At 31.3% G+C, this 90,687-nt stretch carries 96 protein-coding genes and 1 riboswitch; of the genes, 61 read left to right on the top strand and 35 right to left on the bottom strand.

Going from position 1 to position 90,687, the window contains the following annotated elements:
- Positions 1–299: 299 nt before the first annotated feature.
- Positions 300–2,255 (bottom strand): fructose-1,6-bisphosphatase, encoded by a 1,956-nt coding sequence (locus LQ608_RS10860; RefSeq protein ID WP_239751885.1) that lies wholly within the window; start codon positions 2,253–2,255, stop codon positions 300–302.
- Positions 2,256–2,403: 148 nt separating this feature from the next.
- Between LQ608_RS10860 and LQ608_RS10865 the strand changes: the two genes are divergently transcribed.
- Positions 2,404–2,769 (top strand): DUF488 domain-containing protein, encoded by a 366-nt coding sequence (locus LQ608_RS10865; protein ID WP_115337104.1) that lies wholly within the window; start codon positions 2,404–2,406, stop codon positions 2,767–2,769.
- Positions 2,770–2,866: 97 nt separating this feature from the next.
- Here the strand turns inward: LQ608_RS10865 and LQ608_RS10870 are convergent, their stop codons facing one another.
- The 5 genes from LQ608_RS10870 to LQ608_RS10890 are packed head-to-tail and all read right to left on the bottom strand — an operon-like array spanning position 2,867 to position 6,514.
- Complete coding sequence (locus tag LQ608_RS10870) at positions 2,867–3,865, bottom strand: ThiF family adenylyltransferase (protein WP_239751887.1); 999 nt, start codon at positions 3,863–3,865, stop codon at positions 2,867–2,869.
- Complete coding sequence (locus LQ608_RS10875) at positions 3,865–4,632, bottom strand: thiazole synthase (protein WP_078358410.1); 768 nt, start codon at positions 4,630–4,632, stop codon at positions 3,865–3,867. The genes LQ608_RS10870 and LQ608_RS10875 overlap by 1 nt, the downstream gene beginning before the upstream one ends.
- 1 nt (position 4,633) lies before the next feature.
- Positions 4,634–4,834 carry a sulfur carrier protein ThiS gene (thiS, locus tag LQ608_RS10880; protein WP_239751889.1) on the bottom strand — a complete coding sequence of 67 codons (201 nt, stop codon included), beginning with the start codon at positions 4,832–4,834 and terminating at the stop codon, positions 4,634–4,636.
- Complete coding sequence (locus LQ608_RS10885; RefSeq protein ID WP_239751891.1) at positions 4,831–5,937, bottom strand: NAD(P)/FAD-dependent oxidoreductase; 1,107 nt, start codon at positions 5,935–5,937, stop codon at positions 4,831–4,833. Before LQ608_RS10885 ends, thiS begins: the two co-directional genes overlap by 4 nt.
- Positions 5,930–6,514, bottom strand: a complete 585-nt coding sequence (locus LQ608_RS10890; RefSeq protein WP_275583095.1) for a thiamine phosphate synthase — start codon at positions 6,512–6,514, stop codon at positions 5,930–5,932. Before LQ608_RS10890 ends, LQ608_RS10885 begins: the two co-directional genes overlap by 8 nt.
- A 65-nt stretch (positions 6,515–6,579) precedes the next feature.
- A riboswitch (TPP riboswitch) is annotated at positions 6,580–6,688 on the bottom strand.
- Between the two features lie 177 nt (positions 6,689–6,865).
- On the opposite strand from LQ608_RS10890, the gene LQ608_RS10895 reads away from it, so the two are divergent.
- Both LQ608_RS10895 and LQ608_RS10900 read left to right on the top strand, forming a co-directional pair.
- Positions 6,866–7,261, top strand: a complete 396-nt coding sequence (locus LQ608_RS10895) for a hypothetical protein (RefSeq protein ID WP_239751893.1) — start codon at positions 6,866–6,868, stop codon at positions 7,259–7,261.
- 16 nt (positions 7,262–7,277) lie between these two features.
- The gene (locus tag LQ608_RS10900) at positions 7,278–7,613 is read left to right on the top strand and encodes a YflT domain-containing protein (protein ID WP_237687660.1); all 336 of its coding nucleotides are present in this window, start codon (positions 7,278–7,280) and stop codon (positions 7,611–7,613) included.
- A gap of 74 nt (positions 7,614–7,687) precedes the next feature.
- Here LQ608_RS10900 and LQ608_RS10905 read toward each other — a convergent pair whose 3' ends face one another.
- Complete coding sequence (locus LQ608_RS10905) at positions 7,688–8,215, bottom strand: HdeD family acid-resistance protein (RefSeq protein ID WP_239700429.1); 528 nt, start codon at positions 8,213–8,215, stop codon at positions 7,688–7,690.
- A 258-nt stretch (positions 8,216–8,473) separates the two neighbouring features.
- Between LQ608_RS10905 and LQ608_RS10910 the strand changes: the two genes are divergently transcribed.
- Positions 8,474–8,830 carry a hypothetical protein gene (locus LQ608_RS10910; protein ID WP_239751895.1) on the top strand — a complete coding sequence of 119 codons (357 nt, stop codon included), beginning with the start codon at positions 8,474–8,476 and terminating at the stop codon, positions 8,828–8,830.
- A gap of 461 nt (positions 8,831–9,291) precedes the next feature.
- On the opposite strand, the gene LQ608_RS10915 is transcribed toward LQ608_RS10910, so the two are convergent.
- The 5 genes from LQ608_RS10915 to LQ608_RS10935 form a co-directional block, all read right to left on the bottom strand.
- Entirely contained in the window at positions 9,292–9,675 is a 384-nt protein-coding gene (locus LQ608_RS10915; RefSeq protein WP_239751897.1) for a DUF3021 domain-containing protein, read from the bottom strand.
- 12 nt (positions 9,676–9,687) lie between these two features.
- Complete coding sequence (locus LQ608_RS10920) at positions 9,688–10,143, bottom strand: LytTR family DNA-binding domain-containing protein (RefSeq protein WP_239751899.1); 456 nt, start codon at positions 10,141–10,143, stop codon at positions 9,688–9,690.
- A gap of 162 nt (positions 10,144–10,305) precedes the next feature.
- On the bottom strand, positions 10,306–10,860 hold the full coding sequence (locus tag LQ608_RS10925) for a DUF4256 domain-containing protein (protein ID WP_239751901.1): 555 nt from the start codon (positions 10,858–10,860) through the stop codon (positions 10,306–10,308).
- An 89-nt stretch (positions 10,861–10,949) separates the two neighbouring features.
- Positions 10,950–11,633, bottom strand: a complete 684-nt coding sequence (locus tag LQ608_RS10930) for an LrgB family protein (protein ID WP_239751903.1) — start codon at positions 11,631–11,633, stop codon at positions 10,950–10,952.
- Positions 11,630–12,016 (bottom strand): CidA/LrgA family protein, encoded by a 387-nt coding sequence (locus LQ608_RS10935; protein ID WP_078358400.1) that lies wholly within the window; start codon positions 12,014–12,016, stop codon positions 11,630–11,632. The genes LQ608_RS10930 and LQ608_RS10935 overlap by 4 nt, the downstream gene beginning before the upstream one ends.
- A 188-nt stretch (positions 12,017–12,204) precedes the next feature.
- Here LQ608_RS10935 and LQ608_RS10940 point away from each other — a divergent pair, with 188 nt between their 5' ends.
- The 13 genes from LQ608_RS10940 to LQ608_RS11000 all read left to right on the top strand — a co-directional run bounded on the left by LQ608_RS10940 (position 12,205) and on the right by LQ608_RS11000 (position 25,910).
- On the top strand, positions 12,205–12,891 hold the full coding sequence (locus tag LQ608_RS10940; RefSeq protein WP_239751904.1) for a 2,3-diphosphoglycerate-dependent phosphoglycerate mutase: 687 nt from the start codon (positions 12,205–12,207) through the stop codon (positions 12,889–12,891).
- 194 nt (positions 12,892–13,085) lie between these two features.
- On the top strand, positions 13,086–13,286 hold the full coding sequence (locus tag LQ608_RS10945) for a cold-shock protein (protein ID WP_016913015.1): 201 nt from the start codon (positions 13,086–13,088) through the stop codon (positions 13,284–13,286).
- 153 nt (positions 13,287–13,439) lie between these two features.
- Complete coding sequence (locus tag LQ608_RS10950) at positions 13,440–13,949, top strand: thioredoxin domain-containing protein (RefSeq protein ID WP_239751907.1); 510 nt, start codon at positions 13,440–13,442, stop codon at positions 13,947–13,949.
- Between the two features lie 415 nt (positions 13,950–14,364).
- Positions 14,365–15,693: an amino acid permease gene (locus tag LQ608_RS10955; RefSeq protein WP_275583102.1), complete on the top strand. Its 1,329-nt coding sequence runs from the start codon at positions 14,365–14,367 to the stop codon at positions 15,691–15,693.
- Positions 15,677–16,582: a homocysteine S-methyltransferase gene (gene mmuM / locus LQ608_RS10960; RefSeq protein ID WP_239751911.1), complete on the top strand. Its 906-nt coding sequence runs from the start codon at positions 15,677–15,679 to the stop codon at positions 16,580–16,582. The genes LQ608_RS10955 and mmuM overlap by 17 nt, the downstream gene beginning before the upstream one ends.
- Before the next feature lie 196 nt (positions 16,583–16,778).
- Positions 16,779–18,329 carry an L-glutamate gamma-semialdehyde dehydrogenase gene (gene pruA, locus LQ608_RS10965; RefSeq protein WP_239751913.1) on the top strand — a complete coding sequence of 517 codons (1,551 nt, stop codon included), beginning with the start codon at positions 16,779–16,781 and terminating at the stop codon, positions 18,327–18,329.
- Positions 18,330–18,506: 177 nt separating this feature from the next.
- Positions 18,507–19,718, top strand: coding sequence for a CynX/NimT family MFS transporter (locus LQ608_RS10970; protein ID WP_239751914.1), 1,212 nt, complete (start codon positions 18,507–18,509; stop codon positions 19,716–19,718).
- Positions 19,719–19,848: 130 nt separating this feature from the next.
- Positions 19,849–20,949: an amidohydrolase/deacetylase family metallohydrolase gene (locus tag LQ608_RS10975; protein WP_239751916.1), complete on the top strand. Its 1,101-nt coding sequence runs from the start codon at positions 19,849–19,851 to the stop codon at positions 20,947–20,949.
- Positions 20,927–22,033 (top strand): DgaE family pyridoxal phosphate-dependent ammonia lyase, encoded by a 1,107-nt coding sequence (locus tag LQ608_RS10980; RefSeq protein ID WP_239751918.1) that lies wholly within the window; start codon positions 20,927–20,929, stop codon positions 22,031–22,033. The genes LQ608_RS10975 and LQ608_RS10980 overlap by 23 nt, the downstream gene beginning before the upstream one ends.
- The gene (gene dagF, locus LQ608_RS10985) at positions 22,030–22,782 is read left to right on the top strand and encodes a 2-dehydro-3-deoxy-phosphogluconate aldolase (protein ID WP_239751980.1); all 753 of its coding nucleotides are present in this window, start codon (positions 22,030–22,032) and stop codon (positions 22,780–22,782) included. Before LQ608_RS10980 ends, dagF begins: the two co-directional genes overlap by 4 nt.
- A complete protein-coding gene (locus LQ608_RS10990) occupies positions 22,775–23,791 on the top strand; it encodes a sugar kinase (protein WP_239751920.1) in 1,017 nt (338 codons plus the stop codon). Before dagF ends, LQ608_RS10990 begins: the two co-directional genes overlap by 8 nt.
- 6 nt (positions 23,792–23,797) lie before the next feature.
- Complete coding sequence (locus LQ608_RS10995; RefSeq protein WP_239751922.1) at positions 23,798–24,523, top strand: GntR family transcriptional regulator; 726 nt, start codon at positions 23,798–23,800, stop codon at positions 24,521–24,523.
- A 52-nt stretch (positions 24,524–24,575) separates the two neighbouring features.
- Positions 24,576–25,910 carry a GntT/GntP/DsdX family permease gene (locus LQ608_RS11000; RefSeq protein ID WP_208143559.1) on the top strand — a complete coding sequence of 445 codons (1,335 nt, stop codon included), beginning with the start codon at positions 24,576–24,578 and terminating at the stop codon, positions 25,908–25,910.
- Between the two features lie 516 nt (positions 25,911–26,426).
- Here LQ608_RS11000 and LQ608_RS11005 read toward each other — a convergent pair.
- The 7 genes from LQ608_RS11005 to LQ608_RS11030 form a co-directional block, all read right to left on the bottom strand.
- Positions 26,427–27,431 carry an LLM class flavin-dependent oxidoreductase gene (locus LQ608_RS11005; RefSeq protein ID WP_239751924.1) on the bottom strand — a complete coding sequence of 335 codons (1,005 nt, stop codon included), beginning with the start codon at positions 27,429–27,431 and terminating at the stop codon, positions 26,427–26,429.
- A gap of 162 nt (positions 27,432–27,593) precedes the next feature.
- A complete protein-coding gene (locus LQ608_RS12510) occupies positions 27,594–27,719 on the bottom strand; it encodes a hypothetical protein (protein WP_275583099.1) in 126 nt (41 codons plus the stop codon).
- A 172-nt stretch (positions 27,720–27,891) separates the two neighbouring features.
- Positions 27,892–28,794: an ABC transporter permease subunit gene (locus LQ608_RS11010; RefSeq protein WP_239751926.1), complete on the bottom strand. Its 903-nt coding sequence runs from the start codon at positions 28,792–28,794 to the stop codon at positions 27,892–27,894.
- Entirely contained in the window at positions 28,791–29,645 is an 855-nt protein-coding gene (locus LQ608_RS11015) for an ABC transporter permease family protein (protein ID WP_239751927.1), read from the bottom strand. The genes LQ608_RS11010 and LQ608_RS11015 overlap by 4 nt, the downstream gene beginning before the upstream one ends.
- A gap of 563 nt (positions 29,646–30,208) precedes the next feature.
- Entirely contained in the window at positions 30,209–30,859 is a 651-nt protein-coding gene (locus LQ608_RS11020) for an SDR family oxidoreductase (RefSeq protein WP_078358062.1), read from the bottom strand.
- A 113-nt stretch (positions 30,860–30,972) separates the two neighbouring features.
- Positions 30,973–31,341, bottom strand: coding sequence for a transcriptional regulator, SarA/Rot family (locus tag LQ608_RS11025; protein WP_078358063.1), 369 nt, complete (start codon positions 31,339–31,341; stop codon positions 30,973–30,975).
- 487 nt (positions 31,342–31,828) lie between these two features.
- On the bottom strand, positions 31,829–32,662 hold the full coding sequence (locus tag LQ608_RS11030) for an aldo/keto reductase (protein WP_239751929.1): 834 nt from the start codon (positions 32,660–32,662) through the stop codon (positions 31,829–31,831).
- A 181-nt stretch (positions 32,663–32,843) separates the two neighbouring features.
- Here LQ608_RS11030 and panD point away from each other — a divergent pair, with 181 nt between their 5' ends.
- From panD to LQ608_RS11065, 7 genes are all read left to right on the top strand, one after another.
- Positions 32,844–33,227, top strand: a complete 384-nt coding sequence (gene panD / locus LQ608_RS11035) for an aspartate 1-decarboxylase (RefSeq protein WP_078358065.1) — start codon at positions 32,844–32,846, stop codon at positions 33,225–33,227.
- Positions 33,228–33,239: 12 nt separating this feature from the next.
- A complete protein-coding gene (locus LQ608_RS11040; protein WP_107509457.1) occupies positions 33,240–33,599 on the top strand; it encodes a DUF1304 domain-containing protein in 360 nt (119 codons plus the stop codon).
- Positions 33,600–33,784: 185 nt separating this feature from the next.
- Complete coding sequence (locus LQ608_RS11045) at positions 33,785–36,196, top strand: MMPL family transporter (protein ID WP_239751931.1); 2,412 nt, start codon at positions 33,785–33,787, stop codon at positions 36,194–36,196.
- Between the two features lie 386 nt (positions 36,197–36,582).
- Positions 36,583–37,632: a MupG family TIM beta-alpha barrel fold protein gene (locus tag LQ608_RS11050; protein ID WP_239751934.1), complete on the top strand. Its 1,050-nt coding sequence runs from the start codon at positions 36,583–36,585 to the stop codon at positions 37,630–37,632.
- Positions 37,633–38,517, top strand: a complete 885-nt coding sequence (gene murQ / locus LQ608_RS11055) for an N-acetylmuramic acid 6-phosphate etherase (RefSeq protein ID WP_239751936.1) — start codon at positions 37,633–37,635, stop codon at positions 38,515–38,517.
- A 19-nt stretch (positions 38,518–38,536) separates the two neighbouring features.
- On the top strand, positions 38,537–39,973 hold the full coding sequence (locus LQ608_RS11060; RefSeq protein ID WP_239751937.1) for a PTS transporter subunit EIIC: 1,437 nt from the start codon (positions 38,537–38,539) through the stop codon (positions 39,971–39,973).
- Between the two features lie 5 nt (positions 39,974–39,978).
- Positions 39,979–40,830: a MurR/RpiR family transcriptional regulator gene (locus LQ608_RS11065; protein WP_115337123.1), complete on the top strand. Its 852-nt coding sequence runs from the start codon at positions 39,979–39,981 to the stop codon at positions 40,828–40,830.
- Between the two features lie 107 nt (positions 40,831–40,937).
- On the opposite strand, the gene LQ608_RS11070 is transcribed toward LQ608_RS11065, so the two are convergent.
- Positions 40,938–41,894, bottom strand: coding sequence for an ornithine cyclodeaminase family protein (locus tag LQ608_RS11070; protein ID WP_239751939.1), 957 nt, complete (start codon positions 41,892–41,894; stop codon positions 40,938–40,940).
- A 114-nt stretch (positions 41,895–42,008) separates the two neighbouring features.
- Here LQ608_RS11070 and LQ608_RS11075 point away from each other — a divergent pair, with 114 nt between their 5' ends.
- The 3 genes from LQ608_RS11075 (at position 42,009) to LQ608_RS11085 (ending at position 43,990) form a co-directional block, all read left to right on the top strand.
- A complete protein-coding gene (locus tag LQ608_RS11075; protein ID WP_239751941.1) occupies positions 42,009–42,428 on the top strand; it encodes an HTH domain-containing protein in 420 nt (139 codons plus the stop codon).
- Positions 42,429–42,483: 55 nt separating this feature from the next.
- The gene (locus LQ608_RS11080; RefSeq protein ID WP_078358074.1) at positions 42,484–42,780 is read left to right on the top strand and encodes a hypothetical protein; all 297 of its coding nucleotides are present in this window, start codon (positions 42,484–42,486) and stop codon (positions 42,778–42,780) included.
- Positions 42,781–43,027: 247 nt separating this feature from the next.
- On the top strand, positions 43,028–43,990 hold the full coding sequence (locus LQ608_RS11085; protein ID WP_239751942.1) for an LCP family protein: 963 nt from the start codon (positions 43,028–43,030) through the stop codon (positions 43,988–43,990).
- Positions 43,991–44,041: 51 nt separating this feature from the next.
- On the opposite strand, the gene LQ608_RS11090 is transcribed toward LQ608_RS11085, so the two are convergent.
- The gene (locus tag LQ608_RS11090) at positions 44,042–46,222 is read right to left on the bottom strand and encodes an AraC family transcriptional regulator (RefSeq protein WP_239751943.1); all 2,181 of its coding nucleotides are present in this window, start codon (positions 46,220–46,222) and stop codon (positions 44,042–44,044) included.
- Between the two features lie 262 nt (positions 46,223–46,484).
- Between LQ608_RS11090 and LQ608_RS11095 the strand changes: the two genes are divergently transcribed.
- Positions 46,485–46,814, top strand: coding sequence for a MarR family transcriptional regulator (locus tag LQ608_RS11095; RefSeq protein ID WP_078358077.1), 330 nt, complete (start codon positions 46,485–46,487; stop codon positions 46,812–46,814).
- Between the two features lie 693 nt (positions 46,815–47,507).
- On the opposite strand, the gene LQ608_RS11100 is transcribed toward LQ608_RS11095, so the two are convergent.
- On the bottom strand, positions 47,508–47,723 hold the full coding sequence (locus LQ608_RS11100) for a DUF2922 domain-containing protein (protein WP_078358078.1): 216 nt from the start codon (positions 47,721–47,723) through the stop codon (positions 47,508–47,510).
- 32 nt (positions 47,724–47,755) lie between these two features.
- Positions 47,756–47,965 carry a DUF1659 domain-containing protein gene (locus LQ608_RS11105; protein WP_078358079.1) on the bottom strand — a complete coding sequence of 70 codons (210 nt, stop codon included), beginning with the start codon at positions 47,963–47,965 and terminating at the stop codon, positions 47,756–47,758.
- A 136-nt stretch (positions 47,966–48,101) separates the two neighbouring features.
- Between LQ608_RS11105 and LQ608_RS11110 the strand changes: the two genes are divergently transcribed.
- The 8 genes from LQ608_RS11110 to LQ608_RS11145 are packed head-to-tail and all read left to right on the top strand — an operon-like array spanning position 48,102 to position 54,563.
- Complete coding sequence (locus LQ608_RS11110) at positions 48,102–48,653, top strand: tyrosine-type recombinase/integrase (protein ID WP_107509449.1); 552 nt, start codon at positions 48,102–48,104, stop codon at positions 48,651–48,653.
- Between the two features lie 18 nt (positions 48,654–48,671).
- The gene (locus LQ608_RS11115) at positions 48,672–51,071 is read left to right on the top strand and encodes a DUF4040 family protein (protein WP_239751946.1); all 2,400 of its coding nucleotides are present in this window, start codon (positions 48,672–48,674) and stop codon (positions 51,069–51,071) included.
- Positions 51,058–51,483: a monovalent cation/H+ antiporter subunit B gene (locus LQ608_RS11120; RefSeq protein ID WP_078358082.1), complete on the top strand. Its 426-nt coding sequence runs from the start codon at positions 51,058–51,060 to the stop codon at positions 51,481–51,483. The genes LQ608_RS11115 and LQ608_RS11120 overlap by 14 nt, the downstream gene beginning before the upstream one ends.
- On the top strand, positions 51,480–51,827 hold the full coding sequence (locus tag LQ608_RS11125) for a Na(+)/H(+) antiporter subunit C (RefSeq protein WP_078358083.1): 348 nt from the start codon (positions 51,480–51,482) through the stop codon (positions 51,825–51,827). The genes LQ608_RS11120 and LQ608_RS11125 overlap by 4 nt, the downstream gene beginning before the upstream one ends.
- A complete protein-coding gene (locus LQ608_RS11130) occupies positions 51,820–53,316 on the top strand; it encodes a Na+/H+ antiporter subunit D (RefSeq protein ID WP_078358084.1) in 1,497 nt (498 codons plus the stop codon). The genes LQ608_RS11125 and LQ608_RS11130 overlap by 8 nt, the downstream gene beginning before the upstream one ends.
- A 2-nt stretch (positions 53,317–53,318) precedes the next feature.
- On the top strand, positions 53,319–53,801 hold the full coding sequence (locus LQ608_RS11135) for a Na+/H+ antiporter subunit E (protein ID WP_078358085.1): 483 nt from the start codon (positions 53,319–53,321) through the stop codon (positions 53,799–53,801).
- Entirely contained in the window at positions 53,801–54,094 is a 294-nt protein-coding gene (locus tag LQ608_RS11140) for a monovalent cation/H+ antiporter complex subunit F (RefSeq protein WP_078358086.1), read from the top strand. The genes LQ608_RS11135 and LQ608_RS11140 overlap by 1 nt, the downstream gene beginning before the upstream one ends.
- Entirely contained in the window at positions 54,072–54,563 is a 492-nt protein-coding gene (locus tag LQ608_RS11145) for a Na+/H+ antiporter subunit G (protein WP_078358087.1), read from the top strand. Before LQ608_RS11140 ends, LQ608_RS11145 begins: the two co-directional genes overlap by 23 nt.
- Positions 54,564–54,809: 246 nt before the next feature.
- On the opposite strand, the gene mntC is transcribed toward LQ608_RS11145, so the two are convergent.
- From mntC to LQ608_RS11160, 3 genes are read right to left on the bottom strand one after another with little or no spacing between them, the layout of a single operon-like run.
- Entirely contained in the window at positions 54,810–55,727 is a 918-nt protein-coding gene (gene mntC / locus LQ608_RS11150; protein WP_239751948.1) for a manganese ABC transporter substrate-binding lipoprotein MntC, read from the bottom strand.
- 10 nt (positions 55,728–55,737) lie between these two features.
- On the bottom strand, positions 55,738–56,562 hold the full coding sequence (locus tag LQ608_RS11155) for a metal ABC transporter permease (protein ID WP_088369007.1): 825 nt from the start codon (positions 56,560–56,562) through the stop codon (positions 55,738–55,740).
- Positions 56,559–57,272 carry a metal ABC transporter ATP-binding protein gene (locus LQ608_RS11160; protein ID WP_078358089.1) on the bottom strand — a complete coding sequence of 238 codons (714 nt, stop codon included), beginning with the start codon at positions 57,270–57,272 and terminating at the stop codon, positions 56,559–56,561. The genes LQ608_RS11155 and LQ608_RS11160 overlap by 4 nt, the downstream gene beginning before the upstream one ends.
- Positions 57,273–57,417: 145 nt before the next feature.
- On the opposite strand from LQ608_RS11160, the gene LQ608_RS11165 reads away from it, so the two are divergent.
- On the top strand, positions 57,418–58,065 hold the full coding sequence (locus LQ608_RS11165; RefSeq protein WP_078358090.1) for a metal-dependent transcriptional regulator: 648 nt from the start codon (positions 57,418–57,420) through the stop codon (positions 58,063–58,065).
- 40 nt (positions 58,066–58,105) lie between these two features.
- On the opposite strand, the gene LQ608_RS11170 is transcribed toward LQ608_RS11165, so the two are convergent.
- Both LQ608_RS11170 and pbp4 read right to left on the bottom strand, forming a co-directional pair.
- Positions 58,106–58,855, bottom strand: a complete 750-nt coding sequence (locus LQ608_RS11170; protein ID WP_239751949.1) for a M50 family metallopeptidase — start codon at positions 58,853–58,855, stop codon at positions 58,106–58,108.
- 81 nt (positions 58,856–58,936) lie between these two features.
- Positions 58,937–60,310, bottom strand: a complete 1,374-nt coding sequence (gene pbp4 / locus LQ608_RS11175; RefSeq protein ID WP_239751951.1) for a penicillin-binding protein PBP4 — start codon at positions 60,308–60,310, stop codon at positions 58,937–58,939.
- Positions 60,311–60,500: 190 nt separating this feature from the next.
- Here pbp4 and LQ608_RS11180 point away from each other — a divergent pair, with 190 nt between their 5' ends.
- The 10 genes from LQ608_RS11180 to LQ608_RS11225 all read left to right on the top strand — a co-directional run bounded on the left by LQ608_RS11180 (position 60,501) and on the right by LQ608_RS11225 (position 71,042).
- Positions 60,501–62,222, top strand: a complete 1,722-nt coding sequence (locus LQ608_RS11180; RefSeq protein WP_239751953.1) for an ABC transporter ATP-binding protein — start codon at positions 60,501–60,503, stop codon at positions 62,220–62,222.
- A gap of 584 nt (positions 62,223–62,806) precedes the next feature.
- Positions 62,807–64,405, top strand: coding sequence for an L-lactate permease (locus LQ608_RS11185; protein WP_239751955.1), 1,599 nt, complete (start codon positions 62,807–62,809; stop codon positions 64,403–64,405).
- Between the two features lie 22 nt (positions 64,406–64,427).
- A complete protein-coding gene (locus LQ608_RS11190) occupies positions 64,428–65,381 on the top strand; it encodes an L-lactate dehydrogenase (RefSeq protein ID WP_078358095.1) in 954 nt (317 codons plus the stop codon).
- Positions 65,382–65,543: 162 nt separating this feature from the next.
- Positions 65,544–66,380, top strand: a complete 837-nt coding sequence (locus LQ608_RS11195) for a YitT family protein (protein ID WP_239751957.1) — start codon at positions 65,544–65,546, stop codon at positions 66,378–66,380.
- A gap of 221 nt (positions 66,381–66,601) precedes the next feature.
- On the top strand, positions 66,602–67,405 hold the full coding sequence (locus tag LQ608_RS11200) for an ABC transporter ATP-binding protein (protein ID WP_078358097.1): 804 nt from the start codon (positions 66,602–66,604) through the stop codon (positions 67,403–67,405).
- A gap of 15 nt (positions 67,406–67,420) precedes the next feature.
- The gene (locus LQ608_RS11205) at positions 67,421–68,425 is read left to right on the top strand and encodes a FecCD family ABC transporter permease (RefSeq protein WP_078358098.1); all 1,005 of its coding nucleotides are present in this window, start codon (positions 67,421–67,423) and stop codon (positions 68,423–68,425) included.
- Entirely contained in the window at positions 68,422–69,438 is a 1,017-nt protein-coding gene (locus LQ608_RS11210) for a FecCD family ABC transporter permease (RefSeq protein ID WP_078358099.1), read from the top strand. Before LQ608_RS11205 ends, LQ608_RS11210 begins: the two co-directional genes overlap by 4 nt.
- Before the next feature lie 242 nt (positions 69,439–69,680).
- Complete coding sequence (gene amaP, locus LQ608_RS11215) at positions 69,681–70,220, top strand: alkaline shock response membrane anchor protein AmaP (protein WP_239700419.1); 540 nt, start codon at positions 69,681–69,683, stop codon at positions 70,218–70,220.
- Positions 70,221–70,243: 23 nt separating this feature from the next.
- Positions 70,244–70,468, top strand: a complete 225-nt coding sequence (locus LQ608_RS11220) for a DUF2273 domain-containing protein (protein WP_025906323.1) — start codon at positions 70,244–70,246, stop codon at positions 70,466–70,468.
- Positions 70,469–70,529: 61 nt separating this feature from the next.
- A complete protein-coding gene (locus tag LQ608_RS11225) occupies positions 70,530–71,042 on the top strand; it encodes an Asp23/Gls24 family envelope stress response protein (protein ID WP_107509439.1) in 513 nt (170 codons plus the stop codon).
- 43 nt (positions 71,043–71,085) lie between these two features.
- On the opposite strand, the gene LQ608_RS11230 is transcribed toward LQ608_RS11225, so the two are convergent.
- Positions 71,086–72,243 carry an MFS transporter gene (locus tag LQ608_RS11230; RefSeq protein WP_107509438.1) on the bottom strand — a complete coding sequence of 386 codons (1,158 nt, stop codon included), beginning with the start codon at positions 72,241–72,243 and terminating at the stop codon, positions 71,086–71,088.
- A gap of 360 nt (positions 72,244–72,603) precedes the next feature.
- Between LQ608_RS11230 and LQ608_RS11235 the strand changes: the two genes are divergently transcribed.
- Complete coding sequence (locus LQ608_RS11235; RefSeq protein WP_078358103.1) at positions 72,604–73,962, top strand: YjiH family protein; 1,359 nt, start codon at positions 72,604–72,606, stop codon at positions 73,960–73,962.
- A 59-nt stretch (positions 73,963–74,021) separates the two neighbouring features.
- On the opposite strand, the gene LQ608_RS11240 is transcribed toward LQ608_RS11235, so the two are convergent.
- From LQ608_RS11240 to LQ608_RS11250, 3 genes are all read right to left on the bottom strand, one after another.
- Entirely contained in the window at positions 74,022–74,348 is a 327-nt protein-coding gene (locus LQ608_RS11240; protein ID WP_239751959.1) for a heme oxygenase, read from the bottom strand.
- An 11-nt stretch (positions 74,349–74,359) separates the two neighbouring features.
- Positions 74,360–75,082: an SDR family NAD(P)-dependent oxidoreductase gene (locus LQ608_RS11245; RefSeq protein ID WP_078358105.1), complete on the bottom strand. Its 723-nt coding sequence runs from the start codon at positions 75,080–75,082 to the stop codon at positions 74,360–74,362.
- 142 nt (positions 75,083–75,224) lie between these two features.
- Entirely contained in the window at positions 75,225–75,488 is a 264-nt protein-coding gene (locus LQ608_RS11250) for a SunI/YnzG family protein (protein ID WP_078358106.1), read from the bottom strand.
- A 225-nt stretch (positions 75,489–75,713) separates the two neighbouring features.
- Between LQ608_RS11250 and argF the strand changes: the two genes are divergently transcribed.
- On the top strand, positions 75,714–76,715 hold the full coding sequence (gene argF / locus LQ608_RS11255; RefSeq protein ID WP_239751961.1) for an ornithine carbamoyltransferase: 1,002 nt from the start codon (positions 75,714–75,716) through the stop codon (positions 76,713–76,715).
- Positions 76,716–76,779: 64 nt separating this feature from the next.
- On the opposite strand, the gene rarD is transcribed toward argF, so the two are convergent.
- Together rarD and hutG are read right to left on the bottom strand one after the other, a co-directional pair.
- Complete coding sequence (gene rarD / locus LQ608_RS11260; RefSeq protein WP_239751963.1) at positions 76,780–77,688, bottom strand: EamA family transporter RarD; 909 nt, start codon at positions 77,686–77,688, stop codon at positions 76,780–76,782.
- Between the two features lie 3 nt (positions 77,689–77,691).
- On the bottom strand, positions 77,692–78,681 hold the full coding sequence (hutG, locus tag LQ608_RS11265) for a formimidoylglutamase (RefSeq protein ID WP_107509931.1): 990 nt from the start codon (positions 78,679–78,681) through the stop codon (positions 77,692–77,694).
- 157 nt (positions 78,682–78,838) lie between these two features.
- Between hutG and LQ608_RS11270 the strand changes: the two genes are divergently transcribed.
- Positions 78,839–79,522, top strand: coding sequence for a hypothetical protein (locus LQ608_RS11270; RefSeq protein WP_239751965.1), 684 nt, complete (start codon positions 78,839–78,841; stop codon positions 79,520–79,522).
- A gap of 275 nt (positions 79,523–79,797) precedes the next feature.
- Positions 79,798–80,289, top strand: a complete 492-nt coding sequence (locus LQ608_RS11275; protein WP_239751967.1) for a metal-dependent hydrolase — start codon at positions 79,798–79,800, stop codon at positions 80,287–80,289.
- Between the two features lie 55 nt (positions 80,290–80,344).
- Here LQ608_RS11275 and LQ608_RS11280 read toward each other — a convergent pair whose 3' ends face one another.
- On the bottom strand, positions 80,345–80,497 hold the full coding sequence (locus LQ608_RS11280) for a hypothetical protein (RefSeq protein ID WP_169711986.1): 153 nt from the start codon (positions 80,495–80,497) through the stop codon (positions 80,345–80,347).
- Positions 80,498–80,677: 180 nt separating this feature from the next.
- Between LQ608_RS11280 and LQ608_RS11285 the strand changes: the two genes are divergently transcribed.
- The 10 genes from LQ608_RS11285 (at position 80,678) to LQ608_RS11330 (ending at position 90,296) form a co-directional block, all read left to right on the top strand.
- A complete protein-coding gene (locus tag LQ608_RS11285; protein ID WP_239751969.1) occupies positions 80,678–81,865 on the top strand; it encodes a UTP--glucose-1-phosphate uridylyltransferase in 1,188 nt (395 codons plus the stop codon).
- A 13-nt stretch (positions 81,866–81,878) separates the two neighbouring features.
- Positions 81,879–82,577, top strand: a complete 699-nt coding sequence (trhA, locus tag LQ608_RS11290) for a PAQR family membrane homeostasis protein TrhA (RefSeq protein WP_481817140.1) — start codon at positions 81,879–81,881, stop codon at positions 82,575–82,577.
- Between the two features lie 9 nt (positions 82,578–82,586).
- Positions 82,587–82,829: a hypothetical protein gene (locus tag LQ608_RS11295; RefSeq protein ID WP_078358114.1), complete on the top strand. Its 243-nt coding sequence runs from the start codon at positions 82,587–82,589 to the stop codon at positions 82,827–82,829.
- A 124-nt stretch (positions 82,830–82,953) separates the two neighbouring features.
- Positions 82,954–83,355 carry a TipAS antibiotic-recognition domain-containing protein gene (locus LQ608_RS11300; RefSeq protein ID WP_239751971.1) on the top strand — a complete coding sequence of 134 codons (402 nt, stop codon included), beginning with the start codon at positions 82,954–82,956 and terminating at the stop codon, positions 83,353–83,355.
- A gap of 106 nt (positions 83,356–83,461) precedes the next feature.
- Entirely contained in the window at positions 83,462–85,060 is a 1,599-nt protein-coding gene (locus LQ608_RS11305) for an amidohydrolase (RefSeq protein WP_239751984.1), read from the top strand.
- Between the two features lie 3 nt (positions 85,061–85,063).
- On the top strand, positions 85,064–86,404 hold the full coding sequence (gene sdrM, locus LQ608_RS11310) for a multidrug efflux MFS transporter SdrM (protein WP_239751973.1): 1,341 nt from the start codon (positions 85,064–85,066) through the stop codon (positions 86,402–86,404).
- A 28-nt stretch (positions 86,405–86,432) separates the two neighbouring features.
- The gene (locus tag LQ608_RS11315) at positions 86,433–86,900 is read left to right on the top strand and encodes a SepA family multidrug efflux transporter (protein WP_107509927.1); all 468 of its coding nucleotides are present in this window, start codon (positions 86,433–86,435) and stop codon (positions 86,898–86,900) included.
- A gap of 71 nt (positions 86,901–86,971) precedes the next feature.
- Positions 86,972–88,441, top strand: a complete 1,470-nt coding sequence (locus LQ608_RS11320; protein WP_239751975.1) for an MDR family MFS transporter — start codon at positions 86,972–86,974, stop codon at positions 88,439–88,441.
- Between the two features lie 133 nt (positions 88,442–88,574).
- On the top strand, positions 88,575–89,636 hold the full coding sequence (locus tag LQ608_RS11325; protein WP_107509926.1) for an Mrp/NBP35 family ATP-binding protein: 1,062 nt from the start codon (positions 88,575–88,577) through the stop codon (positions 89,634–89,636).
- Between the two features lie 15 nt (positions 89,637–89,651).
- Positions 89,652–90,296: a KinB-signaling pathway activation protein gene (locus tag LQ608_RS11330; protein ID WP_239751976.1), complete on the top strand. Its 645-nt coding sequence runs from the start codon at positions 89,652–89,654 to the stop codon at positions 90,294–90,296.
- Positions 90,297–90,687 lie beyond the last annotated feature (391 nt).

The raw sequence follows: 90,687 nt of genomic DNA on the forward strand, positions 1-90,687 counted from the left end.
GGATGAATCGCACGAAGACTTCAAAGATATCGTGCGATTCGGTTGAAATTTGGTTAAAACGCACGAAGACTTCAAAGATATCGTGCGATTCAGGTGAAATTTGGTTAAAACGCACGAAGACTTCAGAGATATCGTGCGATTCAGGTGAAATCCGGATAAAACGCACGAAGACACCAAAGATATCGTGCGATTTAGATCCAAATCCAAACTCAAATCCAAATCCACTCCATCTTTAATCATACTTAATATAGCAAAACCCGTGAGAGCCAGTAGTTATCGTGGCTCTCACGGGTTTCTTTTTAATCTATATATCGATATGACATAAGTTCTTGTAACATATTGATTTCTTCTTGTAACTTAGCTCCGATATTTGTATCGCGAACTTTTTTTCTTTCGAGTTCTTCATCTACAACACGTCGTACGGATAGTTCGTCAGCACCGTTTAGTAGCACGTTTTCTTTTGTACCAAAGTGTTTGTGAGCTACAAGTTGCATTCCGAATGAGTTATAAAGTAATGTATAGCCAGCGATACCTGTTGTAGATTGGTATGCTTTTGAAAATCCACCATCAATGACAATCATTTTACCGTTTGCTTTAATTGGATTTTCTCCATCTATTTCTTTTACAGGTGTATGTCCGTTTATAATACGACCTTGTTCTGGGTCCAAGTTGAATTCTTCCAACATTTTACGGCACATTTCACTGTCTTCTCTTAAATAGTAGTATGGATTTTTTTCTTCTTTATGTGAAGCTTTATCTTTTATGAAATATCTTTCGAATGTAGTCATGGCACGTTTCCCAAATAGAGAAGAATATTTACCTGTCCATAAATACCAGATTAAATCTGTAGATAAATCATCTGTTTCGCTCTTATGGCTAAATGACTCTCTAATATGATATTCGAACTGATCAAGTAATTCTCGTCCATTATACATCTTGCCGTCAATTTCCATTTCTTCCATGTTGCCATGTTCATCTACCGGTATACAACCATGGATCAATAAATTACCGTTATATTTTAAATATAAATCTCCTTTTTTCATTAAGAAATTCATATGACGTTTGAGTTTCTCTGATTCTTGAACGGAGAGTAGTAATTTATTAATGACTTCTTCTTCTTCTTCAATTAATTCTGCTGGGTTTTCACGATTAATTGTTTCAAAGCATGTATTTTCAAGTGGGTAAGTATGACCATATACTGTAATCTCTTGGTTATCGTAATCTACTTTTTCTAGGACTAATCTTTCTTCCATATCAAAAGAAGGTCTGCGTTTAATAATTGGACTTTCTAATTTAAATTGAATAATAGCGATTGCTTGATGAATTTTAGTGATTTGTAATTTTTCATCTTCAGATAGTTTTTTTTCTGCGTGTTGTTTTGGATAAAAAGCAGGATTATCTCTATAATATTTTTCTGCTAAATTGACTAATGGACGCAAGTTTATACCATAGGCATCTTCAATTATATCTAGATTATCGTAACGTGCGCATATTCTTAATATATTTGCTAAACATACTTTAGAACCTGCATAAGCGCCAATCCAAAGTACATCATGGTTACCCCATTGAATATCAACTGAATGATAGTTAATCAGTGTTTCCATAATTTTATCAGGTTCTGGGCCACGGTCATAAATGTCACCAACTACATGTAAGTGGTCTACAACAAGTTGTTGTATGGTATATGCTAAACCGGTAATGAGTTTATCTGACTGTCCAAGAGAGTTGATTTTTTGAACGATTGTTTCATAATAAGTAGTCTTGTTATTATAGACATTACTTTTATATAAAAGTTCTTCGATTATGTATACAAATTGTTTTGGTAAAGCTTTACGTAATTTAGAACGCGTATACTTACTTGAAGCATATGAAATAAGGTGGATCATTTGTTGAATTGTTTCAATGTACCAGTCATTTAAATCAGCTTTTGTTTCAAATTGGTTTTTTATCAGCTTTAGTTTTTCTTCTGGGTAATAAACTAAAGCAGCAAGTTCACTAATTTGTTCTTCAGAATGTGTATCTTTAAAAATATCATGAATTTTAGCTCTAACATTACCCGAACCATTTCTTAAAACGTGTTGAAAAGCATGATATTCACCGTGCAAATCACTGACGAAATGTTCAGTTCCTTTAGGCAAGTCTAATATAGATTGTAAGTTAATAATTTCAGTCGCTACTTTTTCTTCTTCGTCAAACTTTTCTGCTAATAAATTTAAGTACTTTTCTTTTAAATTCTGGTTGTCATATTGAGTCATGAAAAAATCACTCCGTTCATCATATTTAAATTTTATTCTTTTAAATTAAACATACCATTTGAGATATAGTATATCACATTAAGCGTTTTCTTTAATGGTTTAAAACAAGGTTAAAGAGGTTATAAAAGTAAAAAGGAGCGGATGACTGATGAGCTGTAAAATAGAAAGAATTTATGAAAGTGAAGAAGAAAATACAATTAGAGTGTTAGTCGATAGAGTATGGCCAAGAGGTATATCTAAAGATAAAGCTAACCTTGATCATTGGCTGAAAGAAATTGCGCCTTCTGACACTTTAAGAAAATGGTTTAATCACGATCCAGATAAATTTTCTTCCTTTAAAGAAAAATATAAAAAAGAACTAAAATCTGGCGAGCAACAAGAAGCTTTAGAAGAACTAAAAGAAATATACAAAAAAAGCGATAAAAAGGTTGTCTTATTATACAGTGCGAAAGATGAAAAAAATAATCAAGCAGTAGTACTAAAAGAAATAATTGACCATCAGAAAAAAGATTGATATAAACGTATTTTAAAACTGGCAATCTACTGCCAATATAATGATAAGAGGCTGTGACAATTAATTTGTCCAGCCTCTTAATTATGTCCTTTTATTGCTATTTTATACTTTTATTCAACTGTTGATACATTGTCTTTGCATCTTCTTTTGTACTTATTCCATGAACGTTCATGCGACCGTCTTTAAATAAAGTCATGTTTATGTCTGCATAGTTAATAAATTTCACATAATCATTTTCTTTAATAATATGACCAGGGAAATAATGTGCGAATTCAAATGCTTGTTGTTTAAATCTGAATAAGAATGTATCTCCACATAGTGATTCTATTGATGGATGATAAGAATTATTCAAAGAATGATATGTTTTTTGTTCACATACGATACAATTGTTGTTTTTTAAAACATCTATATTCCTAGTACGTGTAGATATTTCAAAAGTATCAATCGTAATCAGTTTTTTTGAAAATCCATTTCCAGAAACGAAACGTAATAATTCGGATACTTCATAACTTGCTACTTGTTGAACGACAGGTGGTAATACACCATTAATTGCACAGCTTTCACCAGTATGTGGAACTGTATTAAGGATGCACTGCAAACAAGGTCCAGTAAAATCTATAGCATATACAGTTCCTTTGCTTCCAACTGCTGCTCCGTATATCCATGGAATCTGTAATTTATGGCTCACTTCATTGATTAAAAAACGCATATCAAATTGATCCATTCCATCAATTATGATGTCAGGTTGTATTTTGCTAATGATGTCTTCAATGTTATTTGATGTCATTTCCTGATGAATCGCGTTTAGTTCAACATTATGATTAATTTGCTTTATTTTCTCTTTTACAGCGTATACTTTTGGTAACATTGCTTGTGCATCATGCTCATCATAAAGTGCTTGGCGATGTATGTTTGACAGTTCTACAATATCCATGTCGATGATTGATAATTTATGTGCACCCATTCGAGCTAATAATTCTGCGACATGGCTACCAAGAGCACCTGCACCCATGATTAAAATATTTATATTTTGTAATTGTTTTTGGCTTTGTTCTCCAAAGTGCTGATACTTTATTTGTCTTTCATAACGGTTCATTATAAGAAACCTAAACCTTCAGTAGGGCTAGATGCTTGTGCAGTATATTTAACAGGTATTCTACCGGCAGTATAACTTAATTGTCCTGCTTCAATACCTAACTTCATTGCGCTAGCCATAGTTACAGGGTCTTTAGCACCAGAAATAGCAGTGTTTAATAAAATAGCATCTGCACCTAATTCCATTGCATAACAAGCATCTTTCGGAGAACCAATACCAGCATCGACGATAACAGGAATACTTGATTGTTCTATAATATATCTTAAGTTAAGAGGGTTATTGATTCCTCTACCTGTACCTATTGGTGAAGCGAGGGGCATAATAGCGTGAACACCTAATGCTTCTAATCTTTTTGCTAGCACGACATCACATGAAATATATGGACATACGATATAGCCTTTTTCTAATAAAATTTCACATGCTTTGTAAGTTTCTATTGGGTCAGGCAATAACGTTTTATCATCACCAATTACTTCCACTTTAATGAGATTACATAATCCAGCATGATTCGCAATTTCAGCGATGCGCACAGCTTCTTCGGCAGTATGAGCACCAGCTGTATTAGGGAATGTAATGAATTTTTCTAAGTCTACGTTAGCTAAAGGATTGGGTAAAGATTTATCATATAAATTCATTCGTCTAACTGCAAAAGTTAGAACTTCCGTACCAGATGCTAGTATGGCTTCAGATTGTGTTTGTTCGTCTTTAAACTTTCCTGTACCTAATAATAATCTTGAGTTAATTTCATATGGTCCTATTTTTAACATTTTATCCGCCTCCGACAAATTCTAATAGTTCTAATCGATCTGACTCTCTAACGAGAATATTGCTAAATTGATCATTCTTTATAAGTGTGTCATTCCATTCAACTATAATTCTTTCTTGATCTAACTCTAGCGATTGGAGTAAATCAGACAAAGTTAATGCTTCGTCGAAATTAAATTCATCTCCATTGATCATACATTTCATAACTGAACACTCCTTTTAACTTTAAAATCATCTAATAATGATGGTGCTTGATCATTAACAATCCATTCAGAAAGTAACTTTCCAATGATAGGTGAAAGTAAAATACCATTTCTATAATGTCCAGTTACTAAGAAAAGACCATGATCTATTTCATCCATAATTGGCCATTCATTATGAGTGTATGGTCTAATACCAGACCATTTATGGATGATATTGCTTTCCTTTAATATTGGTATATATGATGTTGCTTGGTTAATTAACCATTTTTCTCCTTCAGCTGAAGTGCCAACTGAATAGTCATCAAAATAACTTGTAGCTCCAACTAGGAATGTATTGTCTCGTTTAGGTACAATATAGCATCCATTCGTTATAAACAAAGTTTGTTTCAAACTAAGCTGTTCATTCTTTAATAACAATACTTCACCTTTAACCCCAGTTAATTTCGGCTCAATTTGATAGTCTTCTAATAGTTTATTACTCCATGCACCTCCTGCTACGACAACCTTTTTTGAGAGCAAAATAGTATCTGAAGTATGAACTTTATAACAATCTTTTAAACGTTTGATTGCTTTAACTTCAGTGTTATATAATCGTTCAATCCCTTTATTGGTAATTGATTTTAATAATGCTTTTGTATATTTTGAAGCATTAATCTGACCGTCATCAGGGATGTATATAGTAGGATGCTTAAATTCAATTGTATGTTTAGAAAGATTGTCTAAATCCTTTTTGTTTAATGGTGTTACAGATCTATCTCGCTCATTTAAAAAATGAAATTGCTCTGTTAAGCATTCGACGTCTTCTTCTGAAGCGGCCATTTTGATTAATCCGTGTTCTTGATAATCTATATTAATGTTTGTTTCTTTATATAATTCATGGCTTAAAGCTTTAAAATAATCTCTTGAACGTAAAGCGAGTTGGTAAAGTGCTGTATCTTGAACAAATTCATTTTGAGCACCTAACATGCCACCTGCTTTATATGATGCATGTAAACCAGGGATATCACGATCAATTACTGCAATAGATAAATGTGCTTTGTCCATTAACTCACGTGCAATAGACATGCCGATTACACCAGAACCGACAATTATAACGTCATACATATGCATGCCACACCTTCCTTAAATGTTCTATTTCTTGAATGCTACAATCTCTGAAAAATGAAATTGCACAAATTCCTTGAAAACCTGCTGGAAGTACTTTAAGTGAATCTTGATTGATACCACCAATAGCATAAATAGGGATATCAATCGAAGTTGCAATCTTGATTTCATCAACAGATTTAGGAATGAGACCTTCTTTTGAAGATGATTCAAAGACATGTCCAAAAAATACAAAATCTAAATGATGATGTTTAGCACGTTCAACACTATGAACAGAATGCGTCGACATACTAACTGAAATATGTGGATGAGACTCTTTATATAGAAAAGCTTGTTCGTCATTTTCTCGAAAATGAATAAAGTGTAAGTCATATAATTCAAAAACAGAAATATCTGTATGAACCATTAATTTGTCTTTAGAAAAACCATGAGTTAACAAATAATCAATCGCGTTACATAATAAATCGCGACTCATAGGAACTCTAAGCAATAATAAGTCAATATCATTTGAAATCTCTATATAATGATCTAAGTCATCATTAACTAAATGCTTGTACGGTGAAATGGCTATAAACAATTGAATCACTCCAAATAAAAAAGCGCTATTTTTCCATATATAGAAAAATAGCGCAAAAATTAGCTTCTTTAGATACGCCACTTTCCTACGCCAGTATGAACTGGATCAGGTTCTGGGAATCCTAAAGTCGCTACTTTAGTCTCAGCCTCTAATAAGGCACTTCCAGTGGTCTGTTATTTAATTATTAATTTCATTGTACATATAATAGTTTGAATGTTCAAATAGAAAATTAAAATAACACGAGTTTAATAACAATAATAAAGGGAATTAAAACAAATAATAACTAGTTTCTCTTTATACGTATGAATAAAAATGCTACATGATTTTATATCATAAAAGGTGGGATGAGAGATGGGTACACTTTTATTTATCATTGCATTACTTATAATCGTAATTTTATATCTCATAGTTAGAATGAAATATATATCAGACTTTAACAAAAGAAGAACAGTACGTAAAAGAGAACAAAGATTAAAAGAACTTATTAACTCAGCATTCAAAATCGATAGGTTACAATTAATCGAAGAACGGAAAGCAGATATTAAATTAAAATATAATAAAAGAGCAATAGCCGTTAAACGAGAACAAATCAAAAAGGTAGATTCAAGTGACGAAGAAAGAATTGAGATTAAATATGAATTGCCAGAGGGTATAACTAAAGAAGAAATCTTTGATTTTATAATAGAAAATAGTAACTTCTATATTACTGAAGAACGCTATAATAATTTAAAAACTCAAACAGAGTAATTGAATGGAGGCTATTATGATGAATCCTGTAGTCAAAGTATATACAAACGAAAAAGATTTAGAAACAGACGTCAACACATTAAAAGACCAAGGCATTAGCCAAAAAGACATTTATATACTCTCATCAGACGAAGCACACACAGCAGAAATCGTAGAGCAAACAGAATTAGAAAATATCAATTACAATAGAAAAGATATTGGTGGCTATTCTTATAAAGAAGATGAATTTCTAAGGAAGTTAGAAATACTTAATATAACTGAAATAGAAGCAGAAAAATATATAGAAGAAATAAAACAAGGAAAAGTATTACTGATCGTAACAGATCAAAGAATAAAAGGCGTGTTAAAATAGCGTCGTTATAAACATAGTAAAACCCAGCAGACACAAAAGTCATGCTGGGTTTTTAGTATCTATAGCATTCAAAATTAAGAAGCTAAAGCATCAATTACATAAAATATACCAAATAATATAAACATAAAAGCAATCATGAATGAAATAAATACCGCAGCAAGAAGCGGGTTGAATAATAAAACAATACCTGCAAAAATACCAACAATATTTAAAATAATAGATAAAGTATGAAAACCTTTGTTAGATTTCTCGATAGGCGTAACAGTAAAAATAGCGACAATATTATTAATAATAAACCAAATCGCAAAAATATAAATTAAGAAAACAGAACTCTCAGCAGAATTGAACATAACAACAAGACCGAAAATAATATTAATTACACCAAGAACAATCGTCCAACCATTCGGTATCCCCATCATTTTCTTACCCGCACGTCTAAAACTAATCTCTAGCACACCACTAATAACAGAGAATAAACCAATCAACCACGTAATAGTATAAAAATTCTCAAGCGGAAAACTGAAAATAACAATACCAATAATTAAAAACAAAGCACCCATCACAAAACTCGGCCACTTAAATCTATTCGTTTGTTGAGCCATAATATAACCTCCTAAAAATATGTAATGAGTATAGTATAAAACGATAAGGGAGTAAGGGGAAGGATAAAGGTTGGAAAGAATTGCTTATATTAATTTAAAATTGTAGACACTTGTTACATAATAAATCATCTATAGAATGTCTAATCTAACGTATCTTTTAAATATTATATAAAAAGTTTATAAAAAATAGTTGACATTAAAATCAGATTATATATAATATAAGTGTAACCTATAATTCACTCTTGAACAGGAGGATGTATGTATAAAGTAATTAAGTTAGAGCTTTGTGACTTAGAGGGATACATCACTGATGGTAAAGGTGGCGTATCGAGAACTGAAGAATATGTGGTTCCTGAAGATTTAAGTGTTAATGATTTATTAGGTGGTATTGAGGAGAGATATGGGGAGTCTCTTAGCGATAATACTGAGTTTTTCAATTCGGTATTTATTCTAGCTACCGTTAAGAAACATGTAGATAACAAATCTTTGCTTGTATTAAAGCAAAGTTCAACTTCTCTCAATGCTAGTGTTTGTAGAATTAACGAAATTTGCCTGTATTTAGACAAGGATTACCATAATACAAGGTATTTAAATAATAATCAAGAATGTGATTAGCTATTAATTTTGTAAATGTATTAGAAAAATAGGATTTTGTAATGTAGTAAAAAGATTATATAGATTTTGTATTTGAATGGTTCCTTCCTAATAGCTTCGATTTAGTAATACTCTCTTTTTTAATTTCTCATATATAGATAAACAGTTAATTTAATAGAGTGCGTACATTTCTTCAAGGATATGGTGATTTATAGGTTACATAGAGTTTGGTATACTCTAGGGATTTCTGAGAAGAATTATAGGTTGAATTATTTTTAGTATTTCATATGATCAACAACGTTTATTAGAATTTAGTTCTAATTTAATATAGTATTATCCTAATTGAATGTTAGGAAGGTTACTTTTTGATTTTTGTGTGTTTCCTTTCTGGGGAACTTTTAGAGTGAAAAAGGGCTGAGAAGGCTGAGACAATTTTTGTCTCAGCCTATTTTTACATATTTTTAGATTTGTATTATGGTTCCTTACATATTTTTAAGTTTTGTATTAATTTTCTTACTTTGTTGAACGTTGAATATTAAGAATATGAACCATATGACAAGAAAGATAAGTGTGAATATTGTAAGTGCGCCAATTAAGGGTTCTGGTTGTAATGGTACCCAATGGTTTATTGTTGAGAGTATAAAGAATGCTATTACGCTTCCTCCTAAATGGATGATGAGTTTAATTGGTAATGGTAGGTTATCTAGCACATAAACGATTGGTAAGAATCCACAAATGGCTCCAAATAAATAAACGCTTATGACATCCAGAAAGTCGATTGTAACGTTAAATATAGCGATGAATATGAGCATGATACTACTTCCTATACCAATGCCTTGTAAGGTAGATTTTAATATTTTATTCATGATTTTCCCTCCTTATATTCCTAATGCTTTATTTAAATTTTTAACGTATCTTCTTGAAATCGTTACTTTTTTATTATTGATAAGTGTTCCAAACAAGTTTCCTGAAAATGATGGAGATACTTTTGTTATATGTTCTATGTTTACAATGGAGGATTTACTAATTTGCACGAACTTGTGACTTGGTAAAGTTTGCTGTAACGCATTGAGTGACATTCTAGTTGTGATGGTTTCTTCTGTTGTTGTAATGCTAAGTTGTTTATCAAATATTTCTGCAAAAATAATATCAGTCTTCGCAATGAGTGATACACCTTGAGATGTTTTGATGCCTATTTTGTCGGAAGGTGATTCATATTGTTGTATATAGTTTAATAGGTTGTTACCAATTTCTTGTTCATATGTGCTAATGGTGACGTCGGTTAGCGTTTTAGTTGAGTCAATTTGTAAGTGTACATTGAATTGATCTTTCATAGCCATTGCCTCCTTTGGTTATATAGTATGTGTTTTATTCTATTTTGTCAGTAGTTATAGCATAACCGGTTTGATTGAGGGTGTGAGTGGTTGGGAGGGGTATGTATTGTAAAAAAGCTTCCTTTACTTTCACTAATTGTGACTTGTAAAGGAAGCTTTTGTTTATATTTTTAGCATGCTACGGAAACCTCTTGCTCCATAATATGAATCAGCTCCGTTGTGATAGGTAAACACTGTATCGTAGCGTAAATCACAGAATATTGCTCCGCCAAGGTTTCTTATTTTGTCTGGTGTTGCTACCCAGCTAGATGATTTTTTATCAAATTCTCCAAGAGTTTGAAGGTGTCTGTATTGTTCTTCAGTAAGTAAACTAACTTTCATTTCATTTACCATATCTATAGCACTTGTTTCCGGTTTATGTTTCTTTCTAGATTCTAGTGCTTCTCTGTCATAACATACGCTCCTACGACCTTTAGGACTTTCTTTTGAACAATCTACAAAAAGATATTGATCATCTTCATACCCAATAACATCAGGTTCACCATCAGTTCGTTCCATTTCATTAAGTGACCATAACTGTTCTGGATTAGATTGTAATCGACTTTCTACGTCTGACCATTCTATGTTTTCATGACGTTCTGGAAATTTTTCAAAACGTTTTTTCAATGTTTCAATAAGCTCTGTTTGTTCTTCTTGTGTTAGTTGTTGAGATGTCATATGAATACCCCTTTTTCTTTTATTTTAGCAAAATATAACTTTAATGAAAGTAATATGTAAATCATCATCAAGTAGCACTCAGCAAATGTCTAATAGATTAATAAAACAAATAACGGTAAGATTATTGAGCTTATAAGCGCTGTTATTATCATTCCGATAGAACTAAATGCAGCTGACTCAATATCAGTTTCTAATATTTTAGCAGTTCCTATGGCATGTGATGCATTTCCATATGTCAGTCCTTTTGCTATGGAAGTTTGAAAGTTAGCTAGCTTGATTAAATATGAGCCTAATATGCTTCCGATAAGTCCTGTCCCGATAATAAAGAGTACTGCTAAACTGTCTATTCCACCAATTTGTTGTGATACTTGAACACCAACTGCAGCTGTAATGGATCTAGGTAATAATGATGCTGTCATTTCTTTTGAATAACCTAGAATATTCAATGTTGTAAATATTAATATGATATTGATAGCTATGCCGACAAGCACGCTAGTTATAATGACTTTGAAATGTTTCACAATCATTCTTCTATATAAGTATAAAGGATAAGCTAAGCATACAACTGTGCAGTTTAAAAAGTTATATATCCATTTACCGCCAGTCATATAGTCTTGATAATCATAATTTAACATAATAAGTACAAATATTATTACAATAGAAGAAACGAGTGCTGGATGGAGAATTGCGATTTTAAATTTCTTTTGAATATACAATGCAAATATGTACGTGATGACTGTTAAAAGAATCATGAATAATGTTTTTAAAATCATGATTTATCACCACTTTCTTCTATACTATTAGATTTTGTCATTTTTTCTGCAACGTATCCGGAACAAAGTGCAACGATACAAGTGCTTGCTATAACTAAAATAATTAAGAAGATAAACTGAGAATTAAATTGTTCAACTAAATCCATTGCACCGACAATAGAAGGAATAAAGAAAAAGATCATTGTGCTTAATAATAAGTTTGCACCATCTTTTATCCACTCTTCTTTAATAATATTGAACTGCAGTAACAAGAATAGTGTAGCAAGACCTATAATACTGCCAGCAATCGGAATGTCTAGAATTTGCTGAATCCAGCTACCAAATATTGTGATTAAATATATGATGCATATTTGAAAGATGACTTTAATAAACTTTGAAATCATAGTAAACAAACCCTTTATTAAAAATTTAAGATGGCTTTAACGTCATCTGAGTATATATAATTTAATTATAGAACTGATTCAGTTAATTTGAAACGTTATTTATATTATGTGGTTTCTCTTTTTCTTTTTAAAATTAAGGAATTAATGGTTCAATAGAAATAACAATGATATAGACTGGAGCGAATCATATGCCAAAATTAATTTTATGTAGACATGGTCAAAGTGAATGGAATGCTCAAAATTTATTTACAGGTTGGGCAGATGTTGAGTTATCAGAACAAGGCTATAATGAAGCACGAATCTCGGGAGAAAAATTATTAAAACAAAAGATTGAAATCGATGTTGTATATACTTCTCTTTTGACAAGAGCTATTGAGACAACTTATTTATTATTAAAACATTCTCATCAGTTATGGATTCCTGTTTATAAAAGTTGGCGACTAAACGAACGTCATTATGGGGGACTACAAGGTAAGAATAAAGATGAAGCAAGAAAAGAATTTGGAGAAGAACAAGTACATACTTGGCGAAGATCTTATGATACAAAACCACCTGAAGCAGATGAAAAATTACGAGAAGAATATTTAAATGATAGAAGATACGCAATGTTAGATAGAAGAATTATGCCAGTATCAGAAAGTTTGAAAGATACATTAAATAGAGTAATACCATTCTGGATAGATCATATTTCAACAAGTTTGCTAAATAACCAAACAACACTTGTATCTGCCCACGGTAATTCCTTAAGAGCACTTATTAAATATTTAGAAGATATCCCTGATGATGAAATTTCAGAATTAGAAATCAAAACAGGTGCGCCACTTATTTACGAATTAGATGAAGAATTAAAGGTTATAGATAAGTATTATTTATAAGAACTAGCAAGTTATAAAAGTTTAATTTAACAAAAGGCTTTACAATTTATAACTTATAATGTATAGTAAGTATCAAGTGATATTTCGAGATTAAATTAATTGGTAGTTTTATTCATTGTTAATGAAAGTCCATTTAAGTTTGAAGATTGATTATTGCAAATATATCGTGCAAAAGCACACAGGAGGACTTTTATATGAATAAAGGTACAGTAAAATGGTTTAACGCAGAAAAAGGTTATGGTTTCATCGAAGGAGAAAATGGTAACGACGTATTCGTACATTTCTCATCAATCCAAACTGAAGGTTACAAATCATTAGACGAAGGCGCTTCAGTTACATTTGATATCGAAGAAGGCCAACGTGGACCTCAAGCGGTTAACGTTAACAAAAACTAATATTAAATTATTAGCTTAACACCTCATAACATTGTTATGAGGTGTTTTTTTGTTTTTATAATATAAATTGTTTAACTATTCTGAATATAATCGTTAGCATTATAGTCGGTGAAATGGTTAAATTAATATAACAACATATAGGAGGTAATCGTTATGACAACAATTCAACATTTAACTGTAGGAAATAAAGAAGCAAATATAACAGTAGAAGCATTTATAAATTTTGCATGTCCATATTGTTCTCATTATTTTGCAGCAGCAGATGAAGTGTTAAAACCTTATATTAATGATGGAAGTGTTCAATATATTATTAAACACTTTGATAAGACTAAGCAAAGACTGCTAAAAGGTACTGTCGCTAATATTTATCTGGATTATAATGACCCTGAAGAAACATTTGAGATTATACGTCACCTATATGGAACACAAGAAGAATGGACATTGAATTTTGAGACGATAGAAAGAAAAATGGAGCAGGAGCTCGCTTTGTCCCCACAAAAAAATGCAGATGATCGATCACTTGCTATACATCAAGAAACCTTTGAAAGAGGCATTACTGGAGTGCCTTCAGTCTTCATAAACGGTGAAAAATTTGAATTTAATCCAATTGAAGACGATAAAGCAACAATAAAAGAAAAATTGGAAAAAGCACTACAAAGTTAAAAATTAAGTGTAGATATTTATTTTGGAAGAGAGGCTGGGACAATCAAATTGTCCTAGTCTCTTAGTCGTAGGTGAGCTATATTCACACAAGTCGGAAGAAGTGTAAGCAAGGATAGCTATATTCACACAAGTCGAGAGAAGTGTAAGTAAGGATAGCTATATTCACACAAGTCGAGAGAAGTGTAAGCAAGGGTATCTATATTCACACAAGTCGAGAGAAGTGTAAGCAAGGGTATCTATATTCACACAACGTATGAGAAGTGTAACTAAGGACACCCATATCCCAACTTCTTCCAATATATATTATTTACAGAAAATTTTAAGTTGACTGAATTATTCGAAAGATATAGAATTAAAGATATTTTTAATTCTAGAGAGAAGGTTTATCGTGTCTAATCAATCGTACAAACGGGATATGAAGCAACGTCATATCATGTTATTAAGTTTTGGTGGTGTAATTGGAACTGGTTTATTTTTAAGTTCTGGGTATACTTTGCAACAAGCTGGTCCTTTGGGGACTATGTTATCTTATGTAGTTGGTGCGATTTTGGTATATCTTGTGATGTTATGTCTAGGTCAATTAGCTATTGAACATCCTGTTACAGGAGGATTTCATGTATACGCTTCTAAATACATTCATCCTTCTATTGGCTATATCGTCGCTTGGTTTTATTGGTTAACTTGGACTGTGGCACTTGGATCTGAGTTTACTGCTGTTGGTATTTTAATGGGTAAGTGGTTGCCTGATGTACCTGTATACATATTTTCAAGTATTGCTATCATACTTGTACTTGCTTTTAACATAGTGTCGACTAAGTTTTATGCTGAAGTTGAATTTTATTTTTCTTTAGTAAAAGTGTTAGCTATTATTGTTTTCATTGGTTTAGGTGCACTAACTTTATTTGGGCTCATTCAATACGGTGGTTATAATGGGCTAGAAACGATTAAATCTAGATATACGAATCCTAGTTTCCCTAATGGATTAGGTGCAGTATTTTTAACGATGTTAGCTGTCAATTATGCCTTTAGTGGTACTGAACTTATTGGAATTGCTGCTGGTGAAACTAAAAATCCTAAAGAAGTCATACCTAAAGCGATTAATGCTACTTTATGGAGACTTATTATCTTCTTTATAGGAACGATGGTTATTATTTCTATTTTAATTCCAAGTTATCAAGGTAAATCTTTAGAAAGTCCTTTTGTCGTTATTTTTCAAAATATGGGTATTCCATATGCCGGGGACATAATGAATTTGGTAATTATTACGGCATTATTATCTGCTGCTAATTCAGGGCTATATGCTGCAAGTAGAATGGTATGGAGTTTGTCCAATGAAGGTATGTTTCCAAATTATTTTAAAAAGCTAAATAAACATCAAATGCCAGTCCGCGCTACAATATTCAGTATGTGTGGAGGATTGTTAGCATTATTCTCAAGTATTTATGCAGCAGACTCATTATACATCGTGCTTGTATCAATTGCAGGATTGGCTGTTGTAATTGTATGGATGAGCATTTGTTTATCTTATTTTAATGCTAAACGCTTAAATAAACATTTGAAAATACATCAAAGTGTACCGATAATTGGCTTTATCTTATGTTTGATTTCATGTGTAGGGATGTTTTTTGATCCTAACCAATCACCAGCATTATACTTTGGAATACCATTTGCAATAATTGCTATTATTTTTTACTTTGTAAAATATCATAAAAAGGATGGTCAGGATATTGAGACTTCTAGATAAATTAAATCAGAAAACAGCATTAGTGTTAGATGGAGGATTAGCGACAACATTAGAAGGATATGGATGTGATTTGAATTCTTCGTTATGGTCTAGTGAAGTACTTATAAATCAACCAGATAAAGTAACGCAAGCTCATCAAGCATTTACTGATGCAGGTGCTGATATCATTTTGACGAGTACGTATCAAGCAAGTTTTGCTACATTTAAAGCAATTGGTAAAGAAACTTCAGAAATAGAACAATTATTTGAAATTGCAGTAAAAAATATTAAAGAAGCTGTAACAGATGATCAAGTTGTAGTCGGAAGTTTAGGTCCTTATGGTGCATATTTAAGTGATGGTTCTGAATATACAGGGCAATATGAAATTTCAGTTGATGAATACATACACTTTCACGAAGAACGTATTAACGCTTTAATTAATAGAGGCATATACGATTTCGTATTTGAAACAGTACCTAATTTTAATGAGATTAAAGCAATAGTTGAATATATCATTCCAAACTATAGTGATCATATTACTTTCTGGATTTCATGTACAGTTGATAATGAAGGTAACTTATCAGATGGTACTGAATTTGAAAAAGTATGTCAGTATATCGCACAACACATTGGGCGCGTGCCCGTATTCGGTATTAACTGTTCAAGTATTGATAGTGTAGAGAAAGCAATTAATAAGGGATTGCTCGAATTGCCACAAGTAATCGCTTTATACCCAAATGGTGGCAAAACGTTCGATCCAATTGAAAAAGTTTGGATTGGTAAAGGAGAGAATGCGTTACTTGTTCAAAAAACAAAAGAATGGATCGCGCAAGGTGTTCAAATTATAGGAGGTTGTTGCGAAACAACACCCGAAGACATTAAACAAATACATAAAGCAATAGAAAGATGAGTATGTTTTTCTAACGATCAAGACTCGTAAAACAAGCTCGTTAGAACTCTTTATACTGCTGTCATCTGACCTTTATTTCAATATATAATTCTTTATGAAAGCCCTTTACTTGATAAAATTGGAAATAGAATAGTAAAATGTTCTATAAGAGGTATTTGACCTCTTATTAGGTTTATATATTTAGGAGGTATGAAGGATGGTAGTAGAATTTCACAATGAACCTGCAACAGATTTTACAAATCAAGAGAATCAACAGGCTTTTAAGGATGCTTTAAAAAAAGTTAAAGCTGAATTTGGAAAAGAAATTCCTCTCGTTATTAATGGAGAGAAAATTTTTACAGATGACAAATATGAATCTGTAGATCCAGCTAATCATCAACAAGTACTAGGAACAATTTCTAAAGCTTCTAAAGAACAAGTAGATCAAGCTATGGAAGCGGCTAAAGAAGCTTATAAGACTTGGAGAAAATGGACTCCTAAAGAAAGAGCTGAATTATTAATTAGAGTTTCTGCTATTATTCGTAGAAGAAAACATGAACTTTCTGCTTTAATGGTATATGAAGCAGGTAAGCCATGGAATGAAGCAGATGGAGATACAAATGAAGGAATAGATTTCATTGAATATTATGCACGTTCTATGATGGAATTAGCTCATGGTAAGCAAGTCTTTGATAGAGAAGGCGAGCATAATCAATATATTTATAAACCAATGGGACCTGGTGTTACGATTCCACCTTGGAACTTCCCATTTGCAATTATGACTGGTACAACAGTTGCGCCTATTATTGCAGGTAATACTGTATTGTTAAAACCAGCAGAAGATACACCGTTAATCGCGTACAAACTTATTGAAATTTTAGAAGAAGCGGGACTTCCAAAAGGTGTCGTTAACTTTGTACCTGGTGATCCTAAAGAAATAGGAGACTATTTAGTAGATCATAAAGATACACACTTTGTAACATTTACTGGTTCAAGAGCTACAGGTACACGTATCTTTGAAAGAGCTGCTAAAGTTCAAGAAGGACAGAACTTCTTGAAACGTGTCATTGCTGAAATGGGTGGTAAAGATGCGATTGTTGTCGATGAAAATATCGATACTGATTTAGCTGCTCAAGCAATTGTAGATTCAGCATTTGGCTTCTCTGGACAAAAGTGTTCAGCTTGTTCTAGAGCAATAGTGCATAAAGATGTCTATGATGAAGTTCTAGAGAAATCAATCAAATTAACAAAAGAACTTTCAATTAAACATACTGAAGGCGGTTCTGATGTTTATATGGGACCTGTTATTAACCAAAAACAATTCGACAAAATTAAAAATTATATCGAAATTGGTAGTAAAGAAGGTAAGCTTGAAGTCGGAGGTAAAACGGACGATAGCAAAGGATTCTTTGTTCATCCAACTATCATCTCTGATTTGAAATCAAGCGACCAAATTATGCAAGAGGAAATTTTCGGTCCAGTTGTTGGCTTCACAAAATGTGACAACTTTGAAGAATTGTTAGAAGTAGCAAATGATACTGACTATGGTTTAACAGGTGCAGTTATTACAAATAATCGTGAGCATTGGAGACAAGCATGTGAAGATTATGATGTTGGTAACTTATACTTGAATAGAGGTTGTACTTCAGCAGTAGTTGGTTATCACCCATTTGGTGGTTTCAAAATGTCCGGAACAGACGCTAAGACAGGTAGCCCGGATTATATGCTTAACTTCTTAGAGCAAAAAATTCTATCTGAACAATTTTAATCTATAAATAAAATATTAAACAACAAAGAGCAGTCAGATACTGTTATTACAATGTTTGAGGCTGAGACAATTAATTTGTCCAGCCTCTTTTTGTATACGTAAATAATTTTAATCTATTAATTCAATTATTTTCATGTAGTATTGTAATTATAAAAGATAATCACGGCGGTGAAAAAATTGGAAAATAATATTAAGAAATATAAATTTAAAGATATATGGTTGATTTTATTTGGCATGATATTTGTAGCATCTACATTAAGAGCACCATTAACCTCAGTTGGACCTGTAATAGAATTGATTAAATCAGATTTAGAAATTAGTAATAGTCTAGCAGGATTTTTAACAACAATTCCATTAATATTGTTTGGGTTCGTTTCGCCAATGGTATCTAAAATCGTTACGAAATTAACGATGTCTAGTACCATTCTTTATTCTTTAGTGATACTTTTAATAGGTTTGTTATTACGTGTCTCAGGAGATATAGGATTATTTATAATAGGAACAATTCTGTTAGGTGTAGCTATCGCATTTGGAAATGTCTGCTTACCAAGTTACGTGAAATGGAGGTTCCCATTACAAATAGGATTATTTACTGGCGTATATAGTGCAACAATGAATTTCACAGCCGGGTTAGGTGGGGGATTAAGTTATCCACTATCTGAAATAACACCATTAGGATTCCGATTATCACTATCATTCTGGGTTGTTTTAACTATATTAGCCATTATATTTTGGATACCACAAGTTAAAAGTGGAAAACAACAAGAAGTACAAGCAACTAAAGAAATGCAAAATAAAGTTCAAGGACCGAAAGTTAGAATGTCTACATCTAAATTAGCGTGGGTGGTTGCATTAACAATGGCAATGCAATCAATGGTATTTTATACAGTTATAGCATGGATGCCAACCATTCTAATAGACAAAGGATTGTCACCAACAGCAGCAGGCTATTTATTAATGTTAAATCAATTTTCACAAGTACCAATGACGTTTATATTCCCAATAATCGCATCAAAAATGCAAAACCAAAAATTACTCGTTACGATAGTAAGTATGTTGTTTATACTAGGATTTAGTTTATTATTTAGTCAATCATACATAGTATTAATCGTTGGAATTATAATAGCAGGATTTGGAATGGGAGCAGGATTTAGCTTATGCATGACCTTCTTTTCAATTCGAGCAAGAACAAACGCAGGCAGTATGTCCTTATCAGGATTTGGACAATCAGTCGGTTACTTTATCGCAGCAATAGGACCATTCTTAATAGGATTTTTACATGATTTATTAGGAGGATGGGATATCGGTATCATTTCATTAATTATAATATCAGTCTTATTCTATATCTTCGCATTACAAGCAGCTAATGATCAGTATGTAGAGGATTAGATGGAAGTAGTTTAAGGTCACTCAATAGAAGTGGCCTTTTTATTTTTTAACAATCAAACATTATAATGTTTAATGAGTTGTGTTTCTAAACATTATAATGTTATAATCTTTTTTAAAGAGGTGATCGTTTTTGAAAAGTTCAGGTATTATTCAAAATATCGCAACTACAAAGGGGAATCGAGTAGATATTTTAATAGAGAAAGGCATACTTAAAAAAATTGATAAGCCTAATTCTCTTAACGGTGAAATTATATTTAAAGGTGATGATTCAGTCGTTTCAACTGGATGGATTGATTTACATGTCCATGCATTTTCAGATTTCACTCCTTATGGCGATAACATAGATGACATTGGTATTAACCAAGGTGTAACAACAATAGTAGATGCAGGAAGTTGTGGAGCAAACAGAATTAATGAACTATATGATAGAGCATTAAAGAGTAAGACTAATGTCTTTTCTTTTTTAAATATTTCTAAGATAGGATTAGAAAGAATTGATGAATTATCTAATTTAGATTGGATTGATGCAAATGAATGTATGAATGCTGCTAGAAAATACAAAGAGATGATTATAGGTCTTAAATCGAGAATTAGTAGTAGTGTCGTTAAAGGGAATGGAACAATTCCTTTAGAAAAAGCTATTGAATTAAGTGATGAATTAAATTTACCAATTATGACTCATATAGGTTCAGCACCTCCCAAAATAGAAGAAGTCATTCCTTTATTAAGAAAAGGTGATATCATTACACACTTTTTAAATGGTAAAGACAACAATCTGTTTGATGACAAAAATAAACCACTTGATGTTTTATTAGATGCTATTAATAGAGGGGTTAATTTAGATGTTGGACATGGTAATGCTAGTTTCTCATTTCAAGTAGCTAAAATAGCAAAAGAAAACAAAATTCATTTTAATACGATCAGTTCAGATATTTATAAGAAAAATAGATTAGAAGGTCCTGTGTTTAGCTTGTCTAATGTATTATCAAAATTCTTGAATTTAGGTTATTCATTAGAAGAAGTAATTAATGCAGTTACAATACATCCAGCAAACATAATTAATAAAGCTTACTTATCGGAACTTAAAGAAGGTGATATTGCAAACTTAACAATATTTGATGTTCTTGATAAAGAAGTTGAATTTATAGATTCAGACAGAAAAGTAATGCAAGGATCAAAATTGATAAAAGAAAGAGGCGTATTAGCAAATGGAGAATTCATTAAATTATAAATATGGTTTGAAAAAAGTCATAAACGCTAGTGGAAGAATGAGTATATTAGGGGTTTCTTCTCCAACAGATTCAGTTATGAATGCAATGAAATTCGGTGGGCAAAATTATGTTGAAATTGCAGATTTAGTAGATAAATCCGGACGCTATATTGCTGATAAAATAAATGCTCAAGATGCGGTAGTTGTAAACTCAGCATCAAGCGGCATCGCACTATCAATAGCTTCGGTTGTAACTAAAGGTGATAAAAGGAAGAGTCAACTGTTGCATAATCAAGATATTGAACAAAATGAAATTATTTTATTCAAAGGACATAACGTACAATACGGTGCACCAATAGAAACAATGGTTTATTTAGGTGGAGGTTCACTAGTAGAAGTTGGATATGCAAATGAAGGTAAAAGTGAGCATGTAGAATCTGCAATAAATAAAAATACAGCAGCTATTTTATACGTTAAGTCACATCATGCAGTTCAAAAAAATATGGTGTCAGTAGAAGAAATATATGAAGTAGCACAAAGAAACAATATTCCATTGATAGTTGATGCAGCTGCAGAAGAAGATTTGGAGAAATATGTTCAATGTTCTGATTTAGCAATTTATAGCGGATCAAAAGCAATACAAGGTCCAACATCAGGAATTGTAGCTGGTAAAAAAGACTTAATTGAATCACTTAAAGTACAGTTGCACTTTATAGGAAGAAGTATGAAAGTAGGCAAAGAATCCATATTTGGTTTATTACAAGCAATTGATGAATACTATGAAAAAGTAGATAATTCCCAAAATGAAAAAGCCGAATTAAAAAAGCTAGAATCGCTTAATAATTATGAAGGAATAAATATATCGATTGTTCAAGATGAAGCTGGTAGAGAAATATATAGAAGTCGTGTTCAAATAGATCAGTCAGTAATTAATTTATCAGCAGAAGATGTTGTAAACAAGATGAAGAGAGCTGAAATCGCTATATATACAAGAGATTACGGTATTAAACAAGGATTTTTTGATATTGATCCAAGACCATTAAAAGAAAATGAAATTGATATTATTTATAATACATTAGTTAAAATATTGGAGGGAGAAATATAATGAAAATATTAGAAAGATTTTATAAAAACAGAGTGTCATTAAATGTATTAGCTAAAGGCAAAGAAAACATAGAAGACATTTATAATGTTGCAGAAAAAAATGTAATCATTGGAGTTCTATCAAAAGACTTTGACACTGTTAATCATGCAGTTGAAGCGATGCGTGAATTTGGAAGTGGCGTAGATGATGCGATTTCTATTGGTTTAGGTGCAGGTGATAATAAACAAGCTGAAATAGTATCTCAAATTGCTAAAAACTATCAAGGTTCTCATATCAATCAAGTGTTCACAAGTGTAGGTCAAACATTTGCTAATTCAGGGAGTGATACTTGGGTTAATGCATTGGTTTCTCCAACAGGTAAACCTGGATATGTAAATATATCAACAGGACCTTATAGTAGTGCAGGTGAAGAACATGCTATCGTACCAATTAAATCAGCAATTAATTTAATAAAAGATATGGGTGGATCATCAATTAAATTCTTCCCAATGAAGGGTCTTCAAACTAAAGAAGAATATGAATTAGTCGCAAAAGCATGTGGTGAAGAACAATTTGGACTTGAACCAACAGGTGGCATTACATTAGACAACTTTGAAGAAATATTAGATATCGCTTTGAAAAATAATGTTCCTAAAATTATACCTCACGTATATTCTTCTATTATTGATAAAGAGACTGGTTTAACGAAGCTTGATGATGTCAAATGGCTTAATAATAAGATTAAAGAAAAAGTTGATTTATATGAATAAACATATAGCTGCATACGGAGAAATTATGATGCGATTAACCGTACCAGATAATATGCTATTAAGACAAGCTGACACGTTAAATTATAGTTTTACAGGTACTGGTGTTAATGTAACAGGATTACTATCACAGTTTGGTTATCAAACGAGTTTAATTAGTTCAGTACCTGATAATTCAATCGGAACTACTTCTATAAGTGCAATAAGAAGACTTGGAATTAATAGTGATTATATTTTGAAACGTCATAATAATCTAGGTATGTATTTTTTAGAAGAGGGATATGGTAATCGTCCTAGCAATGTTACGTATACAAATAGAAAAGAAAGTAGTTTTAATACGGTAGAACTTTCACAATATAAGATAGATAACATTCTTGAAAATATAGACGTGCTTCATATTTGTGGTATTTCTTTAGCAATGAATGAAATGATGAGACAAAACATTCTTGAATTAGTAAAAGCGGCAAAACAAAATAACGTGTTAGTTGTTTTTGACTGTAATTTCAGACCATCTTTATGGGGTGATAATGGGAATGAGAAAGCGAAACCTTATTATGAAACAATTCTAAATGAAGCGGACATAGTGTTAATGAATGAAAAAGATGCTATTTATACTTTAGGCATAGGTTCTGATAAAGAAACTAAAGAAGAACAGTTAGAAGAAGTACTACCTATTGTTTCAAAAAAATATAATATTCCTATAATTGCAGGGACTAAAAGAATTATTAAAGATAATAGCCATAATGTGCTAAAAGGATATTTATTTAAAAACAATAAAATATATTATTCGAAAAATTATGAAGTAACAATATTAGATAGAATTGGTACTGGAGATGCATATACATGCGGTATCATCCACGGCGAGCTATCTGATATGAAACCACAAGAAATAGTTGAGTTTTCAACTGCATCATGTTCTTTTGCACATACAATATCAGGTGATACCCCATTATTTAGTGCAGATGATATAATAAAAGTCATGAGTAATGAAATTAATGATATAGAGAGGTAATGCTTTATGACGATATTATCATCAAAAAAAGGACCATTATATTTACAAATTAAACAGATTATAGAGGATAGAATTATCCATGGAATATACACAGTAGGTAATCATATACCTACGGAAACTGATTTTGAAAAAGAATTTAATGTAAGTAAAGTGACTGTAAGAGCAGCGATTAAAGAACTTGTTGCTTTAGGTTATTTAGAGAAAAAAAGTGGAAAAGGTACGACAGTAATAAGCCATAAACCATTTAATAAAGTTACTAAAAATAAGAACTTTACAGAAAAATTGGTTGAAGAAGGAAACGAAATCAAAAAGATTATTAAAGATATAGCTGTAATTAGAAACGAAAAAAATAGTGAATTATATAACATGTTCGGTGAAAATGCCTATAAAATTACAAGAGTATATTTATTAAATAATACACCATATATTTTATTCAATCATTATTTACCATATCCTTTAAATAGCCTGAGTAATTATGAGGATCAAAAGAAAAATAATGATTTATCAATTTACAAAATTTTAGAAGAGTCGGGTATTGAAATAAAAAATACAGAAGATTCTTTCTCAGTGAAAGAAGATCAAGCGGCTACTAAATTTTTAGAACTTAATAAATCTGTTTCGTTGTTAGTAAGAGAAAGACAATCTTATGATTACAATGGTGATACAGTTGAATATAGTATTGGTTATTATAATAGTAAGTTGAAAAAATATAGCATCAGTTTAAACAATTGATGCTTTAACTTTTGTGATTAAATGGTAGCGCTAACATAATAGGGGGAAAATGATGGATTCAAATATATATTTATTAATCATTACGCTACTTTCAATTGTGATTGTTATTTTAGGGGTTGCATTATGGAAATGGCATGCTTTTATCAGTTTAACGGTTGCAGGATTATTCTTAGCAATTATGGCAGGCATGTCTCCAGACAAAATTGTTACTGCATATGAGACGGGTGTTGGAGATGTTCTAGGACATTTAGTCGGCATATTAGCATTAGGGACTATTTTAGGGAAATTAATGTCTGATTCTGGGGCAGGTATGCAAATATCTGATTTCTTAATTAAAAAATTAGGTCCAAAGAAATTACCTTGGGCTATGCTGTTTTCAGGATTCATTATTGGTATTCCAGTATTCTTTGAAGTAGGTATTGTTATCTTATTACCATTAGTAATATCCATACACAAAACTACTAAAAAGAATATATTACTGATAGCTATACCATTGTTAGCAGGTTTATCAATAGTTCACGGAATTGTTCCACCTCACCCTGGGGCAATGACAGCAATAGGTATATATGAAGCTGATTTAGGTAAAGTATTATTATATTCATTAATCATAGCTTTACCAACTGCGATTATTGCTGGTCCACTATTTGGTAAGTTTATTAGTAAAAGAGTCATACCAGAAAATTCACCAAATATTATTAAAGTTAGCAATAAAACAACTGGATTTCCAAGTGTTTCAGTATCCTTCTTTATAATCGTGTTGCCGGTACTGCTAATGCTACTTTCAATTGTTACACCATATTTAGGTGACTTACCTAATTTAATTAAAAACACATTGTTATTTATAGGTAGCCCAGTTATAGCGCTATTGATATCATGTTTTGCAGCTTTCTATTTTCTTGGATTTAAGCAAGGCATGAATAAAAATGTAATTAAAGAAATAGTAGAAGAATGTATTTTACCAATAGGTTCAATTATATTAATTATTGGTGCTGGAGGAGGATTTAAAGAAATTCTTATAGAAACAGGAGTAGGAGAAACAATTGCTCAAATGACTGAGAATTTATCACTATCTCCACTATTATTAGCATTTTTAGTAGCTGGTCTAATTCGGGTAGCTACAGGATCTGCTACAGTTGCACTAACTACTGCAGCTGGAATCGTTTCGCCAATAATACAGAATTTATCCGGAGTAAATTTAGAGTTACTCGTTATTGCTACTGGAGCAGGTTCACTAATGTTATCACATGTGAATGATGCAGGATTTTGGATGGTAAAAGAATACTTAGGATTAAGTGTAAAAGAAACATTCAAAACATGGACAGTCATGGAAACACTTCTGTCCGTAGTAGCATTCTTAATAGCATTTGCATTAAATAGTTTTATATAGATAAAAAAGCTAAATTCATTTATTGAATCTAACTTTACATAAACCAGCCAACAAACTCTCAAACTTTGTTGGCTGGTTTTGTTATTGATATCATCGCAATACAAACAGCTCGTATTCAGTATCTAGATGAATAGTAAAGTTAGAGTGGAGAAAGCGTAAGGGACATAATTCTGAGAAATGTCCGTAAGAGGGGTGCTAAGGGACATAATTCTGAGAAATGTCCGTAAGAGTGGTTGTAAGGGACAAAATTCCGAGAAATGTCCGTAAGAGGTGCTGTAAGGGACATAATTCTGAGAAATGTCCATAAGGGGTGCTGTAAGGGACAAAATTCCGAGAAATGTCCGTAAGGGGTGTTGTTAGGGACAAAATTCTTAGAAAAGTCCGTAAGAGGTGCTGTAAGGGACAAAATTCCGAGAAATGACCGTAAGAGGGTGTTGTCTAAGGAGCATAATTCGAAATTCTGCCAGTTAGCCATCACAGGAACTAATATTAATCCAACGCTCTATAACAATTGCTTTAACTGTCACTCAACATTGCTTCTGCGATTAGTTGATAGGATCTTTTTTTATCTTCAAAGTCATATATATTTGTAATGATCATAAATTCATTTGTTTGATAGAATTCTGCTAGTTTGTGTAGCTCTGTTTTGACTGTTGTTGGTGAACCGACTATACATCTTTTTCTATTTTCTTCTATTTGTTCTAATTCTTCTTTTGTGTATTCTTCAATATTTATTTCTTCTCGTGGTTGTACTTTTGTGCCTAATCCTTTTCCTACGTTTAATAACCATTTGTCTTGTGTGATTGCGAGTTCTTCTGCTTTTTCGTCGGTTTCTGCACAGACTACAAATATACAAATGATTGTTGTCGCTTCTTTATGATTTACTGATGGTACGAAATCATTATTATAGCGTTTCATGGCTATTTTACCGTATTTAGGATTTATGAAATGTCCGAATACAAATCCAATACCTAGTTGTGCTGCATTTTTCGCTCCATTTTCAGTAAGTCCTAATAACCACATTGCTGGTGGGTTATCTATTCGTGGTCCTGCTTTTACGAGTCTATATTCGTGATCTCTAGATAGTGTGTTGTGCAAGAATCCTTGTAAATCTGATGCTTGTCTATAAAAGTCTTCTTTAGGTTTAATATGATTATCTGTTAATGCTTTTTGAGTGATAGGAGAACCACCGGGTGAATTGCCAAACCCTAAGTCGATACGATTAGGGTACAAAGCTGATAATGTTTTAGCATTTTCTGCGATTTTATATGGGCTATATTGTGGCAGTAATATACCACCAGATCCGATTCGAATTTTATGAGTAGAAGCGGCGATTTGTGTCATTAAAATTTCAGGAGAAGAACTTGCTAAACCGCTTGTATTATGATGTTCTGCTACCCAATATCGATAGTATCCTAGCGATTCAGTCCATTTAGCTAATTTAATTGTATTTTGTAGCGTTTCTTCAGGATTACTGCCTTTGGATATTGGCGCTTGATCTAATACACTTATTTTTAACATGATGCTCCTCCTTAAAATTTATATCTCATATTTATTATAAGTATATCTTATCTTTCAAAATATAATGATATTTTGCTTGGGTATTATTTTTTGAATCTTGTGAAATAAATTAATAATGAACTTAATTATATATTGGAAAGACGCTGTCTACTGTAAAAGTATTCAGTGTCTTTTCATTTTCATATAGAATTTGAAGCTTTCAGATATATTCATATCTCTACCAGCATCTTGAAATGCAGACAGGAGTTTAAAGCGTTTGATACCAGCTTGTTCAGCAGCTTCAATCATTTTAGTAAAGCAGTCTCCATCAACTGCTTTTGTGAGTTCAACACTAGCACCTGCATTAAATATTAATGGATCAATACCTTGAAATTTAGAAGCGTATTCTGATACGTCTGTTTTATAATATTTGCTAGATCCTCTTTATCTATAACTCCAATAGGTTCTTCACCACGTTCAGCTAGTGTTTTTTCGAGATGTTTTCCAATATTTCCGTTCGCGCCAATAAATTGATAATGATGAATATATATAATATGCCTAATAAAGGTGCATAGAATGTCCACCAATTTATTGTTAGCTCGTTTGAGTGAAATCCTAATAAACTACTTAAGTCATTTATGCTTGGTCGTTCTATAATTTCACATGCTGGACCATAACAAACTTTTGTACCTCCAAAGAATATTTTGAAGAAGGCTAGGTGTGTCATGACAAGCAAGGTTTGAAAACATATTCTCAAAAATATGATTAAATATTGAGTTTGGATGTTAGGTAATACATGTTTGATAAAAATATGTTTATTATTAGGACTAATGGTATAAGCAGCATCGATATAGTCTTTATTTAATATGTGTTGGGTTGATTCTTTTATCAGCATGGTTGTCGTTGGTGTCATTAAGATTGTCAGAATGATGATATTGTAGATAATTCTAAATTGCATAGTAGTCGTAAAGCCATCTATCGTTTCATATAGTAAAGGTTGTAATAAGATATACGCCAATATGGATTGAGGAATATAAAATAAAGCATTAGAAAAGACGCTGTAAATACTTGTTGTTTTGCGATTAAATGCTAAATAAGTGCCAATTACAACCGAACAAAGAACCGATAAGCTTGATATGATCATGATAATCAGTACAGTGATACGATATCCAGATAACACTTCAAATAACATATTTTTAGAAGCAGCATCAACACCAAATAAAGCTTTAAAGCTAGGTGCAAATGGTGAGCTTTTCATGATATCTCCATTAGAATTGTATAGAAAGTTCATAGGTTTAGGCGTGATGTTTAGTAAGTCAAAATAAATAATACCAACTAGTGCAGGTAAGACAAGTAACGTTAATAGCATATAAAATTTCTTCATGATAACCCTCCCCGTACGCCAGTGATCGTAAATAATACTTTATGACTCATAAATATGGCGAGAGATACAGGTACATAAATCAATATAAACGTGACAAATAATACTTCTGGTGATCTATAATCAAATATAAATGATGACAAACCGTGCATGTTAAAGATTCTTTCCAAGAGTAACAAACTTGAAAAGGTGATCCAGATAATATGTTTAAAATTGATTAAATATGATGCAAACAAATTCCTTAATATGTGCTTAAAGTATAGTTCTACATTTGATAAACCCTTCGCTCTAGAAAATTCAATATAATCCGTACGAGATACATCATCTAGAATACTACTTAAAAATGTCACGCTACTCACAAAAGGTATAATGGATAGCACTAAAATAGGGAATAATAAAGCTTTATCCTCTGAACTATTTGCTATATTAAACAATAGAATATCTGTATATCGATAAAATAATATCACTAATGAAATAGAAAAAGGTATATAAAAAATATCTGGAATAATAGATAAAACCGTATTAATTTTTAAATACCATTTTTTAATATGTTCATTGACATATAGAAGGTATATAAATAATAAAGATACGATAAAAGCTAACAATAGTGCTGAAAATAAAATCACAATAGTATTTATCCAAGGTTCAATAAAGAACGGAAATAAACTGCGTTCAACATGTGATATTTTATTTGTAAATATAATATCCTGAGGATGAAATATGTATAAAAACGTCGACTGTAACGCTTTAAGATAGTTCAAGAAACTAAAACGTTGATCATCAAAAAAAGCAGGCAAACACGCTATTAATAAGAATGCGATTATCGTCATGATGAAATTCAATAATTTTCTCATAAGGCATTTACCTACTTTCTAAATAAATTAACAGGAGGCATTCAAAGTAATCTTTGGTAAAATTTTACACAATTTTCAGATAATACACAAGTTTCTATTTCATTCAATTTTCTGGATAATTCAAAATAATGTTTTAATATTTTGTAACTTCAATAGGGTACATAAAGAATACATCAATATTTATAAAACTGTTTAACAACATAAAAATATCCTGAACACTATCAAATTGTGTTCAGGATTGTTTGTTGGAAATTTCTTTTATCTTTGTTCAATTTTTCTAGCGTTTAATCTCTATTTTTCATTATTGCCCCAATTGTCTTAGTAGTACTTCTTATAAAACCACCAGCAAAGAAGGTATTTAAAATTATATAACTCATTAACATAGTACTTAACAAAGTTTTGGCTTTACCTTCATTAACTTCAACGAATACAACAAAAAAGAATCAAGTGAAATAAATTAATAATGAACTTAATTATATATTGGAAAGACGCTGTTTACAGTAAAATAAAATAATAAAACACCGCGAAGGAAGGGAACATTCCTACTTCGTGGTGTTTTGGTGTTAATTGCTGTATTTTTCTACTGCTTGTTGAATAGGTGTCTTACCTTTTGTAAGCTCTAATATTTTATGGGAAGTGTTTGGCTGGTTAAGTAATTCTACAATTACATTTGCGACATCATCTCTTGGGATTTCATCGTAGCTGATTGCGTAACCAAGCGTTATTTGTCCATTTGCTTCATCGTTAGTAAGCGTGCCTGGACGAAGAATTGTCCAGTCTAATGCAGATTGTGCTAATTCTACATCGGCTTGTCTTTTCATTTTCATATAGAATTCGAAGCTTTCAGATATATTCATACCTCTACCAGCATCTGGAAATGCAGACACGAGTATAAAGCGTTTGATACCAGCTTGTTCAGCAGCTTCAATCATTTTTGTAACGCCGTCTCCATCAACTGCTTTTGTGAGTTCGACACCAGCACCACCAGCACCTGCAGTAAATATTAATGCATCAATACCTTGAAATTTAGAAGTGTATTCTGATACGTCTGTTTTTATAATATCTGCTAGTTCCGTTTTCACGCCAAGTTGATTGAGTTCTGGAGCTTGTTCCTCTTTACGTATAAATCCAATAGGTTCATCACCGCGTTCAGCTAGCGTTTTTCCGAGATGTTTTCCAATATTTCCGTTCGCGCCAATAATTGCTACTTTCATATTTGAACTTCCTCTCTAATAGAAAATGTTTACTATTAAAGCGTATATAAGAAAAGGTTTATTTTCAATTAAATAGATTTATTGCTGAAATCTATTTCTTATTTCATTGATATTTATAAAAGTGTTTTGTCATCTTCTGAATTGACCTTACGTAAATGATCGATTGTGATTTCTTTGCAAGTACGTAATGTATTATTAATTGCTTCATAATCAATATTTTTCAATATAATAGAACGTTCATCTAAAGGATCTCTTACTTTTTTAAAGTAATTTAATTCTTCGAGAGTTTTAATTGCACCAGTTAGTTCAGAAGAAGATGGTTCAAACATTAGTTTTCGAAGCTTTCTAACGTATATTTCATCCTCATTCATTTGTTCTATATAATATAAAGTAAGAATGTCCATTCTTTTTAGTTGTGTTTTATCAAAGATGTTGTTGAAAATGTCTTTTTTTAATAGTTCGTAATGCATAATCTTTTCCATAATATCCTCCTGGTTATTTAATTTTTTTCCAAATGTATATATCTTTGTTGTTAGCTTATTGATTAAAATAAAGTATTTCCAAATTTTAAGCATTTGTTGAAGGTTTATTGGGAAAAATATATTTCTCCTAAATAATACCAAATTATTAACTAGTAAAGCAATATAATAAGTAAAAAATCATATGTATTTTATTAAAATAATAAATTGCAATAATAATTGTATAATACAAATAAATATATAATTTGCTTGTGTATAACAGAAAAATCAAAAAAATGGAAAAAGAGTCTAGGACAAATTATTTGTCCTAGACTCTTATATTGGTAAAGCTTATATTATTTTAAAAGATTATTATAAAAGTAGTTATCAGAGATGGCATCCATACTCACACAAGTCAGAAGAAGTGTAAGCAAGGACATCCATACTCACACAACGTAAGAGAAGTGCAACTAATGATTGTCTTAATCAAGGGTTCACGCTTATCAATAACTTAACCATTAAATTCTGCTGGGTTTGGTCCTATGCGTTTGTTTTCGTTAAGTGCATCTAATCTCTTGATTTGATTATCGTTTAAACTGAAGTTAAAGACTTCGAAGTTTTCTTCTATACGTGATGGTGTTACTGATTTTGGTATTGTGATAACGTCATGGTCGATGTTCCAACGTATGATGACTTGTGCTGGTGATTTATTTATTTCTTTAGCAATACGATTTACTGTTTCGTCTTGTAGAATTTCTGCATTCATAAGTGGTGACCATGATTCCATTTTTATTTCGTGTTTGCTTAAATAGTTTCTTAGTTCTGTTTGTGTTAAGTATGGGTGAAATTCTACTTGGTTCAATACTGGTTTAACATTAGCTTGATTGATTAGAATTTCTAAATGATCGATATTGAAGTTACTTACGCCAATATTTTTAACTAATTGTTGATTATATAAGTTTTCCATACCTTCCCAAGTGTTCAATAGTAAATCTAAATCTGTACCTGGCCAATGCATTAAATATAAATCTAAATAATCTAGACCTAGTAAGTTTAATGATTTTTCATATGCTTTTTGTACATTGTCTTTTCCATAGTCATCTATCCATATTTTAGATGTGATAAATAAATCTTCTCTTGTAATATTAGCTGCTTTTATACCTTCAGCAATACCTTCGCCGACTTTTACTTCATTTCCATATATAAATGCTGCGTCGATACTTCTATATCCAGATTGAATAGCGTGTTTGACTGCATCTTTAGCTACGTCGTTATTTTCTACTCTAAAAACACCTAAACCTACGCTTGGCATACTATTTCCATTATGAAACTTTGTGTAATTCATATTCAAAACTCCTTTTTATTAATGTATAGATTAGTATAATGCTATATAGAGTGAAAGGTAAGTACGCACTATTTTGTTCTATAGGCACTAAAAAGTAATATTAAGATTTAATAGTTGACGGATTATAAAATCATTGTATGATAATAACGAGTATATAAATATAAATATGGAGATGAATACGATGATTAGAACTATGATGAACGGGAAGATTCATCGTGCTAGAGTAACTGAAGCCAATTTAAATTATGTAGGTAGTATTACGATAGATGCAGATATTTTAGATGCAGTAGATATCTTGCCAAATGAGAAAGTAGCTATAGTTAATAACAATAATGGTGCGCGCCTTGAAACTTATGTTATTGAAGGTGAACGTGGCAGTGGCAAAATTTGCTTAAATGGTGCTGCAGCAAGGTTAGTTCAAGTAGATGATATTGTTATTATTATGAATTATGTTCAAGTTACTGATGAAGAAGCAAAAACGCATGCACCAAAAGTAGCTGTTATGAACGAGAAGAATGAGATTATTGAAATGATACATGAAAAAGAAAATCAAATTGTTCTCTAAAGGAGTATTGTTATGCATATACTAGCAACTATTTTTGTAGTTATTGTTGCAATTGAACATTTGTATATTATGTATTTAGAAACGATTGCGACGGATTCTAAAAAAACATCACAAACTTTCAATTTAAAGCAACAAGTATTAAAAGATAAAAATATTCAAGTCCTTCTGAAAAATCAAGGTATATATAATGGCTTGTTAGCTATAGCTTTGTTTTACGGGGCATTTTTATCATCAAATCCGAAAGAATTTGTAGCTTTATTGTTAATATTTATTATTGTAGCAGCAGTATATGGCAGTCTTACAAGTTCGAAATCCATTATATTAAAGCAAGGTGGACCTGCAATAATCGCCTTAATTCTATTATTATTATAAAAAATTAGAATCCTAAATGTGAACGTTTAGTAAACGGCTTTTCTACATTATTTAAAAAGTGTAGACAAAGTATACACATTTAGGATTTTATCTCTTTTTAGAAGCATTTTGACATGATACCATAAGCGTTATGTTGTATACACTGTATGCATAAACTATAGAGTAGATTTAAGGGAGGAAGTATTTTGGCTAATTTTTTATTTAAATTAGGATCATCTATTGCTAAACATAAATGGTTAACAATTATTATATGGGTTGTTGTTTTAGCGGGCATTATCACACCATTAGCAATTAATAAACCCACTTTCGATAATGACATTACAATGAATGGTATTAAGTCAATCGATACGAACGATAAGATTGAAAAGGAATTTAATCAAGATAGTGAAAAGGCAAATGTACGGGTTGTCTTTAAAAGTGATGATAAAAAAGGTATTACAGACAAAAAAGCAATGAAAGAAATTCAAGATGCATTAAAAGATGCTAAGGATAAAGATGATGATATAAAAGAAATTACAGATCCTTATAAAAATAAACAAATAAATAAAGATCAAACAACTGCTTTTGCAGATATCAATTATAAAGTTTCTCAAACATCTATAAAATCTGATTCTGTAGATAAAGTCAAAGATGCTATGAAACCTTTAGACGATGAAAACATACAGACAGAACTTACAGGTAACGCTTTAAACGCAAATACTGAAGTTGGAGGTAGCTCTGAAGCAATTGGTATTATTATTGCTTTCGTAGTATTACTTGTAACATTCGGATCATTAATTGCTGCAGGAATGCCTATAATTAGTGCACTAGTTGGATTAGGTTCTAGTATAGGTACAATCGCGTTACTAACATATTCATTTGATATTCCAAACGTTACGCTTTCATTAGCTGTAATGATAGGACTCGCATTAGGAATTGATTATGCACTGTTTATATTATTTAGATATAGACAAATTATTAAAACTGAGCAAAATCATGTTAAAGCAATCGGCTTAGCGTTAGGAACAGCAGGTAGTGCTGTTATTTTTGCGGGGGTAACAGTTGTTATTGCCGTATGTGGACTTGGATTAGTCGGCATTGATTTCTTATCTATAATGGGATATGCATCTGCATTAAGTGTTGTATTTGCAGTATTAAGTTCCATTACATTACTTCCAGCAGTAATCAGTGTGTTCCATAAACAAATACATCCAAAGAAACGCAAAATTCATTCTAATGAGAGTTTAGATACTCCTTGGTCGAAATTTGTAGTAGGAAAACCGTGGATTGCTATACTCATTGGACTAGTAATATTACTAGCAGCCGCACTTCCAGTTACGCATATGAGATTAGGTATACCTGATAATGGTATGAAACCTGATACTTCAACTGAGAAAAAAGCATATGATATTATTTCTGATGATTTTGGAGAAGGTTTCAATGGACCAATCGTAATGCTTGTAGATACTTCAGATAAAAAAGATGATCAAAAAGCCTTACAAAAAGATTTACAAGGATTAATGAAAGATGTTAAAGATATTAAAAATGTTGAAACAGTTACACCACCTCAACTAAATAAAGATCAAGATTATGCACTTGTTACAGTACTTCCTGAAAAAGGACCAAATGCAGAATCAACATATGATCTAGTACACGATTTGAGAGATTATAATTCAGACTCTAAAGATAAGTATGACTTAAGTACTGAAATATCAGGACAAAGTGTTATTAATATAGACATGTCAGAAAAACTTAACGAAGCAATACCATTATTTGCTGGTGTAATTATATTATTAGCATTCGTATTATTAATGGTAGTATTTAGATCTATAATCATTCCACTTAAAGCAGTACTAGGATTCGTATTATCACTTGCTGCAACGTTAGGATTTACGACGCTTGTTATGCAAGATGGATTTATGAGTGGATTATTCGGAGTAGATACAACAGGACCGTTGCTAGCATTCTTACCCGTAATCACGATAGGGTTGCTGTTTGGTTTGGCAATGGACTATGAAGTATTCTTAATGTCTAGAATCCATGAAGAATATGTACGTACAATGAACAATACAAAATCTATTAAAGTAGGACTAAAAGAAAGTGGACCTGTAATAGTAGCAGCAGCATTAATTATGTTCAGTGTATTTATAGGTTTCGTATTCCAAGATGATGTAATGATTAAATCTATGGGTATAGCATTAGCATTTGGTGTGTTATTCGACGCCTTTGTTGTAAGAATGACTATTATACCAGCACTAACAAAATTATTTGGCAGAGCATCATGGTACTTACCAAACTGGTTAAACACAATTTTACCTAAAATAGATATTGAAGGACACGCATTAAGTGAAAATAATAGCGTTGAACAAACGACAGAAAACAAAAATGTAAGTACAATTGAAGTCAGTCCAAAAACTAAAGACTTATACGATAATATAGATTCAGCTTCAAAAGATGAAGTGTTATATAACGCCTTAAGTCAGTACAACAATAAAACAGAAGAACAACAACATTCAGAAACTGACAATGAAAATATAATGAGCATACTGAACCAACAAAGTAAGAATATCGAACAAGTTAACCACTTAATAGAACGTATGATTAATAAAGATAAATAATCATATAAAAATAACAAGCCTTCCATTAGACATAATTCTGATGGAAGGCTTTTTTAATTTATAGTGAGAGGCAAATATAGGTTAAGAGGATAAGGGATTAAGAGATTAAGGAATAAGGGACAAAATTCCGAGAAATGTCCGTAAGAAGGGTGCTAAGGGACATAATTCCGAGAAATGTCCGTAAGAGGTGCTGTAAGGGACATAATTCTGAGAAATGTCCGTAAGAGATGTTGTCTAAGGAGCACAATTCAGAATTCTGCATCTAAGATTCCTATATAAACGCTCAATTGTAATATCGTTCCGATTACTGATAATATTTATATAAATATTGAAATTAAATTCCAAAAATGAGATAATGTAAACGATTCCAAAAAGGATGTGTTGATATGTTAGGTTTTTCAGTATATTTAGGTGAATCTTTTGATCGTTCTTATATTGAAACAATGCTAGATAAGGGTTTTCGTTATGTGTTTACTTCTCTTCAAATTCCTGAAGAGGACTCAAGTCAATATTTTGATAAGTTAAAGAAATTGAAGCGTCTTGTAGGAAATAAAGCTGAAATTATAGCTGATGCAAGTCCTCATGCTTTTTCCAATCTTGGTTTGTCTTATAAAGAACCGGAAATTTTAAGTGAAATAGGCATAGATTATATTAGATTAGATATTTCATTAGAACTTTCGGATATTATTTCTTTATTAGATAAAGTGAAAATTGTCTGTAATGCTAGTACAGATGCTATTGATTTACTTAATCAATTACAATCTCAAAATGTTGATATGACTCGCATTATGGTTGCACATAATTACTATCCTCGTCCTGAAACTGGTTTGGATAAACAATTCTTTATAAATAAAAACGAAGAGTTGAAGGTATCTTTTCCAGATGTTTCAGTAATGGCATTTGTTCCTGGAACAACTTTAAGAGGTCCGGTATATCAAGGTTTACCTACATTAGAAGACCATAGAAAAGTCCATCCTCTAGTTGCTGCTAAAGAATTATTAGCACTAGGTGTAGATGATATTTGTATAGGGGATACGCATATCAATCAATCAACGATTAATCAGTTCAACACCTTCTTTAATAAAGGAATCGTGTCACTTCAAGTGCAATCCGAAACAAAGCATTTAGATTATGTTATTGGGAGAATTTTTCATAATAGGAAAGATAAAGCTAGAGATGTGATTAGAGCGGAAGAAGCAAGGCAAACTTTTAAAGATGAAGTAATGCCTGAAAACACGATTGCAAGAAAAAGGGGTGCCATTACTTTAGATAATGTAAAGTATGGTCGATATATGAATGAGTTACAAATTGTGAATAAGAGTTTAAATAGTAATAAAGCAGTAAATGTTATTGGTCATGTATGCGAACAAGATTTGGCATGCATAGACTTGATTGATGCGGGAACTGCATTTCAGTTTGTTGAGGGGGAAGAATAAATGGATATTAGTCGTTTAACGACAGAAACAAGAAACGAGCATTCTTCAAAGTTAGATACTTTAACACCAGCCCAATTCGTTGAAGTAATGAACAATGAAGATCAAAAAGTTGCCCAGTTTATTAAAGAAGAAAATACAGCTATAGCTAATCTTATAACACAAGTTATAAAGAGCTTAAACAATGGTGGAAGATTAATTTATATGGGAGCTGGAACAAGCGGAAGATTAGGTGTTCTAGATGCTGCAGAATGTGTACCAACTTTTGGAGTGACACCTGATGTTGTAATAGGCTTAATTGCAGGTGGTCAAAAGGCAATGACAGTGGCTGTTGAAGGTGCAGAAGATGATGAGCGTCTTGGAGAACAAGATTTAAAAGACTTAACAATTAATGAGCACGACACAGTAATTGGCATAGCTGCTAGTGGGCGAACACCCTACGTAATCGGTGGATTAAAATATGCTCAAAAAATAAATGTGCCTACTGGTTGTGTTACATGTAATAAAGAATCTGAAGTAGGAAGACACGCTAACTTCCCCGTACAAGTAGATGTTGGTCCAGAAGTATTAACAGGGTCTACGAGACTTAAAGCTGGAACTGCACAAAAATTAATTCTTAACATGATTTCAACTGGTGCCATGGTTGGTATAGGAAAAGTGTATGAAAATTTAATGATTGATGTAAAACCAACTAATAAAAAGTTAAAACAACGTGCAATTAATATGATACAAGAAGTATTAGATTGTTCAGATGAAGAGAGTAGTAAACTATTTCAAGATAGCGGAGAACAAGTGAAAGTAGCTATTGTGATGGGGATGCATCATATAACTAAGGACGAAGCAATTGAAAAATTAGCACAAGCTAAGGGGTTTGTAAGAAATACGTAAACAAAGGGGTGTGTAGGTTATGTCAAAAGAAAGAGATATTGCACAAGACATATTGAAAGAAGTCGGGGGAAGAGATAACTTAGACAAAGTTATTCATTGTATGACACGTGTCAGAATGAATATCGTTGACTATAGTAAAGTAGATGTTGAAGGACTAAAGAATATTAAAGGTGTTATGGGTGTTGTAGAAGATGACATGCTTCAAGTGGTTATTGGACCGGGAACTGTTAATAAAGTAGCAAATGAAATGAGTTCAATAATTGGGGTACCTTTAGGGGAAGAGATTAAACATAAAGCATCAAATAAAGAACAAGTTGAAAAAGAAGCGGATTTATTTAAACAAAATATAAATAAAAAGAATCAAACGCCGTTTAAAAAAGTATTAAGATCAATCGCGAATATATTTGTACCATTAATACCTGCTTTCGTTGGTGCAGGTTTAATCGGTGGAATTGCAGCAGTACTCTCAAACTTGTTAGCAGCAGGAACAATAGATGGTGCTTCATGGGAACAATTTGTTTTAGTATTTAATATTATTAAAAATGGTATTTTCGCATACTTAGTTATCTATGTTGGTATCAATGCAGCTAGAGAATTTGGTGCTACACCTGGACTTGGTGGTGTAATCGGTGGTACTACAATGCTAACTGGTATGGATCCAGAAAGTCCGATAAAGAACATTTTCAACGGTGAACCATTAGCAGCAGGACAAGGCGGTGTAATCGGTGTTATCATCGCTGTTTGGATATTATCAATAATAGAAAAGAAACTACACAAAATCGTCCCAAGTGCTGTAGATATTATTGTTACACCAACTGTTACACTATTTATAATGGGTCTTGCTACGATTTTCATAATCATGCCAATAGCTGGATTTATTTCTAACGGTTTGTTAGGTATTATTGATTGGGTGCTTAATATAGGTGGAGCATTTAGTGGATTTGTATTAGGTGCAACATTCTTACCACTTGTAATGTTTGGACTACATCAAGTCTTAACACCTATTCATATTGAAATGATTAATCAATCTGGAGCTACTTATCTGTTACCAATATTAGCAATGGCAGGTGCAGGACAAGTAGGTGCTGCGTTTGCATTATGGTTTAAATGTAGAAAAAATAAAAAAATTATTAATTTATTAAAAGGTGCTTTACCAGTAGGTATTTTAGGAATTGGTGAACCATTAATTTACGGTGTTACGTTACCATTAGGTAGACCATTTATTACTGCTTGTATAGGTGGCGGTATAGGTGGAGCTGTCATCGGTGGCATTGGTCAGATTGGTGCAACAGCAATTGGACCAAGTGGGGTATCATTGATTCCTTTAATTTCTGATAATATGTATTTAGGGTATATTGCAGGATTATTAGCAGCTTATCTAGGAGGATTTGTTGCAACATTCTTATTTGGCACAAATAAAGAAATGACTGCACCACAAGAATTGGAAGAGGACTAATTTATATGGAACATCAACATTTACTCATATTTATAAAAGAACAAATGTCTCATTTAACAAAACATGAAAAACGAATTGCTGAATATTTCATCAATCATCCTGAAAAGACGATTAATTTAAGTGCTAAAGAACTAGGGAAACTAACAAATACAAGTGCAGCTTCCGTTATTAGATGTACACATAAATTGGACTTTAAAGGTTTCACAGATTTGAAATTAGCGATTTCTAGATACTTGCCTCAACATGAACAAAGTATTTATCAAGAAATTAAACAAGATGAAACGGTCGATTCAATAAGTAAGAAGTTGATCACAAGAGCTTCACATACACTTGAAATGACAGAAAAAAATATTTCTAATGAAAGTATTAATCAAATTGTTGATCAATTATATAATACACATACAATTATAGTATTTGGCGTAGGTGCTTCTAGTTTAGTGGCACAAGATTTATACCAAAAATTCACAAGAATAGGTAAGCAAGTTATCCATTCACTAGATACACACTTTTTAGCCACAGCTATCGCTTCACATAGTAAAAGTTGTGTATTAATTGGAATTTCAAATTCAGGTGAGAACAAAGAGACCATTTCATTAGCGAAAGTTGCTAAAAAATATGGAGTACAAACTGTTGTGCTTACACAATCAGAAAAATCTACATTAGCTAAAACATCTGACTTTTATTTAATACACGATGCAAGCTCAGAAAAAAGTTTGAGACTTGCAGCTACAAGTTCTCTTATTTCTCAGCTAATGACAATAGATATACTGTTTTATAGTTATCTATCTAGAAATTATGATGACCATGTAGTGACAATGAGTAAAACAAGAGATGCAGTTGAATTATATTTAGAATAAAAATTTCATCAAAAAAGCGCCCATTCCGTTTGATATTATCTTGCGGAGTGGGCGCTTTTTAATTTCTAATTTATAAAAGTAATATATGGATTCTTTATCTATAAAATCTAAGACAGCAACTTCTTAAATACGCCAACGCCAACTGCTAAATCGAAATGGGCAGCACCGACGGATTTAAATATCGTAATTTCATGTTCATCAGTTCGGCCATCTATATTGCCTAATGCTAGTTGTTGTAAATCACTGTATGCATTATCAAAACTAAAGTGACCATCTTTTTCAGCTTGAATAAATTCTCCTGCTTCTGTTTTTGCGCCATTTATATCATCAAAAACTATTTTAGATGACTGTTCTATCGCTTTAATATCAATTTCACGCATTGAAGGTTGATAAGAACCAACACCATTAATATGTGCACCTTGTTTCAAATCTATAGCGTCAAATACCGATTCATTTGAACGTGTTGCACAGTTTATAATGTCGCTTTGCTTTACTACTTCTTGGACATCTTTAACGACATTGATTTCTGCATTAATACCAAATTTGATTAGTTTTTCTTTAAAAATTTCTGCTTTTTCATTTGTTCTATTATATAGATATATTTGTTCAATATTTCTTACTTCAAGTATTCCTAAAACTTGTTCAAAAGCCATTCCACCAGTACCAATAACACCAAGTACTCGGCTATCTTTACGACTTAAGTAATGAGTTGCGATACCACTTAAAGCACCAGTTCTTAACCTTGTTAAGTAACTGGCATCAATTAATGCTTTATGTTGACCAGTTTCTAATTCAGTAATTAAAATTTTTCCTTGAGTTGTCGGTAAATTTAATTTTGGATTATCTGGAAAAATAGAAATGATTTTATTTGTTCCGAGCTTTTCATTTAAATCTAAACATGGCATATAAAGCATTGCGTTATGTGTATCAGGAAGCTCCATAACTGTTCGATGTTCAACTAAAATTTGGCCTTGTTCTAATTTGGGGAATAAGTCCTGAGTATCTCGTATAGCATCTGCCATTAAGTATTGCTTTTCAATTTCAGAATCCGATAATATATGCATATGTAATCGCACCTTTCTTAATATTAGTGTAATTACAACATATCATGTTATAGATATCATTGCTTATTTTTTCTATATTGGGGTATATAAAATAGTAATGAAGGAAGTGATATGATGGCTAAAATAGATAAAAAAAATTATGCTGAAAGAATACAAAATGTCTCAAATAAATATGAGATAAGTGATAAACAATTAAGGAAACTATTGAATCTACCAAAAGAAAAGTATGAATTATTGTTACAAGGCAATCAAGGTGTACTAACTGACAAACAAAGAAATGATATTGATAAAAGACTAAATTACTTTGATTCAATTGGTGAGAATAAAGATGCATTAAAATATAGTAAGTACTATATTGAAAAAACGTTAAAAAAAGAGTATAATTTAACTAATAAATCTATTGCCAAATTATGTAATGTAAAAAAGAAAACAATAAATAGATTATTAAAAAATAAAAAAATTGATCGTAAGGAAGAAAGAAATCTCATATTAAATATTCTTCAACTCTATGAAACTTTAAAAACAGTCAACTAAGTGGTTATCATAATATTTCATATTTTTTAGAATTAAAGAAAGTTAGAGTGGAATTATGAAACAAGTTGAAATTATAAGAATCTTAGATGATACGACATTTGTTATTAATGCAGGAACAAATAAAGGTATTGAACCAGGTTATTTTATTGATGTTTTGAAGACGGATAAATCGTATAATTATATTGCAAAAGTAGAAGAAGTCTATCCAGATTTATCTCTATGTAAAAGATATGGGGAACAGCGATTATTTTATGGAGACATTGTTAGAATCAGATATCCTGACGATAATCAAATAACGACTAAAGTCATTAAATCTAAAACTAGTAAAAAAAGACGTAAAAAGAGAGGATGAGATCGCCGAATCTCATCCTCTTTCCCGTTTAATATGTCTAAAAAAATTTAAAACAAGTAACGTTGTAGATTTACAAGAATACTTTATCATAGAATGTATAGATTTTCCAGAAATAAGTAGGTTGATTTAGTATAAATTTACAATCTTTTGGATTTGTATTTAAATTGTGCACATAATTAATTTGATATTGGCAAAGATTGAAAAATAAATGTATAATAAAGAAAAAAATAGATTGGACTGAGCACACGTGGCAAATCAATATGAGCGTTCGACGAAAAAACCAAAGTCTGCAGCGTTTAAAATAGTAACGACAATCGTCATTATTTTATTACTTCTGTTCTTAATTGCTTTGGCATTTTTTGTATATAAATTCTTTGCATTAGGTAATTCAATACATAATCCATTAGACAGAGATAAATCAGAGTTAAGAAAGAAAGCTGTGGATGTAAATGGAGATCCAATATCCATTGCTTTATTCGGAGTAGATTCAGATTCTACAAGAGCAGCTCAAGGCGGCGGGGAAAGATCAGATTCAATCGTTTTATTATCAATTAACCCTGATAAGAAAAAGACTGTTATGGTAAGTATTCCTCGAGATACAAGAGCAGAAATAGTTGGTCAAGATTCTGTTGAAAAGATTAACCATGCGTATGCATATGGTGGTCCGAAAATGGCTATTAACTCATTAGAGAAACTTATGAATGTACCAGTTGACCATTATGCATCAATTAATATGGATGGTGTTGAAGAATTAGTCGATCAAGCTGGTGGCGTAACTGTTACAAGTAATGCAACTTTTACAGTTAAAGGGAATTCATATGTTAAAGGTCAAAAATATAAACTAGATGGAAAAGAAGCATTAGCATTTATTAGAAGTAGAAAAGAAGATGGTGCTGGTGGTGACTTTGGAAGACAAGAACGTCAACAACTTGTTATTCAAGCTTTAGCAAACGAATTAGTTAGTGTTGGTTCATTACCAAAAATCAATCAGATCTTTGATACATTAGGTGATAATGTTCAAACAGATTTAAAGATTTCTCAAATCAACAGTTTAAGATCTAAATATAGTGATGCATTAGATAATGTAGATAGAAACCAATTAGAAGGTCAAGATACAATTTTAGATGACGGATTATATTACTTCGTACCTAGCGATTCTAGTAAAAAAGAAGTAGTAGATAATTACCGTGCTAACTTAGAATTAGATTAATAAAAAAGTAGAAATTCTTCCAAGAAGAATTTCTACTTTTTTTATTGTTAATTATCCTTGATTTTGAACAATTAACAATTTGATACCATTTGTTTTTATATAATACGTTTCGTCTATATTATTACTATTGTAGTCTGCCATTTCTATGTCGGGTGAGCAATATCTATCTAACAAAACGGTGTTCAAATAATCTAAATTACCATGATTGTGGTCTAATTTCCTTATTGCTTTAAATATATTACCGTTATCTTGATCAAAAGTAATCTTAGTAACTCTAAATTTGTCGAAAGGTATATCACTATAAGATAAAATAACACTTATATTATTTTGGTAATTTATATCATGAGGGTGATAGAGCTCATAATTGTACAATAAGAAAAAGATTTTGTTATGTATTTCAAATTTAACGTAATTCGGTCCTTCATAAAAGTGTTGTTCGTTAAAATGGCTCAATATAGTTAACAAATAATTTGTTGGACTTTTGCAATGATATTTTAAATATAAAGAAAGTGGTTGCTCTATTGATGCATATTTAGGTGATGATTCTTCCATTAACCAGAACCCTATACCGGAAATATAATTAGTAATATTTAATAAATGTTTCAACATTATTGAAGCATTAAAATAAAAGTTGCTACTTGTGTATGTATCGCCATTTAAAATATTCCATTCTAAAGGTATAACTTCTTTATTAAATGATTTTAAATATGACATATTTTGAATGAGTATTTCTGTATATTCATTTGTGATTTTTGTAATATCATAATGACTCATTTCATCTAGTTTATATAGACTATTAAAATTGTAACTTAAAGCAAAACCATCTATTTCATTAAAATGACAGACTTCCATATTCAAATCCTCATATATATTCTCAAAAGGATTTGGTGCATTGATCATAATCTTAATGTCATTAAGTCTATCTTTTGTTTCTCTTATTTGCTGCCTGATTTGATAAACAACGTCATAATTTATATCAAAGAATATTTCTCCATTTTTATTATAAAAATAATTATGTATCGTATCTATTAGTTCATGCCAGTTTGTTTTAAATTTAGTATCGTTTAAATCAATATCGTATAATTTTATAGATGGAATAATTCGAGTATCTGAAAACATACTTAAACAAAAACCTAAATTTTGTTTATAAATTTCTTTATGTTCATCATTGAAGAATTTCTTTACTGAACAGTGAATGATGATAATAGGGGTTTGAGTCATTTTTTCTACATTTTCTAAAATTTCACCTAGAAAAGGTGTGTAGAAATCATAAACATCGCCAATATGTAAATATGTCTTATGATTAGCTCTTAATGTTTTAAGTGGACCATCATTAAAAGACATTTTTTTATATTCATGTACGAAAGATCTATTTTGCATCATTTTTTGCAATTTAGAAATGAGTAAAGCCTTATAATCATTAGAAAGATTTTCATTTTCTTTATTAATTTTGTGTTTTTTATATTGTAATCTATATTGGTTCGGTGTTACATGAAATTGTTCCTTAAACTGTCGATTAAAATTGTGATAACTGGAGAAACCATGACTATTAGCAATTTGTTCAACCTTGAATTGACTGAACAATAAAGCATAAGTTGCTTGGAATAATCTCGTTTCTTTTAAATACTGAATAAATGTCGTTCCCATTTGTTTCGAGAATTCTCGTGATAAATGTTCTGGAGAAATATAGAACTGGCTTGCTACACTATTGAGTGAAAGCCTTTCATGATAATGCTGGTCAATATATTGTTTAACTTTATATATAAGGCTACTTAACTTGATTTCGATTTGTCCATAGTTTTTAGTATCAACTTTAAATCGTTCATACAAAATTTTATAAATTTCTACCACATAATGACTACGCCTAATTTTTACGTTGGTTAAATCTGCTAATATAGCTCTAATAAACAAATCTTTAATTTGGTGTTTAAATCTATCTAATTCATTGGTTTTTGTAGTTCTAGGAATTTTAAAGACGAAAGCTTCCTCTCCACTTAAACTTTCCATCATTGAGTAACTAATATGAAGAATAGCAACTAAACCATTATTAATAATAGGTAAATAGTTATCATTATCTTGTAAATAGAATAATTCTCCGACATTAAAAGTATAGCTCGTATGATTTAAAGTTAAATCTGTTTTTCCTTCTAAAATAAAACATAGTGCACCAAATCCTGGTTTTTTAGGATTAATAATGCTTTCTTTATGTAAAGTAATCTCGTAATTATACAAATAACCACCTCATGGAAAGACAAATATTGGAATATAACATCAAATATCGTCATATTTTAAATGTTTATACTATCATAATATCAAAAAAAGTAATTATATGTTACCTGATTCGTTGAAAAAGATAAGTTGTATTATAATAAATCAAATATTCTAATCGATTTAATCAAAATATGAATTTAAAACGGGTTACAATAATAATTAATGAAATTTATGTATTGCGAACTATTAAAAATCGGGAGAATTTAAAACAGGAGGGTTTGAAGTGGCAGAAATATTTAACAAAACAATTCAAGAAATGATAGATTATGAAAATAAAATAACAAATTTAAAAAATGATAAACGCTTATCGCTAGTTGAATTTATTATATTAGAAGAAATATTCAGAGCTAAAGAAATCACGATAAAAGAAATACTAAACGGAAAATTAACAGAACTCGAAACGAGACCTTCAAATATAGGTACAAACTTAGCAAAGTTATATAGAAAAGGTTTAATAGATAAATATAGAAGTGATCTTGATGAAAGAAAAGTATATTACTTCATGGATGAAAAGCATAAAGAGAACTATAAAGCACTCGTTCAAGATATTTAACAAAAAGAAGAATTCTCAAATAAAGAGAGCTAATCCATATTTTTCGGATTAGCTCTCTTTTCTTTATTTATAAAATCTACGATTTTGTTCGTGCATGCTTGCCAGAGGGTATGGTTCGAGCCTGTAGTCTCTCACGCATACTATTTCCTCAGGCGTCAGCACTTCACAAAATCGTTACCAATATCTAATTTTATAAAATCTTACGATTTTGTATGTGCATGCTTGCCTAGGGGTATGGTTCGAGCCTGTAGTCTCTCACACATACTATTCCCTCAGGCGTTAGCACTTTACAAAATCGTTACCAATATCTATTTTTATAAAATCTTGCGATTTTGTACGTGCATGCTTGCCTAGGGTATGGCTCGAGCCTGTAGTCTCTCACGCATACTGTCCCCTCAGGCGTCAGCACTTTACAAAATCGTTACCAATATCTATTTTCACAAAAAAATAAAGCACTTTCGTATAATTTAATTGATCATGACAAAAACTAAATTAACGAGGTGCTTTATGTATAAAAACCTTTCACACATCTTCTGATATGTGTGAATATAGCTACCCATGCTTACTCATCTTCTGATATGTGTGAATATGACTACCCTTGCTTACACATCTTCCGACTTGTGTAAAAATAAATGACCAAATACTAAAAGGCTGAGACAATTAATTTGTCTCAGCCACTTTTTTGTATATAGATTATTTAATTAAAGGGCGAGTATTACGCTCTATATATTGCGCTGAATGGATTGAAACTAATTCTCCTTTAGATAAATTAAATAAGTTTAGTTTCATGATTTTATTCATCGCTTGCTCTACAAATTCTTTTGTTAAATCTGCTTTTGGATTTTGAATTTGGAGTGTAAATGTTTTTTCAGTTGATGTCTTAAATGTTAATTCTAATACTCTTCTCATGTTTTCACCTCCTAACTTATTATCAGATAGTATTAATTTTCTATCTGAATTGTTTTGACGATATAAGCATCTTTGAACTTTTCGTCGCTTAATGTTTCGATGATAGCTTTAAAAGTTTTGACTTGTTCAGGAGTAACGTTTAAATTAATTGCATTAAATTTTCGTTGAACAGTTTTCACTTTAGAGGCTTCGTCTAAATATTGATGTAATAATATGATGTTAATGTCTTTAACTGTTTCCATAATTAATACCTCCTTTCAACTTATATATCGAAATATCTTTGTAAAAACGACAAAAAAAGGTAAAAATTTCTTTCATGTTACTCAAATATATATTATTATTAATATGTACCTTAATTAGGAAGGATGGACAAATTGCATGCAACAAGTATCTCCAATTAAGAATAAAGACGATATAAGAGCAATGTATGAAGTGCTTAAATCACATAGTGAAAGAGATTATTTATTGTTTAGCTTGGCTATTCATACTGGAATGAAAGTTAATCAATTATTGACTTTAACTGTTCAGGATTTATTAGATGAGGATAATGATATTAAATATAATTGGATTAATGATGAGAAGGATTTAATAAGAGTTGTCATTCCTCTACATTTAAGATCGAGTTTGTCATCTTTTATAAGGGAAGAAGGGCTTAAGAGAGACGACTTTGTATTTATGTCCATCAAAACAAAAAAACAATTATCGAGACAACAAGCGTATAGAATTATTCATGTGGCTGCTGAAGAGGTAGGGCTCAAGAATATTGGGTTATACTCGTTAAGAAAAACTTTTGCATATCATGCTTTCAAATCCGGGATTTCTGTATCTATTATTCAAAAGTATCTTGGACATCAATCTTTACTAGAGACACTAAAATTTATTGACGTAACGACTATTAAAAAAGAAACGACAATAGAACTTAATATATAGAGAGAAAGGAGTTAGTGTATGGCTTTAGTATGGCTGTTTTTAATGATTATAGTTGTAATGTCAATTGTACTTATGACTATGAATACAAAGTTTAGTCGATTTGCAGGTTGGCTAAGTTTAATTGCTCCAGTACTTAGTTCCATATATTTTCTTAGCCAAATTAGGAATGTTTATACTGGAAATATAGTTACTTATTTTCAAGAATGGATACCTATCATTGATGTTAATTTAGATTTTCGACTTGATGGCTTATCTTTAATTTTTGCACTTCTTATTTCATTAATTGGTGCAGGTGTTTTCCTTTATGCCATTTATTACTTATCTCATGAAAAAGATAACCTCCCAAGATTTTATACGTATTTATTAATGTTTATGCTCGCAATGTTAGGCGTAGTACTTTCTAATAATACAATTTTGTTATATACATTTTGGGAATTGACGAGTATTTCATCATTCTTACTTATTTCATATTGGTATCAACGTGGGAAAAGTCAAGAAGGTGCTTTGAAATCATTTTTAATCACTGTTTTTGGTGGAATGGCTATGTTAGTAGGTTTAATTCTGCTATATAGCATTACGGGTACGAATACAATTACTGAACAAGTGGGTATGGTTGATAAAATATTTGAATCACCATGGTTTGTACTTGCAGTCATTTTAATCTTACTCGGAGCATTTACGAAGTCAGCACAGTTTCCATTCCATATTTGGTTACCGGATGCTATGGAAGCACCAACGCCAGTAAGTGCTTATTTACATTCAGCAACAATGGTTAAAGCAGGACTTTATTTATTATTAAGATTCACACCAATTATTGGTCAAAGTGAATGGGTTGTTTATACAGTTGTTACAGTTGGGTTAGTTACTTTATTGGTAGGATCTTTCTTTGCAGTAAATAAGAAAGACTTAAAAGCAATGCTAGCTTATTCTACAATCAGTCAGCTCGGTATGATTATGACGATGATTGGTTTAGGATTACTTGCTTTAAACAGTAATTTTAAAGCGGATAATGAAATCTTTTTAGCAAGTTTGTTTGCAGCATTATTCCATTTAATTAATCACGCTATTTTCAAAAGTGTGCTATTTATGGGTGTCGGCATTATTGACCATGAAACAGGCACAAGAGATGTTAAAAAGCTAGGTGGATTACGAAAAATTATGCCAATAACAGCAGTTGTTATGACGATAAGTGCACTGTCTATGGCTGGTATTCCATTGTTTAATGGTTTTTTAAGTAAAGAAGCATTTTTTACTAGTTTAGTGGAAACAGGACATACTGAAATATTTAATCAAGTAATGTCCATTGTAATGATATCAGCTGGATTTATAGGCAGCATTTTTACATTTGTTTATTGTATTAAGTTAATTAAAGAACCATTCTTTGGACAAATTAAAAAAGAACAATTACCTAAAGTACCTCGTCATGATGGCGGTGGATTGTTAATTGCACCATTTATAATCGTGTTGTTTGTACCGACAATTTTCTTTGTTCCTAATATATTAGGAGAATATTTAATTGGACCAGCGTTAAGAGATATATTCCAAGATGATCAAGTTATGAATCATTTACCTCATATTAGTGCATGGCATGGTTTCACAGTAGAATTATTCTTAACATTAGGTATTTATATCTGTGGTACATTACTTGTGCTATTTCCTAAATGGGATGTCATATATAGTAAGTTTTCTAAACAACTTGAAATTAATACGCTTTATTCACAAGGTATGAGTTTATTAGATAGAGTAAGTACGTTCTCAATTCAAAGTATAATGAACAATAAATTGAATCAATACTTGCACATTATATATATTATATTCTTTGTCATAATGGGATACGGTATTTATCAAGTAGGTATTTATGATATAGCTTATTATCATATTACAGATGCTTCAACATTTGAAATTATTATTTTAATTAATATCGTGATAACTGCGACAGCATTAATGTTTATTCGTGAAAGAATGACGATGACCATCTTAAACGGTGTAATAGGATATTCAATAGCAGTGGTATTTATATTTATGAAAGCACCAGATTTAGCACTTACACAATTAGTAATTGAAACGATCACAACAGTGTTATTTTTATTAGTATTTTACCATTTGCCAAACGTACAAAAGGATAATCCTCATGTGTTAAGTGAAGTGTTTAAATTAACGATTTCTTTATTAATGGCAGTATTTGTCGTAATCTTCGTTATTATGATGCAACAAGATAGTTTATTCGACAAAATTTCATTTTATTATGAGCATGCCGACGAATTAGCAGGCGTTAAAAATATAGTAAACGGTATACTCGGAGACTTTAGAGCACTCGATACAATGTTAGAAGGTATTGTTATTTTGATTGCTGGTTTAGGTATATTCACTTTAGTTAAATTTAAGATAAGAAAGGGTGATCCTAATGAAAGAAAATGATGTGGTATTAGAAACGATATCCAAAATAGCCATTTTTATTATTTTGACGTTTGGATTTTATATTTTTCTTGCAGGTCATGATAACCCTGGTGGAGGATTTATAGGTGGACTTGTTTTTAGTTCAGCCTTTATCTTAATGTTTTTAGCTTTTGATGTTGAAACAGTTGTCCAATCAATGCCGTTGGATTTTAGAGCAGTGACGATTATTGGTTGTTTAATCTCTATCGGAACTGGTATTATACCAATATTTTTTGGTCATCCAATGTTAACTCACGAAGACGGTTATGTCACATTACCGCTATTAGGTGAAATTCATATATCAAGTGTTACACTATTTGAGCTAGGTATACTACTCACTGTAGTTGGAGCTGTTGTAACAATCATGCTTGCGATTAGTGGTGATAACAGTTGAATTTAATACTTGTAATTATAATAGGTGTACTGACCTTTGTAGGAACATATATGATTTTATCTAAGAACTTAATTCGAATTGTTATCGGGACAGCAATTTATACACACGTAGCAAACTTAATGATTTTATCAATGAGCGAATTTGGTGGGAAGAATGTCCCTCTTATAAATGGAGAAGGTAAAGATTATGTAGACCCTTTACCACAAGCGCTAATATTGACTGCAATCGTTATAGGTTTTGCTATTACAGCATTTTTACTTGTTCTAGTATATAGAACATTTAAGTTAACGAAAGTGAACAGAATAGAGGCGTTACGCGGTGAGGATGAAGATGTAGATGAATAATTTAATATTAATACCATTACTCGTTCCTTTAATTACTGGGTTAATACTGTTCTTCTTTAAAGAACGTTTAACGTTAACTAGACGTATCGCGATATCGAGTTTAACAATTACAACATTAATAACTGCTTGGATGTTAATAGAAGTTAGTTTAAATAAAGCGTTAGTAATTAATTTTGGGGACTGGCAACCACCATTTGGAATACAATTCGTAGGTGATGAACTTGGGCTATTGTTCACTACTGTTTCTTGTTTTGTTGTGACAGTTATTATTTATTTTGGTTTTGGTAAACGAGAAAGAATAGCAAATAAATATTTTTTACCATCTTTTATACTATTTTTACTAACTGGTGTTAATGGTAGTTTTCTTACAGCAGATATATTTAATTTGTATGTTATGTTTGAAATTATGCTCTTAGCCTCATTTGTATTACTAACACTGGGGCAATCTATTGAACAGTTGAGAGCTAGTATTATCTATGTTGTAATTAACGTCGTAAGCTCATGGTTCTTCTTGATGGGTGTTGCTTATTTATATGGTACGTTAGGTACTTTGAATTTTGGCCATATAGCTATGAGAGTGAGCGAAAGTAATCAACCAGCGACAGTTACTTTAGTGGCAATTATTATGATATTTGTATTTGGTGGTAAGGCTGCTCTTGTAATGTTTATGTGGTTGCCAAAAGCGTATGCTGCATTAAACACAGAACTAGCTGCATTATTTGCAAGTCTTATGACTAAAGTTGGTGTATATGCGTTACTTAGAATAATGGTACTTATGTTTGATGAGAAGCCAGACGTTACGCATTTTCTACTATATATAATGGCTATTATTACGATGATTATCGGTAGCATAGGTGTATTAGGATTTAAAGATATTAAAAAAATTGCTGCATACCAAGTAATTTTGTCTATTGGTTTTGCAGTACTTGGTTTAAGTGCAAATAATAGTGACGGTATAACTGGCGCTATCTTCTATGTCAGCCATGATATGATAATCAAAACTTTACTATTCTTAATCATAGGTACATTTGTATTATTAGCTGGAACGAGATATTATGACCAATTTGGTGGTCTCATTAAATACTATCCAAGTCTAGGCGTTATATTCTTTATAACTATACTATCTATCGGTGGTGTACCTCCATTTAGTGGATTTCCTGGGAAATTATTAATTATAAAAGGTGCTTTAGAGAATGGTTATACAATCGGTGTCATTGTGATGATTCTTTCAAGTGTAATCGCTATGTACAGCTTACTGAGAGTATTCTTGGTGATGTATTTTGGAAGAGAAGGCATTCCACAAGCTGAGAGAGTTGTGCTATCTAAAAACAAACTTTATGCGATGGTTATATTGACTGTAGCAACAATTGTGTTGGGGATTGCTTCTCAATATGTTCTAGACATTTCAGAATTAGCTGCCCAATTTAATATAAATGAACAATCATATATTAAAGAAATTATTCCAAATGTAGAAGTGGAGGCGAAGTAATAATGGCACAACTATTATTAAATATTTTAATCGCCTTCTTATGGACTTTATTTCAAGATGAAGATACATTTCACTTATCAACTTTCATAGGTGGATATTTTATAGGGATATTTATTGTCTACTTGATGCATAGGTTTTTCGGTCATGTTTTCTATTTAAAAAAAGTATGGGTAATATTCAAATTTATTTGTGTTTACAACTATCAACTTGTAACTTCAAGTATGACAACTATAAACTATATTCTTTTCAAAACGAATAAAGTAAATCCAGGACTTGTAACTTATGAGACGACGTTGAAACATGATTGGGCTATTACATTGTTAACACTACTCATTATGTTAACGCCAGGATCAGTCGTGTTAAGACTCTCTCCTGATGGTAGGAGATTCTTTATTCATGCAATTGATGTTTCAGAAAAAGAAAAACAAATTCTAACTAAGCAAATTAAGAAATATGAGAAACTAATCTGGGAGGTGCTTAAATAATGTCATTTATCATTTTAACAATTATAAATACAGCACTTGTTATTTATGGTATTTCCATTGTTATAGTACTTTTTAGAACGATAATTGGACCAACTACAGCAGATAGAGTTATTGCTTTTGATGCAATTGGTGCAATATTAGTTTCAGTTGTGGGTGTATTAAGTATTGTTTTTGATACATTTAGCTACTTAGAAGCAAGTCTTATTATTGCGATACTTTCCTTCTTGAGTACAGTAGGTATTTCACGTTTCATAGAAGGGGGTCGTGTCTTTGAATCTAAGCGAGATCGTTAGTCTAATTGCAGCTTTATCTATATTGCTTGGTTCAATTGCAGCTTTAATAAGTGCAATAGGTATTGTTAGGTTTAGAGATACATTTCTAAGAAGTCATGCTGCAACTAAAAGCTCAACTTTATCAGTATTGCTTACATTAACAGGTGTATTTATCTATTTCTTAGTAACACAAGACTATTTCAGTGTTCGTACATTATTGACAATATTATTCTTATATTTAACATCACCAGTAGCAGGTCATATGATTATTAGATCAGCATACAATTCTGGTTCATATATGTATATGAAAGAGTTTACGAAAAAAGGAACATCATTAAACTTTAGATATGATCGAAAAGAAACTAAAAAAGATCGTAGAAAAAGAGCTGAAAAAAGACAGTTAATGAATGAAGCATTTTCTAAAAATGATAAAGAAACATTTAGCAAATATAAACAAGTTATGAAAAAAGATGACAAAACTTTAAAATAGCAAAAAGTCTGAGACAATTAATTTATATTATAGTGTCGGCAAAGTCGTGGACTTTGCCGGCATTTTTTTATGCGCATGCTTTCCGCGGGCATGTTCTCAGCCTGTAGTCTTCGAATCATGCTTTTCCCGCAGGAGTCAGCGCAAAATAATGCCGGCAATAAGTCGTTATTCTCTTTCTCATGCAAGGTGTCCATAAAAAAGTCTGAGACTATTAATTTGTCTCAGACTTTTTTATAAATTCAATAACTATTTCATACTATTGTGTATTGCTTTGGCGTTGTGTTCCATCATATTGTAGTATGAATTTCCTTTAGAGTCTTTTTTACCTATAGAATCTGTAAAGACTTCTTCTTTAATCTCAAGGTTCGTTTCTTCAGCTAATGTTTGCATACTTTTCTTATCTACACTTGTTTCTACGATTAATGATGATAGATGATTGTTTTTAACAAAATTAATGGCTTGTTTCATTTGATCTGGAGTGCCTTGTTTTTCTGTATTAATTTCCCATATGTAACCTGGTTTTATATGATACGTTTTTGCAAAATATTTAAAAGCACCTTCACTTGTAATGAATGCTCGTTTGTTCTCATCTATATCATTAAATTCATTTTTCATGTTGCTATGTAATTTATTAAGTTTATTTGTATAATTATCTGCATTCGATTTATAATCTTTACTATATTTTTCATCAATTTTACTCAGATGTTTTTCGATAGTATTTACATATTTAATACCATTTTCAATACTTAACCAAGCGTGAGGATCGATTTTATTTTTATCTCCTTCTCCACCTTTTAAGTAAATAGGTTTTACATCTTCTGTAGCTTGTATAACATTTTTGTCAGATATTTTTTTGCCAGCTTGTTCTAAGGCTTTTTCAAACCAACCATTTCCACTTTCAAGATTAAAGCCATTATATATGATAACATCGGCATCTGTAAGTTCTTTAACGTCTTGTGGTTTGATTTCATATTCATGTGGATCTTGACCAATGGGAACGATACTTGTGACTTTTGCGTTTGATTTAGTTACTTCTTTTGTCATATCAGCAAGTATAGAATTTGTAGTGACGACTTTTAAATGTTTATCATTTTTAGACGAAGACTGACTACATGCACTCAATAATAAGATGACAGCTATGAGTGAAAACAATAATTTTTTCATAATGGACTCCTTATATAAATTTTAATTTAAGTTTATGTATGGCGAACGTAATAATATAAACTAAACAACATACTAATACGATACAAGCGCCACTAGGTAAGTTGTATAGGTAACTAATATACATGCCACAGGCCGCACATATTGCACTAATTGTACTTGCAACAATCATCATTGCTTTTAATGATTTAGTAATTAAAAATGCAGTAGAGCTAGGTGTGATTAGCAATGCAACAACTAAAATAATTCCAACCGTTTGTAAGCTCGCTACAGTAACAAGTGCTAACAACATCATGACAAAGTAATGAATTAATTTAATATTCAATCCACTCATTTTCGCCGCTATTGGATCAAAAGTTGATAAGTGGAGTGGTTTATAAAATATAATGACACAAGCAATCACAATAATACTTACAATGCTCGTTGTATAAAAAGCATTTGAAGTTACTGCTAAAATGTTTCCGAATAGTATATGGTATAAATCTGTAGAGGAATTGATTTGGCTAATGATTATAATACCTAGGGAAAAGAAAGCAGTGAAAATAATACCTATTGCAGCATCATTTTTTGTCTTCGAATGTTGTGAAATATATCCTATTAGTAAACTCGTTAACATACCTGATACTAAGGCACCTATAAACATTGGAATATTAAATACATAGCTGAGTGCGACACCAGGTAGAACAGCATGGCTCATGGCATCACCCATTAGAGATAAACCTCTTAATATAATAAGGCTTCCTACAACCCCGCAAACAATCCCAACTATGATGGCAGTGATTAAAGCTCTACTTAAAAAGTTATATTGAAAGAGTGATGAGATAAATTCGTTAATCATAATGTTACGCCTTCCTTTAAAAATACTTCTTTAATGTTTTCATCAGATAAAGCTTCTGTAGCAGAACCAAAGAATTTTACCGATCGATTGAGGAGGAGGATTCTATCGAAATACGCTTTGGCTTTATGGATATCATGATGAACAATTAAAATCAGTTTACCTTCTGATCTTAGTCTTCGTAATATTTGAATCATGATTTCTTCACTTTTAAAGTCGATTCCAACGAAAGGCTCATCTAGACACAATAAATCACTATCTTTCATTAAAGCTTTTGCTAAGAGAACACGTTGTAATTGTCCACCACTTAATTGATTTAATGTCTTATCTTTTAAATCAGTTAGCTGCAAGTCAGATAATAATTGGTCTCTTTTTATATAAGCTTCATTTGCCATCGGTCTAAACCATCCAGAAGTTTGGTAATAGCCAGTTATTAAGCTGTCTTTAACTGTAATAGGAAAATCTAAATCTAGTTGATTTCTTTGGGGAATGTAAGTTAATTGAGTGAGTTGTTGCTTAATAGGTTTATCATTCCAAAAAGCAAAGCCAGTTGCTTTGAATTCGCCTAAAATTGATTTGATAAACGATGATTTTCCAGCACCATTTGGCCCCATAATGCCTATTAGCTCTCCTGATGATTGAATTGTTAAGTTAATATCATGCAATATGTGCTGTTGACCTATAAATAAATTCATATTCTTAACCTGTAACATGTTATCACCTTTTTCTAAAAATAAGTTTAGGCTAACCTAAACTATAGTTAGATTATATTATAAAATTAGGTGAAGTCAAGAGATAGCTTGTAAAAATAAATCATGGTACAATAAAAATATGATAATAAAAGCGAGGTCAGAGCAGATGTTGACTGAAGAACAAGAAGATTATTTAAAAGCAATTTTTGGATTAAATGGAACGACAGATTATGTATCAAATAAAAACTTAGCTCAAGATTTAGGTATTAAACCGTCATCAGTAAGTGAAATGATGCTGCGTTTAAAAAAAGACGATTATGTAGATATCCGTCCATATAAAGGTGTGAAATTAACACAAAAAGGATTAGACCATACTGCGAATATCATTAAAAGGCATAGACTAATTGAAAGATTTTTAATAGAAGAGTTAGAGTATTCGTGGGATGAAGTACATGAAGAGGCTGAAATTTTAGAGCATCGGGTATCTGATCGTTTCATAGAAAAGATAGATAAGTTGATGGGGTATCCTAAGACGTGTCCACATGGTGGAATAATTCCAAGAGAGAATCAAATTGAAGAATTATATAATACTTCATTGAATGAATTTGAAGTAGGTGACGATGTTATCATTAAACGTGTAATGGACTATGTGAATTTATTAGATTATTTAAGTAATCAAGACTTGAATATAGGTAATGTCGTTACAATAAGTAATAAAGATAGCTTAAATCAAATTATAGAACTAAAGTTAAATAATAAAACGATTATGATTAGCGAAACAAATGCATCATATTTGTTTGGAATAAAAAAATAACCAATAAAAAATCGAAACACTCGATTCTTTATTGGTTTTTTTATGACCATAAAATATTAAAAGTATACATAACTGCATATACGTTTATTGCAATCCAAATAACACTAAAGATAATAGTAGGAATTTTAGTTAGTTGCCTTAATTGGCTGCCATCCCATTCTTGGCTTGATCGTGTGAAAGTTAATAAGAATATCGTGATGCTTGATTGAGCAACTTCGCCTAGCAATGTACCTAAGCCCAAGTGATATATATAAGTGGTGATTTGGCCAAAGTCATGTATATTTGGTGCTGATATGACTTCGTATAATGCAGCAGCTATGACAACTAGTATGATAGTTGGTATAAACTTTTTAGATGTAAGCATAACATAGTATAAAAACATTAAAAGAAGGATAATTAAGAATATTGGTCCAAACGTATGATGTTTTAGCCAAACACCTAAAATAAGCATAATAGATGGCATAATATAACCGAACAATGTTGTTATAACTTGATTTAATCGCGATTTAGAACCCGTTATAGCATAACCTTGTCTACCTGTTTCTGTTCGTTCTTTTCTACGCCATACAACAACTAAATCTTTCGGTTTGCCACCGGAAAGTTTATTTGCAATCACATGGCCCATTTCATGAATTAAAATAGGGAAATATCCTAAAATAATATCAATCAAACTTAATATAGGTTGCTGTCTTCTATGATGAACAAATACATATATTAGCGCGATGATCGTAATCGTAACTAATGATATATTAATTGGTTCTGATAAAAAATTCGGTAAAAAATGAATCAAAAATACGTCACCTCGAATAAAATAGTTTAATACTATTCTACACTAAAGTGACGTATTTGTTGTCGGGCTTAAGGCTTAATGTTATTTATTATTTTTCTTACGTTTTAATAACCAAGTTAATAATAACAATATTCCTAAAATAAGTAATATTGAAGCGGTCATGATGATAGGTCTATTATCTTCGCTTGTAACTTTTTCTTTTGTTTGATTAAATTTATGTTTGCTAGGTGACTCCACATTGACTGTTGGTGGGCCATAGCTATCATTTAAGAAAGTACGTTTGTAATCGATATGGGCTTTACCATCCTCAAGAACAACTTTATAATCTACACCTTTTTGCACAACGTCATAAAGGTCTTCTGAAACATAATAAGTTTTACCGTTTATTTTTTGTTTGCCTTTAGATAATACTTTTTTCCATTCATATTCATTGAATGATTTTTCCATTAAGCTGTTACCCATCATATTACGTTCTTTTTCACCACCAACGCTATTATAGTCACCAGCACCAAAAATGATTTGATTGATTCTTAAACCATCTCTTTTAGTTGAAAGACCATGATTATAGTCAGCAGTATCACTTGAACCTGTTTTTAGACCGTCCGTGCCTTTTAATGACATATCCGCACCTTCAAGTGAGTGGTTATAAGTATAATAAGTAACGTTTTGAACAGTCGGTGCTACTAATTTTGTATATTCTAAAATATCAGGATACTGCTTTACAAGATGTTGCGCTAGAATTGCGAAATCTCTAGATGTAGAATAATTATCTTCATCTGATTGGTAACGCTTAGCTTTATATTCTAATAATAAATTATTTGATGCGCCATTAGAATTGTAGAACTTTGTATGTTTCATGCCTATTTTTTTAGCAGTTTCATTCATGTAATCAACAAAGTCAGAGTCTAAATCTTTCTTTTGTTGTTTAGAAGCTGTATTTTTATTTGAGTCTTTATCTTTTTTATCTATCTTTTTTGCAGAAGCTAAATTTTCAGCTTTCATAGTCTCTCTACCTAAAATCATCGCGCCGGCATTTGAAGAGTTAGAAACTGTAATTTGCATTAACTCTGAAATAGTATATACATCACCTGGATATAATTTTGTATTACTTAGTTCAGGTAACGTTGATAAACGGTATTCTTCGTTTGTCATTTTAACTTTTGCATTTTTGTCTAATTTACCGCTGTTGATTGCTTTTTCAGTTAAGTATAATGTCATCAACTTAGACATACTTGCAGGATACCATTTAGCATCTATCTTATATTCATACATAATTTGACCAGTTTCAGAACTGTAATTAATTGCGCCTTCTGGTTCATATATTTCTCCAAGTGAATATCCATTTTCGTTGGCAACAGTTGTTGGAGACTTTGCGTTATCAGCAGCAGATGCATTTTGAGTTACTGGAATGCTCAATATTAGTAGTGCAAAAAATATTAATAGACTTTTTTTCATTAATAAGACCTCTTTATTTATTTTTAAAATTAACTATATCATTCTAACATAAATTAAATAACTTCCGTATAACAAGATAACAAATGAATATTAATTTTTTGTAAAATTAGTTTTCTATAATTAGTATGTATATACCATTTTGCTGTAAAATACAAATATAATCATTATATTTATTGAAGAGGTAGTTAAAATGAAAAATGAAAATCCGTTGATTTATTTACTAAAAAAAGTAGATTGGCCTAAACAAATGGTATTTTGGGCAATGTTTCTATCTATACTAGGGAGTCTAAGTGGTTTACTTGTACCATTATTTACCGGGAAATTAGTGGATACATTTAATGCAGAAAATTTAGATTTACGTATGGTATGGCTATTTATAGGGATATTCTTAGCTAATGCTGTTTTAAGTGGTATAGGTACGTATTTATTAAGTAAAATTGGTGAGAAAACTATTTACTCTATTAGAGCAAAGCTTTGGCAACATCTCATCAACTTAAAAATGAGTTTTTTTGATAAGAATGAAAGTGGCCAATTAATGAGTCGTATTACTGATGATACGAATGTAATTAATTTATTTATTTCTGAAAAGGCGCCAAGCGTATTACCTTCTTTATTAACGCTGATTGGTTCCATTGTTATGTTGTTCATTCTCGATTGGCAAATGACACTCATTACATTTATTATTTTACCGATTTTTATAGGCATTATGATTCCACTAGGGAAGAAAATGGGCAAAATTTCTAAAGAAACACAAACTGAAATTGCTAAATTTAGTGGATTGCTGGGTAGAGTATTAACTGAAATGAAGTTAGTGAAAGTAACAACTTCAGAAACAAACGAATTAGGAAAGACGAAAGTAACTTTATTAAGTATATATAATTTAGGTTTGAAAGAAGCTAAAATAAGAGCGATTATATCACCATTATCAGGAATTATAATGACAGTTACCGTCGCTATAATATTAGGATTTGGTGGAATAAGAGTATCAAGTGGCGCAATTACAGCAGGAACTTTAGTTGCGATGATTTTCTATGTTATACAATTATCAGCACCAATTTTAAGTTTCTCAATGTTCATTACGGACTATAAAAAAGCAGTTGGGGCAAGTGAAAGAATATATGAAATATATCAAGAAGAAATCGAAAAAATTGGGATAGATTCAAATCGTCCAGTAGCCGACCATCAAGACATAACATTCAAAAACGTTTCATTTGGATATGAAGATAATCTCGTTATTAAAGATTTATCATTATCTATCCATTCTGGAGAAGTTACAGCATTTGTAGGACCATCAGGATCAGGGAAAAGTACATTGTTCAGTTTAATTGAAAGATTGTATCCACTAGAGCACGGGGAAATATTATATGGTAACGAGTCTATACAAGATATATCTTTGAAATATTGGAGACAGAAAATTGGATATGTCATGCAATCTAATGCAATGATGTCAGGTACGATAAGAGATAATCTTACATATGGAATTAATGAAGCGGTAAGTGATGAAACACTGATACATTATACAAAAATGGCACGTTGTTATGACTTTATAATGGAATTTCCACAAGGATTTGAAACCGAAATAGGAGAAAGAGGCACTAAATTATCAGGAGGACAGAGGCAGCGAATAGATATAGCAAGAAGTTTCATTAAGAACCCGGATATTTTACTATTAGACGAAGCAACAGCTAATTTAGATAGTGAAAGTGAATATTATATTCAACAAGCATTGAATGAACTTATGAAAGATAGAACTACAATAGTAATAGCACATAGACTAGCAACAATAAAGAAAGCAAATCAAATAATCTTCTTAGATAAAGGAGAAATTACCGGTGCAGGTACACATAGTGAGTTAATAACAACACACGATAAGTATAGACATTTCGTAAATACGCAAAGCCTAACGGAATAAAAATATAAAATTAAGAATGTAATAGAACTTGGTAGATGAAAACAACTAAAAATTACAAAATAGAGCCTAGACAATTAACTGTCTAGGCTCTATTTTGCGTGTGGAGATGGAGAAAGAGGTTGGTTGTGGAGTTTAGATTGGGCTAACTGGCAGAATTCCGAATAATGCTCCTTAGCGACACTACTTCTTACGGACATTACTCGTAATTATGTCTCTAACAGTACCTCTTACGGACATTACTCGTAATTATGTCCCTAACAGCATCTCTTACGGACAATACTCAGAATTATGTCCTTAACAGCATCTCTTACGGACATTACTCGTAATTATGTCCCTAACACAATATAAAGTAGATAATTAATTTCAACTCAGTGACAAAAAATGTAAACGCAACCATTCAAGTAGATAAAGAGTTTGTAAAAAATCGTAAAAATCTATATAAAATTTATCGTGAATATTTTCACATAATATGCGCTAAAGCTATTGACCCAGGGTTTTGGAGGTGTTATATTTACATTGTGAAAAACATCACAAATATAAAAGATGCGCATCTTAAAAAATAAAAAAGAAAGAAGTTGTTCGTTGTGTTATTAAATAATATTAATCCATTAGATAATGTAACTTTATCGGCACTTGTCGCTAGTATACCGATTATATTATTTTTATTATGTTTAACAGTTTTTAAAATGAAAGGAATATATGCATCAATTACAACACTTGTCGTAACTTTATTAATTGCATTTTTTATATTTGATTTACCAAAAACTGTAGCTGTTGGTGCTGTAACTGAAGGGTTTTTCCAAGGTATTCTTCCTATTGGTTATATTGTTGTAATGGCGGTATGGCTATATAAAGTTTCTATTGGTACAGGTCAATTCAGCATTATTCAAGATAGTATTTCTGGGATATCTCAAGATCAGCGTATACAATTACTATTAATTGGATTTAGTTTTAATGCATTTTTAGAAGGTGCTGCTGGTTTTGGTGTTCCGATTGCAATTTGTAGTGTGCTATTAATTCAAATTGGATTTAGACCGTTACAAGCTGCAATGTTATGTTTAATTGCAAATGGTGCTGCTGGTGCTTTTGGTGCAATTGGTATACCTGTTGGAATAGTGGATAGTTTAGGTTTACATGGTAATATTACGGCATTAGAAGTTTCTCAAATATCAACGCTTACATTGCCAATTATGAATTTCTTTATTCCTTTCTTATTAATTATGATTTTAGATGGATTAAAAGGTGTTAAAGAAATTTTACCGATGATATTAGTTGTAAGTTCAACTTATACAGTTTTGCAAGTACTCATTACTTATTTCCAAGGTCCAGAACTTGCTGATATTATTCCACCATTATTATCAATGGTTGCATTAGCAATATTCTCAAAATATTATCAACCTAAAAATATTTATAGAGTTACTGATCAAAAAGTTATGCAACCGAAAAAGCATTCTGTTAAAACGATCTTATATGCATGGAGCCCATTCTATATATTAACTATTTTTGTCATGATATGGAGTGCGCCATTCTTCAAAGGATTGTTTGCAGAAGATGGTTTATTATCATCATTAGTATGGAACATTAGTATTCCTGGAACATTAAATGAAATTACAAATAAATTAATTACATTAAAAATAGACATATTTAGTGCAACAGGTACTGCGATTTTAATATCTATCATCATTACAATTCTAATATCTAAACATTTTAAATTTAGTGAAGCGTTTAAATTATTAGGCTTAACAATTAAAGAATTATGGCTACCAATTTTGACGATATGTTTCATTTTAGCGATTGCTAAAATTACGACTTACGGTGGTTTAACAGGTGCTATGGGACAAGGTATTGCGAAAGCTGGTAGTGTATTCCCATTACTTTCTCCTGTATTAGGTTGGATTGGCGTATTTATGACAGGATCTGTTGTTAATAACAATACGTTGTTTGCACCTATACAGGCAACTGTAGCAAGTCAAATTGGCACAAGTGGCCCATTACTAGTTGCAGCAAATACTGCTGGTGGTGTAGCAGCTAAACTTATTTCACCACAGTCAATAGCTATTGCAACAGCAGCAGTAGGTGAAGTTGGTAAAGAGTCAGAATTACTCAAAATGACTTTGAAATATAGTATAGGATTTTTAATATTCATATGTGTGTGGACATTCATATTAGCGATGATTTTATAATAATAAACAGGGAGCGGTTATAATGAAACAATTTAAAGGAAACAAAGTTGTATTAGTAGGAAATGGTGCAGTAGGTTCTAGTTATGCATTCTCAATGATCAATCAAGGTATTTGTGATGAATTTGTCATCATAGATTTAGATAAGAAGAAAGTAAATGGAGATGTTATGGATTTAAACCATGGAACAATTTATGGTCCTTCTCCAGTCAAAGTAAAAGCAGGCGAATATAAGGATTGTAATGATGCTGATTTAGTCGTGATTTGTGCGGGTGCGGCTCAAAAACCTGGTGAAACAAGATTGGATTTAGTAGCAAAAAATATGAAAATCTTTAAAGCTATAGTCGATGAAGTTATGAGTTCTGGATTTGATGGAATCTTCTTAATTGCTACAAATCCAGTAGACATCTTAACTTATGCAACAATGAAATTCTCTGGTTTACCAAAAGAACGCGTTATCGGTTCAGGTACAATTCTTGATACAGCAAGATTCAGATATTTATTAAGCGAAGAATTTGATGTAGCTCCACAAAGCGTACATGCAAATATTATTGGAGAACACGGAGATTCTGAGCTACCTGTATGGTCACACGCAAATATTGCAGGTAAGCCATTAAGATCTATAATAGAAAAAGATGAAACACGTAAACATAGAATAGAAGAAATTTTTGTTCAAACTAGAGATGCAGCTTATGAAATTATTGAAGCAAAAGGTGCAACATACTATGGAGTTGCAATGGGGCTTATGCGTATTACTAAAGCAATTTTAAACAATCAAGATGTAGTGTTAACTGTTTCTGGATATCTAGAAGGTGAATATGGACATGAAGGTGTTTATATCGGTGTACCAGCTTTAATTAATAGATCTGGTATTAAAGAAATAATCGAAATGCCTTTAAATGAAGAGGAAAAAGCATTATTTGATAACTCTGTTAAAGTACTAAAAGATATACAAGCACCATTCGAAGAACAATTTTAATATAAAAATATTATCTTTGCAGGGGTGGGACGACGAAATCTTTTTTATAAAATTAGATTTCTGTCCCACTCCCTTTTTGTATTTGAAATAGGCATGTTGAGGGGATTTGCTGATTATGGTAGTATCTATATGTCTGCTGAAAAATAAAAAGGAGGTAAGGTCATGAAAAATAGATTATTACGAGATATGATATTAATACTAGTAGGATCATTCATATTTGCTACTGGGGTAAATGCCTTTATTATATCAGCTAATTTAGGTGAAGGTGGCGTAACCGGGGTTTCTTTGATTCTACTTTATGCTTTTGATATATCACCAGCGTGGTCAACGTTTATACTAAACGCTGTTTTAATCGCGTTAGGGTACAAATTTTTAAGTAAGAGAAGTACAATTTATACAATAATAGCGGTTATTGCGATATCGGTATTTTTAGGTCTGACAGGTTCATGGGTTGTTGAGACACACGAAATATTAATTAACACAATCTTTGGTGGATTTATGGTCGGTCTAGGTATTGGTTTAATAGTATTATCTGGCGGAACAACTGCTGGAACAACAATCCTTGCAAGAATAGCTCATAAATACTTAGATGTTAATACATCATATGCTCTTCTATTCTTTGACCTTATCGTAGTCATGTTCTCACTAACTGTAATGCCGTTAGAAAAAGCATTACTAACAGTGATATCTTTATACGTTGGTACTAAAGTTATGGACTTTGTTATTGAAGGTTTAAACCCTAAAAAAGCCGTAACCATTATATCTCAAAATCCTGATCAAATTGCTAAAATGATAGATGAGCAAATTGGAAGAGGATGTACGATTTTAAATGGTAGAGGATATTATTCGAAAAAAGATACGGATGTTTTGTATGTAGTAATTGCTAAAACGCAACTTTCTAGAACTAAACGTATGATCAAGAAATTCGACGAAAATGCATTTGTAGTTGTCCATGATGTGAGGGACGTACTCGGAAATGGTTTCCTTGTGGATGAATAATTTAAAAAACAAGCTAAGAAAAAGGGGATTCTTAGCTTGTTTTTATTTGTCTCAAAAGTGAATATAACGTGAAAATATTCATTAAATGATAGAAAAAGACCCCATTAAATGATATAATACATAGATATGAATGATGATAATGATTATCATTTACAAAAAAATACAATTAAGCAAATAAGCATAATAAATAGAGTCTATTTTTAATAGAAAGAGGGTTCTTTATGAATCGTTTAACGGGAGAAGCCATTTCAATAGGTTATGGTGAAAAATTAATAGTTAATGATTTAAACTTAGAAATACCTGATGGTAAAGTAACTTCTATAATCGGTCCAAATGGCTGTGGTAAATCAACTTTACTTAAAGCATTAAGCCGTATTTTAAATGTACAAACTGGAGAAGTTTTACTTGATGGAAAGAACTTACATTCAACTTCTACAAAAGAAATTGCTAAAAAAATTGCGATATTACCTCAGTCTCCTGATGTTGCAGATGGATTAACAGTTGGTGAACTGGTTTCTTATGGACGATTTCCTCATCAAAAAGGTTTTGGTAGATTATCTAAACAAGATAAAGAGGAAATAGAGTGGGCTTTAAACGTTACCGGAACTCATGATTTTAAATATAGAGCAATAAATGATTTAAGTGGTGGTCAAAGACAAAGAGTATGGATTGCTATGGCGCTTGCTCAAAAAACAGATATCATTTTCTTAGATGAGCCAACAACATATTTAGATATTTCACATCAACTTGAAATTCTAGAACTTGTTCAAGAATTAAATAGAGAACAAGGTTGTACGATTATCATGGTTTTACATGATATCAACCAAGCAATACGTTTTTCTGACCATTTAATAGCTATGAAAGCTGGAGAAATAGTTGCTCAAGGTCAAACAGAAGAAGTGTTAACAAACGAGATTTTAGAAGAAGTGTTTAACATTGATGCTGAACTTTCAACAGATCCTAGAACTGGTAAGCCAATGCTTGTAACATATAATTTACTATGTAAACATTACACAAAGTTATAAAAGGATGGCAGCCTGATGACTCAATCAAAAACAATTAAAGAAAATCGCTATCCTATTATTTTAACAGTTACAATTATTTTACTTGTAGCTGTTTTACTTCTGTCATTTTTATTCGGAGCAAAAACAACTTCGATTCAAATGGTTTATGATGCAATTTTCAACTATAATCCTCAAATAGAGGAACATAATATTTTAAGAGAAATACGAATTCCAAGAGAAATTGGAGCAGTTATTGTCGGAATGGCACTGGCAGTATCTGGAGCTGTAATGCAGGGTGTTACACGTAATGGCTTAGCTGATCCTGGTTTATTAGGACTTAACGCTGGAGCAAGTATGATGCTTGCACTAACTTTAGCAGTAATACCAAGTGCAGGGTACTTTACACTTATGCTTGCGGGATTTGTTGGAGCTGGAATCGGTGGGGTACTTGTAATGAGTGTCGGTTCATCTAAACGTGGTGGATTTAGTCCAATGAGACTTGTACTTGCAGGTGCTGCAGTATCTGCGCTATTGACTGCTGCAAGTGAAGGAATCGCATTAATATTTAAATTAAATCAAACATTAACATTTTGGAGTGTTGGTGGCGTAAGTGGTACAACGTGGAAACAACTTATGATTTCAACGCCGATAGTTGTTGTTATTTTAATAGTGTTAATTATGATGAGTAGACAACTTACAATACTTAGTTTAGGTGATACACTTTCAAAAGGTTTGGGACAAAATAGTACAGTTGTTAGGTATACGAGTTTAATTGCTACAATATTATTAGCAGGTATAGCTGTATCTATTGTAGGTCAGATTGCTTTTGTAGGCTTAATGGTTCCTCATATTGTTAGATTTATGATAGGGACAGATTATAAACGCGTTATCCCTTTATCAGCAGTATTAGGTGGATTTATTCTTCTATTTGCAGATATGATAGCGAGAATGTTAGGAGAAGCACCAATTGGAGCAGTTATTTCAATTATTGGTGTACCGTTCTTCCTTTATCTTGTAAGAAGGGACGGTAAAATATTATGATACATCCTAAAATAATTCGAAAACAACGCATAACTTTTACCATTTTAGTAGTCGTACTCATCGCATCAATGGGATTTGCGATGACAACTGGCGAATTTAAGATGTCATTTGTCCAATTTTTCAAAACAATTTTAGGTCAAGGTAACGAACTAGATACTATGATTTTGTATGAATTTAGAATGCCAAGAATGCTTATTACAATCTTAGCAGGAGCAAGCTTAGCGTTGAGTGGTGCAATACTTCAAAGTATTACAAAGAACCCACTAGCAGAGCCTGGTATATTGGGTATTAACGCAGGAAGCGGCTTTATGATTACATTGTTTTTAGTAGTTGGTACTATCAAAGCAGGCGACTTTGTATATGTATTACCACTTGTAAGTATGCTAGGTGGTTTAGCTACAGCTATGGTAATATTCATCTTTAGTCATAAAAAAGGTGAAGGAATAAACCCGGTGAGAATGGTATTAATCGGTGTGGGTTTATCAACTGCATTAAGTGGGGCATCTATTACAATCATGTCTACTTTTGACCAAGATCAAATGGAATTTATAGCAAGATGGTTTGCAGGTAATATATGGGGAGACGAATGGCCATTCGTGTTTGCATTTGTACCATGGTTAGCAATCGTAATGCCATTCTTGTTTTATAAAGCGAATGTATTAAATGTCTTAAGCACAAACGAACAAGTTTCAGTTGCTTTCGGTATTAATAATAATAAAGAAAGAATCCTTCTCGTCTTCTTAGCTGTTGTGTTATCATCTGCAGCAGTTTCAGTAGCAGGAGGAATTGGCTTCGTAGGATTAATGGGGCCACATATTGCTAGAAGTATAGTAGGACCAAGACATCAACTATACTTACCAATAGCCGTGTTAAACGGTGCAATATTGTTAGTCGTAGCAGATACAATTGGTAAAATTGTATTAGAGCCTAATGGACTACCAGCAGGAATTATCGTTGCAATAGTTGGAGCACCATATTTCTTATATTTAATGCAAAAATCAACACATATATAAAATGCTTTCAATCCGAATTAATTCGGATTGAAAGCATTTTTTTATTTTTGAATATAGTATATTGTACAGACTTAAAAAATCCAGTTTCAAATAAAATTTTCAAAGAAATTGAAATCAACTTTGCTAGTTTATTAAAATTTTAACTAAAAATATAAATTAAATATAAAATATTGTTTTCGAAATCATTTTAGGGGTATAACTATGAGTAGTAATAGAACTTTACATAGGAGGTGCAGTTGCCAGTGAGAAGATTAAAGAATTTTTTCCTAGGCTTGTTCATAATAGTAGTTGTAGGCACGCTTCTTTTTATGTACTTGGATATTAGCCAAATTAAGAGCTATCAACAACAGTTATTAAAATATAATTGGTTTGAACCTACATTGATTGCTTGTGCTGGCGTATTAATATTCTTTGGTTTACTAATGTTCTTTGCGACATTTAAACCAACACATAAGAAACCAGGCTTACACCGTGACTACGAGGATGGTCACATATATATTACGAGAAATTCAGTTGAAAAATGTGTTTATCGTACAATTCAAAAATACGATCAAGTTCGTCAACCAAATGTTGTAGCTAAACTTTATAACAAGAAGAACAAATCTTATGCAACAGTTAAAGCTGATTTCTTTGTAGTTTCAGAGACAGGTGGTATTCAAACATTAACTGATCGTATCAAATCGGATATTAAAGAAAATGTTGAACATTTCTCTGAAATACCAGTGAAAAATATCGAGATTAATGTAAGAGATCAGAAAACGAGTGATACAAGAGTATTATAAGACAAGGATAGGAGGTTCCGGTTATGCCAAATGAAAATCAAGATCCGAATCAATTCATTAATTTTATTAAAGAATATAAATGGAGAATTATTGGTTTTATAGCGATGTTAATTTTAGCAGTTTTATTTTTAACTATTGGTTTTTGGAAAACAGTTTTAATTCTTGTCCTATGTTTAATAGGTGTGGGGCTAGGGTATATTAAAGACTGTACACAGCAGTTTTTAAATTTCCTTAACAGAATTAGTTAGACTGCTAAATATATAAATAAAAAAATTAAAACAAATTATAAACTAAGGGAGAGAATTTATTATGGCAAACGTAGACAACAACAAAGCAAAAAGCAGTTACAATGAACAAACTGGTGTAAACGAACAAGAACGTGAAGTTCAACAACAACAAGCTCAAGCTCAAGAACCACAATTTTCAAATACATTATCTTTCTCAGATGAAGTAGTAGAAAAAATTGCTGGAATTGCTGCAAGAGAAGTTAAAGGTATTTTAGATATGAAAGGCGGATTTGCATCTAGCTTTACTGACCGTTTCACTTCTGGAAATAACGTAACACAAGGTGTAACTGTTGAAGTAGGAGAAAAACAAGCAGCTGTAGACTTAAAAGTTATTTTAGAATATGGTGAATCAGCTCCTAGAATCTTCAAAAAAGTGTCAGACTTAGTTAAAGAACAAGTTAAACATATGACTGGCCTTGAAGTTGTTGAAGTTAACATGCACGTTGATGATGTAATGAGTAAAAAAGAATACGAACAAAAAAATGCATCTTCTAATGAAGAAAACCAATCACAAAATGGTAAAGAATTACAATAATAGATATAAAAAAAGCGACCGGAAATTTTCCGGTCGCTTTTTATTATACTTGTTGTGATTTAGGTTTCTTTTTAAGTGTTAAGCAAATTAAAAATGCGATAAAGCTTAATACAGCTGCTACATATAAGCTTGACACGACATTAAAGTAAGATACAAAAATGCCTCCTAATAATGAACCTGCCCCAATTCCTGCATTTAAACTGGACATGTTCCAACTCATAGCAGCACTAGTATCTCCTTCTATTTGAGAGATAATACCTATTTGAATTGGTGGATTCGATCCCCATTGAACGATATTCCATAAGAATACACCAACTAGAGTAATAATTAATATAGGTAAAAATGATTGGAAAATAAGCATTAATACTGTGTAAGTGCTTAATGAAATTAACAACCATTTCTTGCTGCCTAATGAGTCTGTAATATATCCTCCTAATGATGTTCCAAGAATTGCACCAAGTCCCGCAACGAGCAATACAATGGAAACAATATTTAAGTCATATCCATAAATTGATAATAATGGACTGATATATGTTACGACAACATAATTAGCTGCAAGTATTAAGAAAGTGATACTTAAATATTTAACAATTTCAAGTTTATCAATAATCTTATATCCTTGATTTTGTTGAGATGATTCAACTGTATCTATTTTATTACTTGCTACATTAAATGCGATTAATATAATAGCTGCAACCCCGACAAGTGATATAAATACAAATGACATTCTCCAACCTACTAGGTCACCAATTTTTGTACCTAGTGGAACACCTAATACATTGGCGGCACTAAAACCTGTATACACGAGTCCAATCATTTTACCTCGTTCACTTGGATTAGAATATACGACAGTTAATGATAAAATCTTAACAACTATAATAGCTGCAGCGGCAGATGATAATATTCTACCTAAAACTAATATTGTAAAATTAGGTGAGAAAGCGATGATACAGTTTCCTAATATGAAAATAGCCATGCTTACTAATAAGACGGTCTTTGGTGATATGTTCTTTGTGACTTTAACAAGTATTGGTCCACTTATCGCGAACGTTAATGCATAAACTGTTACGAGTTGGCCAACTATTGCTTCAGATACATTTAAATCTTTACTCATTAAAGTAAGAATCCCCGCAATCATCAATTCAACCATTCCTACGACAAATACGCTTAACATAAATGTGATTAATCGAGCTTTCGACATCATATAACTCCTTCTCTTTGACATATAATCATGATTATAACAGTGTGATTTGTAAAAATACAGATAAAATTTAATACCCGAACAATCGTAATGTCTGTACATATTTTATGTATAAAATTAATTGAAAAAGTGGTAATCATCAATATATCATACGGATAATATTCAATTGATTGAATATTTAAAAATATTAAAGTTAAGATTTACAAAATTTTATTGCATATTATTATCTCGTTTCACTTTTATTTTTCTAAAAATTAATGACAGCGCTTACATAAAAATATATAATAAAATTAGAGATGAATAGTATTGAATATTTATTAATTATTGTGTATAGTTAGTCTTGCGAAAAGGAGAGAAAGTATGAAACAATCGAGTGTATTAGTGGGAAGATTAAAATTTATAATATTATCATTATTAGGGATTTACCTCTTTTTAGTTCCAATAACAGTAACAGACGATAAAGGTAATCCAGAGACTAGTTTACCTGTTGCATTTTTAGCAAATACCGTTTTAGGTTGGATAGGGGATTATGCAGGATTAATTATTATGCTCTTAATATGTTTTTCTGCAGTGATGACATTAATTTATTCTACTGTATTTAGTAGTTCTACTAAGAGATCTATAACTAATGAGCTATTTAATGTGAATTGGATATGGGTTGTAATACGCATAATAGGTGCTATATTTGCCATTTGTATATATTTCGATTTTGGACCGGGCATTGTAGTGAACGAAAATACAGGTTTAATGGTTTATAATGATTTATTACCAACTTTACTAGCTGTATTTTTCTTTGCAGGTCTATTCCTTCCATTGTTGATGGACTTTGGTTTATTAGAATTTTTAGGACCAATGTTTGCACCTGTCATGAGACCAGTGTTTAAATTACCAGGAAGATCTACAGTTGATAACCTTGCATCTTTTATTGGCGATGGAACAGTTGGTGTTATGATTACAAGTCAGCAATACGAACAAGGGTTTTATACTAGAAGAGAAGCTACTGTAATAGCAACGACATTTTCAGTTGTGTCTATTACATTTGCGATTGTTATTGCTCAAACAATCGGTTTAATGGATTATTTCTTCCAGTTTTATTTATCAGTTATTATAGCTTGTATTGTTGCAGCATTTATAATGCCTAGAATTTGGCCGTTGAAGCAAATTCCTGATCAATATTCTGATGGAAGTACTGAACAATTAAACGAAAAAATACCTAAGACCCATAATCCTATTACATGGGGATTTGAACAAGCAACAGAAAAAGCAGTTAAATCACCAGGAGTAAAACAATTCTTTGTAAATGGTGTTAAGACAGTTTTAGATATGTGGTTAGCTGTACTGCCTGTTGTAATGACAATTGGTACTTTAGCAACAATTGTTGCAGAATATACACCAACATTCAGTATTCTTGGAGCACCGTTTGTTCCATTACTAGAATTAATGCAAATTCCATATGCTAAAGAAGCATCTGAAACATTATTAATCGGTTTTGCAGATATGTTCTTGCCATCACTACTAATTAGTGATGTACCAAGTGATATGACAAGATTTATTGTAGGTGCGTTAAGTATTTCTCAATTAATTTATTTATCTGAAGTAGGGGGCGTAATACTTGGTTCTAAAATACCAGTTAGCCTAGGGAAACTCTTTATGATTTATATTATACGTACAATAATTGCTCTTCCAATTATTGTTATACTAGCGCATATATTCTTTTAATAAAAATGTCGACAAAGGTTTAGACTTTGTCGACATTTTTTTATTCACATCAGTACTTTTTATTTTGGTTCGATAGTTGTTTCTACTTTTGCAATAGCAATCTCTGACCCTAACATTGGTGATTCACCTTTGTCTTTATTAGAATCGCCATCACGATTATGTGCTTGTTTGAAAGCATCACTATTTTTCCAAACTTCAAAGTCTTTTAATTCTTCCCACCACATGTTTACGTGTAATTCGTCGTTCTCTTCTATATCTTGCATATTCCAAGTTTCTACTTTAATGAAACCTTTCATTTCTTGCAAAGCGCCACCTTTAGTAAACATTGGTGCTAATTTTTCTGCATAACCTTTTTTCATTTTAATTCTGTTTGTTACTACATACATATTAATCGCTCCTATTCCTTTGGTGTAGGGTTTGTTGCCCAAATTTGTGCTGTCTTCATAAATGTTCTTGGTTGTAATTTTAATTGTGCTATTACAACGTCTGCTACATCTTCAGGGTGTGTCATTGTATCTTCTTGTAATTGAGGTTCACCTATCAAATCAGTAAGAACAGCTGATGGTGTTAAATAAGACACGCGAATATTATGCTTTCTCATTTCTTGCATAATACCTTCAGTCATTCCAATTACAGCATACTTAGTAGCAGAGTAAACACTGCTTGTAGCATTTGCTTTTAATCCAGACATAGATGCAATGTTTATGACATCACCACTTTTTTGTTTAACTAAGTAAGGTAATGATTCTTGTAATACATAGTAAATTCCTTTAACATTCGTTTCAAATAATTGATCGAATTCTGATTCACTAACTTCTAAAAATGAATTAGTTTTCATTATACCTGCATTATTAATTACAATATCAATTGAACCGAGTGCATGATATGAGTCTTCGATAAAGCGTTGGACATCTTTATGATGTGCTATGTTTGTTTCTTTATAAAAAACTTTAACGTCATATTGTTTTAATTCATTGGCAGCTTCTTTTAAAGTTTCGACATTTCTACTCGCTATTGCTACATTTACACCTTCACGAGCTAAAGCTATAGCAATTGACTTACCTATACCTTTAGAACCGCCTGTAATAATGGCGTTTAGCCCATTTAATTCTCTTAACATAATTAGCATCACTCCTCATCTATATGTTAGCACGCATTGAAAATGTATCATAATATTTAATATGAATATGACATAAATAACACCGCGAAGTCGATTAATAAGGACTTCGCGGTGTTTATTTTAAATGATAGAAGATTCAAACTTACGCTTTCGTTAGTTCGTTATATACCTTCTTATCAGCATGTGTATAAATAATGTATTCTTTTTCACTTGTTTCAATGATCACGCGATTTGTTTTACCAAAAGTTGAACCAATTCTTACGATATGATCCTGATTTTCATTAGACAAAGCGTGAATATCCTGATCTTCCTTAATGTCTTTAATTTCATTATTTGGAATTGTAATATCAGCGACTCTCCATTGAATATGAACTTGATTGTTGTCTTTAGATACTCTCATTGCCATAACTAACACATCCTTTTGTTTGATGACTACATCATAACGCATTATGTATCCGTTTTCAACAGATAATAAAGAAAATGTGTCATGTTTTTTATTTAATATGTCATACTAATTAAATTAAGTATTTTTATGCAATATATTGAATAACTATTTACAAAGAGGATTTTGTATTGTAATATTATCTTTATAAATAAATAAGGAGCTGGTTTCATTGGGACGAAGATATCTATGTTAAAGGAATTAAATAAGACGAGTTTTTTAAAAGAAGTTGATTTTTCTAAAGAAGAATTAGAAACACTTATTGATTTAGCTATAGAATTAAAATTCAAAGAAAAGCATCAGATCCCACACCGTTTTTTAAGCGGAAAACATATTGCTTTATTATTTGAGAAACAATCTACAAGAACACGTTCTGCTTTTACAGTAGCTGCTACTAAAATGGGGGCGAATATTTCTTATCTTGGTAAAGAAGATTTACAACTTGGTAAGAAAGAATCTGTAGAAGATACAGCAATTGTATTAGGCTCAATGTTTGATGGTATTGCTTTTAGAGGTTATGATCAAAAAACAGTAGAAGACTTAGCGAAATACTCAAAAGTACCAGTTTGGAATGGATTGACGAATGAGTGGCATCCCACACAGATGTTAGCTGACTTTTTAACTATTAAAGAGCATTTTGGTACATATGAAGGAAAGACTTTGACTTTTATCGGGGATGGTCGTAATAACATTGCGAATTCATTGCTTGTAACAAGTGCGATACTTGGCGTAAATATCCATATAGTAGCGCCAAAAGAATTGCATCCTAATAAAGAAATTCAAGAGATGGCCAAGTCACTTAGCGAAAAATCTCAAAGCGAAGTGTTAATCACGGATGATATTCAAGAAGGTATTTATGGAAGTGATGTCATATACACAGATGTATGGTGTTCAATGGGGGAAGAAGACAAACTTGAAGAACGCTTTGAATTATTAAAGGATTATCAAGTGAATCAGAACCTTATAAATTTAACAGGTAAAAATGATACTTTATTTTTACATTGCTTACCTGCCATTCATGATTTGAATACAGAAATGGGGGCACTCTGTTTCGAAAAATTTGGTGTAACGTGTATGGAAGTAACTGATGACGTTTTTAGATCAGACTATTCTAAAGTATTTCAACAAGCAGAAAATAGAATGCATACAATAAAAGCATTATTAGCCACTACGTGTGGAGAAATATTTTAAAGTGAAAAAAGAGTGGGGAAGAAATCTTTTTATAAAATTAGATTTCTCACCCACTCTTTTTTATTTAAAAATCTTTTATTAATTTCTTTCGATTACGATTGATTTCAACATATTTAGTATAGCTATAAAGAATTATACCTGCCCAAATAAATATAAATGTAATTAACTGGTCAACATCAAATTGTTCACCAAGTAGGAAAATACCTATAAAGAACATAAGAGTAGGACCGATATATTGAATGAACCCTGTTAGTGAAAGAGGTATTCTTCTAGCTCCAGCACTAAATAGTATAAGTGGTATTGCAGTTATTGCGCCAGATAGTAATAACCAACCGCTAGAATGATTCATTCCAAAAGTAATAGCATCATTTTGTGATAAGTAGAATATATAAATAAGTGCTGCTGGTAATGTGACAATACATTCTATTGTAATACTACTAAAAGCATCGATATCTACTACTTTCTTAATTAACCCGTACAATGCAAAGGAAGTTGCTAATAGTATCGATACGTACGGAAATTCACCGACTTGGAAAGTCATATAAATTACGCCTATAAAAGCTAGTGCAATTGCTATCCATTGTGCTTTTGAGAAACGTTCTCCTAAAAATATAAAAGCTAGGAATATACTCATTAAAGGATTTATATAATAGCCTAGACTCGCTTGAAGTACGTGATGGTTATTAACTGCCCAAATAAATGTACCCCAGTTAACTGTAATAATATAACCTGCAGCAATAATCGCTAATAACATTTTTTTTTGCTCAAATAATTTAATTGTTGCATTTTTGAACATTGATAGTTGTTTAGTAAATGTTAATAATAACAACATGAATACAGCGGACCATATTATGCGGTGGGCTAGTATTTCGAATGGACCAATTTCATTTACGAGGTTCCAGTATATTGGAAGAATACCCCAAATTATATATGCGAAAGTTGCATACATAATACCTTTTTTAAATTCTGACATTGTTTATGACTCCCATTGTGATTGAATAACTTCTGCTTGATCGTGATAAATGTTTGAAGCAATATTTGCAAGTAATCTCGAAGTTCGATTATCAATATCGAATCTTGGTGATAGTTCTGCAATACTAATGCTTGTGCTTTTATTTGAATTTGTAACTAACTGTAAAATTGTTTGTACAATTTGAGGTTGTAATCCCATTATACAAGGTGCACTTACAGCAGGTGCATAACTAACATCGATTGAATCTGTACATAATGTTATGAGTATTTCGTCGTATTCTTCAATAAATGAATTTATTGAAGTAATTGTTTCGATAGATAAATGACTACGTAGTTCATCTTCACGTATATACTGTACGCCATATTCATCAGCTCTTTCGAACAATGCTTTTGTATTACCATTTTTCTGTATACCTAATACAAAATAACCGACTTGGTCATCTTGATCTAAAATTTGTTTAAACATTGTTCCAGAAGAAGGTTGTTCATCATAATCTCTCATATCAAAATGCGCATCTATATTTATGATGCCTATTTTTTTGTTTTTATTAGCTCTTCTCACGCCTAAATAATGTCCATATAAAACTTCATGACCGCCACCAACAATGACTGTGAAATGGTTATGTAATAGAATTTTAGAAATTTTATCTCCTAGTTCTTCTTGTGCATCTTCCATTTTAGTTTTGTTGCAAATGACGTTACCATAGTCTGTTAAATGTAAATATTCATTATGAATTGGTAAGGGACTCAATGACTTTCTAAAATGTTTAGGACCATCAACAGCTCCTGTTCTGCCGTTGTTTCTAGAAACACCTTCATCACATTCAAAACCTATAAGCGCCATGTTTACTTGGTGCTCAAATTCTTTCTTTGGTTGAATATCATCTTTTTCGATATTAATCGAATTCACAATTTGATGAAATCTGAATGCAGAGCGTAAAGATAAGCTATCAGTTCTACCAGTCCATTCATCCTTTTTAACATCTTTATACATAACAAATACCTCCTACATGTTACAATAGTTTTTACTAATATCAGTTTATCATGTATGATATTCTTATGTTTTAATATGTGCTTAATTATTTTATAAGAAAGAAGTGTCTTTAATGAGAGAAAAGAAAGAAAAAGCAAAAAGGCCGAGGAGTGATTCAATGAAATGGATTTATGGTCTCTTAACAGTTTGCTTATTATTTCTAGTAGCATGTGACAATCAATCTTCTAAGAATAATGAAACAAATAAAGAAAAGTCGTCAAACGTAAAAACAACAGAAGAAGATACAAATGAAGTTAAAACGAAAGAAGAAAAACGTATTGACAATAAAACAGTAGAAAAAAATAAAGCTCAAAATAACAAAAGTATAGAAAATAATGAAAAGCAGTCTGTAGAAGAAATTCCAGTAGAAGAAAATGTTAACGGTGTTAAACCTAACAACCATACTGTACCTGAAGAATTCGATACAAAAGTATATAATACTGCAAGAAATTGTTTGTTAAATCAAGGTAATTCTCAAGCAGAGTGTGATGATGTAGAAAGTACAATAGAATTCACGAGAGCTTGGCAAAATTTAAGTCATGATGGTTATTTATGTAATGATGATGGTTGTACTTTGCCTAAAGATGATCAACATCAAGATAACAGTCAACAATCAGATCAAGATTCAAATTATCAAACAGATGAATTGAATACGAATGAAAATAATCATCGAGAAAATCACTCGAATAATAACAATCAACAATATAAAGATACGAATAAAGAACAACAAAAACAAAATCAATCAAATGAAACAACAAATGAAAATGCAAATAATCAAGAGAATTTAAATAAAGCAAGCTAAATAAAAAGCGTTCGTCTCTGTAGACGAACGCTTTTTATTGTGAAATAAGGGGGTTATTTCAACAATGGTATAGGGTTATGTTTAATATGACTTACAACTATAGTTTAACAGGCTTTTATTTCAAATCAATACTTTTGTGATTGTTTTCACAATTTCGTCATTTGAATTTATTTTTTGTGATACACATCACGATAAAGTCACAAAGTGTTCGTATACTTGTTCGGTATTTTGTGGTAAAATAAATTAAAATGATTTTGAAAAGAGGAAAAATTAATATGACAGGAAAAACACATCTAGCTTGCGGTATATTCATCGGGTCATCATTAAGTATTTATTATGGAGAAGATGTTTTCACTTCTTTTACGATAGTTAGTTTATGCGGCGTTTCAAGTTTAGTTCCAGATATTTGCCATTTTAAAAGTAATATTGGAAAGAAGTTATTTCCAATTAGCCTTATTATAAGATTGATTTTTGGACATCGAACATTTACTCACTCCTTATTATTTTTATTTCTAATATTTTGGGGATTGAATACTATTTCTGCACCGGAACCTTATTTAGTGTCTATAATATTAGGTATGTTGTCTCATATTATTTTAGATATGTTAACGCCTAGGGGTGTGAAGTTATTCTATCCATTAGATGTCTCTGTTAAATTGCCAATTGTATTTAAAACAGGTGGGGCACTTGATTTAAGTTTATCTTCTGCCTTTACGATTGTTACAATTATATTATGGTGGAAAGATATTTATCGTTTATTTATATAAATAACGAAAAGAGGCTGAGACAATTAATTGTCCCAGCCTCATTAATATTAATATGTTATTTTCCGAATTTACCTTTTAAATCTTCGCCTTTATCTTTAGCGAAGTCTTTACCTTTTTCTGTGTACTCATCTTTATTTTCGTTTACGTGGTCCTTACCTTTTTCAACTGCTTTGTCTTTTGCGTCGTTGAACTTATCTCCTAAACTCATAATAAAATCCTCCTTGGCCTATTATTAATAGGAATATTTTGTGTTTGAACCAACACATTATTATATTTACCCGTTTATTTTTTAAATAATCATTTTAATTATTATTTTTTTGTGATATTTTTAGACAAATCATTCTAAAGTCGTATAATGATAATGAGTCAAATATTCGGAGGTATTATAATGCTAGATGAAACAATGTTAAAACAACATGGACAAGAACACTTTTTAGAGTATAGTAAAGTGATGAGTCAGAGTGAGAAAGAACAATTAGATTTAGATATTAATAGATTGGATTTAGATGAAATAAATGATTTATACCAAGATGTATATGTAAATAGAAAACCAATTGAAGTTGCAGAAGATATAGAACAAGTTAATTTTGATGTAAAAAGTCAATTTACACTAGATGAGTTGAAGTCTTATAGATCATTAGGAATTAAGGCTATTAAAGATGGGAAATTCGCTGTCTTATTAATGGCTGGTGGGCAAGGTACTAGATTAGGACATAAAGGTCCAAAAGGTACATTCTCATTTAATGATAAAAGTTTGTTTGAAAGACAAGCTGAACAATTACGTAATTTAACTGAAGAAGTAGGTACGCCAATTCATTGGTACATTATGACAAGTGATGTTAACCATAAAGATACGTTATCATTCTTCCTAGAGCATAAGTATTTTGATTATGACGAAAATTATATTCACTTTTTCAAGCAAGACCACATTGTAGCTTTAACTACGGAAGGTAAATTGATTTTAGACACTGATAAGCATATTATGCGTACACCTAATGGTAATGGTGGTGTGTTTAAATCATTAGAAAAGAATAATCTATTATCAGAAATGAAAGAGAATGGCGTTGAGTATTTATTCTTAAATAACATTGATAATGCATTAGTTAAAGTATTAGATCCAGAATTTGTTGGATATACTATAGAGAAAAATAGTGATGTTACAACTAAATCAATTAAAGCTTACGAAGATGAAAAAGTAGGTCGTATTGTTTCAGTGGATGGAAAAAAACGAGTGCTTGAGTATTCTGAACTAACTCCTGAAGACGTAAATAAACTTGATAATGCTAATATTGGTATTCATGTGTTTAAAGTTGATTTTCTAATTGATGCAGCATCTAAACCACTTCCTTATCATTTAGCTGTTAAAAAACTTAAGCAATTAGATGAAGATTTCAGTGTAGTTGAAATTGAATCATTAAAGTTTGAATTATTCTACTTTGATATTTTTCAATATGCTCAAACTTTCGCTACACTTCAAGTGAATAGAGATATAGAATTTAGTCCTTTAAAAAATAAAGAAGGAAAAGATAGTATAGAAACAGCTCAAAAAGATTTAGAAAATAATCAACTTTTATAAAAGAGGTATATGAATGGATCAAATAAATAATATGCAGTCTCATCCTAGAAAAGACGGGAAAGTTAAAGAAGCATTTAAAGATATAATGCCACTCTCATTTGGAGAGGAAGTAGGAAATGCAGTTTCTCATGGTATACCAGCATTTTTACTTTTATTCTTCTTACCGTACGCAGCTGTTGAAAGCTATATTAATGACGGTGTACTTAAATCAACAAGTGTATCTATATACATTATTAGTATTATGCTTATGTTCTTATCATCAGCAGTTTATCATTCAATGTCTTCATCTTCACCTCAAAAGTATATTATGAGAATCATTGATCATAGTATGATTTATATAGCAATTTGCGGAACTTATACACCAATAGCTTTGTCATTAGTAGGTGGCTGGTTAGGCTGGGTCATTATGGCTGTTCAGTGGGGTATAACTATTTGGGGAATCATTTATAAATCTACTGCTAAAAATGTAAATCATAAATTGAGTTTGGCAATGTATTTAATTATGGGATGGATGGCTGTACTAATGTTACCAACCATTATAAATAAAACATCTTTAATTTTCATGTTATTTATAATGATTGGCGGTATTAGCTACACGATAGGTGCATGGTTCTATGCTCAAAAGAATAGAAAGTATTTCCATATGATATGGCACTTCTTTATCCTTGTTGCCTCTATATTTCATTTTCTAGCAATTATGTACTTCATGTAGGAGGTCAAAATGAATTATCGTTTGTATTATAGTGTCCTTACGATTATTATTTTAATACAAGGTTATTTCTTTTATTATTTTGTATTTAGTGATGGTAAACAAGGCGGTTTACAGTTTATGGGATTCGTTTCTCTAATATTTGGATTGATTTTAGTCTATGTCATAATAATGCTCGTTAAACATCAAAGAAGAAATAATAGCCAAAAATTCAATGAACATATTAAAAAAGGTGAACAAAGACGGTTAAAATAATTTTAATAAGGACGACCAACTAAGGAAATGTATAATTAGTTGGTCGTTCTTTTGTTAATTTTTGAAAAAAGGGGTAAATATACAATATAAGATAATTTATCGATATGAATAGGGGGACATGATCATGTCAGATGAAAGAAAATTTGAAGCATTCAATCGTGAAAAATTAAATAAAGAAGAAGAAGTACAAGGAGAAGTGGTCGAGGACAGAAGCGGTCATAAAATTGATCAAGCTGATGACAATTTCTTAGATATGAGTCAAAGTGAAATTAAAGGTAAAAATCAAATTGAAAAGAAATTATTAGAGAAATTAGATAATCTCGTGCAACAAGGTGCCACATTAGAAAAACAAGAAGAAGTAACAGACTTGCACAGAGAATGGCTAACTTATAGTTGGCCGAACTATACAGAAGATAGACATTTAGAGATCATCAATATGTATGAAGCGGATAAAAGATATCGTGATTATTTTGGTGAAGATAGAACACAAGAATTGATATTAGCAGTTAAGCATGTATTGAAATAAACTGAGTACATGACCACGGAAAGTATGTGCAAAAAAGTCATCGATTTTATCGGTGTCTTTTTTGCTTTTATATATGTAAAATTGACTTATGTTAATTTATAAGGAGATGGGTCTGGTGAAGAAGCTATTCAACAATGGGAAAATATATACTATGAATCATTCTGAAGATACATATGTAGGTGTTATCGTTAATGATGGAACAATAGAAAGTTTATTAACACAAGATGATCTAAATGAAATCAATATAAATGATTTTGAAGTAATAGATTTAAATGAGGGTACGATGTTCCCTGGTTTTGTAGAAACCCATATCCATGTGCTTGGAACAGGTGTATGGCTTTCCTCTGTTATCTTAAACGGTGAAACAAATATAGAAGTCGTTAAAGATAAGATTAAGCAAAAAGCTGAACAACTTGAACCTGGTGAATGGTTAGTTGCTGAAGGATATGATGAAAATTTATTACATGGCATTAGACTAGATAAGAACGATTTAGATGAGTTGTGTAAAGATAATCCAGTTATCATTAAACGAGTTTGCAGACATGCAGCAATCGTCAATACGAAAGCTTTAAAAATATTAGATGTCAAAGATGATGTAGACAATCCTGTTGGTGGATCATATGAAAAACAAGATGGTGAGTTAACTGGCTGGATTTATGATACAGCTATGGAACCTTTTGAAGAATTAGCTTCTAACGAAGATGAACAATCGCTAACTAAACATTTACAAAATGCTATAGATTATTTATATCAATTTGGCATAACGGGATCTCATACTGAAGATTTAGGATATTACGAAGATTATAAAGATGTCTTGAACGCTTATAAAACAGTGGTTGGTGGAGAAGATCATCAAAGACCATTTAGAGTACGTTTGTTACGTCACTTTAGTGTTTATGAACAAATGATGGATGAACAAGCTACTTTCGTTGATGGTTGGTTAGAACCAGATGCTATGAAATTCTATGCAGATGGTGCTTTTGGTGGTAGCACAGCTTTATTGAAAGAACCTTATTCGAACGACCCAGCTGGTGAAAATTATGGTTTATCCATATATACTCAAGAAGAATTGAATGAAAAAGTTCAACTAGCTAGAAAATATAATGGGGCAATAGCTGTTCATATGATAGGCGATAAAGCTTGCGAGATGGTATTAGATGCTATTGAAAAATATCCAGCACCAAAAGGGTTAAGAGATAGATTGATTCATATTAGTACTTTGAATGAGGAATTACTAAAACGTGTTTCTAAATTACCCGTAATATGTGATGTGCAACCTCAGTTTATTACGAGTGATTTCCCATGGGTGCAAGATAAAGTTGGAGATCAAAGAGCGAGATATTTATATCCATTTAAATCAATGTTAGATTTGAACATTATTATAGGTGGTGGGTCTGATGCACCTATAGAAACGCCTAATCCGATGTTAGGTGTTCATGCAGCTGTAAATAGACAATCTTATGGAGAAAACGGTGCATATTTCATTGAAGAAGCAATATCCATATTTGATGCAATGAGTTTATATACGACACAAGCAAGTGAAATTGCACAAACAACTGATAGAACAGGAAAGATAAAACCTGGATACGAAGCAGATTTTACAGTATTAGATAAAGATCCATTTGAGACTGACCCAAAAGAGTTAGCGAATATACAAGCAATTAAAACGATAGTTAACGGAAAAATTGTTTACGAAAGAGAGTAAATTATGAGTAAGAATAAAGGAATTGTACTAGCATTAGTACTCATTATGTTTATGAGTGCAATTGAAACATCTATAGTGTCATTGGCAACACCAACGATGCAAAGAGATTTTAATATTGAAACAGAAGTGGCATTAATTTTTACAGTATATTTAATCGCAGTCGTATTTATGACACCAATTGTTGGTGAATTAGTTAAGCGTATAAATATTAAATTTGTAGTTCTACTTGGAATATCAGTTTTTATAATTGGTAGTGTATTTTGTGGATTAAGTGAAATGACAAATAGTTTTCCATTGCTCGTCATTTCAAGAATTGTTCAAGGACTTGGTGCAGGCGTGATGATGACTTTAGGACAAGTTGTACCAAAGTTAGCATTTCCAATACCACAAAGATATAAAGTAATGGGCATAGTTGGAAGTGTTTGGGGAATATCAAGTATTGTAGGTCCACTACTAGGTGGTGCAATATTAGAATCTTTAAACTGGAGCTTTTTATTTTATATAAATGTACCTATAGCTTTAATATCAATCTGGCTCGTTATTAAATATTTTAATTTTGAACAAGAAAAAGTAGAAAAAACGAAATTAGACTATAAGGGATTACTTATATTTTATGGTGTAGTAGCTAGTTTCTTATTAATAGTAGCTGAACATATACCTTTTATAGTAAGGGGGATTTGTTTCATAATATTAATAGCACTCGCTTTTACTTTATATAAAATAGAAACAAGTATTAAAAATCCATTTGTTCCAATTGAAGCATTTAATAGGAAAATTATTTTAGTTCTATTTACCGACTTAATATATTCAACAATGTTAATGGGATATACTATTTTTATGCCAATCTATTTACAGAATGAACAAGGTTTTTCTCCGCTACAAAGTGGATTAACGATATTTCCTATGTCGGTCGGTTGGCTGTTTATTACATTTATATTAGGTAGACTAGATAAAATAAAATTAAAGTTTATTTATATGTTGGCTTTCTTAGCAATGTTTGTTGGTAGTTTCGCAATTATAACTGGAGTAGAATGGATTGTAATTATTCCTTTCGCTGTGTTTGTGATGGGTGTATCTTTTGGAACAGTATATACAAAAGATGTAGTAGTAGTTCAGGAAGAAGCACCAAGTCATCAGTTAGGATCAATGATGTCGATTTACACATTGTTCAAAACAATTGGAAGTACAACTGGATCATTAATAGTAGCTTCCATATATGTGCTAGATGTTCCATTCTTAACTTACGGTGTGCAAAATATTATGCTTTATATTATACTCGTCGCAGTAACTTTAACGATTGCATGGTCGATCATTTTTAAAGAAGTAAATAGGGATAGCATTTAACGAAGAATACAAAAGGGAGTAACAATGTATGAAAAGAAAAAACAAACGCTTTGATTTATTTCAATTATTGACGTTATTGATTATTATAAGTATCTTCACATTGTCTGGTGCAATTTTCATTGTGTTACTTTCTTTTGGTATGTTTGGCTTAAGTAGAATATTAATTTATTATGGTTTGGCAGAATTCAATTATAATAAAAGTGTGATAGATAACTTGTTTTATTATGGTAGTTATATTTTATTTGGTTACTTCACATTAGTTGCCATTGAATTTTTATTAGACAGATTCAAAAATAAATTGAATGATAATCCGTACTTTAAAGGCATGACCTTCCATTTATTAACCATTACTGTTAGTACAATTATGTTTTATTTCACAGTGCATATTTATTATTCACAAATAAAAATTGAATTCTGGGTAATTTTAATTATTATTACGATTCTATATATATGTACTGAAATCTTTTATCCAGATAGTAAAAATTTAAATAGATGAAACATTTATTTTGATTTCCGAAATAAAATAGTGCATAATAGCAAAGGTATATTTTAGAAGGAGTTGAAACCATGAATGTTCAGGATATTTCAAAAGGTAAAAGAAATCTAGTCGTAGCTGTGATGTTAGTAAGTGCCTTTGTGGCAATTTTAAATCAAACTTTATTAAATACAGCGATACCTGAAATCATGGTACATTTAAATATTGATGCTAACCAAGGACAATGGTTAATGACAGGATTTATGTTAGTTAATGGTGTTATGATACCAGCGACCGCATTTCTAATGGATAAATTTAATACAAGACCACTTTATTTAATGGCGATGTTATCATTTACAATAGGTACACTGGTAGCAGCACTTTCGCCTAATTTTAGTATATTAATGTTAGCGAGAGTACTTCAAGCTATGGGTGCGGGAGTTATGATGCCCCTTATGCAATTTGTACTCTTTAATTTATTCCCTAAAGAAAAACGTGGCTTTGCGATGGGTATGGCAGGTTTAGTTATTTCATTTGCACCTGCATTAGGACCAACTTTATCAGGATACTTAGTGGATAATTTTAGTTGGAGAAGTCCATTCTACTCAATTATTCCATTTTCAGTAGTAGCATTAGCTTTTGGTGCGAAATACTTAACAAATATTTCTAAGCCAAAAGATGTACATTTAGATGTACCATCTTTAATTTTATCAACAGTAGGATTTGGATCGTTACTGTATGGGTTCAGTAGTGCAGGATCATTAGGATTTACTTCGGCTACTGTTATCATTACATTGATCGTTGGTGTTGTTACATTAATAGTATTTATATTCAGACAGTTAAAACTAGAAACACCATTATTGAATATAAGAGTGTTTAAATATAAAACATTTGCACTAACGACAGTTATAGGTGTATTTTCAATGGTATCTTTAATTGGACCATCATTGTTGATGCCAATGTATATGCAAGATGCTAGAGGTTATACAGCACTCATATCAGGCCTGTTATTATTACCAGGTGCAATTGTAACGGGAATCATGTCTCTTGTAACAGGTCGCTTATTTGATAAATATGGTGCAAAATGGCTCGCTATTACAGGTTTCTCAATTATCAGTGTCACGACGTTGATGCTTGCATTCTTGAGTACCGATACGTCATTAGCATATTTGATTATCGTTTATACAGTAAGAATGTTTGGTGTTTCTATGATTATGATGCCAGTTAACACAGCTGGTTTAAATGCGATACCAAACGAAGTATTATCACACGGAACAGCAATGATGAATACTTTAAGAACAATTGCTGGTTCAATTGGTACGGGAATTTTAGTAACAATCATGTCAATTGGTGCTAAAAACTTTAATCCATCAAAAGAACAATTAGAGGTAGCAAGTTCTGGTAATAAAGCAGAAATATTACAATCTCAAGCAATGATACATGGTATTAATATTGCGTTCTTAGTATTAACAGTTATCGTATTCTTTGGAGTTGTACTTTCAATATTTCTTAAAACAGAGAAAATTAATCGAAACACTAGAATACCTAACCACTCAAAATAAGATTTTAAACAGGTTGAGACAAATTAATGTCTCAGCCTGTTTTTTGAACATTAAACTACCTATTTGTATAATTTTTTTGTTACACTAATTATAAAGATGAATAGATAAACATTTTAGAAGGGGAGTCGTAGCTTTGTTATCTGTAGAACAGGTTAAAGAACTTGTGGGAGCATTACATGATCCAATTGTGGATGTACCATTAAAAGAAACAGGCGGTATTATTGAGGTAAGCATTAAAGAAGAGAAAGAACATGTCAGTGTGAAGGTTGCTATTGCTAAGTTAGGTGGACAGCCACAATTAGATTTACAAATGGAAATTGTTGATTTATTAAAAGAAAATGGTGCTAAAACAGTTGGAATAAGATTTGATGAATTGTCTGCAGAAGCACTAGAAAAATTTAAAGCAGTAATGGAAGAACAAACAATTGAAGGATTGTTATCTAAAGATAATCCTGTAGAATTTATAGCTGTAGCTTCAGGTAAAGGTGGCGTCGGCAAATCAACAGTAGCGGTCAATTTAGCAGTGTCGCTTGCAAGACAAGGGAAAAAAGTTGGACTTGTTGATGCTGATATTTATGGTTTTAGTGTTCCAGATATGATGGGTATTCAAGAAAAACCCGAAGTAGAAGGAGAACAAATCATACCTGTTGAACGTGAAGGTGTTAAAGTTATTTCTATGGCTTTCTTTGTGGAAGAAAATGCGCCAGTTATTTGGAGAGGACCTATGCTCGGTAAAATGATTACTAGTTTCTTTACCGAAGTTAAATGGGGAGAGTTAGACTATTTAATACTCGATTTACCTCCAGGCACTGGTGATGTAGCTTTAGATGTACATACAATGTTGCCTTCAAGTAAAGAAATTATTGTTACAACGCCTCATCCAACTGCTGCATTCGTAGCAGCGAGAGCGGGCGCGATGGCTAAACATACTGAGCACTCAATTATTGGTGTCATTGAAAACATGTCTTATTTCCAAAGTAAAGAAACTGGAAATAAAGAGTATGTATTTGGCAAAGGTGGAGGCACGAAGTTAGCAGAAGAACTTCAAACAACATTATTAGGAGAACTTCCTTTAAGTCAGCCAGAATGGGATGAAAATAATTTCTCACCATCTATATATAAAGAAAATGAAGATCTAGGTAAGGTTTATAGTCAAATTGCTAAAAATATAATTAATATAACAATGGAAGAGTAGTGCGGAGGTAAGCAAGTGACCTTAAAATATTTAATTCAATTTTATAGAAATACACTGCTTATTGGTGTTGTCGTTACATATTTATCATCTTTAATTTTTGGTTATGATAAAGTAACGAAGTATTTATTTGCAGGAGATATAGGAAACTTTATAGCGGCATCAGTATGGTTTATAGTAGTAGGTCTACTAGTTGCCACAATAAGTCAGTTAGCATATTTTATCTATTTGTTTATAAATCAGTTAGGTATCGGAATATTTGGGAAGATTTGGCCACATGTACAAATTGTTGTCACGGTATTTGCTATATTCGATCTAGTCTATTTTAGATTTTTAAGATTTGGTGGCACTGATCAAATACTTTCATTTATTTGGCTACCTATAGTCGTTATTGTTTTTGCAATCATCACAAGCAATCTAAAAAATAAGCAATCTAAAAAGAATTTATGGATACCATCTATGTTCTTTATGATAGTTATGACTACTGTAGAACTGATTCCATTTTTAAGAGTAGAAGATACAAGCTGGATTTATTTAACAATATTTGGGTTATTATTATGTAATGTTTATCAGCTTATTACATTGCCAAAATTTAATGCATTGTCTCTCGAAGAAAGAAAAGCGAAGAAAGCAAATCATGAAAATAGCATTAAAAGTAAGTGATAAATGAACAAAAACACAAGAATAAAGGTTTATTACACCTTAATCTTGTGTTTTTTAATTTTTTGTAAAAAAATCGATATATATTATTGACTTTTATAAGACCACTTGATATTATATAAAGGTCGCTGAAAACGACAGCACAACAACAAAAAAGAAATTTAAAGTTTTTGTTAAAAGTGTAAAATTAACTCTTGTTAATACGCATTAAATGTTATATATTTATAAACGTGTTAAAAATTAGTTAAGAAACAAGTTGAAAACAATCGTTGTTTTTAGTACAATATTGTTTAGACATTTAACAAATGAACATTGAAAACTGAATGACAATATGTCAACGTTAATTCCAATAATTGAGTACTTATAGTACTTCAAAGAGTGATTGGCTTAACCA

Source organism: Mammaliicoccus sp. H-M34 (genome assembly GCF_022386495.1).
GTDB lineage: Bacteria > Bacillota > Bacilli > Staphylococcales > Staphylococcaceae > Mammaliicoccus > Mammaliicoccus fleurettii.

Excerpts from the sequence above, each read along its gene's own strand:
- trhA (WP_481817140.1), top strand. The coding sequence starts at position 81,879 with ATGGATCAAATAAATAATATGCAGTCTCATCCTAGAAAAGACGGGAAA.
- sdrM (WP_239751973.1), top strand. The coding sequence starts at position 85,064 with ATGAGTAAGAATAAAGGAATTGTACTAGCATTAGTACTCATTATGTTT.
- LQ608_RS10905 (WP_239700429.1), bottom strand. The coding sequence starts at position 8,215 with ATGGCTCAACAAACGAATAGATTTAAGTGGCCGAGTTTTGTGATGGGT.
- LQ608_RS11075 (WP_239751941.1), top strand. The coding sequence starts at position 42,009 with ATGGCTAAAATAGATAAAAAAAATTATGCTGAAAGAATACAAAATGTC.
- LQ608_RS11005 (WP_239751924.1), bottom strand. The coding sequence starts at position 27,431 with ATGTTAAAAATAAGTGTATTAGATCAAGCGCCAATATCCAAAGGCAGT.
- LQ608_RS11235 (WP_078358103.1), top strand. The coding sequence starts at position 72,604 with ATGAAACAATCGAGTGTATTAGTGGGAAGATTAAAATTTATAATATTA.
- LQ608_RS11060 (WP_239751937.1), top strand. The coding sequence starts at position 38,537 with ATGTCAAAAGAAAGAGATATTGCACAAGACATATTGAAAGAAGTCGGG.
- LQ608_RS11270 (WP_239751965.1), top strand. The coding sequence starts at position 78,839 with ATGAAATGGATTTATGGTCTCTTAACAGTTTGCTTATTATTTCTAGTA.
- LQ608_RS11180 (WP_239751953.1), top strand. The coding sequence starts at position 60,501 with ATGAAAAATGAAAATCCGTTGATTTATTTACTAAAAAAAGTAGATTGG.
- LQ608_RS11160 (WP_078358089.1), bottom strand. The coding sequence starts at position 57,272 with ATGTTACAGGTTAAGAATATGAATTTATTTATAGGTCAACAGCACATA.
- LQ608_RS11135 (WP_078358085.1), top strand. The coding sequence starts at position 53,319 with ATGGCACAACTATTATTAAATATTTTAATCGCCTTCTTATGGACTTTA.
- pruA (WP_239751913.1), top strand. The coding sequence starts at position 16,779 with ATGGTAGTAGAATTTCACAATGAACCTGCAACAGATTTTACAAATCAA.
- LQ608_RS10940 (WP_239751904.1), top strand. The coding sequence starts at position 12,205 with ATGCCAAAATTAATTTTATGTAGACATGGTCAAAGTGAATGGAATGCT.
- LQ608_RS11295 (WP_078358114.1), top strand. The coding sequence starts at position 82,587 with ATGAATTATCGTTTGTATTATAGTGTCCTTACGATTATTATTTTAATA.
- mntC (WP_239751948.1), bottom strand. The coding sequence starts at position 55,727 with ATGAAAAAATTATTGTTTTCACTCATAGCTGTCATCTTATTATTGAGT.
- LQ608_RS11065 (WP_115337123.1), top strand. The coding sequence starts at position 39,979 with ATGGAACATCAACATTTACTCATATTTATAAAAGAACAAATGTCTCAT.
- LQ608_RS11025 (WP_078358063.1), bottom strand. The coding sequence starts at position 31,341 with ATGGAAAAGATTATGCATTACGAACTATTAAAAAAAGACATTTTCAAC.
- pbp4 (WP_239751951.1), bottom strand. The coding sequence starts at position 60,310 with ATGAAAAAAAGTCTATTAATATTTTTTGCACTACTAATATTGAGCATT.
- LQ608_RS11110 (WP_107509449.1), top strand. The coding sequence starts at position 48,102 with ATGCAACAAGTATCTCCAATTAAGAATAAAGACGATATAAGAGCAATG.
- LQ608_RS11240 (WP_239751959.1), bottom strand. The coding sequence starts at position 74,348 with ATGTATGTAGTAACAAACAGAATTAAAATGAAAAAAGGTTATGCAGAA.
- LQ608_RS10865 (WP_115337104.1), top strand. The coding sequence starts at position 2,404 with ATGAGCTGTAAAATAGAAAGAATTTATGAAAGTGAAGAAGAAAATACA.
- LQ608_RS11225 (WP_107509439.1), top strand. The coding sequence starts at position 70,530 with ATGGCAAACGTAGACAACAACAAAGCAAAAAGCAGTTACAATGAACAA.
- LQ608_RS11100 (WP_078358078.1), bottom strand. The coding sequence starts at position 47,723 with ATGAGAAGAGTATTAGAATTAACATTTAAGACATCAACTGAAAAAACA.
- LQ608_RS10935 (WP_078358400.1), bottom strand. The coding sequence starts at position 12,016 with ATGATTTCAAAGTTTATTAAAGTCATCTTTCAAATATGCATCATATAT.
- LQ608_RS10895 (WP_239751893.1), top strand. The coding sequence starts at position 6,866 with ATGGGTACACTTTTATTTATCATTGCATTACTTATAATCGTAATTTTA.
- LQ608_RS10870 (WP_239751887.1), bottom strand. The coding sequence starts at position 3,865 with ATGAACCGTTATGAAAGACAAATAAAGTATCAGCACTTTGGAGAACAA.
- LQ608_RS10945 (WP_016913015.1), top strand. The coding sequence starts at position 13,086 with ATGAATAAAGGTACAGTAAAATGGTTTAACGCAGAAAAAGGTTATGGT.
- LQ608_RS11230 (WP_107509438.1), bottom strand. The coding sequence starts at position 72,243 with ATGTCGAAAGCTCGATTAATCACATTTATGTTAAGCGTATTTGTCGTA.
- LQ608_RS10980 (WP_239751918.1), top strand. The coding sequence starts at position 20,927 with ATGGAGAATTCATTAAATTATAAATATGGTTTGAAAAAAGTCATAAAC.
- LQ608_RS11010 (WP_239751926.1), bottom strand. The coding sequence starts at position 28,794 with ATGAAGAAATTTTATATGCTATTAACGTTACTTGTCTTACCTGCACTA.
- LQ608_RS10915 (WP_239751897.1), bottom strand. The coding sequence starts at position 9,675 with ATGAATAAAATATTAAAATCTACCTTACAAGGCATTGGTATAGGAAGT.
- argF (WP_239751961.1), top strand. The coding sequence starts at position 75,714 with ATGTTAAAGGAATTAAATAAGACGAGTTTTTTAAAAGAAGTTGATTTT.
- LQ608_RS11245 (WP_078358105.1), bottom strand. The coding sequence starts at position 75,082 with ATGTTAAGAGAATTAAATGGGCTAAACGCCATTATTACAGGCGGTTCT.
- LQ608_RS10955 (WP_275583102.1), top strand. The coding sequence starts at position 14,365 with ATGAAGCAACGTCATATCATGTTATTAAGTTTTGGTGGTGTAATTGGA.
- LQ608_RS10990 (WP_239751920.1), top strand. The coding sequence starts at position 22,775 with ATGAATAAACATATAGCTGCATACGGAGAAATTATGATGCGATTAACC.
- LQ608_RS11015 (WP_239751927.1), bottom strand. The coding sequence starts at position 29,645 with ATGAGAAAATTATTGAATTTCATCATGACGATAATCGCATTCTTATTA.
- LQ608_RS11165 (WP_078358090.1), top strand. The coding sequence starts at position 57,418 with ATGTTGACTGAAGAACAAGAAGATTATTTAAAAGCAATTTTTGGATTA.
- LQ608_RS10995 (WP_239751922.1), top strand. The coding sequence starts at position 23,798 with ATGACGATATTATCATCAAAAAAAGGACCATTATATTTACAAATTAAA.
- LQ608_RS11250 (WP_078358106.1), bottom strand. The coding sequence starts at position 75,488 with ATGGCAATGAGAGTATCTAAAGACAACAATCAAGTTCATATTCAATGG.
- LQ608_RS11080 (WP_078358074.1), top strand. The coding sequence starts at position 42,484 with ATGAAACAAGTTGAAATTATAAGAATCTTAGATGATACGACATTTGTT.
- LQ608_RS12510 (WP_275583099.1), bottom strand. The coding sequence starts at position 27,719 with ATGATTGAAGCTGCTGAACAAGCTGGTATCAAACGCTTTAAACTCCTG.
- LQ608_RS11155 (WP_088369007.1), bottom strand. The coding sequence starts at position 56,562 with ATGATTAACGAATTTATCTCATCACTCTTTCAATATAACTTTTTAAGT.
- LQ608_RS11195 (WP_239751957.1), top strand. The coding sequence starts at position 65,544 with ATGAAAAATAGATTATTACGAGATATGATATTAATACTAGTAGGATCA.
- LQ608_RS11205 (WP_078358098.1), top strand. The coding sequence starts at position 67,421 with ATGACTCAATCAAAAACAATTAAAGAAAATCGCTATCCTATTATTTTA.
- rarD (WP_239751963.1), bottom strand. The coding sequence starts at position 77,688 with ATGTCAGAATTTAAAAAAGGTATTATGTATGCAACTTTCGCATATATA.
- LQ608_RS11040 (WP_107509457.1), top strand. The coding sequence starts at position 33,240 with ATGCATATACTAGCAACTATTTTTGTAGTTATTGTTGCAATTGAACAT.
- LQ608_RS11275 (WP_239751967.1), top strand. The coding sequence starts at position 79,798 with ATGACAGGAAAAACACATCTAGCTTGCGGTATATTCATCGGGTCATCA.
- LQ608_RS11320 (WP_239751975.1), top strand. The coding sequence starts at position 86,972 with ATGAATGTTCAGGATATTTCAAAAGGTAAAAGAAATCTAGTCGTAGCT.
- LQ608_RS10925 (WP_239751901.1), bottom strand. The coding sequence starts at position 10,860 with ATGACATCTCAACAACTAACACAAGAAGAACAAACAGAGCTTATTGAA.
- LQ608_RS11120 (WP_078358082.1), top strand. The coding sequence starts at position 51,058 with ATGAAAGAAAATGATGTGGTATTAGAAACGATATCCAAAATAGCCATT.
- panD (WP_078358065.1), top strand. The coding sequence starts at position 32,844 with ATGATTAGAACTATGATGAACGGGAAGATTCATCGTGCTAGAGTAACT.
- LQ608_RS11190 (WP_078358095.1), top strand. The coding sequence starts at position 64,428 with ATGAAACAATTTAAAGGAAACAAAGTTGTATTAGTAGGAAATGGTGCA.
- LQ608_RS10930 (WP_239751903.1), bottom strand. The coding sequence starts at position 11,633 with ATGATTTTAAAAACATTATTCATGATTCTTTTAACAGTCATCACGTAC.
- LQ608_RS11105 (WP_078358079.1), bottom strand. The coding sequence starts at position 47,965 with ATGGAAACAGTTAAAGACATTAACATCATATTATTACATCAATATTTA.
- LQ608_RS10885 (WP_239751891.1), bottom strand. The coding sequence starts at position 5,937 with ATGTATGACGTTATAATTGTCGGTTCTGGTGTAATCGGCATGTCTATT.
- LQ608_RS11300 (WP_239751971.1), top strand. The coding sequence starts at position 82,954 with ATGTCAGATGAAAGAAAATTTGAAGCATTCAATCGTGAAAAATTAAAT.
- LQ608_RS11030 (WP_239751929.1), bottom strand. The coding sequence starts at position 32,662 with ATGAATTACACAAAGTTTCATAATGGAAATAGTATGCCAAGCGTAGGT.
- LQ608_RS10950 (WP_239751907.1), top strand. The coding sequence starts at position 13,440 with ATGACAACAATTCAACATTTAACTGTAGGAAATAAAGAAGCAAATATA.
- LQ608_RS10875 (WP_078358410.1), bottom strand. The coding sequence starts at position 4,632 with ATGTTAAAAATAGGACCATATGAAATTAACTCAAGATTATTATTAGGT.
- LQ608_RS10910 (WP_239751895.1), top strand. The coding sequence starts at position 8,474 with ATGTATAAAGTAATTAAGTTAGAGCTTTGTGACTTAGAGGGATACATC.
- LQ608_RS11280 (WP_169711986.1), bottom strand. The coding sequence starts at position 80,497 with ATGAGTTTAGGAGATAAGTTCAACGACGCAAAAGACAAAGCAGTTGAA.
- LQ608_RS11020 (WP_078358062.1), bottom strand. The coding sequence starts at position 30,859 with ATGAAAGTAGCAATTATTGGCGCGAACGGAAATATTGGAAAACATCTC.
- LQ608_RS11140 (WP_078358086.1), top strand. The coding sequence starts at position 53,801 with ATGTCATTTATCATTTTAACAATTATAAATACAGCACTTGTTATTTAT.
- LQ608_RS11070 (WP_239751939.1), bottom strand. The coding sequence starts at position 41,894 with ATGCATATATTATCGGATTCTGAAATTGAAAAGCAATACTTAATGGCA.
- LQ608_RS11200 (WP_078358097.1), top strand. The coding sequence starts at position 66,602 with ATGAATCGTTTAACGGGAGAAGCCATTTCAATAGGTTATGGTGAAAAA.
- LQ608_RS11305 (WP_239751984.1), top strand. The coding sequence starts at position 83,462 with ATGGGTCTGGTGAAGAAGCTATTCAACAATGGGAAAATATATACTATG.
- LQ608_RS11000 (WP_208143559.1), top strand. The coding sequence starts at position 24,576 with ATGGATTCAAATATATATTTATTAATCATTACGCTACTTTCAATTGTG.
- LQ608_RS10860 (WP_239751885.1), bottom strand. The coding sequence starts at position 2,255 with ATGACTCAATATGACAACCAGAATTTAAAAGAAAAGTACTTAAATTTA.
- LQ608_RS10900 (WP_237687660.1), top strand. The coding sequence starts at position 7,278 with ATGATGAATCCTGTAGTCAAAGTATATACAAACGAAAAAGATTTAGAA.
- LQ608_RS11130 (WP_078358084.1), top strand. The coding sequence starts at position 51,820 with ATGAATAATTTAATATTAATACCATTACTCGTTCCTTTAATTACTGGG.
- murQ (WP_239751936.1), top strand. The coding sequence starts at position 37,633 with ATGGATATTAGTCGTTTAACGACAGAAACAAGAAACGAGCATTCTTCA.
- LQ608_RS11285 (WP_239751969.1), top strand. The coding sequence starts at position 80,678 with ATGCTAGATGAAACAATGTTAAAACAACATGGACAAGAACACTTTTTA.
- LQ608_RS10920 (WP_239751899.1), bottom strand. The coding sequence starts at position 10,143 with ATGAAAGATCAATTCAATGTACACTTACAAATTGACTCAACTAAAACG.
- hutG (WP_107509931.1), bottom strand. The coding sequence starts at position 78,681 with ATGTATAAAGATGTTAAAAAGGATGAATGGACTGGTAGAACTGATAGC.
- LQ608_RS11210 (WP_078358099.1), top strand. The coding sequence starts at position 68,422 with ATGATACATCCTAAAATAATTCGAAAACAACGCATAACTTTTACCATT.
- LQ608_RS11220 (WP_025906323.1), top strand. The coding sequence starts at position 70,244 with ATGCCAAATGAAAATCAAGATCCGAATCAATTCATTAATTTTATTAAA.
- LQ608_RS11115 (WP_239751946.1), top strand. The coding sequence starts at position 48,672 with ATGGCTTTAGTATGGCTGTTTTTAATGATTATAGTTGTAATGTCAATT.
- LQ608_RS11315 (WP_107509927.1), top strand. The coding sequence starts at position 86,433 with ATGAAAAGAAAAAACAAACGCTTTGATTTATTTCAATTATTGACGTTA.
- LQ608_RS11050 (WP_239751934.1), top strand. The coding sequence starts at position 36,583 with ATGTTAGGTTTTTCAGTATATTTAGGTGAATCTTTTGATCGTTCTTAT.
- thiS (WP_239751889.1), bottom strand. The coding sequence starts at position 4,834 with ATGAAATGTATGATCAATGGAGATGAATTTAATTTCGACGAAGCATTA.